This window comes from Granulicella pectinivorans (genome assembly GCF_900114625.1).
In the GTDB taxonomy this organism is placed as follows: Bacteria; Acidobacteriota; Terriglobia; order Terriglobales; family Acidobacteriaceae; genus Edaphobacter; species Edaphobacter pectinivorans.
The window spans coordinates 2,069,895-2,185,237 of record NZ_FOZL01000001.1 but is presented as its reverse complement, the minus strand read 5'-3'; the positions used below and the strand labels follow the sequence as shown (position 1 = coordinate 2,185,237).

The window sequence follows — 115,343 nt, the reverse complement described above, 5'->3', positions numbered from 1 at the left end:
GCATCGAAGTCAGCGACATAGATCCCTTTGCTCTTGCTCTTGCCACCGGTCCCGGTGCCAATCAACAGGCGTGTCTTCTTCACGGCGGCAAAGCCCTCAACGGTTGCGGGTAGAACTGCAGTGGCAGCCATCATACGAACCAGAGTGCGGCGAGTCAGCATAGTCGAAACATTCTCCATCTGCCCATTATCGGCGCATTCCCGCCGTTCGTCCTTGTCGAAACGCACCGTGCAGGCACCGAATCCGGCGGCCACCGCGAAACCGCCGGCCCTCGGCATCGACAGCAGGACCGTCGCACCGCAGTTCAGATCCCGTGTCACGCCATCCTATGGGCACATCACCCTAAGAGCCACAGTCAAATGGTGAGTGTCATGGCTAGGCCAAATAGCCTAAGCACGCGTGTCCTGTCATGCATTCTTCGCAGCCGACTCATAGATCCGCATCATTGCCTTCATATCCTTCAGGCCTTCCTCACCCGAGGGCCCCACCGGTAATCCATCCAGAATGCACTTCGAAAAATAATCCGACTCCCTCGCGAATTGTGCGGGATCCTTCTCCTCCTCCAGGTCGTCGATCATCTGCGGTGGATCCCCTCGATTCACCCCATTGATCCGCGCCTGCAGATGAATCCCCTGGTACCCAAACTGTGTCAGCGTCAACGTTCCCTTCGATCCATGCACGCGGATGATCCCCTCCATCGAAGCCCCGTACGTCGACGAGCACGAAGCCAGCACTCCTGAGGGAAACTTCATCGTCCAAACGACATTCTCTTCCACCTCGTCGAACCGCCCGTCATGGTCGATCACTGAGGTATACGCATTGATCCCCACCGGCTCCTCACCGAGAAAAAAGCGGCAGGCATTTAGCGAATAGATCCCCACATCCATCAGAGGCCCGCCGCCCGCAAGCTTGCGATTGCATCTCCACTCGCCCTTCGCGATGTTGAATCCGTTCGCGCTTTCCACTGCCTGGATCGTCCCCAGCGATCCCTTCTGCACCAGATCGCGCGCATGCAAAAACGTCGGCACAAGCTGGCATCGATAGGCGATCATCAGCTTCTTGCCCGCGACCTTGCACGCCGCGATCATGTCCTCGGACTCCTTCACCGTATTCGCCATCGGCTTCTCGCACAGCACATGCTTGCCGGCATTTGCCGCACGAATCGAGTATTCCGCATGCATCGAGTTCGGCAGCGCAATGTACACCGCATCGATGTTCGGGTTATCGCGAATCTTGTCGTAGTCCTCGTAGCTGTAGATCGAGCTCTCCGGCACACCATACTCCGCCGCAACCTTCAGCGCCTTGTCGCGATGCCCGCTCACGATCGCCGTAATCTCTCCCAGCGATCCCATCTTCGTTCCTGGCATGAAGTGCTGCAGCGAGATCCGCCCCAGCCCCACCACGCAGTAACGAATCTTCTTTGCAGCTCCACCCTGCGCAAACGCAGCGGACGGAGCAAATGGAACCACAGCGGCAGCCCCAGCCAGACGGGCAAACTCTCTTCGCGACAGATTCATGGCAATCTCTCCTGACCGCAGCATCATAGCCGATCAAGAAATTTTCTTCTCGCCCAACGTTTCTGCCGCGCAGCCCTCGGCGCACCACACGCAGCGATCACATCCGGCGGAACAAATTCTCATGCTCTCCCCCACCACGCCGATACACGGGACGGGAGCCTCCACTCATGCGCAAGCAGCATTCCTTTGTCCGCCTCGTCCTGTCGTCCGTGCTTTCCTTCCTCGCCGCCTTCGTCCTCGGCTGCGGTGGAGGACACCCGTACACAGGCGGCGCAATCACCATTTATGCGGACAACGCATCCGTCAGTGCAGGCTCCACCACGCAGCTCCACGCCACCCAGTACGACATCGCAGGCATAGCGAGAGACATCTCCGCCACCGTCACCTGGACCTCATCCGCTCCATCCATCGCCACCGTCAGTACCAGCGGACTGCTCACCGGCATGAGCGCCGGCTCGGCCATAGTCACCGCAACCCTCAGCACCGCAACCGGAACCTTCGGCGTCTCCATCGGCGCGCCATCTGTCACCGCGCTCGCCCTCTCGTCCGCCAGCGCAAGCATCTACACCAACGCCACCCAGCAGTACACCGCTGCTGCTACCTATGCGAACAACACTACGGCAAATGTGACGTCGTCGGCCACATGGAGCGTCCTCCCCGCCTCCGTCGCGACGATCGGCGCCTCCGGCCTCCTCACCGCCCTCTCCCCCGGCACCTACGTCATCACCGCCACGAACGGCGGCAAAACCGTGACCATCTCCGGCACCGTCTCCGACCCGCCCCTCGCATCCATCGCCATTGCCCCGGCAAACCCCAGCATCCAGGCCGGTACCAAACAGCAGTTCACCGCGACCGCCACCTACGCCGACGGATCCACCCAGAATGTAACCAATTCCGTTGCATGGACCTCGTCGAGCCCATCGCTCCTCGCCATCGACGCCTCCGGCCTCGCCACACTCTCCCACACCCGGACTGCATCCACGGCAACGATCACCGCCCAATCCGGCACGATCACCCAAACCACCAACGCCTCCATCACTCCCTCCGCCACCGTCACCGCGCTCATCGTCCAGCCCACCAGTAGTAGCGTCGCGGCCGGAACCGCCGAGCTCCACACCGCGCTCGCCCTCTACTCCGACGGCTCGCAGCAAAATGTAACCAGTGTGGTTACATGGAGCACCAGCGCCACATCCGTCGTTGCCGTCGGCCCATCCGGCATGGACATCGCCATCGCGCCCGGCACAGCAACCCTGCAAGCCTCCTACGCCGGCCTCCAGAGCCAGAGCACCGTCATCGTCACCCCCGCCACCATCACCGGCCTCGCAATCACCGCCACCCGCGACCTCTTCCCTGTAGGCGCCGTCCAGCAACTCATCCTCACCGGCACCTTCTCCGACGGCTCGCATCAGGATCTCTCGCTCACCGCGAACTGGCACAGCTCCGACCCCGCCATCGCCACCATCGCATCGAATGGCGTCGCCCAGGGTGTGGCCGCTGGAGACGTCCAGTTCACCGCCAGCTTCGGCGGGCTTACCGCCCACACGGATGGCTTCCAGGTCCTGCCCCGCGATCTGATCTCCACCGCCATCCAGATCCCTGACCCTATCGTCATCCGCGGCGCGCGCGAGCAGCTTCGTTTCATCGGCGTCTACGCCGACGGCTCTTCGCACGACCTCACCACGCTCGCAACCTGGTCCAGCGCCGACTCTACCGTCTTCTCCATTGACAACCAGGGCGCAGCCTACGGCCTCAGCACGGGCAACACCCAGGTCACCGGCACCGCGCTCGGCAAGAGCGCCACCGTCAACGTCAGCACCTCCGCATCGACGCTCAAGTCCATCCAGATCCTGCCCAACCCCACGCAGTTCGCCCTCGGAACAACCACGCAGTTCAACGCGCTCGGAGCCCTCTCGAACGGCTCCCTCACCAGCATCAGCGACTCTGCCGTCTGGAGCTCCTCGGATCCCACAGTCTTCACCGTCGACAGCCACGGCCGCGTCAAGAGCGGCAAGCCCGGCACGGCGACCCTCTCCGTCACACTGTCAGGCATCACCCAGACCCTCGCCGTCACCGTCACCAACGCAGCCCTAACCAAACTCATCCTCTCCCCCAACAGCGCCATCGTCACCACCACCAGCGGACACCTCTTTACTGCCAGAGGATTCTTCTCCGACGGCACCCTGCAGGACCTCACCCACGACGTACTTTGGGCCACCACCGACGAGACCATCGCCTCCATCGACAACAACGGCCTCGCCCTTGGCATGAAGTCCGGGCAGGTCAACGTCAACGCGACCTTTGGCTCCCAGACCGCAACCGCACCCCTCACCATTACCCAAGCCACCCTTCTCTCCACCGCGCTCATCCCCGGCAACACAGAGCTTCCCGTCTCCATCCATCGCCAGTACACGCTGCTCGGCACCTTCTCCGACGGCACCACCGAAGACCTCGCCTACGACGCCATCTGGTCCGCGCCCACGCCCTCCATCGCCGACGTCCTTGCCAACGGCGAAGTCCTCGGGGTCAGTCCCGGGCTCGGCTCCGTCTCCGCGCAGCATGGACTCTTCACCACCACCACACCCGTCACCGTCACCCATGCCACCCTCGCCGGCATCGCGCTTACGCCTGCGACCGCAACCATCAGGCGCTACGGCCAACAGCAGTTCACCGCCACCGGAACCTTCTCTGACGGCTTCACCCAGCCCCTCACGCTGGACGCACTCTTCCACTCCTCCGCGCCCACCGTCGCCAGCATCGGGGACGATGCCCTCGCTGACGCAACCAGCATCGGCACCTCCACCATCACCGCGACCTTCAACGGCATCACCGCGAGCAGCTCCCTCCAGGTCCAGAGCGACGTCCTCATTTCCATCGCAGTCACACCCACGAACCTGGCCCTCACAACAGGCAACACCCAGCAACTCACCGCCACCGGCACCTACAAGGACGGGACGACCTCGGACCTCACCAGCCAGATCACCTGGGCCTCCTCGAATCCCGCCGTCTTCAACATCGACGTCCATGGCATCGCCACCGCATACCCCACCATAACCACCACAAGCGTCACCGTGACCGCACAGCTCGGCACCGTCACCCAGACCTTCACCGTCGCCATCAGTCCAGCCGGCAGCGGAGGAGGCACAACACCCCCCGCCCTCGTCTCCATCGCCGTGTCCCCCACCAGCAGCCACATCGCCGCAGGAACCACGCTGCAATTCACCCTCACCGGGACCTACTCCGACGGCAGCATGCAGAACCTCACTTCTGCCGCCACATGGAGCAGCTCCTCCCTCACCAACGCCGTCGTCACGCCCACCGGCCTCGTCACTGGCGTCCTTCCCGGCACCGTCAACGTCACCGCGCAACTCGGCGGGATGCAGTCCGCAGCCGTGGTCATCGTCTCTGCCGCAACCCTTCAGTCCGTAGCCCTCAGCCCCAGCGGAGCCAGCTTTGCCAGCGGAAGCACCCAGCAGTTCACCCTCACCGGGACCTTCACCGACGGCACCACCCAGAACCTCTCCACCCAGGCCGTCTGGCTCTCTTCAAACCCGTCCGTAGCCACCGTATCGCCCACCGGCCTCGTCACCGGAACTGGCACAGGCACGGTCGCCATCAGCGCCACCATCAACGGCCAGACCGCGACCACCACGGCGCAGATCACCCCCGCAACCATCGTCTCCGTCGCCGTCGCGCCCACATCCGCATCGTTCGCAAAAGGGACCACACAACAGTTCACCGCGACCGCCACATACTCCGACCACACCACCCACGACATCACCAACGCCGCCAGCTTCACCACCTCAAATACCGGCATCATCGGCATCACCAGTGCGGGCCTCGCCACCGGCATGGGCAGCGGCATCGCGCAGGTGACCGTGACCGCAGCCAACCAGACCGCCACCACACAGTCCGTCACCATCACCCCCGCGACGATCGCCTCCATCGCCATCTACCCCAACACACTCGGCTTCGCCAACGGCACCACCACCCAGTTCACCGCCATCGCCACCCTCTCCGACCGCACCACGCAGGACATAACCACCCAGGCCATATGGACCTCGTCGAATCCCGCGGCGATCACCATCAATGCCACCGGCCTCGCGCAATCCGGAGGCATCGGCACCGCACGCATCACCGCCTCGTTGAACGGCACCGCCGCCTCCACCGGAACCGTCACCGTCACGCCTGCCACGCTCACCGGCATCCTCATCGCGCCGGCATCCGCACAGTTAGCCAAGGGCACAACCAGGCAGTTCACCGCTACCGGAACCTACACCGACGGCACCACCCAGGACCTCTCCACGCAGGTCGCATGGACCACGAGCAATCCAGCCGCAGCCGCCATCGACGCCAACGGTCTTGCCATGGGCATCGCCAACGGCACCACCCAGATCAACGCCTCCTTCCAGGGCAAATCCGCCAGCCCCGCCAGCCTCACAGTCACCAACGCCACACTACTCCTCGTCACCTTCAACCCCTCCTTCCCCACGGTCGCCGCCGGCACCGCCGCGCAGGTCGCCGTCACCGGACACTTCTCCGACGGCACCACCCAGGACCTCACTGCCACCGCAACCTTCTCCTCCTCGAACCCCGCCGCCGCCATCGTATCCACCACTGGCCTCGTCCGCGGCATCGCACCGGGCACCAGCCTCGTCACCGTCACGACCGGCGGCGACATCGCCACCTTCCCCGTCACCGTCACCAACGCCACCCTCACCGCCATCGCCATCACACCCAACCCAACGCCATCCTTCGCCAAAGGCACCACCCAACCGTTCATCGCAACCGGCACCTACACCGACTCGAGCACACAGAACCTCACCACGCAGGTCACCTGGTCCAGCTCCAACCCCGCCGTCCTCACCGTCGACCGCAGCGGCCTCGCCACCGGAGCCAGCGTAGGCTCAGCCTCGCTCACCGCAACCTTCCAGGGCCAGACCATCACCACGCCCGCCGTGCAGGTCACCCCCGCGACCGTCACAACCATCGCGGTCCTGCCAGCCAACCAAACCCTCACCAGTGGCACGACGCAACAGTTCACCGCCACGGCCATCTACACCGACGGCACCACACAGGACATCACCGCCTCCGTCACCTGGACCTCCTCCAACACCAACGCAGCCCTCATCTCCTCCGGCGGCCTCGCCCTCACCGAGATCCCCGGCACAACGATCATCACCGCCCAGTCCGGCACTCTCAACGGCACAACCACCCTCACCACAAACCTCGCTCCCATCCTCATCACGTCCATCACCGTGGCCCCGGCCAACGGAGCTCTCGCCACCGCTACCACGCAGCAATACACCGCCACCGCACACTACTCCGACGGCTCAACCCAGGACGTAACCAACACCGCGACCTGGACCTCCACCATCCCGGCCTCCGCCACCGTCTCATCCACAGGTCTCGTCACCGGCGTAGCCGTAGGCAACACCATGATCGCCGCTCAAGACAACCTCATCGCCGGATCGACCGCCCTCACCGTCACCGCCGCCAACGCAACCCTGACGTCCATAGCCGTCACACCCGCCAATCCATCGCTGGCAGCAGGCCAGACGCAGCAGTTCACCGCAACCGCCAACTACTCCGACGGCTCCATACAAAATGTAACCAACTCAGTTACATGGAATACATCGGCCGCCACCGCCACCATCGACACCAACGGTCTGGCCACCGCCATCTCCACCGGCAACACCGCCATCACCGCCCGACTCAACACAACCACCGGCTCGACCACCCTCACCATAACCCCACCGGCACTCATCTCCATCGCCGTCACACCCGCTCTGGCGAACGTAGCCCGGGGGAATACCCAGCAGTTCGCCGCCATCGCAAACTTCTCCGACGGCTCCATGCAAAATGTAACCAACTCTGCCACATGGCAGTCTTCGATTCCCGCCTTCGCCACCGTCAATACCAACGGCCTCGCCAGCGGCGTCAACGGAGGAGCCACCCAGATCTGGGCCACCCTCTCCGGACACACCGCCCTGGCCACCATGACCGTCAGCCCGGCGACACTCGTCTCGCTCGCCATCACGCCAACCAGCATCACCCTCGCAAGCGGAACCAGCCAGCAATACAAGGCCACCGGCACCATGACCGACGGCTCCACCCAGGACTTCACCCTCTCCGTTCTCTGGAGTTCGTCCAACACCAGCACCGCTACCGTCGACCTCCTCGGCTTCGCCACCTCGCACACTCTCGGCAACGCCATCATCACCGCAACCGCGGGCAGCATCACCGCCACGGCACCCCTCACCGTCACCGCCGCGACGCCCACCACCCTCCAGCTCACACCGGCAGTCATCCTTCTCCCCGCCGGAGCAACGCAACAACTCCTCGCCACGGCAACCTTCTCCGACGGCTCTTCTCAAAATGTAACTACATCTGTTACCTATACCTCTTCGACATCCTCAGTTGCCACGGTAGACGCCAGCGGCAAGCTCACCGCTACCTCCGCAGGAGCCTCCACCATCACCGCAACCCTCGGCTCCGTCTCGACCACGGTCCTCGCCACCATCACCACGGCGACGCTCTCGTCCATCACCGTCACCCCCGCCAACCCATCGCTCGCCGCCGGCGCTAACCAGCAGCTCACCGCCACCGGCACATACACCGACGGCAGCACGCAGGACCTCACCCACTCCGTTCTCTGGACCAGCTCTGCTCCACTCATCGCCGCCGTCAGCCTCACCGGCAACGTCACCGCGGTCACCACCGGCAGCGTCACCATCAGCGCCTCCTTCCTGCTCGTCCAGGGCAGCGCCACCGTCGCCGTCTCGAGCGCCACCATCACCTCCATCGCAGTCACCCCCGCGATCGCCACCCTCGCCGCCGGCCAGACGAAACAGTTCACCGCCACCGCAACCCTATCCAACCTCACCCAGCAGGACGTCACCCACTCCGTCTCCTGGTCCGTCTCCGATCCATCAAAAGCCACCATCACCGGCAACGGAGGCTTCCTCTCCACCAACGCATCCGGCCTCATCGACGTTACCGCAACCCTCAACGGAACCTCCGGCTCTGCGCTCATCACCATCCATCCCGCGATCCTCACCGGACTCTCCATCGCACCCGCAATCCTGTCCATGCCCGCCGGCACCACGCAGCAGATCACAGTCACCGGCCATTACACCGACGGAAGCACCGCCGATCTCACCGCCTCAGCCACCTACCTCAGCACGAACTCCTCCGCCGCGGCCGTCAACGCCAGTGGCATGGTCCACGCCGTCTCCACCGGATCCGCCCTCATCACCACGACCGTAAACGGCATCTCCCAAAATGTAACGACAACCGTAACAAATGCAATCTTGAACTCCATCGCGATCACCCCAAGCGCTCCCACCATGCCCGCCGGCGTCCAAACACAACTCACCGCCACCGGAACCTACTCCGACGGCTCGACCCAGGACATCACCGTCCACGTTCAATGGAACTCGTCGTCGGCATCCGTCGCCACGGTCAGCGCCACCGGCCTCATTCAGTCCTTAGCCGCCGGCTCATCCACGATCACCGCAACCCTCGACGGCATCTCCCAGATAGCCTCACTCACCGTCACCGCCGCGACGCTGCAGTCCATCGCCGTCACGACTGAGCAATCGAGCTTCGCCCTCGGCCTCTCGCTGCAACTCACCGCCACCGGAACCTACTCCGACGGTTCAACACGCGACCTCACCGCCACCACCACCTGGTCCTCGCAGACCCCAGCCATCGGCATCGTCAACTCCACAGGCCTCGCCTCCGGCATCACCACCGGAGCCTTCAACGCGCGAGCCACCACCCATGGCATCACCGGCACAATCTCGATCACGGTCCTCAACGCAGTCCTGCAATCCATCACCGTGACCCCATCGAACGCCACCATCGTCAACCTGCTCGGCACCACCCGTCAGTACACCGCCACCGGACACTTCTCCGATGGCAGTACGCAGAACATCACCACCACCGTCCACTGGGCCATCACCTCCGGCATCGGTCTAGGCAACATCTCCTCCACCGGCAACTTTTCCCCTGTAGCCATCGGTCTCGGAGCCATCACCGCGTCGTCAGGCACCCTCTCCGGCTCGACCGGTTTCCTGGTTGTCTCCGTCCTCTAACCCAAACAGCAAAAGCCCCATGCAGGCATCACGGGCATGGGGTTTTTGATATGTAACTTTCAAAAGCACAAATTAATCAAGCCCCAAACGGCCAGGCCCCATCGACCCCACTCCATCCATACATCTTCTTCACGCCACCCAAGCGCCACTTCCCCGGAGTGGTCGTCTCCATCCAGTCTTCCGCGGTCACCGTTCCCACCGGTTGAGCCGCAAGCGCAAACGCTTCCTTCAAAGCAGTCTTCTGCTTCGCCCCCACCACCGCCGGGTCCGCCGAAACAATCAAGGCTGTCCCGCTCCGCGCCACCACATCCATCCACATCTTCGTCTTCTCCCACGGAATCGCAGCCGTCACCGGCACACAATCCGCATCTCCCACAAAGAACCGTCGATTCTGCGGCAGACGAAACGCCAGCGTATTCACGCCCATCTTCCGCGTCCTCTCCCACACCTTCCCACTCACATCGTCACCGGTCCTGTTGGCCTCAAACACCCCCGCCGAAAGATGCCCGACCGTGTTGCATCCGATCACGCACGTCTTCTCACCCGCAGCCCCACGAATCGCCCCATACAAATCATTCACGATTTCCGCATTCGTCTTCGTGCGATCGCTGAACCCCCAACCCGCAAGCGTTGGTGAAGCCCCCATCTCAAAACCCCACTGCCCGAACAGCTCATAGGTGGAAAAGTCGTGTTTCACCAGCTCATAACCCCACGCAACCGCATCGGTAACTTTTTTAAGCACAATCTCCAAAGCCTCGGGAACGGTCGGATCGAACGCCAGCCCCTTCCTCCGGTCCGTCCGCCCCCCATACCGCGCCGCGGACAGCAGCAAGCCCTCAGGCGCACCGGCATGAGCCTCCAGAGGCCTCACCCAGATTCCCGGCCTCACACCCTTCCGCGCAATGCTCGCAGCAAGCCCGTGCATATCCGGAAACTTCGCTGGCTTCTGCCATCCATCGTCGATGATGGTAAACGGCCGCACCGTGCCCCCCGTAGCGACCTCCGCCATCAGGTCCGCATCCCGTTCAATCCCCGCCGCCGTGTTGTTCCCGTACGCGTAGTACCAGTCGTTGCTCCCGAAGATCGCCGTGGTCTTCCGTGCCGGCCTCTCACACATCACCGTGCAGAAAGCCGCAATCGCTGCCCCCGCATCTTCGCCGTCCTTCCCTCTGCGACTCACCACCGTCACCGCATCGAGCGTCCTATCACCCAGCCGAACACCCTCGCCACCATTCCGCACATCCAGCCAGAGCGTCACACCTTCGGCATCCACCTGCCAGAACGCCATCGCCTTCGCGCCGGTCTTCACACCATAACCATGCGTCTCACCCGCGGCATGCACCGCGCAGTACCAGGGCATCGCACGTTCCGGCACAATCCCCCGCCACTCCAAATCCCCATAGCTCCTCTCCCAAGCATCGCCCAGCACCTTCACATCGCCGGCGATCGCGCCCGCCCAGCGAATCCGCACATGCGTCAACGCGACCGCAGGAGACCTCACCGTAACCCGCATCGCACCATCCGAAACCGGCGTCCCAACAGACACCTGGCCCGTTCCCCACGCATCTCCACTCCGCGTCAACTCCATCGCCGAGCCCAACCCAGCAAACGCCGTCACCGTCGACGGAGTTCGCATCACCTCAACGAACCCCGAAGCCTTCACCGCACCACGCGCAGGCAAAGCCCCCGCCGCAGCCGCAGCGCCTATACCACCCAGCAATCCTCGACGAGAGATCTTACCCATGTGCCCTCCACGCCGGAAGCACCGTCGTTAGCAGCCCCGGCCTCTCCGCCTTCACCTTCAAAATCAACTCACCGAACAAAGTATTCGCCCATCCGAACCACGCCCGCGTAAAGTCCGCCGGCCGGTCCATCTGGAACGACTCATGAATAAACCCGGTCCCTGCCGTCGTATCCCGCAACTGCGCCAGACACGCCGCAATCTCCGCATCGTTATCCGCCGTAAGTGCCCGTATCAGCAGCGACATCGGCCAGATATACCCCAGCCCGATATGCGGCCCGCCGATCCCCTCCGCCGCCGTCCCCTTGAAGAAGTAAGGGTTCGCCTCGCTCAAACAAAACCGCCGCGTAGCCACATACACCGGATCGTTCCGATCGCAGCACCCCAGGTAAGCCAGGCTCATCAGCCCCGGCGCGTTCGCATCGTCCATCATCAGAGCATTGCCATACCCATCCACCTCATACGCCCATATCTTCCCAAACTCCGGATGCATCACCGTCCCATACTCTTCGAGCGCCGCCCACACCTCCGCACGCAACGCATCCGCCTCCCCGGCCAAAGCCTCATCCTTGTAGACGACCCGCAGAATCTCCGCCAGGTTCTTCAACTGCGCGACAGCAAACAGATTCGATGGCACCAGAAACGGATAGATACAAGCGTCGTCCGAAGGCCGGAACATCGAATAGATCATCCCCCCCGGACGCGCCGGATTCCCATACCCGCTCAGCGGCAACGTATCGGTCGGCACCGCCGACTCGCGTTGAAACGAATAGGGCCCTTTGCCGTCCTTCCTCTGCTGCTCTCGAAACGTTCCCACAATCGCCGCAGCCGCCTTGTGCCACGTCCCATCGAACGCCGCCGTATCCCCGGTCGCCTTCCAGAAACCATGCGCCAGCCGCACCACGTAGCAAAGAGAATCGACCTCCCACTTCCGCTCCGCAACCCCCGGCAGCATCTTCGTCTTGTCGTGGACCGACCACGAAAGCGGCTTGTCCGTCACATTCTTCGTAAACGAGTTCGCATACGGATCCCGCAACACCAGCGCCGCGTGCCGCCTGACCACACCCTCCAGCATCGCCCTCAGCTTCGCATCGTCCTTCGCAAATGGCAGATAAGCCGACACCTGCGCCGATGAGTCCCGCAGCCACATCGCATCGATATCGCCCGTCACCACATACGTATCCGGAACCCCACCCGTCACCATCGCATGCACTGTCGTATCCAGCGTATTCGGGAAGCACTGCGCAAACATCCGCGCCAGCTCCTTATCCGCCAGCCCAGGCACCGTCTCTGCAATCGCGCGCTCGACCGCCTCGCTCTTGAAAAGCCTCTTCCCCATCTCGGGCCGCCCCTTGAACGGAGCCACCTTCATCCCCACCTGGGCGAAGCCGCTCCCCGCCAGCACCAGCGAACCCAACCCACCGCGCAACACATCCCGCCGATTCAACCCATCAAACGTCAAAGCTTCCCTCCGAAACATCAAGGGAAGCCTATCACTGACAACTTACAACTTAGAACTGACAACTACCGCACCACACCCACCTGATCCATCGGCCAATACACAAACGCGGCCTTCCCATAGATCAAATCCCGGTCCACCGGCCCAAAGTCCCTGCTGTCGCTCGAAATCGACCGATGGTCCCCCATCACGAAAAACTTCCCCGCCGGAACCGTCATCTCCGGCTGCGACCGGTCGTCTGCATACATCGCCGGCACATACCGCTCGCGCAACGCATGCCCGTTCACGTACACCCGCCCATGATCGATCCGCACCTGTTCCCCGGGCCCCGCAATCACGCGCTTGATATAGCTCTTCGTATGGTCGTGCGGATAAAGGAACACCACCACATCCCCATGATGAATCTCACCCACCCGGTAAGCCATCTTGTTGATGAACAGCCGGTCCTGGTCTTCGAGCACAGGCAGCATACTCGTGCCTTCCACCCTCACCGGCTGATACAGAAACACAATAATGAACACCGAAACAGCCAGTGAAATCACCAGATCCCGCAGCCACGAGTTCACCGTGCTCTTCGGCTCAGGACGAGTCACGGCCTGAGGCGCAACACCCTCATGCTCCGCCGTCTGATCCGTCGTCACCGCCTGCTCGTCTGCCACGTTCATGCCTTCCTCAACTCACTCTTTAGACGTCGCCGAAGCCGATCCGCTTACCCCAAGCCCCAACCCTGGAACCAGAGTCTTCCCGTCGATCCCAGCCGGAGACCACGCCGTGACGATCATCTTCGCCAGCTTCGCAATCGTCAACTCTCCTTCATTATCCACAGTCCAGCCATGATCGACGTTGCCATACGTAAAGATCGAGAGAATCATCGGCCCCGACTTCCCCGCCACAATCGCCACATCCGCCCTCACCGCGTCCAGACTCCCCGTCTTGCTCGCGATCCCTGAACCCTTCTCCGTTGCATCCAGCTTCTCCAGATATCGCGGAATCGTCTCCCGGTAAAACTGGTTCCGCAGCATCTCCAGCGCGACCGAGCAGATGGCCCCATCCTCCGCTCCAGCCGCCTCACCCGGCCCCGCCAGCTCGCACCGCCCAATCCTCTCCATCACCGTCGCCATCTCCCGAGCCGTCGTCTTTCCCAGCCCGAACTTCGGCTGATCCTCCGGCATCGGTCCAGTCGCCGGCTTTCCGATCCTCTTATACAGATGCGTATCCTTCAGCCCCATCCAGGCTATCCGCCCATTGATCGCATCGATTCCTAACCGGTCGATCGCAAGATTCGTCGCCGTGTTGTCGCTCACGATCACCATCATCGTCAACACATCCTTCAGCGTCAGCGTCAACGGCGTATCGAAAAAATGCAGAATCCCCGACCCGCCCACCCCATCCCCCGGAGCCAGCACGATCTTCTCGTCCCACTTCGCCTTCCCCGCCTTCACCTGCTCCATCGCCTCGAACAGAATCGTCAGCTTGATCACCGAAGCCGTCTGCACCGGCACATCCGGATCCAGAGCAACCGTCCGCCCCGTATTCAACTGCGTGGCAAACAACGCGACCTTGCCCCGGTGTGCCACCGCCGCCACCGCCAACTGCTCCTTCAGCACCTGGTCCTCCGTGTGCAGCACCTGCGCCGTCGGACTTGACGCCTGGCCAGCCGGACCCTCCGGAGCCTGCGCCACTGACATACCAGCCAGTATCCAGGCCAGGCCAAAAGCACCGGCAAATCTCAAAACACAACGATGGATGAGCAAAAGGTCACCTCCAGGCCCGGCTTGTCGTCCAACGCCAGACATACGCGAACGATTCTTTCTGCATCCTACCGGGAGAGGGCTACAATTTCGAAGTGTTGGGCTAGAATCGGTTTTACAGATTGGCGACTACAAAATGGCAACGATGACCATGCTCGAGCAGCCCCCTTCCGAGAAGCCCGGTGCACGCACAATGAAGGAACTCACCACCATCACCACAGAGACGGCAAACACTGCCTCTGAGGGTTTTGACACAAAATCCGCGCTCGAAATCGCTCGCATCATCAATCACGAAGATGCGAAGGTCGCCGCAGCCGTCAAGAAGGCGCTGCCCGAGATCGCCATCGCCATCGACACCGTCGCCCGCTCTCTCCGCGACGGAGGCCGGCTCATCTATGTCGGTGCCGGTTCCTCGGGACGCATCTCCTCGCTCGACTCCTCCGAGTGCCCCCCGACCTACTCAACCTCTCCCTCTCAGGTCCAATACATCATGGCCGGCGGCCCCAAGGCCCTCGCCTCCGCCTCGGACGTCAATGAAGACTCTCCCGAGATCGGCCAGCGCGACATCGCCCGCCGCCGCCCCACCCGCAAGGATATTGTGATCGGCGTCAGCGCCTCCGGACGCACCCCTTACGTCATTGGAGCCGTGGAATACGCCCGTGCCCGCGGAGCCAAGACCGCCGCCATCACCTGCAACTACGACACCCCCATCTCCGACGTGGCAGAGTTCACCATCGTCGCCGAGGTAGGCCCCGAAGTCATCTCCGGTTCCACCCGTATGAAGGCCGGCACCGCCCAGAAGATGATCCTGAACATGATCACCACCGGCGCCATGACCCGTCTCGGCTACGTCTACGAAAACCTCATGGTCAACGTCCACATGAAGAACGCCAAGCTCGTCGAGCGTGGCATCCGTGTGCTGATGACCCTCTGCGGCGTAGACCGCGACACCGCGATCCGCACCATCAAGTCCGCCGGCAAGAGCATCCCCATTGCGGTCGTCATGCTCAAAGCCAACGTAGACAAGATGGAAGCCGTCCGCCGCCTCACCAAGTCCGACGGCAACGTCCGCCTCGCCATCGACGACTCCCGCCTGGAGCTATAGAAACAGCTTCTCAACGAAATGCCTTTGCCTTTGCCTTTGCCTTTGCCTTTGCCTTTGCCTTTGCCTTTGCCTTTGCCTTTGCCTTTGCCTTTGCCTTTGCCTTTGCCTTTGCCTTTGGGATTAGAGTGGGGCTTTAGCCCCACGTCAACAGGCACAAATTGAAAAGGGGCTTTAGCCCCGGGCCCTCTGCCCATCCCGCCACCCAATGCCCTTCGCCCCGCAAGAAATCCGAACTTACTTCATTACCAGCGTCACCGCCAACCGGCGCCGCCTCTTCCAAATCGAACAAAACTCCCTCCTCTTCATCAACCACCTGAACGACCAACGTACGAAGGGCCGTTTACACCTCCACGCCTTCGTCGTCATGCCCGACCACATCCATCTGCTCCTGACACCATCCCCGGAAATCTCCCTCGAAAAATCCATGCAGTTCATCAAAGGAGGTTTCTCTTTCCTCCTAAAGAGCAAACTCGACATTTGGCAAAAGACCTACGACAGCCGACGCATGCAGGATGCATCCGACTTCGCCACCCACGTCGCCTACATCCATCAAAATCCCATCCGCAAGAACCTGGCTCTTCAACCAGAGTTCTATTCCATACAGCTCAGCCAACCCTATCCACACCATCGACCCAGTCCCACCCCACTTCACCCTCTAGCCGTTGACGTTGGGATTAGAGTGGGGCTTTAGCCCCACGTCAAGGGCCCAAAGAGGAAGGGGGCTTTAGCCCCGGGTCGTTGAAACGCCGTGAACCTGCACTCCCAAAACCCCCGTCTCACCTCCCGTGAGTCCGTCCAAGCCCGCCCGCCCATACACTAATCCGATGCGAAGAAACAACCGCATCCTCGCTCTCGCCGGACTCATCCTCACCCCCATCCTCCACGCCCAATCCTGGCCCACCTACGGAGGCGACCCCGGCGGCCAGCGCTTCTCCCCCGCCACCCAGATCACGAAGTCCAATCTCAAGGACCTCCAGCCAGCCTGGACCTACCACACCCACGCCCTCGACCAGAATCGCCCCTCCAACCACGAGGCCTCCTTCGAGGCGACCCCCATCCTCGACGGCGACACCCTCTACCTCACCACCCCCTACGACGTGGTCATCGCCCTCGACGCCGCCACTGGCCAGCCCCGCTGGACCCACGACCCCAACCTAGCTCCCACCGCCGAGGGCTCCATCGTCGCCTCACGCGGCGTAGCCCTCTGGCACTCTGCCGTGCAAACCCGCATCTTCGTAGCCACCCTCGACGCCCGCCTCCTCGCCCTCGACGCCACAACCGGCCACCCCATCTCCACCTGGGGCACCCACGGCGAAATCGACCTCAAACAAGGCGTCCATCTCCAAAAAGACGGCTTCTACCGCATGACCTCGCCACCCACCGTCATCGGAGACATCGTCGTCGTCGGCTCCGGCGTCGGCGACAACCAGCAGGTCGACTCCGAATCCGGCCTCGTCCGCGCCTACAGCACTCTAGACGGCCACCTCCTTTGGTCATGGGAACCCATCCCCTGGGCATCCTCGCAGGCCATCCGCACCGGAGCCGCCAACACCTGGTCCGTCATCTCCGCCGACCCCGCCCTCAACCTCCTCTACCTCCCCACCGGCTCCGCCGCCCCCGACTACTACGGTGGCCTCCGCCCCGGCGACGACCGCGACGCCAACTCCATCGTCGCGCTCGACGCAACAACCGGCAAAAAGGTCTGGGCCTTCCAGGTCGTCCACCACGACCTCTGGGACTACGACATCGCCTCCCAGCCTCTGCTCTTCACCTTCCGCAACACCATCCCAGCCGTCGCCATCACCACAAAAATGGGCATGGTCTTCGTCCTCGACCGCCGAACCGGAGCCCCCCTCTACCCCATCCACGAGCGCCCCGTCCCTCAGTCCGATGTTCCCGGCGAGACCACCTCCCCCACCCAGCCCTTCCAGGAGCTCCCCAGCCTCTCCCCCTTGAACGTCTCCACCACCGACATCCAGACCACCTGGCAGCGCTCGTCTGAAGACGCCGCCTCCTGCCAGAGGCAGTTTGCCGCCCTCCGCAACGAAGGCCTCTACACCCCGCCCAGCCTGCGCGGCTCCGTCCTCTTCCCCGGCAACCTCGGCGGCGTCAACTGGGGCTCCGCCGCCCTCGACCCCGCCACCGGCATCCTCTACGCCAACACCAACCGCTCCGCCTTCAAAGCACGCCTCGTCCCCCGTTACGGCCTTGAGCGCGACCTCAAAGAGCTCAATCTCTGGCTTCACGACTGGGCCAACTGGGGCATCCTCGCCGGCATCATCCTGGCTCTCGGCACCCTCATCAACGGCTTCCGGCACAGACGCTTCCTCCCTGGACCCCTCACCCTGTCCGTCACCACCGCCCTCATGCTCGCCTGCGTCCCCATCTCCCGCCTTCCCATGCCCCACGAACCGGACTCCCTCGCCCACTTCGGCTACGAGCTCTCCCCGCAACACAAAACCCCCTACCTCATCGAGCGCGACCGCATCCTCGACACGCACCACCACCCCTGCTCCCCCACCCCCTGGGGAGCCATCTCCGCCCTCAACCTCAACACCGGCCAGATGGCCTGGCAAAGGCCGTTAGGCTCCATGATCGATAGTGCCGACACCGGAGCCATCAACTTCGGAGGTCCCATCGTCACCGCGTCGGGCTTGGTCTTCACCGCCGCCGCCGAAGACCCTTACCTCCGCGCCTTCGACGCCGCCACCGGAGATCTCCTCTGGCAACACGACCTCCCCGTCCCCGCCCAGTCCACCCCCATGACCTACACCCTCAACAGCCGCCAATATGTCGTCATCGCCGCCGGTGGCCACGGCGACAAAGCCACCAAGTTAGGCGACTCCCTCATCGCCTTCGCCCTCCCCAACGAGCCTGAAGCCACAAAACCGGGTGCCCCACAGCTCGCTTCTGAGATGGGGAAACACCGCCGCAACCCAATCCGTCGCCGCCAGATTCGCAAGGTGTAATATCCCACCGCCTCCCACGTCTTTACCGACAACAAAGGAGGAACACCCCATGAAATGCGCCTGCCAAATCTGCACCTGCATCCTCTGCACCTGCAAAACCATCAGCTAAACCAGGGGGCCGGGAACAACCGGCCCATCCCCTTATGCCCGAGACCACCCTCAATACGCTCCTCGACCACCGCAGCCAGTTCCTCGGCTTCGTCCGGCGCCGCGTCGAAAATCCCGCCCTCGCCGAGGACATCCTGCAGTCCGCCTATATCCGCGCCCTCCAGTCCGAGTCCGCCCCACCCGAAGAGTCCGTCGTCGCCTGGTTCTACCGCATCCTCCGCAACGCCGTCATCGACCACTACCGCCGCCGCGCCACCGAGAGCAAAGCCCTCGAAACCTTCGCGCACGAGCTCGAATCCACCCCCACCGTCGAACTCCACGACGAGGTCTGCGCCTGCCTTACCAGCGTCCTCGACGCCCTCACCCCCAGCTACGCCGACCTCCTCCGCTCCGTCGACCTCAACGAGCAGCCCCTGCAGCAGTACGCCCACTCCCACAACATCACCCCCGCGAACGCCGCCGTTCGCGCCCACCGCGCCCGAGCCGCCCTCCGCAAGCAGCTCCTCCTCACCTGCGGAGCCTGCGCCGAGCACGCCTGCCTCGAATGCACCTGCCGTCGCTAGACCCGCAACATTCCCTGCCATCCGTGTTCAATCCAATAGCAGCGAGCAAGGCGTACCCGGGCGCTAAGCAGCTAAGAACACAGGAGCTTACCCATGAACCGCACCTATCTTCCGTCAGCCCTCGCTCTCATCGTCCTCTCCGGATCCCTCGCCTTCGCCCAGGCCCCGCAACAGGCCCCGGCAGACACACCGCAGGCTGCGCCCATGCATCGCCAACACAAGCCCAACCCGCACCGCGAAGCCGCGATGCTGACCAAGAAGCTCAACCTCACGCCCGACCAGACCGCCAAACTCGAGCCCATCCTCGCTGATCGCGACCAGAAGATCGCCGCCCTCAAGCAAAACACGAGCCTCAGCCAGGCCGACTTCCGCGCCCAGATGAAGTCCATCCACAAGGACACCAAAATCCAGCTTGAAGGCGTCCTCACCCCCGACCAGCAGGCCCAGATGAAGGCGATGCGCCATCACCGCAACGAAGCGCCCCCAGCCCCAGGCCTGTAACCGGCCACTCCGGGTGCCCCACATCTCGCTTCTGAGATGTGGGGTTTTTCCGTTGCGCGCAAAACGTACCAACCCCGTCACCATCCCCTCTACCCGCACACCCCCACTCCCCGTAAACTAACCAGATGGATAAGTTTGTAGTTCGCGGCGGAAACCCGCTCCTCGGCACCATCAAAGTCTCCGGAGCCAAGAACTCCGCACTCCCCTGCATGGCCGCCGCCATCCTCACCGAGGAAGAGGTCGTCCTCGAGAACATCCCACAGGTTCAGGACATCGAGACCGAGCGCAAGCTCCTCACCTCCATGGGTGCCGAGGTCGAACTCGGCTACGGCCGCGCCCAGCACCGCACCTCCATCAAGTGCGCCATACTCTCCGACCCCGTCGCCAAGTACGAGATCGTCAAGACCATGCGTGCCAGCTCCCTCGTGCTCGGGCCCCTCATCGCCCGCACCGGCATCGCCCGCGTCGCCATGCCCGGCGGCTGCGCCATCGGCGGCCGTCCCATCGACCTCCACATCAAGGGCCTCGAAGCCATGGGAGCCACCGTCACCTACGACCACGGCTACCTCGAAGCTCGCGTCGACCGCCTCAAGGGCGCCCACATCGTCTTCGACAAGATCACCGTCACCGGCACCGAAGACCTCCTCATGGCCGCCACCCTCGCCGACGGCGAAACCATCTTCGAAAACTGTGCCCGCGAGCCCGAAGTCACCGACCTCGCCGCCCTCCTCACCGCCATGGGAGCCAAAATCGAAGGTGCCGGCACCTCCACCATCAAGGTCCAGGGCGTCTCCAGCCTCCACGGAGCCCGCCATCGCATCAACCCCGACCGCATCGAGGCCGGAACCTTCCTCATCGCCGGAGCCATCACCGGCGGCGACCTCAACGTCGACTGTTGCGAGCCCGAGCACCTCAGCGCCCTCATCGCCAAGCTCGAACAGATGGGCGTGAAACTCGACGTCGGCAAAGACCACGTCCGCGTCCGCTCCGGCGGAGGTCCCCTCAAGGCCGCCGACATCTCCACCGAGGAGTACCCCGGCTTCCCCACCGACATGCAGGCCCAGTTCATGGCCCTCGCCACCCAGGCCGAAGGCACCACCACCGTCACCGAAAACATCTTCGAAAACCGCTTCATGCACGTCTCCGAGCTCAACCGCATGGGCGCGAACATCACCGTCTCGGGCCGAACCGCAACGGTCCGCGGCAAGTCCGACCTGCAATCCGCCGCCGTCATGTGCTCCGACCTCCGCGCCAGCGCAGCCCTCGTCCTCGCCGCCCTGGTAGCCGACGGCGAGTCCATCCTCGATCGCGTCTACCACATGGACCGCGGCTACGAGCGCCTCGAAGAGAAGCTACGCGGCGTGGGAGCCCAGATCCGCCGCATGGGAGATGTCTTCGGCAAACGCTAAATCGCCGCGAACCAAACCATCCCGGCGTTCGTCCAAATACAATCGATACAGTCTCGCCAGCAAGAAGGATCTCTCAAACATGAAATTGCGGCTTCCCGTTGTCTTCTGCCTCGCTCTTGCTCTCTTCACCGTCGGTGCCCACGCGCAGATAGGCCTCTATCTCAATCCCCAGGCCATCCGCATCAGCAACTCCAAGGCGGACTCCGGCCCCTTCGCCTTCCTCCGCGACGGCGTCACCTCCCGCATGTTCTACGGTGTTAACTTTGGCGGATACTACGGCTTCTACCACCCCGCCGCGGCGGACGTCGCCGTGGAACTCCGCGACACCATCGTGCATGGCAGCGATGCCAGCCTCAACAACTTCTCGCTCGGCCTCCGCGTCGCCCCCAGGCGGACCCTCGCCGTCTTCAAGCCTTACGCCTCGGTCGCAGTAGGAGCCGCCAGCTCCAAACCCCCGACCAGCTCCGTCCACCGCACCAAAGCGACGGTTAACGGCTACGTCGGCGTCGACTACCCCGCCACCAAGTTCCTCGACATCCGCGTCGTCGAGGTCGGCTACGGCACCGCTTCCCTCATCAATAGCGGCAACTTCAACGGCCCTGCTGCCTTCCCGAACTCCCGCCTCCTCAGCTTCTCCAGCGGCCTTGTCTTCCGCATCAAGTAAACCAAACCCGCCACCCACCCGGGTGCCCCGCATCTCGCCTTTGAGATGTGGGGTTTTCATTTTGCCCCGCGCATTCCTGAAACTCCGGAGCATACCAACCGAAGAGGAGTCCAACATGGCACAGCCCCAGCTCTCATCTCCATCGACGAGTACCTCTGCACCAGCTACCATCCCGACGCCCATTTTGTAGATAACAAGATCGAGGAGCGCCACGGCGGCGAATGCGAGCACGCACGCCTGCAAAACGTCATTGCCGCTATCTTCTAAAACGACGAGAAGAACTGGCACGTCATCTCCGTCGTCGAACAACGGATCCGCATAGCCCCAACCCGTGTCCGCATCTGCGACGCTGGTCTCATCTCCCGCGAGGCACGCGCGAAACACGTCACCCAAACCCCACCCCTCGCCTGCATCGAGATACTCCTCCCCGGAAGACCGCCTCGCCCGCGCCGCCGGGGTCATGGAAGACTACGCTCGCATCGGCGTCCATCTTTTCCTCGCCTTTTCCGCCTTTCCCCCACAATCTTTTATCTTCCCGCTATCATCCAAGACACAGTCAAAATCATGCCCAAGTCCATCAACTCCCCTCGCCAGGTTCTCTTCGCCTCCCTCGTCGGCACCACCGTCGAGTTTTTTGACTTCTACATCTACGCGACCGCTGCGGTCCTCGTCTTCCCCCACCTCTTCTTCCCCGCCACCGACCCGGCATCGGCCACCTTGGCCTCCCTCGCCACCTTCGGCATCGCCTTCCTCGCGCGACCCATCGGCTCCGCCCTCTTCGGCCACTTCGGAGACCGCGTAGGCCGCAAGACGACCCTCGTCGTCGCCCTCTCCACCATGGGAGCCTCCACCGTCCTCATCGGCCTGCTCCCCACCTACCAGACCATCGGCATCGCCGCGCCCTTACTCCTCGCCCTTTGCCGCTTCGGCCAGGGCCTCGGCCTTGGCGGCGAGTGGGGTGGAGCCATCCTCCTCGCCATCGAAAACGCGCTTCCCGGCAAGCGCGCCTGGTACGGCATGTTCCCCCAGCTCGGAGCCCCCATTGGCTTCCTCTTCTCCGGCGGAATCTTCCTCATCCTCTCCCGCCTCATGACCGACCGGCAGTTCTTCCTCTGGGGCTGGCGCCTGCCCTTCCTGGCGAGTGCGGTGCTCGTCCTCCTCGGCCTCTACGTCCGCCTCACCATCACCGAAACCCCCGTCTTCCAGGCCGCCGCCACCCACCACGAGCCCGTCAAACTCCCTCTCGCCTCCATCCTCCGCGACTACTGGCGCCCCTTGCTCGCCGGCATCCTCGTCTGCCTCTGCACCTTCACCCTCTTCTACCTCATGACCGTCTTTTCGCTCTCTTGGGGAACGACCGCCCTGCACTACCCGCGCACCAAGTTCCTCCAGATGCAGCTCTTCTGCATCCTCTTCTTCGCCGCGACGATCCCCCTCTCCGCCCTCATGGCCGAGCGCGGCCGCCGCCGCGTCATGTTCGCCGTCACCATCGGGATCGCCCTCTTCGGCTTCGCCTTCGCCCCTCTCTTCGCGTCCGGAACCATCGGAGCCATCGCCATGATGGCCCTCGGCCTGTCGCTGATGGGCATCACCTACGCCCCGCTTGGCACCATCGTCTCCGAGCTCTTCCCCACCAAGGTTCGCTACACCGGCAGCTCCATGGCGTTCTCCATGGCCGGCATCCTCGGAGCCTCCCTCGCCCCCTACATCGCCACCGACCTCGCCAAAACCTACAACATCAACTACGTCGGCTACTACCTCAGCACCAGCGCCATCCTCACCATCCTCGGCCTCCTCATGATCCCCGAAACCAAAGACGAATCCCTCACAGAAATCCCGTCATCATCCAAATCACCACAACGATGAGCAGTTGAGCATTCGCCCACGCGCAACTCATATCCCGGAGAACGTCGATGGAAGAATCCGCACTCAAAATGCTCATAGCGGCACTAGAATCTCAGCGTGACGCATTAGCGTTCTGGCTCAACTTATGTTCGTTGGCAGTTGCAGTTGGGGTAATTGCAGAAATTGCCTTTGTTCTCCGTGCATACTCCGAAGATATGGATGACTGGAGGCGAGGAATTGTCCGCGCTCCACATCGGCCAAGTAAAAAGTGGCTTTGGTTTGAGCTGTTTGGAGTACTACTCGTCTCAGCCGGAGTTGCCGGAGAATTCTGGGTGGACGTAAAGGCCGGTTCTCTGGAAACCCAGATCAGAAAAGCCAACGGCAACCTGGTTCTCTTCTTGGAACAGAAGACCGAAGCAGCCTCCAAATCTGCTCAAGAAGCAGAACACGCTGCGGGTCGTGCCACCGAACTATCCGATGTTGCTAAGAAAAAAGCTGAATCGGTATTCGGAATTGCAGCCAAGGCAAATGAATCTGCGACGGGCGCTCTCGCTATGGCTGGTGATGCCAAAGCACAAGTAGGAGAAGTAAAATCCAACATTGCCGATGTCGACGCCAAATATGCTCCCCGTACCCTCTCTAAAATCAATCGGGAAGTTCTTATCGAATTTCTGCGCAAGGCACCTGTAAAGCCAAAAGAACCGATTCAAATGAACTTTGATGTAACGGCAACCGACGGCGAAGTATACGGCAGGGAAATCGCATCCGCAATTAATGAGCCGTCTACTGGCTGGAAGGCAAACAATCCGGTTGTGGCGACGGGAGACGGAGAAAAAGTCGGGATTTTCTTGGCAGTACGCGAGATTGCATCAGCACCACCGGGGGCTGCATTTCTCCAGCAAGCGCTAAAAAATGCAGGTATAGGTGGCCAGGGTATTGAAGACCCTCGGCTACCGGTAGGGTCCTCGAAAATCATGATTTTGATATGTAGGAAAAACTGACGTGGCGCGCCAAATCCTCGGTACAGACAAGTCACCTCTCACGCCAACCATGTATATCTTGTGCGCAGGGTGACGTAACCGTTCCGAGGAAACCCGAGGATGTTTGTCGGAATCGCGTCCGAGGTACCAAGCAAAGCTAAACCCGCTTCCCAGCACCACAATCACACCACACGCTGTCCATCTCAACCACACATTGCCCCACCAGCTACCATCTAAATTTTATGATGAGCATGCCAACGAAACCATCCGACAACCCAAAGAAAACCCCATAAACCCCAAAGAAAAACCACAAATCTCTGAAAATCTCCATAAAAACAGAACTTCCATTTTCGAGCCTCAAATCGGTCTGACCAATCCCCCAAAATCGATCCCCCGCGCATAGTACAGCGCATCCACCCCATCCCCATAAAAGTCCGGCACCGCCCCCACCAGACCGAACCCCAGACGCTCATAAAACCGGATCGCCGCCGCATTCTCCACGAACACATGCAGCTCCATCCGCCGGGCCCCCATCGCCCACGCCTTCTCCGCAATCCACCCCATCATCGAACGCGCGAACCCACCCTGCCGCCACCCCGGATCGACATCAATCGTAACGAGATAGCAGACATTCCCCTCCACCTCGCCAATGGCAAAACCCGCCACCTCCCCGCCGGCCTCCGCCACCACGGAGACCGCCCCAGGAGCTTCCGCAAAATCCCGCATCGCATGCAGGCTGAACTGAAATCGAGGCTCAAAACAAACCTGATCCAGCCGAAACAGGGCCAGAATATCGCTTGGACGATACTCCCGCAGCTCCACCCCACCCGTCCCCTGCCGGATCGTCATAGAACGCCACAGCCCAAAGCCGCAAACTCATAGCTCACAACTGAAAACTCATAGCCGATAGGAAAACGCTCCGCTCCCCCTCTACACCGCAACCGTAAACGAATCCTCACTCCGCGTAACCGCCTTATAAAGCGTATCCCGCTCAAACGGCACGCGGCCCGCCTCGGTAATCAGACGAATCAGGTCCTGACGGCGCATCCCCTGCGGAGTCGTCGCCCCGGCCTCGTGGTAGATCTTCTCCTCCACAACCGTGCCATCGATATCGTCCGCCCCAAACCGCAGCGAGATCTGCGCCATCTTCGGCGTCACCATCTGCCAGTAGCTCTTGATGTGCGGGAAGTTGTCGAGCATCAGGCGGCTCACCGCGATCTGCCGCATATCCAACATTCCAGTCGACTTCGGAATGTGGGCAAGCGCCGTATGATCCGGATGGAACGACAACGGAATAAACGTCTGGAACCCACCCGTCTCATCCTGCACCTCGCGCAGCTTCACCAGGTGGTCGACGCGGTCCTCGTCGTTCTCCACATGCCCGTAGAGCATCGTCGCGTTCGACCGGAAGCCCATCTTATGCGCCAGCCGCGCCGTATCCAGCCACTCCGACCCATCGATCTTGTGGTCGCAGATGATGTGCCGCACTCGGTCCGCAAAGATCTCCGCGCCGCCGCCCGGCATCGAGTCGACCCCGGCATCCTTCATCTTCTGCAGCGCCTCGGGAATCGTCATCTTCCCGCGCTTGGCCAGGAACGCAACCTCGACCATCGTGAAGGCCTTGATGTGTACCTTCGGAAAACGCTCCTTCAACCCCTTCACCAGGTCCATAAAGTACTCAAAAGGAAGGTCCGGGTGCAGTCCGCCGACGATATGAAACTCCGTCACGGCCTCCGTGTACCCCTCACCCGCCGTCGCGAAGGCCTCTTCGAGCGCCATCGTATACGTGCCTTCCTCGCCCTTCTTCTTGCCGAACGCGCACAGCCGGCACGAAGCGACGCACACGTTCGTCGGGTTGATGTGGCGATTCACGTTGAAGTACGCGATATCCCCATGCAGCCGCTCCCGCACCAGGTTCGCCAGCCAGCCGACGGCCAGGATGTCGCCACTCCGGTACAGCGTCACGCCATCGTCGAAGCTCAGCCGCTCGCCCGCCTGCACCTTATCAGCGATCGGAAGCAAACGCGAATCATCCGTTTGAAAAGAGTGCCGTGGCCGCGTGGAGAAGGTCGTATCGCTCATCGTGTGTTAATTCTAGTCCTGACCGCCGCCCGCGCCAACCTTGACCGTGCTTGGTTCGCTCCGGTCCACCATCCGCGGCTGAATCACGACGCCATCAAACAGCGTCGCACCCAGATAGTGGTCGCCCACTGGACGCAGGAAACGCAGCGTCCAGCCCACATCCCAGTACGTCACCTTCCGCGTCGCGACTTCCAGTCCGTACGCGATCTGATTCGTCCCGTTCGCCGTCACCAGAATCTGGTTGGACCTCTCGTCGAAGTAAAGACTGTTCACATCGCGCACATACAAGTTGCTCAACACCTGCCAACTCCCCCCGTTATTCGACGAGACAAATACGCCTTCACGCCCCGCAGCCCAGATCTCTCCCCGGCCATCGACAGCCAGCGCCGTCATCTGCAGCACCTTAGGAGGTAGCGCCGTATCCATCCAGGTCGCTCCACCGTCTGATGAGGTCATGATCTTGTCCAGGCTCGCGACGGCCACCACGTTCTTTGCCGAAGCCATAAAGCGCCACTCGTCGCCACCCATCGAAGCAACGGGAGCCCAGTTCTTTCCAGAGCTCGGACTCACCAGAAGCCCACGCGACGTAGCCGCGTACATCTTCAGCCCGACCGTGACCATGGCATGCACCACACCGTCGAACGAACCCGCTCCGTCGCCCGCCGAGCCAGCGTGTGGTACGGCTGAGGGGGCCGGAATAACCCGCCCCTTGGCTGGAATCCGCGCCTTCCCCCGCACCGGCGTCTTCGCCGACGCCCTGGGCCGTGCCGCTGCACCGCCCATCATGGACGGATCGATCGACCTGTTCCAATAAATGTCCTCGTAGCGGAAGATCCCATGATTCGTACCCGCTACCAGCGTTCCGTCGGGAGCCTCCGCCAGGCTGAACACATCGCGCCCGCGCAACCCCTCGCTCCGCTGGTACCAGCTCAGTCCGCCATCTCGGCTCAAGAAGACACCGCCCCACTCCTTGTCGTTTACCACACCGACGTACATCATCCCGGGCCGCGCAGGGTCCACGAGGAACGCTGAAATCTGACGCGCCGAGAATCCGCTGTTCGCCTCGGAAAATGAGTCCCCGCCATCCTCGCTCACCATCACGCCGCCGCGGTCCGTCGCCAGGAGGACATGCTGCGTGTTCGACGTGTCGATAAACACATCATTGACGATCACTTCCGGCCCTGTCGTCCTCCTCCACGTCGCTCCGGAATCAGTCGTCCGCCAGAGCCCTTCCGTCGTGCCCGCAAAGACGATGTTCAGATGTTCTGGGTCCTGCCGCAACACGCGCGTTCTGCGCGCCGTGGAAGGAATCCCCTGCACCTTGTGAAAATGCCCTGCGCCATCCTCACTCTTGTAAATCCCGGAACATGCGCTTGCGTAAACGATCTGCGGATTCACGGGGTCCACAATAATCGAAAAGACGTCCGAGTCGTCGATGATCCCGGTCTTGATATTCGACCAGCTCACGCCGCCGTCCGCCGTCTTCCACGGCAAGTGCCGTGTCCCCCCATAGATCACCGACGGGTTATCCGGAGCGATCGCCACCGATTGAAAGTTATGGATCTCGTTGCTATCGGGAGGCGAGATCAGGTTCCAGGTCTTCCCAGCGTCCATCGAGCGAAAGATACCATTCAGGGTACCCGCGACGATCACCCGCGGATTGGAGGGTGACGCAGTCAGCGCGCGCACCGACTGCCCCTGCATCTGTTTCTGAGCAGCCCAGGTTGTACCACCGTCGTAACTCTGGTAGATCCCCCCATCGGGATGATCCAGAACCCATGCCCCAACAATCAAGTGCTTTGGATTCAGAGCATCAACCAGGATGTGGTCGAGAGCCAGATCATCCCGTTTGCCGACCGAAGCCATCCTCGACCAGTGCATGCCGGCATCGTGTGAGTCGTAGATCCAGCCGTTCACCGTGCCCATGTAGATATGCTTCTGGTTCGTGGGATCCCCGGCAAAGGCACGTGCATCCCCACCGTACGGGCCAAAGGGGTACCACGGCGCAGCGGCGCCCGGGAGAGCGGCAAGCAAGAGGCAGGCAGAGGAGAAGAAACCTAGGGTCCGGCGAACTGTGAAGAGTGACATCCTATCCATTCTGACGCCAGATACAGGGGAGATACTGTTGGCGTTTGAGATTCATTCGAGACGAGCAAGACTCTGAAACGATTGTACAAAGACAGTCAAACAAAAGGCTGACTGGGATTGCTCCCAGTCAGCCTTTGCATTGCAAGCAGTTCGAGAACTACTTCTTGTGATGACGCTTTGCGACTCCCTTGCGGGGCTGAGCGACAACAGCGGTCTCGTCGACCATCGTCGTGCCGGTCGAGTCCATCGTGGCACCCGAGGGGATCAGCGTTGTCGACACCGACTTGGAGTCCGACGTTCCGGTGTAGACCGAGATGCGACCTGCGTCGATCCCCTTCTCCGTTACGAGGTACGCCTTGGTGTTGACTGCGCGCTCTTCAGCCTTCTTCGCAGGTGCCTTTTCCGTGCTGGCTGCCGAGCCGACCAGTGCGAGCTTCGCATCGGGCGTACGCTGCAGGTTCAGGGCTACGTCGTCAAGGCAAGCCTTGGCTTCGTTGTCCACACGGGTGGGACGCTTCTTGTCGCGGTCGAAAGCAACCGTGCAAAGAGCCTGCGTCTTGGGTGCCGGCGGCGGGGGAGGAGCAATGATGGAGACGGTGGTCATCTGCGAAGCAGTCTGGCCCTTATCGTCAACCACATTGCAGGTGACAGTGATCGTTCCGGGAGCAACGCCAGCCGTCGACAGGGTCGCGGTGGAGGTGCTGCCGCTTACCGAACCAGCCGTGGAGCTATAGCTGTAGGTCAGGGGACGGTTCTGCGGGCTCACGCCATTGGCGGTGATCGTCGAAGAATCGCCGGGCTTGACGCTCGAAGGATTCGCAGAGCAGCTGATGGTCGGCGGCTCGAAGGCCTTGACCGTGAACTGCGCCGAGCAGTCTGCCATCTCACCAGGCTTGTTGCCCTCGGTGACATGACCCTTGACCGTGTAGGTGCCAGCCGAAAGCGTCTTCGTGTCGACGTTCGCCACGTTCGAGGTGCCGGAGACCGTTCCGCCATCAGCCGACCACGTGTAGGTGGCGTTCTTCTTGGGGTTCAGGTTCGTCGCGGTACCCGTGACCGTGATGGGGTCGCCAGGGAAGATCGTCGTCGGAGCAGCAACGCAGGCATAGGTGACAGGAGGCGGCGGGATGATATGACCGAAGTGCGTCACGATACCGGTGCTCAGGTCCACACCGCTGAGGTTAGCGCGTCCACCCAGAACACCGCCCGTCGGGATACCGGCGTACGGACCGTAGTTCGCGTGGATGTAGCGATAGTCAGCCTGGAAAAGACGGAGCGAGAAGCGATGATCGAAGAACGGCAGATCGTAGTCCATGCCGCCGCCGACGGTGAGCGTCGGGCCCCACTGGTAGGGGTTATGGTAAGGCAGAGGACCATTGCTGTTCGGACCGCCCAGCTTCGCGCCACCCACCATGCCGTGGGCAAAGAGGGTGTAGTTCTGCATCGGGGCGCGGAAGATGGGTCCGAGTGACGAGCTGTACAGACCATCGTTCGTGCCGCTCGGATGCGCAACAAAGTTGATCTCAGCGCCGACATACTTGTTGAAATAGTAAGCACCGCTGCCGATCGCACCGTAGTTGATCGACGCATAATTGATGTAACCCGGCTTGAGCTGTCCGTGTGCTCCGAAATAGGAGTAACCGGTGAAGACATCAACGCGCGACGGGTTAGGCCCAAGCGTAGGGGCAGTCTGTGCACCCAGGCTTGCTACCCCAAGACTGACGACACAAGCAGCCAGTGCTAACCGGCCAAGACTGCGAAACGGGCGATAAACCATTCGACTTCCTCCACTAAAAATTCTTACAAAAATCGCCGGGTTCACAACTTCCCGGGTGCTGTGCTCTGGACAACCGAAGTTTACCGCAGTTGATGAACGTGTCGAGAACAAAATTGGACTGCGGTAACGTTTAGCTAAAATCTAGCAGTAATCGCCGTCAAAAGACCGGAAAACTACCGCACAACGGCAAAGGAGTAACCAAACTACTTACCCAGATTCAGCGTCCTCCGGAGCGCCCCGCGCTCCTGCTGAATTTTTTCCTGCAACAGCGTGATGGCATACAGCAACTGTTCCGGGCGCGGGGGACATCCAGGAACGTAGATATCAACCGGAATAATCTGGTTGACGCCCTGAAGCAAAGCATAGTTGTTGAAGACTCCTCCCGAGGTCGCGCAAGCGCCCATCGAGATCACCCACTTTGGCTCCGGCATCTGCTCATACAGCCTGCGAATAACCGGCGCCATCTTCTGCGACACGCGACCCGCAATAATCATCAGATCGCTCTGCCGCGGCGACGGACGAAACACTTCCGCGCCAAACCTTGCGATGTCGTACCGCGAGCCACCCATCGACATCATCTCGATCGCGCAGCACGCGAGACCGAACGTCATCGGCCACACCGAGTTCTTGCGAACCCAGTTGATCGCCGCGTCCAACGACGCCAGCACGATCCCCTCAGGCTGCTCATAGCCCCAGTTCACCTCGCGAAGCTTTTCCTGGTTTTTGCCGAAGCTGTCCAGCGCACCGAAAAAATACCGGTCATCCTTCTGCGGCACCGCAGTCGGACGTCCATTGCTCGTTGTTTGATTGGAGTCGGGAGTCATAAGAATCAGTATAAAGGGGTTCAGGGCGAAACACGGTAAGACAAAAGGCTGATTATTCGGATGGATGCAGGCTTTGCGAATTGGGTTGGCTTAAAGAATGGAACATGATCCAGGAACGAGCTTTATTCCGCTCGCAGGCACCATCCCCGGCGGGACATCGAGCGAAAACCGGAAACGAATCCACTCCAGTTTGCCCAGAGGGGTCCCCTTGCCATCCGCCGGTTGGTCGATCCGGTGGGCTGTCGTCGTGAAGTGGACCGCCACGGCATTGGCCGATTCCACCTGATCCGCCGTTCCCGGAATCAGCCCTGCATCCAGGATCTCCAAGGTCGCCTCCGGAGCCGCAGCCACCAGGCGGCCCAACTCCGCGTCGTCGGCCGGCGATGGGTCCTTCGCCGTCGTCACCTTGTCATACAGACGCTGCAGCGCCGCATGGGCAGCCGGCGTGGCCGCATAGCGGAACCGCCGCGGATTCCATCCCACCGCATCCTGAGCCCGAAACCCGAGCCCCGTACTCACAATCAGCGGACTCAGCGACCGGTAGGGCGGCGTGGCCAGTTCGGCCGAGTCATGTGGGTCACGTGGTCCGACCGCCGGAACCACACGCACCGCCCACCCTTCGGCGATCGGCTCCAGTCCCACCTTCAGTCCGCCACCGATAATCTTTTCGTAGCCGCGGCCCGCAGCCACCTCGCCCTCGACGACCATCCTCCGGCAGGAACCAGGCTTCGGCGTCAACACGCCCTGCCCGAAACCGACCGCCGACAACACCAGAACCAGAGCGACCCTAACGCGCATTCTCGTCCATCGCCTCCAGCAGATCGAGCCGGAGCTGGATCTGCATCGCCTCATCCAGCTTCGCACCTTCGCGCGTCAGGTAGAAGACGTCGATGGCCATCTCGCCCTCGGTATCGACCAGTGCGACCTCCACGTTGCATCCGTGGCTCGCCAGCGTCAGGCTCAGCGCGCGCAGCAGACCCGGGGTATCCTGCGCGACCACCTGCACCAGGGTGCTCTGCGACGAGGCCTCCTGGTCGAAGTCGATGCGCGTCTCAACCGTCACCTTGGGAGCCTTCCTCTTCGCGCGCTTCCGGCTGGCCAGCATCTTGTCGACGGTCTGCTTCCCCGTCAGGACGTCGTGCGCGCTGGCCACGAACCGTCCACGCTCGCTCTCGTTCATCTCCAGCGTCTTGAAGCTATCGGTGAAACGGAAGCTGTCGACGACCACCCCCTGCGCGTTCGAGAACGCATCCGCCGTCACAATGTTCATCCCCCAGGCCGCCAGTACACCGGCCATGGTCGCAAAGAGGAGCTCGCGGTCCCGCGTCACCAGCGTGATTTCGCTCGCCTCCGGGGCATAGGAAAAGTCCAACTGCACCGGATCCTCGGCGAATCGCATCGACATCTCGAACTGGCGACGGATCTGTTCCGACGACCTTGTCCGCAGATACCGCTCGGGAAAGCCTTCCAGGTACGCCTCGACTTCGGCCTTCCTCCCCGGAGCGAAGGCCACCACGCGATGCACCAGCTCGCTGCCCGCGCGGGCACTCACGCGGTCGTCGTCCACGCTGCGATCCAGGTAGTTCGACGTGGCCACGTAAAGCCGCCACAAATTCTCCGCCTTCCACGGCGTCAGCGCATCCGGATGCACCGCATTGATGTCGGCATAGGTGAACAACGTGAGCATGCGCAGCGCCTCGATGGTGCCCACCCGCGACCCGAACGCCCGCACTGTCTCCATGTCGAAGATGTCGCGTCGCAGCGCAGCCGACATCTCCAGATGCTGCCGGACCAACGCTTTCACCAGATCCTGCTCATGGCTCTCAAGCTGAAGGCGTTCCACCACGCTCCGGGTCATCCGCTCGCTCTCGACCGCGTGCTGCTCGCCGCTATGGCCTTTGCCAGTGTCGTGCAGGAGCGTGGCCAGAAATAACAGCTCCGGATGGATCAGATCCTCAAGCAGCCGGGCAAACTTCGCCGCCCATTCCCCCGCCGCACCGGCCTGCGGCCTCCTGAGCGAGTGCAGCGTGTCGATCGCCACAAACGTATGCTCGTCCACCGTATAGCGGTGATACGCATCCCGCACGACCAGCGCATCGATGCCGTGGAACTCCGGAATCAGCAACTCCAGCAGGCCCATGGCATGCATCGCCCGCAGCGCATCGCCCGCAAAGGGCCCCTTCAGCACCTCGCGCAGACGATGCCATAGCGCTGGTCCCTCTTCAAGATGCGCCGAGATCAGAGGCAGCGCGTTCGACAGGCGGTCTTCGGTCTCGCGAGACAGCACAAAGCCATCCCGCGCCATATCCACGAAGAGGTGCAGGACCACATGCGGCTCGTGCGCCGGATCTTCCTGCCCCGGAACCGCCGGATCGAGCGTCGCCCTTCCCTGCTCCACCCGGAAGCCCTGCGCGGCAATCGCGCCCACCCGCCGCAGCATCGGCAGCTTCAGCTTCCGCGGCAGGGGAATCTCGCTCAGTGCCTGCACCGCGCGGCGGTTCACAATGCGCGCATGCCGGAAGTAGATCCGCATCCAGTACGAAGCATCGCCCCGCCGTCCGTGCGGCCCAATCCCAATGCCACGTGCCGCGGCTTCGTCCTGCGCCTGCCAGTCGAGCGTATTGTCGTCGCGCTCACGCCGGTAGTGCAGAAAACATCGCACCGTCGCCAGAAATTCGAATGCCTCGCGAAACTCGCCGTCGTCTCCCGGAGCCAGCACGACGCCCTTCTTCTTGCCCATCTCCAGCAGACGCCCGATCCACTGACAAACGTGGACATCCCTCAATCCGCCAGGGCAATCCTTGATATTCGGTTCCAGATGAAAGAGTGTGCCGCCGTACTTCGCATAGCGACTCCGGACCAACTCCGCGAGCTTGGTCATGATGGTCTTACCATCCTTGCCACCGAGCCGTTCACTTGCCAGCATCTGCATCCGCGCAAACAGGCCGGCGTCCCCGCACACGCGCCGGGCATCGAGCAGAGCCAGCGCCGACTCCACGTTCTCGGGGTCGAGCTTGTCCGCTTCGGTCAACCCACGCGTCACCGGCGAGGCGCGCACCCCGGCATCCCAAAGGCTCTGGCTCACCCGGCGAATCGAGTCCTTCGCCTCCGACTCCGCGAACTTCGTATCCAGCAGAAAAAGAAGATCCACATCGGACGAGGGAAACAGTTCACGCCGTCCATACCCGCCTACGGCGATCACAGAGACGTTGTCCCGCAGCCTTTGATTGCCTGCGCTCTCCGCGCTCCACAACGCCGCCACCAGGGAATCCATCGCTGCGGAACGGGCCAGAATCGCCGCCGCCCCCGCATCCGTCCCGCCAGCCGCGGCTTCAAATGAAACGCGAAGGCCGAGCATCTTTTCGCGGTACTCTTCGCGCGCCGCCAGAGCCGAGTCGCCCTCCTCCGTCATCGACAATCCTCCAAAAACATATTCCCTGAAAGTGCATGATCTCCCAACGAGACCTTGAGATCAACAAAAGCTTTCCCATCGGCGAGAATCCGCCCAAACGCGTTATTCGAAACTTCTCCCAAGGGGCATCGTCTCAAACCTTAACGAAGAAACTCCCCAAGAGGATGGTCTATGCTGAAGCCGTTCTTTTCTTATCGCCACGGATGCCCGTTGCTTGCACTCTGTCTGCTTCTCACCGCTGGCGCAGCTTCCACCTATGCGCAGTCCGCGACCGGGCCGCAGAGCAAACGCGTCGCGACCATCCGCTTCGGCACCAACGGCAGCAACCCGGAAGGCACGCAGGACCCCAAAGAGCGCATCCTGAGCGGTAGGGTGCAGGACACCAACGGGAAGACAATCAAGGACGCCGTGGTCTTTCTGAAGGACAAGCACGACTCCTCGGTCAAGAGTGTCGGCGTGGACGATGGTGGCTCTTACCGCTTCGTGCAACTCCAGCAGAACCACGACTATGAAGTCTGGGCACAGACCGAGAAGAAGAAGGGTGCGATTAAGACCATCAGTTCCTTCGACGACCGGGCAGACATCCCATTGAATTTGAAGATCGAGTAATGCCGCCTGCACAGGCAGCGGTCACTGCGTGACTTGGATTCAGGGTGTCCGATGGACCGTGCGAGCCTCCCGCGAGTCGGGAAGGAAGTCTATACCCAACCCGCAGGAGAGTGTCGCATTTGCCGGTTTCCGGCGAGACTTACAGGGCGATCTCGCCCCGCTCGTCGTTGCGAATCCGGATGGCTTCGTCGATCTTCGAGACGAAGATCTTGCCGTCGCCGATCTTGCCCGTGCGTGCCGCCGTCATGATGGCCTGAATCGTCTTCTCGACCATCTCGTCGGTGGTCACGATCTCCAGCTTCACCTTCGGCAACAGATCCACCGAGTACTCCCGGCCACGGTAGAACTCCGTATGCCCCTTCTGACGCCCGTGCCCACGCGCTTCGAGGATGGTAATCCCCTCGATGCCAATCTCCACTAGAGCTTCCTTCACTGCATCCAGCTTCGACGGCTGAATCACTGCTTCAATCTTCTGCATAAAATCCTCTCGTCCGTTCTAAGCCCTGGGCGTTACGCCCTAAGCCCTGTCGTTAGTGAGCCCAGTCGTAACCCTCTTCGCCATGCTGCGACAAGTCAAGTCCAGTGCGCTCATCTTCTTCACTGACACGCAGACCGATCGTCTTGTCGACCACAAACAGTATCAGGAGAGTGCCCACGATCGAAAGCGACCAGGCAATGCCGACGCCCACGAACTGGTTGAGAAGCTGCTTGTGGTTGCCGGCAAAGAAACCGTCGATGTTGACACCGGGATTGATGAACGCACGCGCGAACAACCCGGTCAGGATGGCTCCCAGCGTTCCGCCCGCACCGTGGACGCCAAAGGCATCCAGCGAGTCGTCGTAGCCGAACAGAGCCTTCACCTTGACGACCATGAAGTAGCAGAACACGCCCACAATCAGCCCGATCCAGAGAGCGCCCATCGGCGTCACGAAGCCCGCTGCCGGTGTAATGCCGACCAGCCCGGCCACGCAGCCCGAGATCGCTCCCAGAGCCGAAACCTTACCCTGCCGCAGCCACTCCGCTGCGCTCCATCCGCAGGCAGCAGCCGCCGCGCCAAAGTGCGTCGCCACGAATGCCGAGGTCGCCAGCGTGCCCGCGCCCAGAGCCGAACCGGCATTGAATCCAAACCAGCCCACCCACAGCAGACAGGCACCGATAAAGCTCAGCACCACCGAGTGCGGAGGCATCGGAATCTTCGGATAGCCAAGGCGCTTGCCCATGTAAAGCGCCGTCACCAGCGCCGATACGCCCGACGTCACGTGAACCACCGTACCGCCCGCGAAATCGAGACAGGGGAACTTGCCGCCCGTCACATTGAGGAAGCCGCCCACACCCCACACCATGTGTGCCATGGGACTGTATACGATGAACGCCCACAGAACCATGAACACCAGCATGGCTGAAAACTTCATCCTCTCCGCAAACGCGCCCGTAATCAGCGCCGGAGTGATGATCGCAAACATCAGTTGATACACCATGAACGTCTGCAGCGGAATCGTCGCCGCGTAACGAGGATCGGGCATCAGCCCCACACCACGCAAAAACACGTTATGCAGCCCGCCGATGAACGCATTGCCGTCGCCAAAGGCCAGCGAGTACGTCACCAGCGCCCACAGCACGGTGATCACGCCCATCATGGCGAAGGTCTGCATCATCGTGCCGAGAATGTTCTTCTTGCGCACCAGGCCGCCGTAGAACAGAGCCAGCCCGGGACCGCTCATCATCAGGACCAGAGCCGCCGACACCAGCATCCAGCCGTTATCGCCAGCCGTCTGCGCAGCCGCTGCCGCAGCGGTATTCGCCGCGACCTGCTTCTCGAGCGCCGCCATCCGGTCCGCATCCGTTGCCGGAGCAGTAGCCGCCGGAGCCTGGGCCAACACCTGCACCCCACTCACCGCGAAAGGAAGCATCATAACCAAAAGAAGCAAAGACGACCGAAGCCTTGAAAAACTCATACGCGCATCACCTTATTATTTTTGAGCCAGCAGAGACCGCATGGAACCGGAAAGCGGGGGAAGAGAGAACTCCTACAGACACCCGCGGGTGTCCGAAGAAATTTCTGTCAAAATCGGTGTTCGATGGGCTTACTCTACACAACCCAGCCCCGTCGCTCCAAGCAGAAACTCCGGTCTAAGCCAAAAGTCCTAAGCGCGACATAAGAGTTCCGTGACGATCTCTTCCCACTCTTCCCGCAGACTTCCCCTGGCCTCTGGCCGTCCCGCACGCCGGTACCAATACCCGGCATTCCACGTATCGCCTTCTTTGCGATGGAGATACGCATGCACCCAGGCCCCGTCCGCGCCTTCGACATCCTGTGCAATCTCGTGCGCCTGCTTCCAGTCGCCCTTGGCATCCCACCACAGCGCCAGCAAAAGGCCGCTGAAATCGTCGGCGTTCGCCTCCTCGAAGGCACGAACCGTCACTTCGCCTCCTTCGCCGGCCAGGTCGCCATCACCGTCGTCGTCATTTGATCCACGATCCCACCCTGCACCAGCGCATTGTCCGGAGCCGCCGGCATCATCAAACGGATAATCCCATCCCGGTCCGTCGCAATCAGAAACGGAAAATCGGTCGCGTCGAAGTCCGCGAGAACCGACGGAGACACCACCAGCGTAGGCGTCTTCCGTAGCTGCTCCGAGACGGTCTTTGGCGTTTCCGATTCCTTCGCACGCGCTCCCCCCTTCGCCACGGGCGTCTTCGCTGGAAGCACCGGCGGCGTGCTGTCCGCCAGCAAAGCACGTCCGACCAGTTTTCGACGCTGCGATGCGTGATCTCCACCGGGGCACTCGCCCGTTCCAACGCGGCCTGTGGCGAAAGCAGAACCGGCGGCACAGGAGTCTGTGCCGCCGCGACATGCAGCAGAATCACCCAAGAAAGTACTCAGGCGACCCAATCTACTGCCCCATCAAGCCACGAGCCCTCATCCAGGCCGCCAGAAGGTCAGACCACCCCTTCAGATCCGGGAACCCCGGAGCCAGCCCCACCCCATGCGGCCCATGCTGGTACAGATGCAGCTCAGCCGGCACCTTCGCCTTCACCAAAGCCTCATAGAACATCACGCTGTTCAGCACTGGGACGGTCCCGTCGTCAGTCGTCGCAAAGAGAAACGTGGGTGGCGTATCCGCGGTCACATGCTTCTCCGCGGAGAGTTCGCTCACCAGAGCGGGGTCCGGCGTGTCGCCCAGAAGATACTTTCTCGATCCGGCATGCGCCAGGGGAGCTTCGAGTGTGATCACCGGATACGACAGCACCAGAAAATCGGGTTTGCTGCTCATCCGCTCGATCGGGTCCGCCGAGCTTGCCTCACCGGCGTCATAGCGCGTCCCTGCGGTTGCCGTCAGGTGTCCACCCGCCGAAAAGCCCCACATCCCTATATGATCCGCGGCAATCCCATACTCCGCCGCCCGCTCCCGCACCGTCCGGATAGCCCGGTGCGCGTCGCCAATCTCGATGGGATGGTGATACACCGGCCCAAGCCGGTAGCGAAGCACGAAGGCCGCGACGCCATGAGCATTCAGCCAGAGCGCGATATCCTCGCCCTCCTTATTCATCGAGAGATGCGTATACCCACCGCCTGGTGCGACCACCACACCGGTCTTGGTCGGATTCGGCACCGTCGGCAGATAAACCCGCAGCGTGGGCCGGTCGGCGGCCGTCTCCCCCTGGGCTCCCGGCGCGCCGTTCTTGCCGCCCGGCCCATCCGGCCACAAAAGCATCTCGGTTCCCGCCTTCATGCCGGGCGTCACCCAGCCCGTGGGTGCGGCCGCCGAAGCCTGTCCCATCGCCAGAGCCGTGCAACCCGCCAAAACCAGCCCCGCCAGTCTTTTTTCGAAGTTCATATAACCCTCGTCGCAAAAATGACGTCCTAAGAAAGCAGAACGACCCATGGGAGCCATAGTAAGCCCACACCATTACCCTGTGGACGGACTGATCGGCTATCTGCAACAATTCGACATGTTCCGCCTGAACCCATTCCGTTCAGACATACGTCCCGAAAGGGCAAACCCGGAGTTTCAATGAGCACTGTCAAGATCGGCAACAAACTTGTAGGCGCAGGCCAGCCCTGCTACGTGATCGCGGAGATCGGCATCAACCACAACGGTGACGTCGACCTGGCAAAGCGCCTGATCAGTGTCGCCGTAGCCGCCGGTTGCGATGCCGTCAAGTTCCAGAAGCGCACCATCGACGTGGTCTACACGGCCGCGGAACTCGCGACCCCACGCCCCAATCCCTTCGGCACCACCAACGGCGACCTGAAGCATGGTCTCGAGTTCGACTACGAAGACTTCGCCGAAATCGATGCTTTCTGCAAGTCCGTGAAGATCCCATGGTTCGTCTCCCCCTGGGACGAGGGTTCAGTTGACTTCATGGAGCAATTCGATACTCCGGTCTACAAGATTGCCTCGGCATCGCTGACCGACGACAACCTGCTGAAGCACATCCGCAAGACCGGCAAGCCCGTCATCGCCTCCACCGGCATGAGCACCTACGATGAGATCGACCACGCCGTCGCCGTTCTCGGCACCGACGACCTCATCCTGATGCACACCACCAGCACCTACCCGGCGAAGTACGAGCAGTTGAACCTCCGCGCCATCCCCACGATGGCCGCTCGTTACCACCTGCCCATCGGCTACTCCGGCCATGAGACCGGCATTCCCACCTCCGTCGCCGCTGCCGTTCTCGGCGCCTGCTGCGTGGAGCGCCACATCACCATGGACCGCGCCATGTGGGGCTCCGACCAGGCGGCCTCACTGGAGCCGAACGGCATCAGCCGCCTCGTCCGCGACATCCGCCTCTGCGAGCAGTCGATGGGCGATGGCATCAAGCGCGTCTACGACGAAGAGATCCCGGTCATGAAGAAGCTGCGCCGCGTCGGAGCAGCCGTCTAGCTCATGGCAAAGCGATCCAAGCAACTTACCGATGGCCTGCAGAACCTGCAGGCCATCGCCTTTGACGTCGATGGAACACTCACCGACGGAACCCTCACCTGGAATGCCTCCGACCCCGCTTCCGAGTCGAAGTCCTTTCACTTCGCCGACATCATGGGAATCTCGCTGGCGCGCCGCCTGGGCATCCAGCTCGCCCTCATCTCCGGCGAGCCCTCGCCCCTCGTCGACCGCTTCGCCGACAAGCTCCGCATCCCTCACGTCATTAAGGGCTGCCGCGACAAGGCCACGGCACTCCGCGAGTGGTCCGAAAAGACGGGAGCGCCTCTTGCCGATACCTGCTTTTTTGGCGACGACGTGAACGATCTCTGGGCCATGGAGATCGCCGGCCTGTGCGCCTGCCCGGCCGACGCCGCGGAAGAGGTGGTACGTTACGTCTCGGCCCACCCGCGAGGCTTCGTCTCCCAGCAGCTCGGCGGAGCCGGTGCCGTCCGCGAGTTCGTCGACGCCCTCCTGAAAGTCCGCAACCTCGAAGGCAAACACGTCTTCAAACTCCGCCCACCCGAGTAAGCCGCGCTGCCCGCAGCACACCATTCCGTCCGTTTAGAATTGAGACCCATGAAGCTTTCTGACTATGTAGTGAAGTTCGTCGCCGATTTAGGCGTGACCAATGTCTTCCTCGTCACCGGTGGCGGAGCCATGCATCTCAACCAGTCGCTCGGCGCCGAAAAGCGCATCCACTCCATCTGCAACTCGCACGAGCAGGCCTCCGCCATCTGCGCCGAGGGCTACGCCAAAGCGTCGAACGGACTTGGCGTCTGCATGGTCACGACCGGCCCCGGCGGCACCAACGCCGTCACCGGAGTCGCGGGTGCGTGGTGTGACTCTACGCCAACCCTCTACATCTCCGGCCAGGTCAAGCGCCCCGACCGCATGTTTGCGCCCGACGGCACCCCCCTCGGCATGCGCCAGCTCGGCGTTCAGGAAGTCGACATCGTCTCCATCGTCAAACCCATCACCAAGTACGCCGTGACGATCCTCGAGCCGCTCGACATCCGTTACCACATGGAGAAAGCCGTCTGGCTCGCTCTCAACGGACGCCCCGGCCCCGTCTGGATCGACATCCCCCTCGACGTACAGGCCGGCCCCATCCCCGACCCCGAAACCCTCCGAAGCTTCGATCCCGAAAGCCCGTCCGAATCCGGCCACATCGTCAAGGGCTCCGACTTCGCGGCCGAAGTCACCACCTTCATCGAGAAGTTCAACGCCTCCGAGCGCCCCCTTCTCTTCGCAGGGAACGGCATCCGTTTGGCCCGCGCCGAGAAGGAGTTCGAAGAACTCCGCACCTTCCTTAACGTCCCCACGGTCGCCACCTGGTGCGCCGCCGACCTCGTCCCATCCGAAGACGCGACCTACGTAGGCCGTCCCGGATCGGTCGCCGCCCGAGGAGCCAACTTCGCCCTCCAGAACTCTGACCTGTTGCTCGCCATCGGGGTCCGTCTCGACTTCGCCATCACCGGCTACGCCCCCCACAACCTCGCCCGCGAGGCCTGGAAGGCAGCCGTCGACATCGACGCCGCCGAGCTCAACAAGCTGCACCCCTACCTCCAGCAGCCCATCCAGGCCGACGCCAAGGCGTTCCTCACTGAACTCCTCAAGCGCAAATCCGAACTCAAGCCCCGCGACTTCAAGCCCTGGCTCGCCCGTTGCGCCGACTGGAAGACCCGATACCCCGTCGTCACCGACGAACACCGCAAGCCCGAAGGCCTCGTCTCTATCTTCAACCTGTCGGAAGTCCTGGGCACGGAAGTCAGCAAGGAAGACCGGCTCGTCGTCGGCAACTCCGGCTCCGGCATCGAGATCTACCTCCTCGCCTGCCCCACGCTCCACTCACAGCGCCTTTACCACACCGCCGGCCTCGGCTCCATGGGCTACGCCATCCCCATGGCCATCGCGGTAGCCATCGCCAACCCCGGACGCGAGGTCATCGCGGTCGACGGAGACGGCGGATTCCAGTTTAACATCCAGGAGCTCGAGACCATCCACCGCCTCCAGCTTCCCATCAAGTTCTTCGTCCTGAACAACGATGGCTACTCCTCCATCCGCGCCAGCCAGAAAGCCTACTTCGGCTCCGCGTCGATCGGGGCAGACCGCAACACCGGCCTCACCATCCCGAACCTCTCGAAGGTGGGCGCCAGCTACGGCTTGGGCACCTACGTCATTCACGACCAAACCAACCTCACCGCCGACGTCCGCAAGGTCCTCGACATGCCCGGCCCGGTCCTCTGCGACGTCAACGTCCTTCCCGACGAGGTCCGCGCCCCCCGCCTGCAGTCCTACCAGAAGGAAGACGGCTCCTTCGTCTCCAAGCCCCTCGAAGACCTCTTCCCCTTCCTGCCTCGCGAAGAGTTCCTCGCCAACATGATCGTCAAACCATTACCCGAATAATCCCTAGAAATGAAATACCAACTCGTCATCCAGTTCGAAGCTCCCCGGTTTGAAACCTTTGACGACCTGATCTCACTCGAGGACCTCTTGCGCGGGAAGTTAGAATCCCACGCTGAGGTCCTCGTCGACGGGCACGATTACGGTTTGGGCGAGGCTAATATCTTCATTCATACAAACGAACCTCAAGCAATCTTGGAAGTTGTCGGAGAAACCATCGAAGAAGCTCGTCCCGGCCTTCCGTTCGCAGCCGGTTATCGGGACTTTGATGAAGATGAATACACACCCCTCTGGCCGCTTAACCTCGAGCAGTTTCGCGTGGCTTAACTTCAAAAAACTCAGCAAGAGTGGTATCACCGGAGTCAAATGCCCAAAACCTACGGCATCATGCAAGGCCGCCTCGCCCCTCCCGAAGACGGCCGCTTCCAATCCTTCCCCCGGGCGGCCTGGCGAGAAGAGATCCCGCGCGCCCGCGAAGCCGGCCTCGACTACATTGAGTGGATTCACGACGACTACGACAAGGGCGCGAACCCCATCTTCACCCCGGAAGGCCGCGCCGAACTAGCCGCCCTCAAAGCCGCCAGCAACATCAAAACCCCCGCCCTCTGCGGTGACTGGTTCATGGACTTCCCCTTCCTCCGCTGCACGCCGGAAGAGCGCGAAGCCCGCGAACAGCACCTCCACGAGCTCCTCCCCATCGCCGCCGCGATCGGCGCAACCCGCATGGTCATACCTATCGTCGACAACTCGAAGATCCAGACCGAAGCCGACAAGGACATCATCGTCGAAGTCCTCAACCGGGCCCTCCCGCTGGCAGAACAAGCAGGCGTAGAACTCCACCTCGAAACCGACCTCAATCCCGAGGACTTCGCAGCCTTCATGGCCCGCATTCCCCACCCGATGCTCAAGGTCAACTGGGACTCCGGCAACTCCTCCGGCCTCGGCTACATCGCCAGCGAAGAGTTCGCCGCCTACGGAGACCGCATCGGCTCCATCCACATCAAGGACCGCTACCGCAAACCCGAAGGCGGCATCGAAACCCGCCCCCTCGGCACCGGCTCCGCCGACTTCGACGACGTCTTTGCCTGCATGCAGCGCATCGACTACAAAGGCGGCGTAACCCTCCAGGTAGCCCGCGGCACTCCCGGCGACGAAGTCAACTTCATCCAGACCCAGCTCGCCTACATCAAGCGATACTGGTCTTAGCGTTAGCCTTTTTGGTTGTCATTCCCGAAGGGAATCTGCTGTTCTTCCCTGTCGGCACAACTTGATCCGGAGCCCCATGCCTATCACCGCCGCCGACCTCCGCACCTCCAGCCTCTTCTCCCTCGAAGGCAAGACCGCCGTCCTCACCGGGGCCTCCGGCTTCCTCGGCCGCACCTTCGCCCTCGCGCTCCTCGCCAACGGAGCCCGCGTCGTGGCCCTCGGCCGATCCGACCGCCTCCAGTCCGAAGCCAAGACCTGGGCCAACGAATTCGGCGCGGACAAGATCGCCGTCCACCAGATCGACATGTACGCGACCGAGGCCCTCAACGGCCTCTGCGACCGCATCGCCGCGGACGAGAAGTCCATCGACATCCTCATCAACAACGCCCACGAACTCGGCGCGAACACCGGCTTCAACATCCCCGAGGGCTCGCTCGAAAACGCCAGCATGGACCAGTGGATGAAGAACCTCCAGGGCGGCGTCTACTGGGCCGTCCAGACCACCCAACGCCTCGGCATCAAGATGAAAGAGCAAAAGCGCGGCTCCATCATCAACATCGCCACTATGTACGCCACGGTCGCCCCCCGCCCCCAGCTCTACGAAGGCACCACCTCCCTCAACCCCCCAGGCTACAGCGCCTCCAAGGCAGCCCTCGCCGCCTTCACCCGCTACACCGCCAGCTTCTGGGGGCGCGAAGGCGTCCGCGCCAACTGCATCTCCCCCGGCCCCTTCTCCAACACCGAAGACACCACCGAAAACGCCGTTGCCGAAGACTCCCCCTTCGTGCAAAAACTCAAGGGCTACACCGTCCTCAACCGCATCGGCCGCCCCATCGAGCTCTGCGGAGCCCTCCTCTACCTCGCCTCCGACGCCAGCACCTATGTAACCGGCCAGAACCTGATTGTGGATGGCGGCTGGACGGCTGTTTAGCGCCCACCGGCAGGTACAAGCTCAGACGGCGATAACCGCACGCCGGGTTTGTCACGTTTCCGACAGGGCTTTCCGGTAGGCTGACGAGATATGAACCTTCGCCTTACCGACCAGGTCGTCTTTGTCGCCGGCTCCTCCCGGGGAATCGGCCGCGCCATCGCCACCGCACTTCTTGAAGAAGGAGCCAGGGTCGTCTTCACCGGGCGCAATGAAGAGACGCTCGAGAGAACCATCGCCGATGTAGCGACCGCGGAGAACCACAGCCGCATCCTGCCCATCTCCGGCGACTTCACCGACCATAACTCCATCCGCTCCGCCTTTGCCACGACGATCGGCCACTTCGGCCGGATCGATCACCTTATCGCAAACCTGGGCACCGGCTCCGGTACGCCCGGCGCGACACCTCCACCGGATGACTGGACGCGTCTCTTCGAGCAGAACTTCTTCGCGTCCGTCCGGCTGACCGAAGCCTGCCTTCCGCACCTGCGCAACTACGGAGGTTCGATCCTGTACATCTCCTCGATCGTCGCGGTGGAGGCAACGCCGGCCCCGCTTCCCTACTGCGCGGCCAAGGCTGCGCTCAACAACTACGCGAAAAATCTCAGCCGCCACCTCGCCGGCGACAATATCCGCGTCAATACCATCTGCCCCGGCAATATCCTCTTTCCGGGCGGCACCTGGGAGCGGCACCTGAAGAAGAACCGCGAGCCGGTCGAGGCCATGCTGCTGTCCGAGGTTCCGCAAAATCGCTTCGGCACCCCAGAAGAGATCGCCTCGCTGGCAGCCTATCTTTGCTCGCCCCTGGCGGCTTTCTCGACCGGCGGAACCTACATCATGGACGGCGGCCAGACGCGCAGCATCTAAACTGGTACTGATATGTCCCTTGATCCGAACCATCGCGTGAAAGACCTCTTCGACCTCACCGGCCGCGTCGCCATCATCACGGGCGGCGCGGGTCTGCTCGGCTACCACCACGGAGCCATCCTCGCGGCTGCGGGCGCCTCGGTCGTCCTGCTGGACCTCGCAGGCGCCAACCCGGCGCTGCGTGCCGAGCAGCTTCAGATGGCGCACGGTCCGGAGTGCCTCGGGCTGGCAGCCGACATCACCAGCGAGCACTCGTTGCAGGAAGCTCGCGACCAGATCCTCGCGAAGTTCGGGCGGATCGACATCCTGATCAACAACGCCGCGAATAACCCCAAGGTCGAGACCAAGGACGGTGCCACCTCGCAGGCGTGGTCCCGGCTGGAGAACCTTCCGCTCCAGGTGTGGAACGATGACATCAACGTCGGTCTGACCGGGGCGTTCCTGTGCGCGCGGACCTTCGGTGCCCAAATGGTCAAGCAGAACTCCGGTGTGATCGTGAACGTGGCCTCGGACCTCGCGCTGATCGCGCCCGACCAGAGGCTCTACCGCAAGGACGGCGTGCCTGAAGATCACCAGCCGGTGAAGCCGGTGACCTACTCGATCGTCAAGACGGCGCTGATCGGACTGACACGGTACCTGGCGACCTACTGGACCGCCCACAACATCCGCTGCAACTCCATCTCTCCGGGCGGCGTCTACGCCGGCCAGCCGGAGGAGTTCACGGCAAAGCTCAATCAGTTGATTCCGATGGGGCGCATGGCTCACAAGGACGAGTACCAGGGCGCGATCCTGTTCCTGTGTTCCGATGCGAGCTCCTACATGACCGGCACGAACCTCGTCGTCGATGGAGGCCGCTCCTGTCTCTAGAGGACATGTCGGTCGAGGACATTGAGGTCGCCGGGGTTCCTACGATCCCCGAAGAGCCACGCGCCAAGACGAGCCTCGTTCCTGGCGGCCAGTTCCTGCGCTACCTCTGCGTGGGTGTCTTCAACACGGTCTTCGGATACCTGACCTACGCCATCGCCTTTACGTTGCTCAGCGCCGTCGTGCCCGCGCGCCTGCTTTACCTGGCGGCACCGGCGGGGGCCATCCTTTCGACGCCGTTGAACATCACCGTCGCGTTCTTCGGCTACAAGTTCTTCGTCTTCCGGACAAGGGGCAACTACCTCAAGGAGTGGCTGAAGTGCTTCGCGGTCTACGGGACGGGCATGCTGCCCGGGCTGTTCGCGCTCTCGGCCATCACGCGTCTGCTTCAGAGCCTTCTGCACCACCACGCCACGCAGTTGATCCCCATCCTTTTGACGCTGGAATCGCATCTCACCGGCAGGGCGCTTGCCACGCTCCAGCACATCGGCCACGCCAGCACGATGGCCGGCTACCTGGCGGGAGCGCTGACGATGGGGTTCACCACCGTGTTCGGCTTTATCGGCCACAAAAAAGTCACCTTCGCGACTAAACCCTCCTGAATCACCGCGATCAACTACACTCGTACCGGAGACAAAACCCACCCATGAGCCGCCGAAACATCACCATCATGACCCCCTGCTACAACGAAGAGGACAACGTCCTCAACGTCTACAACCAGGTACGCGCCGTGATGGCCACGCTCGCCGACAAGTACGAGTACGAGCATGTGTTCATCGACAACTCCTCCCGCGACAACACCGTCGCGATCCTGAAGTGGATAGCGCGTGAAGATCCGAACGTGAAGATCATCGTGAACTCGCGGAACTTCGGACATATCCGCTCGCCCATTCATGCGCTGTTCGCTTCGCGCGGAGAGTGCGTGATCTCCATCGTGGCCGACCTGCAGGATCCGCCGCCGATGATCGTCGACATGCTGCGTGAGTGGGAGAACGGCGCCTACTGCGTGCTGGGCATCAAGCGCACCAGCGAAGAGGCCTCACTGATGTTCTGGCTCAGGAAGCAGTACTACAAGCTGGCCGAGCGACTGAGCTCCATCGAGACGATCCAGAACTACACCGGATTCGGTTTGTACGACCGGAAGGTAATCGAACTCGTCCGCTCCTTCGACGATCCGTATCCATACTTTCGCGGCATGATCGCGGAGATCGGACTGCCCACCGTACGGCTGCTGTACGACCAGCCCGTACGCAAGTTCGGCATCACCAAGAACAACTGGTACACCCTGTACGACATCGGCATGCTCGGCATCATCAACCATTCCAAGGTGCCCCTGCGTCTGGCAAGTTTCGCCGGGTTCGCCGGTGCGTTCGTCAGCTTTCTCGTTGCGATCGGATACTTCATCGCGAAAATTCTTTTCTGGTCCACCTTCACGGTGGGCATCGCGCCGATGTTGATCGGCGTCTTCTTCGTGATGTCCATCGTGCTGGTCTGCCTAGGCATCATGGGAGAGTACGTGGGTGCGATCTACACGCAGCTCCAGCACCGCCCGTATGCGGTGGAGTTGACGCGCGTGAACTTTGAAACCGGCTTCGGCACACCGCGCCAGGAGCCAGTCACCCTGAACGGCATCACCTCCGGCAACCCGCTGACAGTCACCGCGGTAGCCCCTTAACCGACATGTATAGGAGACACATGAAAGACCTGATCAAGCGCCAGCTCAACCAGTCCATCGCCACCATGACCGCAGTTCTCGCCGACGAGACCATTCACGACGCCGTCGTTGAAGCCGGACGCATCACTGCGGAGGCCATGAAGGCCGGCAGGAAGCTCATGGTCTGCGGCAACGGAGGCTCCGCCGCCGACTCCCAGCATCTCGTCGCCGAGTTCGTCTCCCGCCTCACCGTCGACCGTCCCGCCCTGCGTGCCATTGCGCTTACGACCGACACCAGCATCCTCACTGCCATCGGCAACGACTATCACTACGACAACGTCTTCGAGCGCCAGGTAGAGGCCCTCGGTAACGAGGGCGACGTCCTCCTCGCCATCTCGACCAGCGGCAACTCCAAGAACTGCGTCAAGGCCCTCAAACTCGCAAAGACTATGGGCATCCACACCATCAGCTATACCGGCAACGGCGGCGGTGCGATGAAGGACCTCTCCGACCTCAACGTCATCATTCCTTCGGGGATCACGATGAACATCCAGGAATCGCATATCGCCCTTGAACACATCTACTGCATGATCGTGGAACGGTTCTACTTTGGTCCCGACTTCGGGAAAAAGCCGCAGCATCTGGCAGAGTAAACGGCGAAGATGTTCAAGATGCGAGATAGCCCCCGATGGCTATCTCGCATCTTACTTTTGCAGGAGACATCTGCATGAAACGCAAAGCTCTTACCTTCGTCGCACTCGCCGCAATCGCCCTCGGTCCCATGACAAGTTTCGCGGCCTCGCCACAGGATGGCCCAAAGCCTCGTCCCTGGATGTACGACCGTGAGGAGCCGGGAGTTTACACCGCGGAGTGGGACGGCCGTCCCGACCCCGATCGCGGAGTCTGTTTCTACACTGACCCAGCCTTCACCGGACACCACTTCTGCATCACAGCCGGACAGAAGATGAACGCTCTCCCCAAGGGCTTCGGCGATAAGATCACCTCGCTGCGCACCTTCGGTGGCGGCGAAGCGACCGTCTTTTCGAAGAAGAAGTTTGGCGGGCATCGCGCCACCTTTACCGGTGAGGTCTCGGACCTCGGCGACACCGAACACCGCCGCAACTGGAACGACAAGATCTCCTCGATCTCCGTTCACTAAACAGGCCGTACACACGATGAAAGGCAAGCCATGAAGCACTTCTTCCTTACCGTTTTTGCGTTCGCTCTCTTCGCATCCACAGTCCCCTCGCAGGCTCAGTATCCGCAGGGACCACCGCCGCCACGTCCCTGGGGATACGACCACGGTCAGCCCGGAACGTACCGGCCGGAGTGGGATCGTTACCCGGACCCGGAGCGCGGGGCCTGCTTCTACACCGACAAAAACTTCTCGGGGCACCGCTTCTGCGTCCGCGCCGGAGATCGCCTTCCGTCTCTTCCGGCAGGATTCGGAAATCGCATCTCATCCATTCGCGTCTTCGGTCGCGGCGGTGTGACGGTCTTCGATCAGCAAGGCTTTCGCGGAGCACGCGCCCAGTTCGGCACGATCGGCGACCTTGGCTATACCGGCCGCGGCGATCGGCGTGGATGGAACGACCGCATCTCCGCCATCGCAGTCCGCTAACGGACGCATAAGCGGAAGACGCGCCCCTTTGCGGGGCGCGTCTTCGTTTTGGGTGACAATAAGACAGCATGGCCTCTCAACCTCTCCCCCTCGACGATCTCGCCCACATCCTCGCCCATACGCAGGCGATCTTTCCGGCGCTTCAGGACCAGCGCGTCTTCCTGACCGGAGGCACCGGCTTCTTCGGACACTGGTTGCTGGAGAGCCTGCTGCATGCCAATCGCGAGCTCTCTCTGAATGCGTGTGCGACGGTGCTGACCCGCAATGCCGAGGCCTTTCGCACCAGGGCACCGCACATTGCGAACGACCCCGCGATCACGCTCCTGGAGGGCGATGTGCGAACGTTTGCGTATCCCACCGAGCATCATCGCTTCGTCATCCACGCAGCGACGGACTCCGGTGGCCAACAGGCCCAGCGGCCCGCCTATGAATTGGCCGAATCGATTCTCGAAGGAACCAGGCACACCCTGAAGTTCGCGCTCCAGACGAAGGCGACGCGGCTTCTCTTTACCTCGACCGGAGCCGTTTACGGCCGCAACATCACGGGGCTGACGCATATCTCCGAGGAGTACCCCGGTGCGCCCGATCCGCTTGCTTTGGTCTCCTCCTACGACGAGGCCAAGCGCATGTCCGAGCATCTCTGTGTCGCGTACTCAGACCAAACGCACCTGCAGTGCTCCATCGCACGCTGCTTTGCGTTTGTGGGACCGCATCTGCCGCTCGATGCTCACTTCGCGATTGGGAACTTCATCCGAGACGCCATCGCCGGGACACCGATCCACATCAAGGGCGATGGCACGCCGCTGCGTTCGTATCTCTATATGGCCGACCTGGCCATCTGGCTTTGGACGATGCTCTTCACCGCTCCGGCGAACCGCGCCTTCAACGTCGGTTCCGAAGAGCAGCACTCGATCGGCTCGCTCGCTCACCTGACCGCGCACACGCTGCGTCCAGGCCTCAGGGTGCAGATCGACGGAACGCCGAAGGCTGGAGCGCCAGTCTCCACGTACGTGCCGGGCACGCAGCGGGCAAAGCAGGAGCTAGGGTTGACTCAGCACATCTCGACCGAACAGGCCCTGCTGCGCACAGCGGCGTGGCACGGCTTTACTCCCGCCTGAACGCCTCCGCCGGCACCGCGTCATAGCTGCAGCCACGCTCCCTCAGGCAGCGGGACGGAAAAGTCCTGCTGGAAGAGCGCATGCATCACCTCGATGCCTTCAACCAGTCTTGGCCCGGGCCGAGAGAAGTGCGCGTTGGCATTCACCGCGTAGACACGCCCCTTCTTCACAGCCGGTAGAGTGTCCCACCACTCCGGCATCGTCATCGCCCGATACTCACCTGCCGCAGCTTGAGCGTAGTATCCGCAGGGCATCACAAGGACCACGTCGGGCGAGAAGTTGCGTACCGCCTCCCACTCCATGCGAGTGCTGTACGCCCCAGGCGCGCCCAGGCCATCGACGCCGCCTGCGATCGCAACCATCTCAGGAACCCAATGCCCCGCGTTGAAGGGAGGCTGAAGCCACTCGAGACAGGCTACGCGTGGAGCATTGCGTTTGACCTTGTGGCGAATCGCTTCCACACGAGCCCGCAGCGAGGCCACCAGATGCAGCGCCCTGTCTTCACAATGCGCGGCACGCCCCACCGTCTCGATGTCGGCGAAGACATCGTCAAGCGTGTGGGGCGTCAGCGTAACGACTTCAGGCCGCGAGGGAAGATGGTAGAGCGCCTTCGCAAGATGAGTGGGAGTGACTGCGCAGACATCGCAGAGCTCCTGCGTGATCACGAGATCGGGAGCGAGGTCGCCAAGGCGATCCACATCCACGTTGTAGATGCTCTCACCACGCGCTGCGTGCGCCGACACCTCGCGATCAATCTCCTCCGGAGTCATGCCGTGATGCAGCACGCTGCCGACGAGGATCGTCTTCGTGCGCGCCTCCGCCGGGTAGTCGCACTCGAAGGTCACGCCGGCTACGTCATCCCCCAGATCGAGCGCGTAGAGGATCTCCGTAGCCGAAGGAAGCAGCGAGCAGATGCGCATACGATGAGCCCTTTAGACGACCTTCAACCCGCTCTTCGCAGCAGCCACAAAATCGATCGCGGTCTTGGCGATATAGTCGAGCATCTCGGTCGTGAGACCGGGGAAGACCCCAAGCCAGAAGACCTGGTTCATCACATAGTCGGTGTTCTTCAGGTCGCCGACCACGCGATACTCCCAGCCCTCATACGCGGGCTGCCGAAGCAGGTTTCCGGCAAACATCAGCCGAGTGCCCACCTTGGCCGCGTCGAAGGCCTTCGTCATCTGGTCCCGCGTAAACGGAGCATCCTCCTTCACGGCGATCGGAAACCCGAACCAGCTCGCATCCACATGCTCCCCGGCAACGGGCAGGACGAGAACGTCTTCCAGCGGCAGCAGAGCGTTCTTGAGATATGCGAAGTTCTCCTTGCGCCGCTCGATGAAGTGCGGCAGCTTCGCAATCTGCGACACGCCCAGAGCCGCCTGCATGTCGGTCGCCTTCAGGTTATAGCCGACGTGCGAGTAGGTGTACTTGTGGTCGTATCCGCAGGGCAGCGTGCCGAGTTGCCAGTCGAAGCGCTTGCCGCAGGTGTTGTCTACGCCGGGCTCGCACCAGCAGTCGCGGCCCCAGTCGCGGAAGCTGTCGATCAGCACCTGAAGCGCAGGCTTGTCCGTGAGAACCGCGCCACCCTCGCCCATGGTAATGTGGTGCGCGGGATAAAAGCTGACGGTCGCAATATCGCCGAACGTACCAACCTTCTGCCCCTTCCAGGTGGTGCCAAGGGCGTCGCAGCAGTCTTCGACCAGCCAAAGGTTGTACGTCTTGCAGAACTCCGAGACCGCGCCCACGTTGAAGGCATTGCCAAGGGTGTGGGCGATCATCACGGCCCGCGTCTTCTCGCTGCGCGCCTCTTCCAGCTTGGTGATGTCGATCTCGAACGTCGGCAGGGTGACGTCGACGAAGACCGGCACCAGACGGTTCTGAATGATCGGATTCACCGTCGTCGGAAAACCGGCGGCGACAGTGATGACCTCGTGCCCGGGCTTCAACTGGCGGTCGCCAAGCTTCGGCGAGGTCAACGCCGAGAGCGCAACAAGGTTGGCCGAGGAGCCGGAATTGACTAGCGAGGCCGAACGAACCCCAAAGAACCGGGCCAGCTTGCGCTCGAAGTCCTTGGCGAAACGTCCTGTCGTGAACCAGGCGTCGAGGGCAGAGTCCACGACCGAGCAAATGTCGTCGGCCTCAATAACCTTGCCTGAAACCTGTACGCCGGACTGTCCCGGGACGAACGGTTTCTTCGGAAAGGCCTCTGCGTGATACTGGGCCGTAAGTTCGAGGATCTGCTGGCGGAGCGCAACTGCTTTATCGGTCATATCTACCCACAAGAATACCAGTGAGATGCGAGAATCGACGTCATCCGCTGCCCGGTGAAATACTGTTCCAGAATGGTGGCAATTCAGGCCGCACAACCTGCATCACACCGTAAGAGGCTCAAACGAATGAAAGCAGTCATCCTGGCCGGCGGTCTCGGCACGCGCATCAGTGAAGAAACCACCCTGCGTCCCAAGCCCATGGTCGAAATCGGCGGACGGCCGATCCTGTGGCACATCCTGAAGCTCTACTCACAGCATGGCATCAACGACTTCATCATCTGCTGCGGATACAAGGGCTATGTCATCAAGGAGTACTTCGCGAACTACTTCCTGCATACGTCCGACGTCACCTTCGATATGAAGGAGAACAAGATGGAAGTCCACAACTCCGTCGCCGAGCCCTGGCGCGTCACGCTGGTCGATACCGGCGACGCCACCGGAACTGGCGGCCGCCTTCGCCGCGTAGCCCAGTACCTGACGCCGGGAGAGCCCTTCTGCATGACCTACGGAGACGGCGTGGCGGATGTGGACATCAGCGCCTCCATCGCCTTCCACAAGGCACACGGCAAGGCCGTGACCCTGACCTCGGTGCAGCCCGTAGCCCGCTTCGGAGCCCTCGGCCTGAAAGACACCCAGATCTACAGCTTCCAGGAGAAGCCCCAGGATGAAGGCGGCTGGATCAACGGAGGCTTCTTCGTCCTCGAACCACGAGCCATCGAAGCCGTCACCGACGACAGCCAGATGTTCGAGCGCGAGCCGATCGAGAAGCTCGTTGCCGGGGGAGAAGTCCATGCCTTCTTCCACCACGGCTTCTGGCAGGCAATGGATACGCTGCGTGACAAGACCCAGCTCGAAGAGCTCTGGCAGAAGGGCAAAGCCCCCTGGAAGACCTGGTGAGTGCGGGATCAGGTCCTCCTGATCCCCACCTCAGTCTGCTGAAGGCCGCGCCACCCCATCCACCACGAACGCGTCCACCGGTCCCTTGGTAGCCTCGAGCTTCAACCCCATCTGCTCCCGCACCGCGACAAACAGCGGCGGACTCGGCGCATCCTCCTTCGCCGCCGGAATCTCCCCGCCAAACTGCGTCTCATCCGGAGCCCACTCCAGATCGAAGTCGTACCGCCCCGTGAGCCCGGTCTTATCCACCACGGGCCTGTCCAGAATCGCCCTCTGCATCACCGCCACAAAGTCCCCCATCGAAGCATTCCGCGCCGGCATCACGATCTTCTGCGGATAGACCGTACTGATCGTCTGTGGCTGAGCATCCGGGGCTGACGCACTCGTCTTCAGCTTGGGTCCTCCGGGCGCGACAGTAAGCAGATACATCGACATCACCTTCGGCTCGCGGTGAAACTTCAAGCCAAATCGATCCACGAGCAACCCACGCAGCATCGCCATCTGCTCGGGCCGTCCCGGCCTCGTCTCGCCCGGCGTCCTGGCTTCAATGTTGTAGTGCTCCGACTCCATCCACGCCGGCCCGCCCGAAATCTCCTTGGCGTTCAGATCGTAGGCCGCCGCGATCAGGAGCTTCACCGTGAAGTTCTGCGCCACAAAGTGCTTTGTCCCGTCCATCTTGAGGATGCGGCTGGCCCGAGGGCCCGGATCGACGAGCTTCACCGTCGCCACGTCGAAGACGGATGGGGCGTTCTGTCCGCGTGCCACCCCGCACACCATCATCAAACCAGCGAATACAAAACGTCGCATCGTTTCCCTCCACGCCCGAAGCAAGTATCCTTGAATGTATGACGGACCAGCCCCCCTTTTCCTGGCAAGGCAGAAAAGTTTTCCTCACCGGCCACACCGGCTTCAAGGGCGGATGGCTCGCTCTCTGGCTCGCGTCGAAGGGTGCCGTCGTGCGTGGGTACGCACTGGATCCCTCCACGACACCCAGTTTCTTCGAAGTCGCCCGCGTCGGCGACCTCGTCGAGGACATCCGCGGCGACATCCGCGACGCCGCTGCGCTCGATAGGGCCATGCAGGAGTTTGCCCCCGAGGTCGTCTTCCACCTCGCCGCGCAGCCGCTCGTGCGTCTCTCCTACGCCGACCCCATCGGCACCTTCGAGACCAACGTCCTCGGCACCGCGAAGGTCCTCGATGCGGTGCGGCGGACACCCTCCGTCAAAGCCGTCGTCTCCGTGACGACCGACAAGTGCTACGAAAACAAAGAATGGGTCTGGGGATACCGCGAGACCGATCCGCTGGGCGGCTATGACCCCTACTCCAGCTCCAAGGCATGCGCCGAGATCGTCTCCGCGGCCTTTCGCCAGTCGTACTTCCCCGTGGAGCATCTTGCCAGGCATGGCGTCGCAGTCGCCACGGCCAGGGCCGGCAATGTGATCGGCGGCGGCGACTGGTCGCTCGACCGGCTCATTCCGGATCTGATCGCCGGCTTCCTGGCAGGCAATCCCGTTCCGATTCGGCGCCCCCAGGCCATTCGTCCCTGGCAGCATGTGCTGGAGCCCCTCCATGGCTACATCCGGCTGGCGGAGCAGCTGCTTCTGGAAGACCGTGCCGACGCCGCGCGGTACGCCACCGCCTACAACTTCGGGCCGCTGGATGAAGATGCGCGGCCGGTCGAGTGGATCGTCGAACGGATGACCGCCTTCTGGGGACATGGTGCCTCCTGGGTCCTCGACCAGGACTCGTCCGTCCACGAAGCAGGCTATTTGAAGCTGGACGCGAGCCGCGCCAAGCACGACCTCGCCTGGACCCCCAAACTTCGTCTCGAAACTGCCCTGCAGTGGCTCGTCCAGTGGTATCGCACCTGGCAGGAAAGTCCCGCGGGCAGCAAGGACATGCAGGCCTTTACCCTCACCCAGATCGCACACTACGAGGGGCTGACCAGAGGCTAGCTCCCTTCGTTTTGCATTTGCCCCCGGCCCTGTTTCGCGCACCAACCCAAAATCGGAGAGGTCCCCAAGTGACCCGTATCCACCTTTTGCTGCTTTTGCTCCTTGCTCCGCTTGCGCTGCCTGCGCAACAGCATCGTCATGCCCCGCGCACAGTTCCCGCCTTGATGCTCTCGGACATCCACTTTGAGCCCTTCTACGATCCCGTGAAGGCCGTGCAGCTCTTCTCCGCGCCCGTCACCCGCTGGGGCGCCATCCTCGACTCCGCCCCAACGCCGACACGCGAAAAGGACTTCGCCACGCTGAATGAGGTCTGCCACAGCCGCGGTGCCGACACCTCCGAAGCGCTCTGGCGCTCCTCGCTCAGGGCGATGCACCTGCGAGCAACCTCGGCTACCTTCGTCACCGTCAGCGGCGACCTGCTCGCGCACGAGTTCCAGTGCAAGTTCAAGCGCACCTTCCCGCTCGCGACCGACCAGGACTACGTGCTCTTCACCGCGAACACCATCCGGTATCTCGTGCGCGGTCTGCAGGCCAACTTTCCCGCACGCCCCCTGTATGTCGCCATGGGCAACAACGACTCCGGCTGCGGCGACTACCGCGAAGACCGCAACTCGGCCTTCCTCTCCGAGGTCGCAAAGATCGTCACCGCTTCCCTGCCGCCCGACGACCGCGAGGAAAACCTCCGCGACTTCTCCATTGGCGGCTTCTACAACGCCCCTCTGCCCCGCGAGATTCCTCATACCCGCATCGTGGTGCTCGACAACCTGTTTTCTTCGTATAAGTACACCAACTGCGCCAACAAACCCGGCGAGTATGCCTCGAATCAGCAGATCGCCTACCTGCGCAACCAGATCGCCGAAGCCCGTGAGCATCACCAGGTACTCTGGGTCATGGCTCATATCCCGCCCGGCATCGACCTCTATGGCACCCTGAAAAAGGGTTACGTGTGCGGGAAAACCCCTGCGGTCAACTTTCTTGGGAATGAGAAGCTCGGAGCAGTGCTGGCCGCGAACGACGACGTCGTCCGCCTCGCCATCTTCGCCCATACGCATACCGACGAACTGAGGCTCATCAATGAGGATTCGCAGGCGGCTGACGGCGCGGAGCAAGGAAAATCGGGTACCCCAAGAGGCCCGGGCGTCGCGGTCAAGATGATCTCGTCCATCACGCCGGTGAACGGCAACCTCCCCTCGTTCACCATCGCGCGCGTCGATCCCACAACGGCCAACCTGATCGACTACACCGTCTACGCATCCTCCAACATGACCGGCATCAACGCGTCCTGGACGAAGGAATACACCTTCTCCGAGACCTATCATCAGCCCAGCTTCACCCCCGCAACGCTGAAGCTGATGACCGACGCCTTCCACAACGATCCCAACGCCAGCTCCCCCGAGAGCAACGCATACCTGCGCAATATCTACGTGGGCGATCGCGCTCTGTTATTGAAGCCTCTGTGGCCGGAGTACACCTGCGCCCTCACGCACAACTCAGCGCAGAGCTTCGCCGATTGCGTCTGTAAAAAATAAAACAAGCGCAGGATCGCATTAGGCCGGCACGGAGAGACTGCCGCACCTACCTGTCGGCAAACGCCTTCACATGCTGCACCCCCTCGAGTCCATAAAGCAGCGTCTTGATGCGATACGCTTTGTCGTCGGGGGAGGAGACAAGAAAACTCACGCAGATCTCTGCCCCGCGCGCTTCACCGGCAAAGGAATGCACCTCGACCATCTGGCTTTCCAGCACCTGCAGAATGCGCGAGTACATCCTCCGTTGCGTTGTTGCGAATACATGGAACTTCCAGGTCATAGCGGCTCCTTTCGGGGAAATGTGTGCGGGCAATAGAAAAAGCCACCGATCGCTCTTGCGATGGTGGCTGCTGTTTTTGCGTATTTGCAACGAGTTACACGCCAGCACCACCGGGTGGGCTGCTAATCATCATGCTGGAGAGAGCGACCGCTTCCATCAGGAGCGAGTGAGCGACAACGGCGATGAGATCGGCGCGTAGCGACATAGCGGTGTATCCAGAAGTATCAGGTATCGAAAACCCGCGCAACCCGCAGGTGTTTGCCTTTCCACGATCGTCTTCGTGCCGACACAGCGACCCATCCCAAACACCCTGCACCCCACATTTGGCATCTACACAAGAAGACACTGACCCACGGGCCGCATACCATTGAGCGCTTCATCCTTCTGAGGAGACACTCCCCCATGCCGTACACGCTTCTTCCTGGCCGCCCCTATCCGCTTGGCGCGAATCCCTCTTCCAAAGGCACGAACTTTGCCCTGTACTCCGAAAACGCCACCAAGGTCACCGTCTGCTTCTTCGACGATTCCGGTCAGCAGACAGGCTGTGTCGAACTCACCGAGCACACCGCCTTCGTCTGGCACGGCCTCGTTCTCGGCATCCAGCCCGGACAGGTCTACGGCTACCGCGTCGAGGGTCCATGGGAGCCCGAACGCGGGCTGCGTTTCAACGCCTCCAAGCTGCTCGTCGATCCCTATGCCGAAGCGATCACAGGCGTCGTCGACTGGAAGCAGCCTATCTTCCCCTACAAAGTCGAGACCGGCAACGACCTGGAAAAGTGCGACAAGGACTCCGCTCCGGGCATGCCCAAGTCCGTCGTCGTCGATCGCCGGTTCGACTGGGGCGACGACTGTCCGCCCGAGACGCCGCTGGCCGATTCGATCATCTACGAGGTCCACGTCAAGGGCTATTCGATCAAGAATCCCATGGTGCCCGAGGAGATCCGCGGCACCTATGCCGGACTCGCGCATGAGTCCAGCATCAACTACCTGAAGAAGCTGGGCGTCACCGCAGTCGAGCTCCTGCCCATTCATCACTTCATCGACGATGGACATCTCCTCGATGAGGGCTTGTCGAACTATTGGGGCTACAACACGCTGGGTTACTTCGCCCCCATGGCGCGCTACTCCTCAAGCGGCGACAAGGGCGGCCAGGTGCGCGAGTTCAAGGAGATGGTGAAGGCGCTGCACCAGGCCGGTATCGAGGTTATTCTCGACGTCGTCTATAACCATACCTGCGAGGGCAATCACCTCGGCCCCATGCTCTCCATGAAGGGCGTAGATAACACCACGTACTACCGCACCGTGCCGGGCGACCCACGCCACTACATGGATTACACCGGTACCGGAAACACGCTGAACGTCTACCACCCCCAGGTGCTGAAGCTGCTGATGGACTCCCTGCGCTACTGGGTCACGGACATGCACGTCGACGGCTTCCGCTTCGATCTTGCCGCCACCCTCGCCCGCGAACTGCACGACGTCAACAAGCTCTCGGCCTTCTTCGATACCATTCACCAGGATCCAATCCTCGCCGACGTGAAGCTCATCGCCGAACCCTGGGACGTAGGCGAAGGCGGCTACCAGGTCGGGCAGTTTCCCGTGCTCTGGGCGGAGTGGAACGGCAAGTATCGAGACACCGTTCGCCGCTTCTGGAAGGGCGACGAAGGACAGCTTTCGGACTTCGCCTACCGCCTCACCGGATCCTCCGACCTCTACCAGTACGACGGCCGCAAGCCCTACGCGAGCATCAACTTCATTACCGCGCACGATGGCTTCACCCTCTGTGATCTCGTCAGCTACAACGACAAGCACAACGAGGCGAACAAGGAGAACAACCAGGACGGCACCAACGACAACGCCAGCTGGAACATGGGTGCCGAAGGCCCCACCGACGACGAGACCATCAACCGCATGCGCGAACAGCAGACCCGCAACTTCCTGGCCACGCTCTTTCTCTCGCAGGGAGTACCCATGCTGACCGGCGGCGATGAGGTCGCGCGATCGCAGCGCGGCAACAACAACGCCTTCTGTCAGGACAACGAGCTTGCCTGGTACGACTGGATCCTCGACCCGCCGCGCAAGCGCCTCATGGAATACACCGCGCAACTCATCCAGTTGCGCAAGGCTCATCCCAATCTGCACCGGCGCAAGTTCTTCCAGGATCGCGAGGTCAAGGGCTCGGTCGTGCGCGATATCGCGTGGTACAACCCCGATGGCAATGAGATCCCAGGGGAAGCATGGAATCAGCCCTATGCCAGAACGCTGGGCCTGATGCTCAACGGCAAGACCATGAACACGCCCAACGACGACGGCACGCCGATGATGGACGACAGCTTCCTCATCCTCGTCAACGCCGCTCCGGAAGGTGTGGACTTTACCCTGCCTCCCCAGCCGAACGGCAATCCATGGCGCATCCTTCTGGATACGCAAAACGTCGACGATCCCTTCGCCCAGCCCCAACCCACGCAGAAGCTCATCATCGGCGGACGGTCCCTGGTTCTGTTGAGCGACAGCGCCCATCCGGCCCCTGAAAAGCCCGCCGCAAAAAAACGTGCCGCGAAAAAGTAACGGTGTGTCCCATCGGCCGCTTCCGGCAGATGGGACACCCGCGCTACCATACCGCATGTCCCGCCTTCTGGCCCTGCTCTTCCTTATCCTCGTTCCGCTCCCGGCTGTGTCCTACTCCGTGCAGACACACCAGCAGATCATTGACGTCGCGTGGCTGGGCTCCATCCAGCCCCTTCTTCTCTCCCGCTACCCGTCCCTCAGCGCCGCCGACCTCCAGCAGGCGCACGCGTATGCCTACGGCGGCTCTGCGATCCAGGACATCGGCTACTACCCGTTCGGCAGCGCCTTCTTCTCCGACCTCACTCACTACGTCCGCTCCGGCGACTTCGTCCTCTCGCTCCTGCACAATGCGCAGAACGCAAACGAACTCGCCTTTGCGATCGGGGCCCTCTCTCACTACCTTGGAGACACCTACGGGCACTCCCTGTGCGTCAATCCATCGGTTGCCATCGAGTTCCCTGCGCTCGCCCGGCGCTACGGCTCTGTCGTGACCTACGAGCAGGACGAGCATGCCCATGTGCGCACCGAGTTTGCCTTCGATATCAACGCCATCGCCAAAGATCGCATGGCTCCGCTTGCCTACCTTCGCCACGTCGGACTTAAGGTTCCTCTGTCGCTGCTGGCGCGATCCTTCTTTGAGGTCTACGGGCTGCACGCCTACCAGATCATCGGACACCGCGAGCAAGTGCTCCGTGGGTACCAGTTCGCGGTACGCGCGTTCCTCCCGCGCATCGCCTACGCCGAGACACTGCTCCATCGGCACTCGATGCCGCCACCGGCCACAGGTCCGGAGGTCGCCACCCTGATCGCGACCATCCGTCAGGCGGCGCTTGAGAACAACTGGGATCAGTACCGGCGTCAGCCAGGCATCGGAACCTACTCGCTGGCGGGCCTGATCTTCATCCTGCCCAAGGTTGGCGTACTGAACAACCTCGCCATCCGCGGCCCCATCTCGTTCACCCAGGATCTCTATATCCGCAGCCTGAACCGCACGACGGACAGCCTGCGCGACGCGCTCAAAGACATCGACCACATCGACGCGGTTCTGCCCAACCGCGACCTCGACACCGGCGCCGCTGTTCGCCCGGGATCCTATCGTCTCACCGACCGGACTTACGCGCGGCTCCTCGGCTACATCGTCAAGACACCCACGCAGGCGATCCCGCCGGTCCTGAAGCACGACCTGCTCGCCTACTACGCCGATCCCAACGCGCCGATCGAGACACGCCGGCACGCCAAGCTGTGGGCGCAGGTGCAGACGAACCTCGCCACGTTAGCCACGGTTCCCACGCTCGTGGCTGCAAACTAGCGCACAGGGCTTAGTGTCCCATCGCCTCCGGGTCCAGCTTCACCTTCTTGGCCGGCAGCCGCATGATAAACGGCAGAGGCACCAGCGAAAGAATGACCACCGACAGGATGAAGAACGCGTTCTTGTAAGCCAGCATCGATGCCTGCCGCTGCATCTCGCGGTAGGCCATCCCAACGGCCGTCGAGCTGGCCTGGCCCGCGCTCATCCCGGCCGACTGCAGCATGGTCATCATGTTCGCCATGTAGATGCGGTACGGCACGCTGCCCGGAATCACATGCGCTCCCAAAGCCTGCTGCCTCACCTGCCCGCTGCGCGCCAGATACGTCGTCAGCAGCGCCGTTCCCGCACTGCCGCCCAGATTCCTGGCGAAGTTCGACAGCGAGGAGATCTGGTTGGTCTTGCTGGGCGGCACGCCGACATAGTTCAACGTACTGATCGGGATAAACACAAACGGCAACCCGATCACCTGGAGCGCGCGCCACAGCGTCACCGTCCCAAACGATGAGTTCAGATCAAGCCGCGTCAGGTTATAGATTCCCGCCGCAGTCGCCATATATCCCAACGCCACCATGATGCGCGGATCCATCTTCCCCAGCGATCTGCCCGCAACCGCCATCATGGCCATCATCACAAAACCGGCCGGCGAAAGCACCTTCCCTGCCTGCTCCGCCGTATACCCAAGCAGTCCCTGCAGATACTGCGGGATCAGCACCGTGCTCCCGAACAGCACCATCCCCAGAATGAGCTGCAGAAACACCGCTGTGCCGAAGTTGCGGTTCTTCAACAGCTTCAGGTCGACGATGGGGTCTTCATGCCGCCACTCCCACACCGCAAAGGAGATCAGGAGCACAACGGCCAGCGTAGCGAAGAGGCGAATCCACGGATCGCCAAACCAATCCTTCTCCTGTCCCTTGTCCAGCGTAAACTCCAGGAAGCCGACGCCCAGCGCCACCAGACCAAGACCCACGAAGTCCACCTTGGCCTTCTTCGCCGCCTCGCGCCGCACCTTCAAATGCGGTGGATCCTCAACCATCCGGTTGCTCAGATACAGTGACAACAAACCGATCGGCAAATTGATAAAGAAGATCCAGTGCCAGTTGAAGTTGTCCGTAATCCATCCGCCCAGCGTAGGCCCAATAGCAGGCGCAACCACGACCGCCACGCCATACATCGCGAACGCCTGACCCCGCTTCTCGATCGGGAAGGTGTCGGCCAGAATCGCCTGCTCACTCGGAGCAAGGCCGCCGCCGCCAGCCCCCTGCATGATACGCGCAAGAATCAGGATCGGCAGTGAAGGCGCAAGACCGCACAGCACCGAGCACACCGTAAACAGCGCCACGCACGTCATGTAAAAACGCTTGCGCCCGAAGCGGTTCGAGAGCCATCCCGAGATCGGCAGCACCACCGCCGACGCCACAAGGTAGCTCGTCAACACCCACGTCGCCTCCTCCGAGCTCGCGCCCAGAGACCCCGCAATATGCGGCAGCGCCACATTCGCGATCGACGTATCCAGTACTTCCATAAAGGTGGCGAGTGTTACCGTCATCGCCACGGCCCACGGGTTGTGACTAGGCACCCAGCCCAACCCGTTATCCTGTCCGCTCATTGTCCGACCATTATCTCAAATCCGTCGCTTGACTCTCGTCTCCTCGGTCCGCTACCGTCTCCATCAGCAGAAACTATTTCCCTATCGAATAGGCGCTTCCATGAAACGCATCCTCCTTGCCTGCGCCCTTGCCATCGCCGCCCTTCCAGCCATCCAGCCCGCCAACGCCGAGAAGCCCCATACCCTCGCCACCCAAGGCGATCACTTCACCCTCGACGGCAAGCCCTTCCAGATCGTCTCCGGCGAGCTCCACTACGCCCGCATCCCCCGCGAGTACTGGCACGCCCGCCTCAAGATGGCCCGCGCCATGGGCCTCAACACCATCGCCACCTACGTCTTCTGGAACGTCCACGAGCCCACACCCGGCCACTTCGACTTCTCCGGCCAGTACGACCTCGCCGCCTTCCTCAAGGCCGCCCAGGAAGAAGGCCTCTACGTCATCCTCCGCGCCGGCCCCTACGCCTGCGCCGAGTGGGAGTTCGGCGGCTTCCCCTCCTGGCTCCTCAAAGACCCGCGCATGTCCACCGCCCTGCGTACCAACGACCCAGCCTTCATGGTCCCCGCCGAAAGGTTCATCACCCGCCTCGCCCAGGAAACCTCCCCACTGTTAGCCGTCCACGGAGGCCCTATCCTCGCCGTGCAGGTCGAAAACGAGTACGGCAACTTCGGCAATGAAAAGGCCTACATGGCCCACATGCTCCAGATCTTCCAGAGCACCGGCTTCAAGGACGCCCTCCTCTACACCGTCGACCCCTCCAAGGCCCTCGCCAATGGAAGCCTCCCCGGCATCCTCGCCGGCGTCAACTTCGGCACCGGCAACGCCCAGCCCGCGCTCGCGAAACTCGCCGCCCTCCGCCCCGGCCAGGTCCTCTTCGCCACCGAGTACTGGCCCGGATGGTTCGATCTCTTCGGCCACCCCCACGAGACCCGCCCCCTCGCCCCCCAGCTCAAGGACATCGACTACGTCCTCTCCCACAACGGGTCCATCAACATCTACATGTTCCATGGCGGCACCAGCTTCGGCATGATGGCCGGAGCCAGCGCCAGCACCGGCAACTATCGCGGCAACGTCACCAGCTACGACTACGACGCCCCCCTCGACGAAGCCGGCCACCCCACCCCCAAGTTCTTCGCCTACCGCGACCTCATCCTCAAGTACACCCACGAAAAACCCCTCCCCGTCCCCGCCATTCCCGACGTCATCGCCATCCCGCCCTTCACTCTCTCAAAGTCCATCCCTGCTCTCTCCCCTTTGCCGAAGCCCATCGACTCCGCAACACCACTCTCCATGGAACAAGTAGGCCAGGACTACGGCTACATCCTGTACCGAACATTCCTCCCGAACCCCGCTCACGGAACCCTCGATCTAGGCCCCGTTCACGACTACGCGCAGGTCTACCTCGACGGCGTCCTCACCGGCACCCTCGACCGCCACTACAACCAGACCTCTCTCCCCATCACCACAACCCGCCAAGCCACCCTCGACATACTCGTCGAAAATACCGGTCGCCTCAACTCGACCAAACACATGCGTGAAGAGTGGAAGGGCATCCGGTCTGCCACGCTCGATGGCACTTCACTCACCGGCTGGCAGATCTACTCCTTCCCCTTCCACACGCCGCCGCCCACCAACCTGCCGATGGAAACGCGGCATCTCGAAGTGCAGCTCCGCGGCCCTCACATTGCCTCAGGCACCTTCACCCTCACGCAAACCGGCGACACCTTCCTCGACATCTCCGCCCTCGGCAAGGGCGTCCTCTGGATCAACGGCCACCCACTCGGCCGCTTCTGGAACATAGGCCCCCAGGACACCCTCTATGTCCCCGCTCCCTGGCTCAAGAAGGGCCGCAACGAAGTCATTCTCTTCGACCTCTTTCCCGCCAAGCCCGGAGTCACCCTTGCCGGCCTCACCAAGCCCATCCTCGACGGCCCCACCCCCACCTACGCCACCGACCCCGAGCGTAAGAAGAAGGAAGCCGCCGACGCCGAGTTCGGCCCCAAGCTAGCCGCCCCTGCACCCCCCAAGGAGTAAGCTGATCGCCATGAAGATGCTCGCAAGCGCACAAAACCGGGTGCCCCACATCTCGCTTCTGAGATGTGGGCTCGCCGCCGCCGCCCTTTCCATCGCCGCCATCTCCCCGGCTCAAACTCTCCGCAACGAGTTCCTCAACCCACCCGCCGCCGCCCGCCCCATGGTCCGCTGGTGGTGGTTCGGAGCCGCCGTCACCAAACCCGAAATCCTCAACGAGCTCCAACAGATGAAGCAAGACGGTATCGGCGGAGCCGAACTCGCCTTCGTCTACCCCGAGGTCCTCGACGACCCGGCGAAGGGCGTCAAGAACCTCCCCTTCCTCTCGAAAGAGATGCTCGAAGCCGTCACCTACGCCCAGGCCGAGGGCCGCAAACTAGGCCTCCGCATCGACGTGACGCTCTGCTCCGGCTGGCCCTACGGCGGCCCCGACACCACCCTCGAAGAGGCCTCCACCCGCCTCAAGGTCCTCGAGTTCGCCCTTCCTCCCGGCCAGAACGAGCCCCCCATGGTCAAGCTCCAGGACGGCGACGTCATCCTCTCGAAGGTCGTCGTCCCCGGCGAACCCAAACACTGGCACGTAGGCCCTGTCGACCCCGCCGGGCCCCGGACCGGCCTCATCTTCGTCCAGTCCCACACCCGTCAGCAGGTCAAGCGAGCAGCCGTAGGAGCCGAAGGCTACGTCCTCGACCCCTTCTCGAAACAGGCCGTCGCCACCCATCTAGCCAAGGTCGGCGAGCCCCTCGTCAAAGCCTTCGGCGCCACGCCCCCCTACGCCATCTTCTCCGACTCCCTCGAAGCCTACGGAGCCGACTGGACCCCGCGCCTCCCCGAAGAATTCAAAAAGCGCCGAGGCTACGACCTCATCCCCCACCTGCCGGAGTTGGCGGCAGGCGGAACGCCCGCCGCAGAGAAAGTCCGCCACGACTACGGCCGCACCCTTACCGAGCTGGTCGACGAAAACTACCTCACCCAGATCAACGACTGGGCCAAAGCCCACGGCACGAAATTCCGCTCCCAGACCTATGGCGAGCCGGCAGTCTCCCTGGCCTCGCAACGCCTCGTCGCTCTCCCCGAGGGCGAAGGCCCCCAGTGGCGCGCCTTCTCCACCCTCCGCTGGGCCACCAGCGCCAACCACCTCTTCGGCAACAACGTTACCTCGGGCGAAACCTTCACCTGGCTCCACTCCCCCGTCTTCCGAGCCACGCCCCTCGACATGAAGGCCGAGGCCGACATCGACTTCATCATGGGCGAGAACCAGCTCATCTTCCACGGCTGGCCCTACTCCCCACCCGCCTCCCAGCTCACCCCCGGCGACCCCGGCTGGAGCCTCTACGCCGCCGCCGTCTTCAACGATCACAACCCCTGGCACCCCGTCATGCCCGCCGTCACCGAGTACATCACCCGCATCTCGGCGCTCCTCCGCCAGGGCCAGCCCGCCAACCAGGTAGCCATCCTCCTCCCGACGGACGACGCCTGGGCACAATTCGCCCCCGGCAAGGCCACCATCACCGGCATCATGACCAAGCTCCTCCCCCCGGACCTGATCCCAACCATCCTCTCCGCCGGCTACAACTTCGACTTCACCGACGCCGACACCATCAATCGCCTCGGCATCCACCACCAGATCCTCGTCATCCCCCCCACCGACCGCATCCCCACCGAGACCGCGAAAAAGATCGCCGCCTACGCCGCTGCCGGAGGCAAGGTCATCGCCGTAGGCCATCTGCCCAGACTCACCGCGGAAGGCGCCCCCCTCACCACCAGCACCGACGAGATGGCCCTCATCCCCGACGCAGCCAGCCTCGCCAAAGCCCTCCCCAACGCAGCCGCACCGGATTTGCAGTGGAAAGGCACCGACGACGCCACAAAGAACGTTCTCGGCTTCATCCGCCGCAAGCTCCCCAACGCCGACATCTACTTCGTAGCCAATACCAGCAACGCCGCTCTGGACACGCAGGTCTCCTTCAACACCACCCGCAAGTACGCCCAGCAGATCGACCCCGACAGTACCGCGTCCATCCCTGCATCGGCCTCGAACCAAGCCCTCCACCTGGCCCCCTACGAATCCCGCATCTTCCTCTTCTCCGACGCCAAGCCGGGTACGACCCCGGGTGCCCCACATCCCGCATCTGGGATGTGGATTTCCACCGAACCCACCCGGCAGCTCTCCGATCTCGCCGCCGACTGGCACGTAACATTCCCCACCCTCAACAAGTCCATCGCCGAGCCAACCCTCACCGACTGGACCGCCGACCCCGCCACCAAAAACTACTCCGGCGAAGCCATTTACACCAAAGACTTCACGCTCACCTCCACGCCGAAAACTCCGGTCTTCTTAGAAGTCGAAGGCGGCCACGCCCTACCCGGCAACCCCACCACCAACCCCGAGCACCCCGCCCTCCTCCCCAACGGCCTACCCGACCCCAGGGTCACCCGCCCCGGCCCAGGCATGCACGCCTTCTACGAGGGCCCCATCCGCGAAGCCGCCCTCGTCGTCATTAACGGCCAACAGGCCGGAGCCCTCTGGCACCCCCCCTACCGTCTCGACGTAACAAAGTTCCTAAAGCCCGGCCAAAATAAGATCGAGATCCACGTCTACAACACGGCCTTGAACGCCTGGGCCGGCATCCCCCCGCACGACTACAAACCCCTCATCGAGAAGTACGGAGACCGCTTCCAGATGCAGGACCTACAAAAGGTCCAAACCATCCCCTCCGGCATACTCGGCAAAATCCACCTCGTCACCCAATAGCTCCAACCAACGCAGGAAGCCTCATCTCGACCAAGCCAAAAAACAAAGGAGGCGTCATCTCGACCGGAGCGATGGACAGTTTCATCGTCCATCGCGCAGTGGAGAGACCCCCGCATTTCGCTCTTGCTTCTAGGTACCCCGAGGCTTCAGCCTTGGGGCTCACAGGACCGCCAACAATAAGGGCTTTAGCCCCCGGGGTAGGCCTTTCAGCCCCCGCCAAGGACCTCCAAATATGACCGCCACCCTTGACACCCACGATAAAATGGAACCTGGAAAAATCAGTCCGGCGAAAGCCGGACTGTGCCGTTTAAGTCCAGACTTCCGCATACCGGAGTCCAGACTTAAGTCCTTATTCCGCCATACTTTCAGACTTAACCCCGGGGAGGGGGGTACCACCATGCCGACGCAGTCCGCAGCCCTAAGAACCGCCCCGAAGACCGCCTTGCGCAACACGTTCCAAACTATATTTTTAGCCCTCGCCGTCACCGCCACCGCCCAAGCCCAGACCGACGTCAACAACCCACGCACCTACGGAGCCAAAGGCGACGGCACCACCCTCGATACCGCCGCCCTCCAGCGCGCCCTCGACACCGCAGCCGCCAACCACGCCCCCGTCCACCTCACCCCCGGAACCTACCTCACCGGCTCCCTCTTCCTCCCCACCGGGACCGTCCTCGACATCCCCGAAGGCACCGCCCTCATCGGCTCCGAGCATCTCGAAGACTACAAACAGATCCCCACCCGCATCGCCGGCATCGAGATGACCTGGCCCGCCGCCCTCATCAACGTCCGCGACGCCCAAAACGTCACCATCACCGGCAAAGGCATCATCGACGGCGACGGTCCCATCTGGTGGAAGTCCTACTGGGATCTCCGCAAAGGCTACGAGCCCCGCGGCCTCCGCTGGGCCTCCGACTACGACGCCCAGCGCCCCCGCCTGATGCTCATCCAGAACTCCTCGCAGATCAAGCTAGGCGGAGGCATCACCCTCAAGCGCTCCGGCTTCTGGACCGTCCAGATCCTGTACTCCAACAACGTAGCCATCGACGGACTCACCATCCGCAACAACGAGGGCGGCAAAGGCCCATCCACCGACGGCATCGACATCGACTCCTCCCACGACATCACCGTCGCCCACGCCGACATCGACGTCAACGACGACGCCCTCTGCCTCAAGGCCGGCCGCGACTCCGACGGCCTCCGCGTCAACCGCCCCACCTACAACATCGTCCTGCGCGACTCCATCATCCGCCACGGAGCCGCCGCCGTCACCATCGGCTCCGAGACCAGCGGCGGCTTCCGCAACATCGAGGCCTACAACCTCACCGCCCTCTCCGGCGTAGGCTCCGGAGTCCTCATCAAATCCGCCCACACCCGCGGCGGCTGGGCCGACGACATCCGCTTCCACGACATGACCTTCGAAGGCGTAGCCATCCCCATCCACGTCACCATGAACTGGAACCCCAGCTACTCCTACGCCACCATCCCCGCCAACATCGACCCCAAAACCGTCCCTCCCTACTGGACCGTCCTCACCACCCACGTCCCCGACGACAAGGGCCTGCCCCACTTCAAGAACGTCCACATCTGGAACATCCACGCCACCGGCGCGAAGACCGCGATCCAGGTCGCCGCCTATCCCAACGCCACCCTCGACAACTTCAAGATCGACCACGTCGACATCCAGGCCCAGACCGCCGGCACCATCGCCGACGCCAAAGACTGGAAACTGGAAAACAACAAGATCCAAACCACCGACGGAAGCACAGTAAAGCTACTCGCCCCCGGAGCCACCCCCACCAAGGAGGGCACAGCCTTCGGCGACAAGTAGCGCCGCAAAATCGGGTGCCCCACATCCCGCTTCTGGGATGTGGGTTTACCGCCAAAAGAAATGGAAAGCGCCGACCTACCCCATCGCCGGAATCAACATTTCGGCCCAGCGACTCACCGCCTCGGCAAACGCCCCAGTCGAATCATCCCGATCCCCATCCAGCACCGCCAACTGCACCGCCAGATTCCCCACCGTAGAGCTCTCCGCCGACCCACGAAACACCTGCAACCCCGTAGCCTCAGCCGTCAGCCGGTTCAGAAACTCATTCTGGCTAGCTCCGCCCACCACAAACAGCCTCTTCAGCTCCTTGCCCGACAACTCCGCGATCCGCGCCAGCACCTCGGCATACCGCGCCGCCAGCGACTCAAAGATCAGCCGCGCCATCGCCGGAGCACCAGCAGCCGACTCATCCATCGCAGCCAATCCACGCCGCACCCGCTGCGCATTGATCCGCCCCGGCATATGCCCCGCCAGCATCAAATCCGCCTCATCCACATCCAGCAGCCCGTCCGCCCTCGGAGCTCGCTCCGCCGCCGCCACCAGCTCCGCAATCTCCCACGCCGAGCCCCACTCATTCATGCACTGCCGCAGCAGCCACATGCCATTCACATTCTTGTGAAAGCAGGTCCGCCCGCCAACCGCACCCAGATTCGTAAAGTTCTCCGCCGCCGCAGCCGCTCCATTCCGTGGCTGCTCCAACAGCGTCCCCACCAGCGACCAGGTCCCCGAGCTGATATAGGCCCAGTCATTCCCCACCGCCGGAATCCCGGCAATCGCCGAAGCCGTGTCATGGCACGCCGGAGCAATCAGCGATGCGCCCTCCAGCCCCGGCAAATTCATCGTCCCCAGCAGTGTCCCCGGAGGCACAACCGGCAGCGCCCGGCTTACATCCAGCCCCAGCGCGTCGAAGATCTCCAGACACCACTCCGGCTCATGCAGCTCCACCATCTGCGTATGCGTCGCATTGGTCAGCTCCGCCACGCGTGTCCCACCCCACCGAGACAGAAAATACTCCGGCAGATTCAGCCACTGCACCCCAGGCTTCCGCCCCGCGAGCTGATCCGCAAACTGCTGATACACCGTATTGATCCGGATCAGTTGTATCCCGGTCAGCTCCCGCATCCTGTCCGCGGGAATCTTCTTATGCGCCGCCACCTCGGCCGCAATCGTCCTCTCATCGCGATAGCAGAACGGGTCTTCCAGCGGCACGCCATCCGCATCGATGCGCACGTAGTCCACCGCCCAACCATCCACCGCCACCGAACGAATCCCCTCGGTAGCAATCGCCGCAGCCTTCCGCAGACCGTCTTCCACCCCGGCCGCGATCATCCCCAGATCCCAACGCAGCCCATCGTTCTCACGCGGGCTATTGGCAAACCGGTGTACCAGCGAAACCTTCGGCCCCGCCTCCGTCCAGCGCAGCAGGCAGACCCGGCAGCTCTCCGCTCCCAGGTCCACCGCCACCACTGCTCTCTTATCTGCCGGAGCCGACACGAAGCTCATCTTAAAAACGCCTCGACCAGCCCGCCGTCCACCGGGATCAGATGCCCCGTCGTGCAGCGCGCCGAAGGTGCCGCCAGGAACATGATCGCCGCCGCGCAATCCTTCGGATCGATCGGCTGATGCGTCAGCGTGCGCTTCGCATAGAAGCCCGCCAGCACATCCCGCAGCTCGTTGTCCGTGAAGCTCGTCTCAAACGGCAGACCATACTTCGACAGCGAAGCAATCACGCGATCCCGCGGGAACATCGTCGATCCCTTGACGACCGTAGCCGGGCTGATGCCGTTCACACGCACCGTGGGCGAAAGCCCAACCGCAAGCTCGCGGACGAGGTGGCTCAGCGCTGCCTTCGAAACGTCATACGCCTCGGAGCCACGCTTCGAAACCACAGCATTCGCAGAGCTGGTCAGCACAATCGAACCATCGATGCCCTGGTCTTTGAAAATGGGAGCAGCTTCATCGGTCAGGATGAAGTTGGCCGTCACATTCACCTCCAGCGTCACGCCCCACATCGCATCCGAGATGATGCCATCGGGCGAAGACGGGAAGATCGCCGCCGTGTTGATCAGAATGTCGAACCCGCCAAATTGCTTGATCGTCGCGTCCAGAGCGGCCTTGATCGCCTTGCGGTCGCGGATGTCGATCGACGTCCAGATCACCGTCTCCTTACCCGAGATTGCCGCAACCTCAGCCGCCACAGCCTCCGCACCGGCAACGTCGCGGTCCGCCACAACGATATGCGCGCCACGCTCCGCCGCCATCAGCGCAACCTCACGCCCAATGCCGCTTCCTCCGCCCACGATCAACGCCACGCGGCGGCTCAGTTCCTTCTCTGGCGGCTGACGGCGAATCTTCGCCTCTTCCAGCTTCCAGTACTCGATCCGGAACGCCTCGCTCGCGGGCAGCGCCACATAGTTCTGGAACATCTTGAACTGGTCGGCCGTCGCAGCCGGTCCAGCCTGCGGAATATCGAGGCAAACCCCACCCGCACCCAGCGCACCCGCGCCCTGCATCACGCCAATCGCGTTGATGTAGAACTCACCCGTCAGACGAGCCTCCGTCTTGTTCTTGCCAAACGTAAACATGCCCACGCCGGGAATCAGCACCACGGTCGGCGAGGCATCGCGAATCGCCGGCGAATCCGGCAGCGCATGCGCGTTGTAGTATTCCGCATACTCCGCGCGATACGTAACCAAAGCGGTTTCAATCAGCCCCTTGAGTTCCTTCGGATCACCCGACGGATCCCACGGAATGTACATCGGACGAATCTTCGTGCGGATGAAGTGATCCGGGCAGCTCGTCCCCAGGTGCGCCAACTGCTTCGCCTGCTCCGAGTTCACAAACTCCAGCACCTGCGGCAACTGCGAGAAGCTCCCAATCCAGCGCTGCTTGCGCGAGACCAGGCCACGCAGGAACGGGAAGATCTCGAGCGCAATCTTCGCGCCATCGGCGTGCGTCTTCACCTTCGCTCCGCCGAACACCTCGTGCCCCTCGGTCTTCGCATGACGCTCGATGAACTGCCCAATCTGGTCGATGATCGTGATCGTGCTCAGGTAGCTCTCACGCTGCGTGTTGCCCCACGTAAACAGCCCATGCCCGCCCAGAACCACGCCGTCGCAACCCGGCGTCTCCTCGACGATCTTGCGCAGCATCATGCCCAGCTCGAAGCCGGGACGCTGCCACGGCAGCCACGCCAGCTTGTGCCCGAACTCCGCGTTGAACTCCTCCATCTTGATCTTGCCGTTGGCCGAGGCCGCCAGCGCGATCCCCCAGTCCGGGTGCAGATGGTCCACATGCGGGAACGGCAGAAATCCATGCAGCGGCGTGTCGATCGAAGCCGCCACAGGATTGTTGTTGAACGTGCACATCGGATACAGATCCACCATCGCGTCTTCCGCATCCACGCCCTTGTACGCCTTCTCCAGCGACAGCAGACGATCCAGATACAGCGTCGCAAACCCCGTCCGCTTGATGCTCCCCAGATCGCCGCCCGATCCCTTCACCCAAAGCACATCCACCAGCTCGCCCGTAATCGGGTCCACTGACCGCAGCTTCGAGCTCGTGTTGCCGCCACCGAAGTTCGTAATCCGCAAATCGGAACCCAGCAGGTTCGACCGGTACCGCAGAAGCTCTGGCTCATCCAGCGTGGCGGCAACGGCATCATCCCAACGATCTTCAAGAAACTTCAGCGACATAATCGAATCCCTCTAAGCGGTTAAATGCAAACACCCAAACAGAAATTTCGGCCCGCAAAGGCCCGTACCATCATTCCACACCAAAACCCAATACAGCAACTATTCCAAATCCGAAAAAACAAACAAAATCTTCCCGCAAATCCTCGTCATCCTGAGCGCAGCGAAGAACCCCCGTATTGTTTGCGCCGCCCAACTCCAAAGAAGCCACAAACCCGGGTGCCCCACATCGCGCTTCTGCGATGTGGGAACACGCGCCGCAAAGTCCCACCAACCCCGTACTACTCCCTATTCCCTACTCCCTGTCTCTTTCGTCACCATCTTGTGATCGACATAATTGTAGGGCGGCACATGCTGTCCACGCAGCAACGAAAGCCCCAGGTGGATCAGGCTGGGCCCATACGAGCTCGTCTCGTGCGACACCGACCCGATCAGTGGCGACTTATCCTTGTGCATCTCCGTCACGGCCTCGGCAATGCAGTCCTGCCCCACGATCGCAACATGCTTCTCGCGCCCCGCCGCCCGCACCGCATCGACGGCACCCAGCGCCGACGTATCGTTCGCCGCCGCAATCAGGATGTGCTTGTCCTTCGGATGCCGCGTCAAAAAGTCCGCAACCAGCTTCTTGCTCTTGTCCCGCATGCCGCGCCCATCGATGCGCACAAAGCACTCCACCGGCACATCCGGAAAGATGCTCTTCACGCCCTCAAACGCGCCCGTCGTGCGGCTCTGCACCAGGCTGCCGGCCTCCGGCAGGTCCAGCCCGATCATCCAGTCCACCTTGCCGCCCCAGTTCTTCTCCGCATGCCCAGCCAGCGTCGTTCCCGCCTCGAAGCCGCAGCGGTAGTTGTCCACGCCAAAATACGTCGCATGCGGGTGTGGAATATCGATCGCAATCAGCGGAATCTTCGCCGCCGCAATCTTGTCCGCGATCACCGGAGCCACCTCCTGCTCCACCTGGAACTCGATCACCAGGTCAACCCGGCTCTTCACAAACTCTTCCGCATTCCGGATCGCGGTCGCCGCGTCGTACTGGTTATCCAGAATCACCAGGTCCACGCCCACACTCGCCGCGGCATCCTTCAAACTCTCCGTCACCTCGACGGAAAACGGCATATCCGCGCTCTGGCTCCCGAACCCGAACCGCATCTTCGTCGGCCGCGTCACCTGCCGGTACAGCCCATCCGGCGACTGCGACAGATACCCGCGATGCACAAACGTCTTCAACACCCGGTACACCGTCGTCTTCGAGATCCGCGTCTGCCGATGAACCGCCTCTAGCGTCATCGGCTGGTTCTCAGACTGCATCAACTCCAGAATGTCCAAAGCCTTCGACAACACAGGGATCAGATAAAGCCGCTTCGTAGTCTTCTGCAAAGTAGTCGCAACTCCAGTGGGGATAAAAACGCGTACAGCAATTCAAACACGAAACCGCAGCGATCCAGATTCCCCCTAGAAACAAATTCCAGGCCGCCAAGCCGCGATCTCCCACATCTCGCGTTTGAGATGTGGGAGGTCGCGCCACGGCACCCGACAGCGACCAATGGGAGCCCCGCGCGCAGCAGTCATAAGTCACGAAGTGACCGCCCCGCGCGCAGCGGGCCCGTCCGGCAAGACACACGCATCAAGCGTAGCTCGACCCGCCACCAGCATTCGAAGCCGCCCGCTCCGCCGTAATCGTCTTCAAATACTCGCCCGCGTGAAGATCCCCCAAAGGATCCACCGAGAGCCCACGAGCCTCCCTCCACTCCTTCACCACAGGCCTCACATCGGTCCAGAACGCCCCGCGGAACGCCTCTTCGGCAGCCACCAGCTCGCAGCGATCCTGCAGCTCGGCAAGCTTCTCCTGGTCGACGAGAGCGGCCTTCGCATAGAGCTCCTGCGCCGTCACCACCGTCTGCACCATCGCCTCCAGCTTGCCCTTCATGTTGTGGCTCTGGTCGATCATGAACGCAACGTCCCCTTTACTGCTGGCCGGGCTCGAGATGAACTCATGGAAGATCCGGAACACCTGGTACGGATCGATCGAACCCAGCGTCAGGTCGTCATCCGCAAACTTGCGATCGTTGAAGTGGAACCCGCCCAGCGCATCCAAATGCAGCAGCCACGTCACAATCTGCTCGATGTTCGTCCCCAGCGCATGATGCCCCGTATCCACCAGCACCTTCGCCTGCGGACCAGCCGTCCTCGCCAGCTCCCGCGCCATGCCCCAGTCCGCGATATCCGTATGGTAGAAGGTCGGCTCAAACGGCTTGTACTCCACCAGCATCCTCTGCCCCGGACCAAGCGCCGCATGCGTCTTGTTCAGCGAGTCCTGCAGCCACTCGATCCTGCGCCGCATGCTCTGCGTCCCCGGATAGTTCGACCCATCCGAAACCCACATCGAAACATCCTTCGATCCCAGCGCCTTGCCGATCTCCACAGAGTCCACGCAGTGCTGCACAGCCTTCGCGCGAATCTCCGCCGAAGGGTTCGCAATCGACCCAAACTTGTAGATCTGGTCCTGGAACAGGTTCGGATTGATCGACCCGGCTTTCACCCCATGCTTGGCCTCCAGCGCCTGGATCGCCGGCACATCCGCCAGCCCTCCCGGCAGATCCCAAAGCACATGCAGCGCCACCGTGGGCGCAGCGCCCGTCAGCCGGTTCACCTCAGCCGCATCGGCAAACTTCTGCGCGATGGTCGAGGCCGCCGCAGGCTGCAAAAACTTCCCAAACCGTGTGCCCGTATTGGCAAATCCCCACGAGGGAACCTCGATCTTGAACCCGTCCAGCGCCGCCCAAACCCGTTTCGTCTCTTCTGCCGTCATGCGTCCCTCGTTTCAAATCAAACAAAAATCCAATGGCGAAACAATATCATCCGCGAGCCTCAGCGGTCCACGACAACAATCACATCCAGAAAGCGCGGCCCATGCACGCCCTTGATACGCGTCATCTCAATATCCGCCGTCGCCGAAGGCCCCGAGATAAACGTCGTCGCAAAGCTCTTCCGTGCCGCGATGCGGTCCATCGCCTCCGGAACCGTGGCCACCACATCGCTGGCCTTCACCACGCACAGGTGATAATCCGGCACCAGCGACAACACCCGCCGCCCCTGCCCAGCCACCGTCTGCAACACGATCGTGCCCGTCTCCGCAATCGCCAGCGTCGACTCCGTCACCACGCCCTCGAAGCGATCGATCGCCGGAGCCGAAAACCCATCGTCTTCGACGAACTCGAAGCCCTCCGGAAGTTGAACCCGATCCATCCCTGGAGCCGCCAGCAGCCGCGTCTTCCCTCGCGCAGCCAGCAAGCCGCCCACCACGCTTGAGACCTCAGCCGCCAAAGCCCGAACGACCGTGGCATCATAGTCCCGCAGACGATCTTCGAGCAGTTCCAGAACCTCTTCCGTGCCACGGGTCGTGCCTCGCGTATACGCCCGGGGCAAAGCCTCCCACGCCGCATCCACGTCCGCCGCCGCAACCGCTCCGCCCCGGGCATTCGCCGCCCGAATCGCCTGCAACATTCCCTCTCTCGATAAACTCATTTGCCGCGCGCCTCCCACCAATCCCGAAACGTCTCCTTCGGCATCGACTGCAGATCCCGGACCTGCGTCCATCCGCCCAGCAGACCGGGCAACCACCCGATCCATCCCTCGCCGTTGCCATCCTTGCTCACCAGAGGCCCCTCCGCCAGGCGCCCCAGCCTCTGTGCCGCACGAAAGCGCTTTTCACTGCGGAAGATCATCGCCATCGTCTTCATCGCAACCGACTCCGCCGTCAACCCGGCCTCTTCGACCACGCGGCTGCGCAGATGCACCAGAATCTCCGGAATGTTAATCTTCACCGGACAAACCTCGTAGCACGCCCCACACAGTGACGACGCGTACGGCAGCGTCTGCGCATGTTCCATGTTCATCAACTGCGGCGTCAGAATCGCGCCAATCGGCCCGGCATACACGCTCCCGTACGCATGCCCCCCCGTCTGCTTATAGACCGGGCAAGCGTTCTGGCAAGCCCCACATCGAATGCAATTGAGCGTCTGCCGCCCCTCGCCATCGGCCAGCACCTTGGTCCGCGCATTATCCATCAGAACCACATGGAACGCCTTCGGTCCGTCGGCCTCATGCGGATCCACGCCCGTCCAGATCGAGTTGTACGGATTCATCCGCTCGCCGGTCGCCGACCGTGGCAGCACCTGCAACAGCACCTCGAGATCCTGCAATCGGGGCACCACCTTATCGATCCCAGCCACCGTGATCAGCGTCTCCGGCAACGTCAGACACATACGCCCATTGCCTTCGCTCTCGACGACGCACACGCCGCCCGTCTCCGCAATCAGGAAATTCGCGCCACTCACGCCCGTCTTCACCTTCAAAAACTTCTCACGCAGAAATAGACGCGCCGCATCCGCCAGATCCTGAGGCGTATCCCCCAGGTTCGGCAGGTTCATCTCGCGTTTGAAGATCTCGCGAATCTGCTGCCTGTTCTTGTGCAGCGCCGGAACCACAATGTGCGAAGGCTGGTCATGCCCCAACTGAATGATCAGCTCAGCCAGATCCGTCTCATAAGGCTTGATCCCCGCATCGGAAAGCGCCTTGTTGAGCTGAATCTCCTCGGTCGTCATCGACTTGATCTTGATCACTTCATCCGAGCCCGAAGCCTTCACCAGCCCGACAATAATCCGTCGAGCCTCCTCCGCATCCTTCGCCCAGTGAACCGTGCCGCCCGCCGCCGTACAGTTCGTCTCGAACCGCTCCAGATAGACATCCAGATTGGCCATCGTATGCTCGCGCAGCCTGCGTCCGGCCTCCCGCAGTGCCTGCCAGTCCGGCATCTCCTCCACAACCTTGGCCCGCTTGCCCTGGATCACGTTCGTCGCATGCCGCACATTCTTGCGCATCTGCGTATCGCCCACCAGAGCCCGCGCCGCCTTCGGGAACGACAGCGCCGTCCGTGGATCGAGAGGCTTATGCCCAATCGTCACCAGGTCACTCATGCCGCCCCCCGTCACTGGCCAGAATCTCCGCCAGATGCACCGTATGCACACCCGTCCTCTGCCGGTGCAGCGATCCCTGGATATGCATCAGGCAGGAGTTGTCGCACGCCGTACAAGCCTCCGCCCGCGTATTCAGCACCGCCCTCGTCTTGTCCGCCAGCATCGCGCTCGAAACCTCCGCGTTCTTCACCGCAAACGTGCCGCCGAATCCGCAACACTCTTCCACCCGCTCCAACTCGACGAGATCGATCCCACGAACAGCCCGCAGCAGCTTCAGCGGCCCATCGCCCAGCCCGAGCCCGCGCAGCCCATGGCAGCTCGCGTGGTACGTCACCCGATGCGGATAAAACGCACCGACATCCTCAAGCCCCAGCCGCTTCGTCAAAAACTCCGAGAACTCAAACACCTTCGGCAGCAACTCCGCGACCTCCGCCTTCAGCGTCTCGTCCTTCAGGTGCTCCGCCATCATCGGATAGTGGTCGCGCATCATCGCCACGCACGAGCTCGACGGCACAACCACCGCCTCCGCCCCGCGGAACTGCTCCACGAACCGCTCCAGCAGCGGCATCGCCTCCGCCTGGTACCCGGTGTTGTAGTGCATCTGTCCACAGCAGGTCTGTCCCGCCGGAAACTCCACGGTGTGCCCCAGCCGCTCCAGCACGCGCACCACGGCCTTGCCCGTCTCCGGAAAAAGCGTGTCGTTATAGCAGGTGATAAATAACGCAACTCGCAAAAGCCCACCCCAGTGAAAACAGAATCAACGAAAACGAATTTCCATCAGCAGAAACCCAAGACACAACGTCTGTCAAAGAAGAAACAAGCCAAACCGGCATCTGCCCAGGACCACCGCATCAAAAACCGCGGAAATCCTGTCTTATCTTCAACCGCCTGCACGAACCGGAAGGGCATGGCTTCAGCCATGCCATAAGCCCTTGCCGTTGCGAGCCATCTACTGATTTCCGAAGGAAATCGTCGCGGAGACGTCGACTCCACAGCGAGCACAACCGTCCCGCAGTCTCCCACGATAGTCCAATAGGGGTAATATTTCCAAGTGGTACCTCCCATCAGCTAAGATAGGACCGCGTTCCGCAACATTCTAGTTCGTCATCGAGGCACACGTGGGAGCCAACCCCTTTATCGGCGTCATCTATCACTGGATCGGCGGCTTCGCGTCCGCCACCAACTTCATCCCCTTCCGCGGGATCAAACGCTGGTCATGGGAGATCTACTGGATCATCCAGGGCATCGCCGCATGGCTCATCGCCCCGTCCGTGTTGGCCTTCATCTTCGTCCCCAACGTCGTCTCCATCCTGCGCACCACATGGCACACCAACCCCTCGTCCATCGAATACGCCATCCTCTTCGGCATCCTCTGGGGAGTAGGTGGCCTCACCTTCGGCCTCGCCATCCGCTACCTCGGCATCGCCCTCGGATACGCCATCGCCCTCGGCCTCTGCACCGCCTTCGGCACCCTCATCCCCCCCATCTATGACGGCTCCATCCACGTCATCATGCACAAGACCTCCGGACAGATCATCCTGCTGGGCGTCTTCGTCTGCGTCCTCGCCGTAGCCATCAACGGTGCCGCCGGCGTCTCCAAGGACAAGGAAGCTACCTTCGAAGAGAAGCAGGAGGCAGGCGAAGCGGACTTCTCCTTCGGCAAGGGCCTCCTGGTCGCCATCTTCGCCGGCATCATGAGCAGCTTCTTCGCCTACGGCCTCGCCGCCGGCAAGCCCATCGGCGACCTCGCCAAAATCGAGCTCGTCGCAGCCGGAAAGCCCGATCTCTTCCAGAACCTGCCCATCCTCATCGTCGTGCTCTGGGGCGGATTCCTCACCAACTTCGTCTGGTCGACGATACTGATCCTCAAAAATCGCTCCGGCCGCCAGTTCCTCGGCGAGCCCGGCCTCAACCCCATGCGCGCCTCCGCCACCTCCGGAGACACCCTCGTCGACTTCGACCCGCTCGACACCAGCACCTACGACCGCCTCGCACCGCGCACCCTGACGCTGAACTATCTCTTCGCCGCCATGGCCGGCGTCATCTGGTACTTCCAGTTCTTCTTCTACTCCATGGGCCAGACCAAGATGGGCAAGTACGACTTCTCCTCATGGACCCTGCACATGGCCTCGATCATCCTCTTCGCCACCCTCTGGGGCATCGTCCTCAAGGAATGGAAGGGCACCAGCTTCCGCACCAAAGCCCTCGTCACCGCAGGCCTCACCCTCCTCATCGGAAGCACGATCATCGTAGGCTACGGCAACTACATCGCCACCACCGGCCGCTAACCCAGCGACCAAACCGGGTGCCCCACAACTTGCCCTGAGCCTGTCGAATGGGTCTCGCTTCTGAGATGTGGGGTTTTTGATTGCTCCATCGAACTCCAAGAAAGCGGGCGTCATTCGAGAAACGCCCCCACGTGCGCCTATCGAAGACCGGCCGTCCCACTTTCCACCGGACAGGCAAATACCGTACTTTGGCCACATTTTCCATACTTTGGCCCACGTTCTACCGTCCAAAAGTTTGTGGTGAAACATTGGGTTTTTTGCATCGCTCACCCATAAGTCCCTTAGATCACCACGATACGCCGCAAGAGAAAAAGTGCACCGAAACCGGTGCACTTTCATACCAAGTTTTAGGCCAGAGGTCTGACCGATACCCCAGCCCGTCCAGCCGCATCCCGCAGCGTACCCGCTGCCGACTCCGGCGTAATATCCCGCTGCGGCGACCCCAGTAACTCATACCCCACCATGAACTTCCGCACCGTCGCCGACCGCAGCAGCGGCGGATAGAAGTGCAGATGAAACACCCACTCCGGATGCTCCTCCCCATCGAACGGAGCCGGATGCAGCCCCATCGAATACGGAAACGGCGTCTCGAAAACCCGGTCGTACGTAGCCGTCACCGCCTTCAGGATCGCAGCCAGATCGTCCCGCTCCATCTCCGTCATCCACGCAATCGAAGTCACCGGACGCACCGGTAACACCATCACTTCAAAGGGCCAGACAGCCCAGAACGGCACCAGCGCCACAAACGAATCGTTCTGCGCAAACACCCTCTCGCCCTGCGCCACCTCGAGCTCCCGGTAGGCATCGAGCAGAGCCCGCCCGTGCGTCTCGTAGTAAGCCTTCTGCGCGCCAAGTTCCGCCACAATCTCGTTTGGAATCTGCTTCGTAGCCCACACCTGCCCATGCGGATGCGGATTGCTCGCACCCATCATCGCCCCGCGATTCTCAAACACCTGCACGTAGCGGATGTCCTCCCGCGCACCCAGCTCCGTCGTCTGCTCGTCCCACACATCGACGACCTTGCGGATCTCCGCGACCTCCATCTTCGCCAGCGTGAGGTCATGCCGCGGCGAGAAGCAGATCACGCGGCAAACGCCACTCTCACTCTCCGCCACCAGCAACCCCTGCCCGCCCTCATCCATCGAGCCGGCGGGCACATCCGGCTTCAGGGCCGCGTAATCGTTGGTGAAGACGAACGTGCTGTCATACTGGGGCGTCGTCTCGCCACCCGCACGCGCGTTGCCCGGGCACAGATAGCAGGCAGGATCGTACTGCAGTGCCACTGGAGCCGGCGTCGTCTCCATCTGCCCCTGCCAGGGCCTCTGCGTGCGCTGCGGCGAGACCAATACCCACTCCCGCTTCAGCGGGTTATAACGGCGATGCGGCGTAGTCACAAACAGAGGATTCATTGCGCCTCCTTGGCGGCCAGGGCCAGCGCGCCGTCCGTAGCCTCGCAGATAAAGCAGTCCGCCAGCTTACCCGTCGCCTTCTCATACTCCGCACGAACCGCCTCGCGAAACGCCTCGGCATGAGCCGTCTCCACCAGGTTCACCGTGCATCCGCCGAACCCGCCGCCTGTAATGCGCGCGCCCAGACAGCCGGGCTGCTTCTGCGCAATCTCCACCAGCGTATCGACCTCCGCGCAGCTCGCCGCAAAGTCGTCGCGGAAGCTTGCATGCGCCTCGATCATGATCCGTCCAAACTCAGCCAGATCGCCCTTGCGCAACGCCTCGCGCGCAGCCCGCACGCGCGCATTCTCAGTGATCACATGCTTGCATCGCGCCGCGACCTCAGGACTCATCTCCCCCTTGCACTTCGCCAGATCCTCAAGCGTCGCATCCCGCAAAAGCTCGATCCCCAGCACCCGCTGGAGAATCGCCTGACCTGCTTCAATCTCATCCCGTCGCGACCCATACTCACCCGCCGACGACACCGCATGCCGCACCATCGAGTTGCAGATCACGATCCGCGCCGCACTCGGCAGAGGCAGCAACTCGAACTCCAGCGAGCGCGTGTCGAGCAGCATCGCCCGCTCCTTCACGCCCCCTGCAACGATGAACTGGTCCATGATGCCGCTCTTCGCGCCCACATACTGGTTCTCCGCCCTGCGGCACGCATTCGCAAGCTCCGGCAGAGGCATCGACGCTCCGATCAAGCCCAGCAAAGCCATCGCGGTCGCCACTTCGATCGAAGCCGAAGAGCTCAAACCGGCCCCCAGCGGAACATCGCCCTTGAGCGTCATATCGAAGCCCGGAAACGCAAAACCTGCCTGGGTCAAACTCCAAAGCACGCCCACCGGATAGTCGCTCCAGTGCCCCTTCGGAGCGCGCTCAAGCGTCGAGATCACGACCTCGACCGTCTCGCCGTAGTTCTCCGAGCGAAACGTCCCGATACCATCCTCACGCGGCGTAAGAGTCGCCACGGTGCCAAACCCGATCGCCATCGGCATCACAAGGCCGCCGGTATAGTCGGTATGTTCCCCGATCAAATTGACGCGCGCGGGCGCCTTGTATGAAAGCAGTTCTGCCATATATCCAGAAGACCTCGATCCTGATAATCGTACCCCACTGTCCAGCCCGGCGGGCGTCCTGCGCAGGCAGCGGTCACTTCGTCAACGAACGGAGCGAGCCAATGTATCCCGATCCCGGCCAGCGGGAGGACCACGCGAAGCAGTCACCCGTCACGAAGTGACCGCCCCGCGCGCACCGGGCCCGTCCGCAAGGACATCCACTCTTAGTGTTTCGCCATCTTGCGGATCTCGGTCGCGGCCAGCAGAAAGCCACCAACGCCATACGTATAGCTCGCCGTCGGCTTGAACGGCGCAGGCTCCGCCCCGGTCTGCTGAATGCAGCCGAGACGCCCATCCGCGTACACATGCGCCAGCATGCCCTTCCAGGCGCGCTCAATCACCGGGCGATAGACCTTCGCATCGAGAATCCCCTCGTTCACGCCCCATGCCATGCCGTAGGTCATCAGCGCCGATCCCGAAACCTCCGGCTGATCGTAGTCTTCCTGATCCAGCAAACCCGCACGCCAGAGCCCGTCTTTCCCCTGCAGCGAAGCAGCCTTCGCCGCCATCTCCCGCATCTGCAGCGCATAGAAGGCGCGGTTCGGATCGTCCTTCGGCAGGAACGGCATCGTCCGCGCGATCCCGCCCATCACCCATCCGTTGCCGCGCGACCAGAACATCTTCTTCCCGTTCGCCTCGGTCTTGCCCAGATAGCTCTTGTCGCGGGCATAAAGATGCTCCTGCTTGTCGTACAGGAGATCCGACGTCTTCTTCCACTCGTCGTCGAGATAGGTGATGTACTTCTTATCGCCCGTAATCGCATACATGCGAGCCCACACCTGCGGAGCCATGAAGAGCGCATCGCACCACCACCACTCAATCGCATGCAGGTCATCCTTCGCCACAAAGGGACGCGCCAGAGCGGCGTCCAAATCCGCCTGCAACGGCGCGATCATCGCCGGGTCCTTCTTCTTCATGAAAATCTCTTCATACGTCGCGCCAACGCTCTGATCGTCCGCATTCGGCGTCTTGGAACGCAGCTTCCACTCGTACTTCGCGCCCATCCGCTCCATCGCGTCGCGGTATTTCGGATCGCCCATCGCATCCGAGGCGGCCACAAAGCCGTTGTAGAGCACGCTCCACGTCCAGATCCGGTCGAAGTAAGGCTCGGACCGCGCAAGCTGCCAGTCGGCCACCTTCCGCGCGGCCGCATCCACCGCTGCCCGATTCAGCTTGGGCGACAACTTCGCCATCGGCCCGCCGTCGTCCGGGTCGTCCCCGAAGTGGCGTGAGTTGTCCTTGGTGATGCCTGCCTGCTGGGCCGCGTTCGGCTTGTTCCGCGCCGCGCGACCTCCATCCTGGGCGTACGCCGAAGACGTCGCGATACCGGCAACACACACCCAGGCTGCCATCCGTAGATTCATCCCAACACTCATGTCCATCCTCTTTCACGCTTAGAACCGGCAAGGGCAATCTACGAGAGCCATTCCACGCATGTCAATAGGCATAAAATTCCAAAGGATATATCGCCATTTGTCTCCCCGCAGTGCGCCCATTAGACTGGCCCTCTGGAGACGAACAAACTTATGGCGATCGTTGCAGGTGTGGACTACGGCACGTTGAGCGTGCGGGTAACGTTGTTGAGTGAAAACGGCCGAATCGGAACCGCGATGGCGGGCTATCCGCTCATGCGTTCCCGCGAGAACCCCGACCAGGCCACGCAGTCCCATGACGCGCAGATGGCCGCGCTCGTCACCGCCATGAAGCAGGTCGTCGCCGACTGCAACGTCGACCCCGCAAGCATCGAAGCCATCGCGCTCGACACCACCGGCTCCAGCGTGATCTTCGTCGACGAGACGATGCAGCCCCTCGACGACTACTACCTCTGGTGCGATCACCGGGCCAAGCTCGAGGCCCAGCAGATCACCGCACTGGCCCACGCGATGAAGCTCGAAGCCATCGACTGGTGCGGCGGCGTCTACTCGCACGAGTGGGGATTCGCCAAGTTGCTGCACTGGCTGCGGCACAATCCGGAGCTCAGGAAAACGTTTGCTTCAGCCTTCGAGCACTGCGACATGGTCGCCGCCACCCTCGCCGGCATCACAGACCCCAAACGCGTGAAGCGCAGCGCCTGCGCCATGGGACACAAATGGATGTGGAATCCAAAGTGGGGTGGCCTGCCTGCACAGAACTTCCTCTCCACCCTCGATCCCCTCTTCGACGGCATCCGAGCCAAGCTCGACGGCGAGTACCTCACCTCCGACCACGTCGCCGGCCACCTGTCAGAACACTGGGCCAGCCAAATGGGTCTAAAGCCCGGCATCCCGATTCCGGTAGGAGCGTTCGACGCCCACTGGGACGCCATCGGTGCAGGCTGCCGCGAAGGCGACGTCGTCAACGTCGTCGGCACATCCACCTGCATCATCGCCATGCAGAAGGAGGCCTCTCTCATCCCCGGCGTCTGCGGCGTAGTCCCCGGATCCGTGCATCCCGACTACGCCGGCGTAGAAGCCGGCCTCTCCGCCACCGGAGACATCTTCGAGGCGATCGCCAAACGCGCCGGAACCAACGTCAAAGAGCTTGCCCAAGGCCTCGAAGCCTACAAGCCCGGACAGACCGGCCTCCTTCGCCTGAGCTGGGACAACGGCGACCGCACCGTGCTGGTCAACGCAGAACTCGGCGGCATCACGCTTGGCTGGAACCTCATCCACACCGCACAGGACGAGCTCTTCGCCGCAATCGAAGGAACAGCCTTCCATACGCGGATCATCCTCGAACGCATGGCAGAGGGCGGCGTGCCGATCGAGCGCGTCATCAACGCCGGAGGCATCCCGCAGAACTCGCCGGTCCTGAATCAGGTCTATGCGAACGTGCTGAACAAGCCTGTGCTGGTGCCGGATGGCATCCCCACCAGCATCGGTTCGGGCATCTTCGCCATGTTGGCGATCGGCGCGTATCCAAGCGTAGAGGCCGCACAATCGAAGCTCTGCCTCGGGTACAGGACAATCGTCCCGGACCCCGCCGCCGTAGCCGTATACGAGGAGCTTTACCAGCTCTACCGCTCGGTCTATTTCGCCTTCGGAACACCCGGTGCCGAGGCCGTATCGCTCGGCGAGGTCCTCCCGAAGATCCGCAAAATCGCGGCCTCCGTCAGAGCCTAACGCAATCGGGCGTGGTCACACTCTCCAGTGGCCACGCCGCGTACCCTGCCCCACAGGGTGTTTCCCGTCTTTCACACAACAGAAGATGATGGCGATTCCGGCAACGACCGGGATAAGGATCAAAGGCAGCAAGTCGTAGAACATGCGCTCACCTGCTCAAGATCTGGAGTCGATCTTGAATTCGCAATGAGCATGCTCCTCAACCATCAGCTTTGGCTAGTCTTTTTTATTCCTCGCGCAGGACTTCAAGCGGTTTCTGGCCCAGCAGGCGATGACTGGCGATCCATCCCGTCAGCACCGTCAGGACGGCGATCGCAAGCAAAGCGACGAACGACGTCCCCCAAAGGTGAACGTACGCCACGCTGAGCGAACGCAGCAGGCGGTCCGCGATGAGGTTGGCGAAGACGATACCGACGAATCCGGCAATCAGGCCCAGGACGGCGAACTCGATCGAGAAGATGGTCGCAATGCGCGCGCGGGTAGCCCCCAGCGTCTTCAGCACAACCACCTCCCGCATCCGGCGGTAGCGCGTTCCGGCAATCGAGCTGGCAAGGATGATGATGCCGGCAAAGATGGAGAACGTCGCAAGAAACTGGATGACATACGTAATCTGCACGACGACCGAGCGCACCGTCTCCAGCGCAGCCGCGACGTTGATGACCGTCACCGTGGGGTAGGCCGTATAGAGCATGCGCTGGAGTTTGCCGACCTGGGCGGGATCGACATGGACGCCGCCGTACCAGACAGTGGGCAGCCCGGCGAGCGCCTGCTGCGGCAGAACGAACTCGGCCCGCCCGTAGGCATGCTGGCCATCGGAGCGGGTGATTGCCGTCACCCGGGCGGTAAAGGAGGAGTCCTGCGCGGCAAACGTGACGGTCGAACCGACCTTCAGGCCCAGCCTGTCGGCCACATACTTCTGGATGGCAACAACGGGATGATCGTGTGCGTTCGCGGCCTCTTCCGGCGTCCACCACGCGCCCTCGATCACCTTCGTGCCGTCCGGTGCCTCTCCCGTCACCGACCAACTCAGCGACATCGACTGGAGCATGCGTTTGGGCATGTTGGTCAGCTTGGCCTGCGATGCGGGAACGCCGTTCAGCTCCGTGATGCGTGAAGAGACCACGGGCAGCAGCTCCGGCGCCTTGGTAATCCCGGGAGCGTTGGTCAGCAGCGTGCGAATGCCGCCGATCTCCTCGTTCGTCATGTCCACAAGGAAGATGTTCGGAAGGTTCGGCGCGGAGGCCACATGAAGCTCACTCACCACCGCCTGCTGCACCAGATACACCGTCATAATCTGCATGACGCCCATGCCAAGCGCGGCCAGCAATGCCGCCGAGGGGTTGCCCGGACGATACAGGTTGGCGAGTCCATGACGAAGCGAAGACGGCAGCGAGAGGCGCGTCTTGCTCAAAAAGAACTTGAGCGCGCGTAGAACGGCCCAGGAGGAGATAAGCAGGATGAACAGCACCACGACCAGGCCGATGGTGAACCACTTGCCCACCTCGCGGGAGTCGGAAAGCGTGGTCGCGATCGCGCCGAGGCCACCCAGAATAAGCGCACCCGAGATGATCTGGGCATAGTTGCGTGTGAGCTTGCGGAAGATCGCCGAGACAAACGGATCGTCCGAGGACTCGTCCATCGCACGGCGCAGGATGAGGATAGGCCGCACATTGCGGATATCGAGCAGAGGCGGCAGCGTAAAAAGAAGCGTCGTCAGCACACCCGCTCCCAATCCCGTCGCAATCGACCGAAGATCGACGTGCAGGTCCGGCACGACGTTGATGAGTTTCGCAAGAAAGACGGGCAGAGCCATCTGCACGCCTACGCCGAAACCCACGCCGAGCAGGCCGCCCACGATGCCGAGCAGAAGCGTCTGCAGCAGGTAGATTTTGATCACCTGGCTCGAACGCGCTCCCAGCGACTTCATGATCGCGATGGTGTCCAGTCGCTGCTGGAGGTGCGCGCGCATCGCCATGGCCACGCCGATCGCTCCCAGAACCAACGCCACCAGCGACATCAGCGAAAGCAGGCTGGTGGCGCGGTCGAGTCCCTGGGTAAGGGCTGGGTTGGTCTCGCGATAGTCGACGACCTGCGACTCCGGCAGCATCTTTTCGAGCTTCAGCTTGAAGTCCTGCACCGCCGCGTCGTTCACCGTACCGTTCGGCCCCGTCTGCGGCATCTTGAAGAGAAAGCGCTGTCCTGCATGAGAGCCGGGGGCGAGCAGCCCCGAGGAGTCGAGCGCTTCACGCGACATCAGCACGCGCGGGCCGGCTGAAAAATTCGACGACAGCCGATCCGGTTCATTCAGCACCGTGGCGGCGATCTTGTACGTCCGATTGCCGATCTTGAGCTGGTCGCCCAGCGCGAGATGAAGGCGAAGGAGAAGGTCGTCGCCAACCGCCACGGAATCGGGCGTCAGCGCCGCGGACAGGCTCATGGAGGGTTCCAGATCCACCGTCCCGTAAAAGGGGAAACGCGATGGGTCCACCGCCTTCACACTGACCAGAAGCGGATCCATGGTGACAGGCACCGAAGCCATGGACATCAGCTCCGTCACCGGAGTGACCTTGATCCCGGAGGCCTCGACATCGGCGAGGCTCTTGATCTCGGCGGGGCTTGGCTGGCGAAAGGCCCGTGCGGACAAATCGGCCGCCAGAATGGATCGCGCGTGCGTAAGCAGGGTCGCCCGGAACGAGCTCGAAAAGCCCCGCACGCCCGTGAGCGCAGCCACGCCGATCGCAACCGACAGCAGCACAAAGGTGAACTTGCCCCGCGAAGCATGCATCTCGCGGGCGGCGATCTTGGCGGCGGATTGAAAAGAGAGGCTGGGCATCGGAGTGGTCAGTCCGCCTGGGTCAGTTCGTCGGAGAGGATAAGCCCATCGCGCAGCGTAATCCGGCGGTCGGCATAGGTCGCCAGAACAGGATCGTGCGTCACCAGCACCAGTGTCGTGCCTTCCACCTTGTTCAGGTCCAGCAGAAGCTTCAGCACGGCGGCTCCATTCACCGTATCGAGATTGCCCGTAGGCTCGTCGGCAAGCACAATCGGCGGACGCAGAATAAACGCCCGCGCCAGAGCCACACGCTGCTGTTCCCCACCCGAGAGCTGCACCGGATAGTGATCCATCCGGTCCGCCAGGCCGACCGCCGTCAGGAGTTGCCGGGCACGGGCCAGTCCGTCTTTCTGGGAGCCCCCGGGAGCTTTAGAGTCGGCGTTCAGTTCGTGCGGGAGAAGGACATTTTCAAGCGCCGTCAACGTGGGAATCAGTTGATACGACTGGAAGACGAAGCCGATGGTACGGCCACGAACCTGCGCCAGTTGGTCTTCAGCCAGATACGAGATCGCAACCCCGTTCAGCGAAACCGTGCCTGCAGTGGGGGTGTCGAGTCCGGCCAGGAGACCCAGCAGCGTCGATTTGCCGCTTCCCGACGAGCCCATGATCGCGGCGAACTGGCCGCGCGGGACGCTGAAATCCAGCCCTTTGAGAATGTCGACTGTGCGCGTGCCGTTGCGGATGGACTTGCGAATGCCTTGAACCAGAATCATCGGGGCTTCACTCACGTACAGGTTTCTCCTTGAAGGTACGAGGACGGGTACACGCCGGTTCCCCTTCTGCCAGAGTGGGGAGAACTGGTAGTTTGAAGATATGCGCTTACTCGGTGTTCTGATTCTAGCGGGAGTTGTGCCGTTTCTGGGCGGGTGTCGTGCGGATAAAGCATCACAGGCAGCCTCGGAGCTCGACGCACGCGTCTCCGTCCGGCAGCCAGCCGCGACTGAGCCCTCCGCCGAACCGCCCGCGGCGGCTGATAACCGACCTCTGATCGTGTGCTTCGGCGACAGCCTTACCGCCGGCTACGGCGAAGATCCCGGTGCGAGCTATCCCGATTACCTCCAGAAGGATCTCGACGCGGAGGGATACCGGTACCGTGTCGTAAACGAAGGCGTCAGCGGCAATACCAGCAAGGATGGCGTGGAGCGTCTGGCGGGCATCGTCGCCATGAAGCCGGCCGTGGTCGTCGTGGAGTTCGGCGGAAACGACGGGCTGCGCGGACTGAAGACCGAGACGACACGCGACAACCTGGCGAAGATCCTCAGCGGCCTGAAGGCTGCAGGGACGAAGGTCGTGATCGCCGGCATCTCTCTGCCGCCCGACTACGGCCCGGACTACGTCAAAGCGTTCACCGCCAACTATAGTTCGCTGGGCAAGCAGTTCAATCTGCCCGTGCTTCCCTTCCTCTTGCAGAACGTCTACGGCGTGGAGGGCATGATGCAGGGCGACAGGACGCATGCGACCGCCAGGGGCAACGAAGTCGTTGCGAAGAACGTGCTGCCTTACGTGACGCCTCTGCTCAGGAAATAAGCCGCGCATCGCCTGTGTTGCCGCTTGCCTCACCGCACCATCCGGCCTACCCGAGAACGACGATCGGTTGAGCCAGGGTCCCGGCGATGCGTTTGGCGATGCAGAGCATCTCCGTCGGAGAGGTGAAGACCTTGATGAGCGGTGAATGCGAGAAATCCGGGACATTGACCTGCATGCCATTGCGCATGCGTCCGGCCAGTTGCTCATCTACGGTCACGGCAGGCATGTCCGGAAGCAGATGCCGGGGGTGCGGCAGCAGCTTTTCGATCTCGGCAGGCGGCAGGGTCTTGAGCTGCTCGATCGTGATGGACTGGTCCAGCGTGAAGGCTCCGGCCTGGGTGCGGCAGAGCGACGAGAGATGCGCTCCGGTACCCGCCAGTTCGCCCAGTTCATGCGCGACCGACCGCACGTAGCCTCCCGCGGAGATGCTCATCGCAAAGCTCGCCGTATCGCCTTCAAGACCGGTAAGCGCGAAGTGATGGATGGTAATCCGGGCCGGCTTCACCGGCGCTTCGAGACCCGCACGCGCCAGCTTGTGCGCGGGAACCCCATGGATCTTCTTCGCGGAGTAAACCGGCGGAACCTGGTCCATCGTGCCGTGGAAGTGCGTCGCCATCTGCTGCAGTGCGGCCAGGCTTTGGGTCAGTGCTTTGGGTTCGGCGACAGGAACGCCCTCGGCATCGAAGGTATCGGTCGCAAAACCGAAGCGGATGTGGCCCGTGTAATGCTTCTCCGCAGCACCGAAAAACTGCGCCAGCCGCGTGTACTTCCCGAGCAAAAGAGGAAGCACCCCGGTCGCCATGGGGTCGAGCGTGCCAAGATGTCCGATGGACTTTTCGCCCGTCGCACGCCGCACAATCGACACGACATCGTGCGAGGTCATGCCGGAGGGTTTATTGAGGATCAGAAGACCGTTCACTGTTGGTTGCCACGTCCCGTACGCACCAGCGAGAGAAACTCGTTCCGCGTCTGAAGCTGCGTCTTGAAGACGCCCAGCATAGCAGAGGTGACCGTTGCGGAACTCTGCTTCTGGACCCCGCGCATCATCATGCACAGATGTTCGGCCTCCACGATCACAGCGACGCCCTGCGGGTTGATGGCTCCCGTAATCGCTTCGGCGATCTGCCGGGTGAGGCGCTCCTGCACCTGCAGGCGGCGAGCGAAGACATCGACGATGCGCGGCAGCTTGGAGAGACCGATCACCTTCCCCTGCGGCACATACGCGATGTGTGCCTTGCCGAAGAAGGGCAGCAGATGATGCTCGCACTGCGAGTAAAACTCGATGTCGCGCACAATGACCATCTCGTCGTAATCGACGTCGAAGAGCGCCTCGTGAAGGACCTCTTCGACCGACTGGGTGTATCCCTGCGTAAGAAACGCCGTCGACTTCTCCATGCGCTCCGGCGTACGGAGAAGACCGTCGCGGTCGGGATCTTCTCCCATGCGCCGCAGGAGCTCGCGGTAGATCTCCTGGGTGGAGGCAGCGGAGAGAGTCGTCTGGTCTTCTGTAGTTTCTTCAGGTCGTAGGGCGAGCATGGTTGCCTTTCGTTATTGGCCGGCGTAGTCGAAGGAATTGTTGCCTGTCTCTTCGACATGTACGCGCTCAAGATGGGCATGCGGGAACGGTTGGAAAACGCGGTAGATCTCGATGGCGAAGTTCTCCGTCGTGGGAACGACGCCGTCGAAAGGGGCGACAGTGTTGAGATTCTGGTGATCGAAGCGTTCCAGAAGATGCTGCGCGGCAAAGGCGTCGAGATCGGCAAGGTTGCACACCATGCCGGTAACCGGATCGACCGGGCCGCTCATCGACACCTCGACGATGTAGTTATGACCGTGGCCGAAGGGGTTGTTGCACTTGCCGAAGATCGCACGGTTCGTGGCCTCGTCGTACTCCGGGGCGTGGAGGCGATGGCTCGCGGACAAGTGATAGCGGCGATTCAGATGAGCCTTCACTTGGACTCTCCGTAGAAGTCGGCGAAGAGATCGGGCATCTCGTAAACACGGACGCGATGAAGGGTGGAATGCGGGATCTTGCCGTCGAGGCGGCGCCAGATCGCGATCGCGATGTTTTCCGTCGTCGGAACGGTCGAGGCGAACTCGGGAACCTCGTAGTTGAGGTGACGATGGTCGTAAACGCTCACGACTTCCTTCTCGAGAATGTCTTTCAGGAGCTTCAGATCGACGACAAAGCCGGTGACGGGGTCGACTTCGCCGCCCACGGTCACTTCGAGAGTGTAGTTGTGCCCGTGGCCGTTGCGGTTGGCGCACTTGCCGAAGACGCGTTCATTTTCCTCGGGGGTCCAGGCGTCAACCCAGTAGAAGTGCGCGGAGGAGAATTCGGCTTTGCGGGTCAGGAGGATCATGGTCGTCTACCAGCTTACTTGGATGCCCTGCATTGCGGGTGGATGCAAGCGAGTCGGGTCGGTACGCAGGATCAAAATCGGTGCGGGAATTTGTTTGGGGTGAAAAGGGATTCCGAAGGAGAAGAAGGCGGATGATCGAACGAGCGTGGGCCAAAGGCTCGCTGACACGCGGATCGCCCGCGCTGAACCCAGATCAACCTCAAAGCCAAACGCCCAGGACGACTCTAGGGAATCAAGCGAGCCGCCCGCAACCGCCCAAACAGACGGAAGAAACTCTCGTCGGTCGACTCGTAGTCCAGAAAACCCATCCGCCGGCTCTTCCCCATATCCGTCACCACCTCGATCGGCCGCCCCAGATCCGCATCCGTATGCCACGCCGAAACCAGCCGCGTCATATCCGGCTCCGCCAGCCCATGCCTCTCCGCAATCCCCTGCCAAACCGGCGCCGCGCTCGCCAACTGCGTCTCCAACGGAATCCCCTCGCCCGCAAACGCAGCCGGCTCCAGCCCAAAGTACCCGGCGATCCGCGCCCACATCCACTTCCACCGGAACACGTCGCCATTCACGATGTTGAACGCCTGGTCCCGCGCCGTGGGCGTCGTCGAGGCCCACTCCAGGTGCCGCGCCAGCAGCCCCGCATCCGTCATATCGGTCAGGCTCTCCCACTGCGTCGCCGAGCCCGGAAACACAAACGGCATCCCCGTCTCCCGGCAGATCGTCGCATACACCGCCAGCGTCACGCCCATGTTCATCGCATTCCCCACCGCATACCCAATGATCGTGTGCGGACGATGCACGCTCCAACCGAACCCCTGCCGCTCCGCCGCAGCAAACACCTCATCCTCCTGCGCGTAGTAGAAGTTCTCGACCGGCAGCCGCTCCTGATCCTCGCGAAACGGAGTGGCCGGCAGCACACCCTTCCCGTAGCTCTCAAACGGCCCGAGGTAGTGCTTCAATCCGGTCACCAGAGCCACATGCTCGACGGAGCCGGCCGGCTCGAGCGCCGTCAGCAGGTTCCGCACCATCGCCGAGTTCACCCGGATATTCTCCGCCTCCGTAGCCTGCCGCAACCACGACGTAAAAAACACGTGAGTGGGTTTCGAACCAGCCAGCTCCCGGACCAGCGAAGCCGGATCGGTCAGGTCAGCCGCCACAAAGCGCGTACCCTTCGGAATCCCCACAGCCTTCCGGGCCAGCCCATCCACCTGCCACCCATGCCCCAGCAAACGATCTGCCAGATTGTTGCCAACGATGCCAGTCACGCCTGCGATCAATGCCGTTCGAGTCATGCTCGTTCGATGCCAAACCCCGACCCGGCGACTCCCGATTGAGCCGCGCCCCGCTTTCGTTTAGGATTTGAGTTGTCCAAGGAGGATTTTCAGCATGAGCGCACCGCACGGGGACCACTTCATCGAGAAGCACTGGGGATTCGGTCTGATCCTCTTCGGCATCATCTTCGTTACGCTTCTGGTCTCGTTCGCACCAGTCATCTCGTAACCCGAAAACAAAATTTTCGTCCCAAAGGCGCGGCTCAAAGCCGCGCCTTTTTCCGTGCATGCAAAAACCATCATTTGGCCACAAAATCCATGCATTTCTCCACGTTTTACCGTCCCGAAAACTGCAGGTAAAAACCAGAGAAACAGGCATAAAACCCGAAGATAACCCTAAGAATCACCACAAAAACCTGAAATCCACCACAAATGCCGAAGATAGATCGTTTCGGCCAAGAAAGACGCGGGTTTCATGCAAGACGAGCGATGCACCATTTATAGTGCAAAATACCCTGAGGCGAGGGCAGTCAGGCAGCATGTTCGGGCAAAGTGGTCTGACCAAAATGGGGATCGCATAGAATAAAACCAACCGTCATGAGCCAGACCGAAGAGCAAAAAGCCAACCGCCAAGCCCTCCTTGACCTCATCGCCACCCACTCGTTCAAGCTGGGTGACTTCACGCTGGCAAGCGGGCAGAAGTCCGATTACTACATCGACTGCCGCATCTCGACCCTCCACGCCGAGGGCGGACGTCTGGCAGGCCTGGTACTCCTCGATCTCATCCGCAAGCATGCTCCCGAGGCCGAAGCCGTCGGCGGGCTCACCATGGGTGCCGACCCGCTGGTCACGGCAACGGCCACGACCAGCGCCTGGGCCCTCAATGAATACAATGAGATAGCAGCACTCTTCCCCGAAGACGCCCACGAAGATCCCGACGACCCCGACGCGCTCGGCCTCCCGCCGCAGCTCATCCACGGCTTCCTCGTCCGCAAGACCGAGAAGGCCCACGGCACCGGTCGCCGCGTCGAAGGCTTCCTGAAGACCGGCGCCAAGGTCGTCATCGTCGACGACGTCTGCACCACCGGCGGCTCCACCATCACCGCGATCGAAGCCACCCGCGATGCCGGCATGGAGGTCGTTGCCGTCCTCTGTCTCGTCGACCGGGAACAGGGTGGGCGTCTCCACATCGAGCAGGCCCTGGCCGAGATCCCCACCGATGTCGACAAGGAGATTCCTTTCCTCTCCGTCTTCACCGCCAGCGACGTCCGCAAGGCGCATCTCGCTCTAAAATAGAGATTTACTCCTTCGTGATGACGATCTTCTCGCCGCCGAAGAGCTTCTTCTTGAGCTCGTAGAGCTCTCCGTCGTCACCCACGAGATAGGCGTTCAATGCGCGAGCCATCTGCGCAAGCTTGACGATCTGCTCTGGAGTCGGATTCTTGCACTCGATCTGATCTCCCGACCAGCGAAAGGCAGAGATCTCCCTCCATTGAATGGCGGGGTTCTGTGCCGCTCGATAGCGAATCTCTGCGCCGTCAGGGGTCGTGACGACCGAATCGAGCGAAGGAGACCAGCGCAGCTCCGGGTCGGCGGCGACCAGCGCCTCGACCTCATCCAGCAAAATGGGCTCTTCCTCGGCGTCGGCCCACTCGCGCGTTCGGACGATATGCAAGTCGTATCCCATCGATCTTCTCCCACAGCATCCTAACGCTTGACAGCTTTCCACGGCTGCGAAGGCAAGTGTGTGCCGTTCCCCCAGCCATAGAGGTCTGACCAATCACCCGGAGACGAAGCGTTCTCTCTTTGGCATTTGTGGGGAATTTCAGGTTTTTGTGGTGAATCCTTGGATTATCTTCGGGTTTTATCCCTGTTTCTTCGGGTTTTAACTGCAGTTTTCGGGTCGGTAAAATGTGGAAATTTGCATGGATTTTGTGGCAAAAAGATGGTTTTTTGCATGTCCTTGTTTTCCCCAGCGTCTTGACCTCACCTTCCGGAAGAGACGGTCCGGTGTCAGGGTTTGTCGACGGCGCCGTAGTCGGGAACGTGGGGGGTCAGCTTCCGGACAAGGAACTCCTGGAAGAGATTTCCGATGGCGCCCTCGGCGGTTCCGAGGAGGGCGTTGCCGAGGGTGAGGCCGATGCCGTCACGGTTCTCGGCGGGGTAGTAGGCGTTGGAGATGGCGGCGGTGGCGAGGTTGCCGAAGACGTTGGAGTAGTTGGGCTGCCACTTGCCGTTGTCGCCTTTGCAGATGCCGACGAACCGGATTGCATACCAGGCGCGGGATTTGATGGAGCCGGTGCCTTTATAGAAGTAGCGGGGGTCCTGGTGGAGGACCGAGGGCAGGATGGCTCCGGCGATGAAGGTGCTGATGGTGTCGTCGCCGTAGGAGGCACCGTAGCGGCGGCCGTAACCGGCGGCTCCCTGGCCGTATCCCGAGTAGGTGTTGCCGGCCTGTTCGATGCCGGCGACGACGCCGGTCATCAGGAAGGAGACGGGATCGATGGAGGTCTTCCAGGCCATGCCGAACTTCTGCTTCACCGTCATGGGTGCGGGATTCTGGATATAGGTGACGTAGAAGTTGGGAAAGATGGCGAGGACGCGCTGCTTCTCTTCGACTTCAACCTGGGCGGCGGCCACGTCTTCCCGGGAGGCGACGACATCGATGGTGGCCTGGGCGGCGGTGAGCGGGAGGGCAAAAGCGGGGGCTTCGGTGGTTTCGCCGGGGTTGGCGATTCCGGAGGCCCCGGTGATGGCGAGGCCGGCGGCCTTGACCGTGAGCGTGTAGGGGCCGGGTGGGATGGCGTCGAAACGGAAGCGGCCATCGGCGGTGGAAAGGGTGGTTTGCGGGGTGCGGGTGGGACCGGTGAGGGTGACGCGAGCGGACTCGACGGGGGTTCCGTGGATGTCCTTGACGGTGCCGGTGAGGGTGGATTGCAGTTGTTCAAAGCCGGGGGCTTCAGGGAGGGCTTCGTCCAAGAGGAGCGCCTGGGCGTGGAGGATGGGGCCAGCCGTCAGGCACGCGAGCAGGCACAGGAGTTGCAACGTTCTTTCCTGTTGCCGTTTCAGCATGGTTCTCCTGGGTGGACTACTGCGAGGATACACGGTGGCCTTATCCAAGGGTAGGTTCGAGGTGGGTTGTCAGCTTCGTCCCGACGACCAGGAGGCAGAACAAAGACAAAAGCGGACTGGTAACATCGAAGGTGACCTTATGACGACTTCTGCTTCTGCTCCAACTCGTGTCCGTATCGCTCCTTCTCCAACCGGCGACCCCCACGTGGGGACTGCTTATATTGGGCTTTTGAACTTTTTGTATGCGCGCCAGAGGGGCGGGCAGTTTGTGTTGCGGATTGAGGATACGGACCGGGCGCGGTTTGTGGCGACCTCCGAACAGCAGATCTTCGAGGCGCTGAAGTGGGTGGGGCTGGAGTGGGACGAGGGTCCGGATGTGGGTGGGCCGTATGGGCCGTACCGGCAGTCGGAGAGGACCGCGATCTATCGGGAGTATGTGCAGAAGCTGCTGGACAACGGCACGGCGTATAAGTCGTTCGAGACGGCGGAGGAGCTGGAGGCTCTGCGGAAGTCGCAGTTGGCGGCCAAGCTGCCGCCGCGGTACAACGGCGCGCACCGGGAGCTGACGGCGGAGCAGATTGCGGCGTATGAGGCTGAAGGGCGGGCTTCGGTGATTCGGCTGAAGGTGCCGGCGGAGGGCTCGACGACATTTCGCGATGAGCTGCGCGGGGAGATTACGTTCGACCACACGAACGTCGACGACCAGGTGCTGATGAAGTCGGATGGGTTTCCGACCTACCATCTGGCGAATGTCGTCGACGACCACTTGATGAAGATTACGGACGTGATTCGGGCGGAGGAGTGGATCTCTTCGACGCCGAAGCATGTGCTGCTGTACAAGGCGTTTGGGTGGGATGTGCCGAAGTTCTGGCATATGCCGCTGCTGAGGAATATCGATAAGTCGAAGATTTCTAAGAGGAAGAATCCGGTTTCGCTGATCTTCTACCGGCAGGCGGGATATCTGCCGGAGGCTCTGCTGAACTTCCTGGGGCTGATGGGCGGAGGGATGCCGCAGACGTCGGGGACGATTGAGGATAAGTCGAAGGCCGCTACAGCGGATATGTTCGATCTGGCGGGGATGATCGAGCGGTTTTCGTTCGCGAAGATCTCGCTGGGTGGGCCGGTGTTCGACCTGGTGAAGCTGAAGTGGCTGAACGGAGAGTATCTGCGGGCGCTGACGCCTGAGGCTTTCTTCGGGAAGATGCGGGAGACGGTGTTCTCGGATGCGTTTTTGAAGGAGCTGGTGCCACTGGTCCAGACGCGGATCGAGACGATGGGTCAGGTGGGAGATCTGACGGACTTCCTGTTCTCGGACAACGTGATGCCTTCGGCGGAGGTGTTTGTGCCGAAGAAGCGGACGATCGAAGAGACGATTGCGTTTGCCGGGGAGCTGCTGGCGGTGCTGGAGGCGACGGAGTGGACGGTCGCGGCGATTGAGCCGGCGATGAAGGAGCTGGGACTCGCGAAGGAGTGGTCGGTGAAGGAGAACTTCATGCTGCTGCGCGCGATTCTGACGGGGAAGACGGCGAGTCCGCCGCTGCTGGAGAGCTTGATTGTGTTTGGGAAGGCAAGATCGCTGGATCGGGTGCGGCGGTTTGTGGATGGGCAGAAGAAGATGTTGTTGCAGCGGAAGTAAGGGCTACTCCGCCAAGCGAATTCTTGAGAAATCCCGATAGCCGTTGAGTATCCTCACGATCCTCAACGGCTTTGCCTTTGGTTCGAAGACCACTGAGTATCTTCGTAACGGGCGACGACCAAGATGCGTGTTGTGCTTTCTGAAAACTCCGGTCGGCGAACTGGGATGTTTCAAGGACCGCACGGCGCACGAGTCAGCATGCTTTGGACTGTCGTCTGCGATCTAAAGCCAGATGGAACGGATATCGCGTCGTGCGATCCAGGTAAGAACGTACCGATTCATGCGGCGGGCTGGCGCCGGGCGAACCACTGCTCCCTGAGCTCGTCCAGATCGCGCTCCATCTCTTCCTGGGTGAAAACCTCACCGCGTTCGCCCTGGGCGATCGACTCGGTGAGAAGCCGACGCTCTTCGTCGAACGCGAGGCGCAAATCGAGAAGCTCAATTGCTTCCGCTATGTAATCCTCTCCGCTGGCGAAACGTCCGGGCTCAATTCCGGCCTGGACCATGGCTGCGTGCTCGGGGTTGAGGCGGATTTTCATGGCGATAGCGCACCACCGTTACTTGGCGACGACCATCACTTTGACCGGCAGGGTTTTCGGTGGGTAGCAGGCTGCGTGGTCGCAGGCCTGATAGCGGAGGGTGCCTTCGAGGACGTGCTCGCCGGGGGTGGCCTCTACAGGTAGCTTGACGGTGAAGGTGCCGGAGTAGACGTCCAGTTTTTCATTGGGGTCGAAGCTGAAGCTGTATTCGGTGCCCTTGGGGTACTCAATGGGGCCGGGCTTGATTCCTTCGGCTGGATTGAGCTTCAGGTTGGTGGGGATGAGGAGCTCGGACTTGGGGGTGTGGGAGTTTACGTGGAAGCCGTCGATAACCTGGAAGCGTAGTTCCACGACGGACTTCTTGTTGGGCTTTACCGTCTGCTGGTCGGAGGCGTAGACGACGTAGCCCTTGGGCTTGGGCGGGGCGTCCATGACGTTGAGCTGCAGGAGAGCGGCACCGAGGAGCAGAGCGCGGGCGATCACTGGCCGGCTCCTGCTGGCTGCGCGGCGGCGCCGATGATCTTCTTGATGTTGGCTTCGACCTCGTCTTTGGGTGCGAGGCCTACGGTCTCTTCGACGATGGTGCCGGTTTTGTCGACGTAGAAGGAGGTGGGGAGAGAGTCGACGCCGCCGTAGAGGTTGGCGACCTTGTTATCCGTCAGGAGGATGGGGTAGGAGACGCCGGTCTTCCTGGCGGTCTTGATGATCTCGTCCTTGGGGGCGTCGTCTTCAGCGATACCGAGGATCTCGAAGCCGGAGTCTTTGTATTTGCTGTGGAACTCCTCGAACCAGGGCATCTCGAGCTTGCAGGGAGCGCACCAGGTGGCCCAGAAGTTGATGAGAACGGGGCGCCCCTTGTAGTCGGAGAGCGAGACCTTCTTGCCCTCGGAGTTGACGAGGGTGAAGGCGGGGGCAGGCTTGCCCTTGAAGGTTCCGGCGGAGTTGCCGCTCATGGCGGCGGCGGTCTGGCCGGGGACATCCTTGGTGAGGATGACGCGGTTGGCGCTGGCCTCCTGCATGGCTTTGGTACTGGCGCGGCGATTATGCACGCCGGCCCAGATCAACAGGCTGATTCCTACGACCATTACCAGCAAAACACCGACCTTACGCATCAGAAGACTCCTCGCCGGGAAAACACGGCTCGTACCAGTTTACGCCTGTACATGCGACTGATATGTCTGATGTTGGTTACAGACGGAGGGTGCTTTTGTTTGTCCTGCGGGATGGGCCCGCTGCGCGGGCGGGGATCTATCGGTGACGTGGATGCCGGTCCGGGGTGCGTGGACTCGCGCGGTTCGTTTCCTGGCCGCCGGTTTTGCCGCAGACTAGTAGTTTTTGGGGAGCATGCGGTCGTAGGTCGCGCGGACGATGCCGTAGCACTCGCAGGTTTTGGATTCGAGCAGAGGACGGTCGATGAGGCGGATGCGGCCGCGGCTGTAGTCGATGGCGCGAAGACGCTGGAGTTCGCCGGCGGCCACGGTGACGGTGGAACGGCGGGAGCCGAGCATCTGGGCGAGGAACTCCTGGGTGAGCATGAGTTCGTTGGACTCGGTGCGGTCGGCGGAGGTGAGGAGCCAGCGGGCGAGGCGGGCTTCGACGGCGTGCATGCGGTTGCAGAGGACGGATTGGGTCATCTGAACCATCTGCATGTAGGCGAAGTCGTAGACCATCTGGGCGAAGGGGCCGCCCTTGAGGAACTCCTCGCGGAGGATGGAAGCGCGGATGCGGAAGCCGGCACCGGCACCCTGCATGACGACAGAGTGCGACATCTGGGGGTGGCCGAGGAGGGCGCAGAGTCCGGAGAAGCCCTCGCGTCCGACCAGGCCGACTTCGACCGACTCTCCTTTTTCCGTGAGGGCGTCGGTGGAGATGAGACCGCTGATGGGAAAGTAGATGGACTCCACAACCTGGTTGGGGAGTGAGAGCTGCATGTTGAGCGGCAGTTCCACGGGGATGAGGAAACGGACGAGCGCCTGAAATTGCTCTTCAGGAAGTCTCGACAGGATCAGGTTGCGTGGCCTATTGCTGCGTGGCACGGGGAGGTCGGTTATCAACTCACTCTTTCCTAACAAAATGTCTCAGCGGCGGGCGTCTATGGCTCCGGCGGGATACCGGTCTCAGTCGTCTTTTGCGGATGTCAGGACTAAAGCTACTCGTCGCGATTCCTTAAGTCTGTCGCGTATCACACACATGTGAAATTGTCAGTTGAATTTGTGTCAGGTGGCATTCTTTCGATAGAACTCGCAAGCGATGAAAGTCGTGCGGTGTGCAAGTCGGATGGCCAACGCCTAGAATGAGGTTGTTCGATAAAAACCATTTTTGATCAGTTCTCCGGAAGGTATCAGGATCGTTATGCACCGTTGGTCCCAACTGTTTATCCCCACTCTTCGTGAAGCTCCCACCGATGCTGAAGTCGCCAGCCACAAGCTGCTTTTGCGCGGCGGTTATGTGCGCCAACTGGGCGCGGGCATCTACTCGTATCTCTTTCTTGGCAACCGGTCGGTGAAGAAGATCGTTGCCATTATCCAGGAGGAGATGGACAAGATTGGCCAGGAGATGTTTCTGCCGACGATCCTGCCGCGGGAGATCTGGGAAGAGAGCGGACGCTGGGCTGGGATGGGTGAGAATATGTTCCGGTTGAAGGACCGGAAGGGCGCGGACCTGTGCCTGGGCATGACCCACGAAGAGGTGATGACGGACATTGCGCGCAAGGAACTGCAGAGCTACAAACAGTTGCCGCAGATCTGGTACCAGATTCAGACGAAGTTCCGCGATGAGCCGAGGCCGAAGTCAGGTCTGCTGCGGGTACGGCAGTTCACGATGAAAGACTCGTACTCGTTCGATATCGACGAGGCGGGGCTGGACGTGAGCTACATGAAGCACGACGCGGCGTATCGGCGGATCTTCGAGCGGTGCGGGCTGGAGTTCGTGGCGGTTGAGGCGGATTCGGGCTCGATGGGCGGATCGCAGTCCCAGGAGTTCATGGTCTATACGGAGGCGGGCGAGGATTTGATAGCATCGTCACCGAGCGGGTATGCGGCGAACCTGGAGAAGGCGGTCTCGGTGCTGGCACCGGTGGAGGACCTGCCGGCGACGGGCGATGGGATGCCGGAGCTGGTGTTTACGCCGGGTAAGGGCGCGATCGCGGATATCTGCGAGTTCTTGGGGATTCTGCCTTCGCAGGACATCAAGTGCGTGGCGTTCATGGGGATTCCGTCGAAGGCGGGCGATCCGCTGCGTCCGATTGCGGCGTTTTTGCGGGGCGACCACCAGGTGAATGAGACCAAGCTGTGTGCGGTGACGGGTGTCGCGGAGCTGCGGCCGATGTTGCCGGAGGAACTGGCGGTCTATATCGGTGGACCTGCCGGGTACCTTGGGCCGGTCGGGATTGCCGAGGTGATGACGCAGGGTTCGCTGAATGGGCTGAACTCGGGTAAGGCCGTCGATAAGGTCAAGGGGGTGTTCCGGGCGAATCCCGAGGAGGGCCTGAAGACGATTGTGGTGCTCGATCCGGGGCTGGATGGGCGGAAGAACCTCGTCGCCGGAGCGAACCAGATGGATTATCACTACCGCAATGTGACTCCGGGGCGGGACTTTACGCCTACGATGACGGCTGATGTGCGGAACATTCTCGAAGGGGAGGCCGATCCGATTGGCGGATTGCCGCTACGGCTGGGCAAGGCGGTCGAGATTGGGCACATCTTCAAGCTGGGGTACAAGTACACCAAAGCGATGGGCGCTTCCGTGCTGAACAAGGACGGCAAGGAGACGATGCCGATCATGGGATGCTACGGGATCGGGGTGGAGCGGATTCTGACGGCTGCCATTGAGACCTCGGCGGCGAAGAATGGCGGGGCGTATGCGCTGCCGGCTTCGATCGCTCCCTTCCAGGTGGTGGTTACGGTCACGAACGTGTCGGAGGCTGCGCTGCTGGCTGCGGGCGAGCAGGTGGCGGCCGACCTGACCAAGGCGGGGTTCGATGTGCTGCTGGATGACCGGGACGAGCGGGCCGGGGTGAAGTTCAAGGATGCGGATCTGATCGGGATTCCATATCGCGTGAATGTCGGACGCGGCGTCGCCGAAGGGCTGTTGGAGCTTGTGGACCGGCTGAAGGGGACGAGCACGAACGTAGCGATTGCGGCGATCTCCGGATTGTTGGGGAGTGCTCTCGAAGCCACGGAACCCAGCGTTTAGTTCTGGTGATCCGTTCCAGGTGTACGTTTTGGTCCGGTTAGCCACCCGCCGCGTTGAAAGTTCGTGGCGGCGTGAAAACCCACATCTCAGAAATGAGATGTGGGGCACCCGACTTTGTGGCGGGGTGGGTATCCGGAACTACACGGTGTGGATCGCCGTATTGGCTCCTGAGCGGCGATAATGGGAGTGCAGGCCGGAGTGCCAGTTGTTGTGAGATGACGTAAGAGCAGAGACAGGGCTTCGCGATTTGGCGAAAGACACGGTCCGAACCTGATCCAACTTTTTCGAGTGACTTCAGGACTTTCTACCGGTGCGGGTTGGGCCTGCGCCAGGAACGAGACTCACTTTGGCTGTGAAAGTAAAGTATGGCTCCGGCGGGAAACCGCGCGGGTTCTTTTCGAGCATCTTCCGCGGAGTGGTGGTGCTGGCGCTGGCAGGTCTGCTGGTGTTCACGGCGGTCTTTATTTACTACTACTTCCAGTATGAGAAGGTAGTCGACGACCGGCTGGCGGCGGGACCGATTTTCAACTCTGTCGCGCAGATCTATGCGGCACCGCATGAGATCCGGACGGGGCAGCACCTGACGGCGGGGTATATCGCGCAGCAGTTGCGGACGGCGGGATACAACTCGAATCCGGAGCTGGGCAAGTTCGAGCTGAAGGGCGACAACATCCTGATCAAACCGGGAAGACAGTCGTACCACTCGACCGATGGCGCGACGATCAATACGCAGGACAATATCGTTCAGTCGATCACGGCAGAGAACGGGGTGGCGCTGCGTTCGTATGAGCTGGAGCCTCTGCTGATTACAGCGCTGTCGGAGGACAAGGGCAGGGCGAAGAGGCGGCTGGTGACGTACAAGGAGATTCCTCCGCACCTGGTGCAGGCCGTTGTCGCGATTGAAGACCGGCGTTTTTTCGAGCACTCGGGCGTGAACTTTGTGCGTATTGCGAAGTGCGCGGTGGTGGATGTGGTATCGCATAAGATGAGCTGCGGCGGATCGACGCTGACGCAGCAACTGGCGCGCGGGTTCTTTCTTTCGCCGGATAAGAAGATTACGCGCAAGCTGCGGGAGATCATGATCTCGTTCCAACTGGAGTCGCACTTTTCGAAGCAGCAGATCTTCGAGATGTATGCGAACCAGATCAACCTGGGGCAGAGGGGATCGTTCTCGATCAACGGATTTGGCGAGGCTTCGCAGGCATTCTTCGGCAAGGACATCAAGCAGCTCGATCTGGCGCAGGCGGCGTTGCTGGCGGGCATGATCCAGAGGCCGAACTACTTTTCGCCGTATAAGCATCCGGAGCGGGCGCTGGAGCGGCGAAATCTGGTGCTGGACTCGATGGTGGAGACCACCGCGATTACGACGACGGAGGCGGAGCATGCGAAGGCGGAGCCGCTGAAGCTGGCTCCGCCGAATGTGGATGCGAGCGAGGCACCCTACTTCGTCGACCTGGTGCATGACCAGTTGGTGCAGCGGGTGAACGACCAGGACCTGGCGCACCAGAGCCTGCGGATCTACACGTCTCTGGACCCGGAGCTGCAGCGGGTGGCTTCGGAGGCGGTCGACATGGGGATGAAGAACGTCGACGAGATGGTGCGGAAGGCGCATAAGAAGGGCGCGACGGATATTACGTATCCGCAGGTTTCGCTGGTGGCGCTGAATCCGCATACGGGGCAGATTCTGGCCCTGGTGGGCGGGCGGAACTATGGGGTAAGCCAGTACAACCATGCGACGGCGAAGAGGCCTACGGGGTCGATCTTCAAGCCGTTTGTGTATGCGACGGCGTATGCGCAGTCGGTGGAGGGTCGGTCGCTGCCGGAGGGTGGGACGTTTACGGCGGTGACGAAGCTGAACGACGTGCCGACGACGTTTACGTTCGACAACGGACGGCAAACGTACTCGCCGGGCAACTACAAGGATGAGTACCACGGGGTGGTGACGGCGATCTATGCGCTGGCGCACTCGCTGAACAATGCGACGATCTCGCTGGGGCAGCAGGTGGGGTTTGAGAATGTGGCGGCTCTGGGACGGGCGAGCGGAATTTCGGCCGCACGTGGAACGCCCGCGGTGTCGCTGGGTTCGTATGACGCTACGCCGGTGGATATGGCGGGCGCGTATACGGTGTTCGCGAATAACGGCGTGCATCTGAATCCGTGGATGCTGGCGAGTGTGCGGAACGCGAACGGGGATATCGTTGCGGATTTTGCTCCGGAGGCGCGGCAGGTGCTGGATCCACGGGCTGCGTACCTGACGCAGTCACTGCTGGAAGGCGTGATGAACTTCGGGTACGGGACGGCGGTGCGGAAGCTGGGTTTTACGGCTCCTGCAGCCGGCAAGACGGGAACCAGCCATGATGCGTGGTTTGCGGCGTATTCGTCGAATTTGATCTGCGTCGTGTGGATCGGGAACGACGACTATACGGACGTGAAGCTGTCGGGCGCGATTGCGGCGGCGCCGATCTGGGCGGAGTTTATGAATCGCGCGGTGAAGCTGCCGCAGTACTCGGATACGAAGCCGTTTACGCCCCCGGATGGGGTGACGAACTACCGGATCGATACGGCGTCGGGATTGCTGGCGGATGCGAGCTGTCCGAATGCGTTTACGGCGGCGTTCCTGAATGGGACGGCTCCGCAGTCGACGTGCAGCAGGATGGGGGAGAGCCCGCAGACGCTGGTGCAGGACCTGTATGGGAATACGGCTCCGGCTCCACAGCCTGTGCCCCAGTAAAAGCAAAGAGTACGGGGATGCCAAGGACGAGAGACGGATAAAAACAGGCAACAGCATTGTTCTCATCCGTCTTTCTCCGTTTGCTCTCTGTTCTTAGCAGGTGGGGCGGTAGCGTTTCCGAGGTCGGGTGGCGTTGCCGGAGGGGGCTTCGGCGAAGGGCTGGCAGGTGGGGCACCAGTAGGTGGAGCGGGCCTGTTCGCCTTGTTTGCGCATCTGGATGAGGGTTCCGCAGCGGCGGCACTCCTCGCCGCGACGACCGTAGACCCAGAGGCGTTCTTCGCGGTCCATAGAACCGGTGGTCTGGCGCTTGCCGGGAGCCTCGGGGGAGACGTTGAGCTGCATATAGCGCTGGGAGAGGTCGGCGATGTGCTCGATCTCTTTTTCCGAGAGGGTGGCGATGGGGCGGAAGGGATTGACGCCGGCGCTGAAGGGAATTTCGGACTTGTAGACGTTGCCCAAGCCGGCCATGACGCGCTGGTTGAGGAGGGTGACGCCGACCTCGGCGGTGGGGTTCTCGCGGGCGTGTTTCCTGAGGGCGTCGATGCCGGACTGCGGGGTGAAGGCGGCGGAGAGGATGTCGGGGCCGAGTTGGGGGATCTGGGTGTGGCGCTCGAGGGAGCGCTGGGTGTGAAACTCGGCGATCTGGGCGTTGAAGAGGACAGCTTGGAAGCCCTCGACCTCAAGGACGACGCGCATTTTGGAGCGGGCCATCCACCACTTTTCGCCGCTGCGGTAGATGTGCCAGGAGCCGCTCATGAGCATGTGGGAGACGAGGATGAGATCGCCGGAGAAGCGGATGAGGAGCCACTTGCCGCGGGGTTCCACCTTTTCTACGGTTCGGCCGGGGATGGGAGCGTCGTCATGGATGCGGGCGAGGTGGGCGAAGCCGGTGTCGAAGGCGGTGACGGTCTTGCCTTCGAGCGCCTTGGCGAGGGCTCGGGCGGCTCGGTAGATGGTGTCGCCTTCGGGCACTTCGCTTCCCTCCTCGGGATTGGATGCGCTACTCGACGGGGATGGACGTGCGGTCCTGGAGCTCCTCGTCGACGAGGTGGGCGGTGATGGGTAGGCCTCCAATGGAGGAGGCGACGTGGCGCGTGGCTTCTCCGACCGCGGCGGCGACATCGGCGCTCGAAGCGGCCTTGTCGTTCACCATGTAGAAGACGTCGGTGTGGCCGTTGCGCTTGAGGAGGAGCAGGTCGATGTTGGAGTTCTTGAAATCGTCAATTTGGGCGAGAGCCTGAGAGAGGCTCTGAGCCTCGGCTTTGGTGGCGGAGCCGCTGTAGAGGATGGTGCCCTTGTCGCCGAAGGGGACGTGAGGGCTAAGCATGAACTCGCGGTAGAGTCCGCCTTCGAAGTGATCGTGTTTCGCGAGGGCCTGGAGGCTGATGACGGCGATGGTAAGGCCGGCGAGGGCGACCATTGCGGTGCGCGCGACGGGCAGACGGCGGGTTCCAGCCACGGCTGGGCGGGCGAGGAAGACGCCGCAGAGGAAGCCCGCGACAAAGCCTCCGCCGTGCGCGGAGAGGTCGGTGGTCTTGCTGGAGAGGCCGAAGAAGAGGTTGTAGAGGAGGAAGACGCCGGCGGACTGGGCGATGGATTTCGAGCGCTCGGCCGGGATGATGCCGCGCTGGACGACGAGGAAGGCGAGCAGGGCTCCGTAGACCCCGAAGATGGCTCCGGAGGCTCCGGCGGAGGTGGTGAGGGGGTGGATGGCGAGTGAGACGATGCTGCCGCCGAGGCCGGCGAGGAGGTAGAGGATCAGGAAGCGGGTGCGGCCGTAGAGGAGCTCGGTGAAGGGGCCGACCTGGTAGAGGATGTACATGTTCATCCCGATGTGCAGGATGCCGAAGTGGAGGAAGGTGGAGGTGAGGATGCGCCACCATTCGCCGGTAAGGGTGAGCGGGCCGAAGTCGGCTCCCCAGGGGAGGACGTCGGTGGAGGTGGGGCTGATGGGGGAGATGCCCTTAAGGCACATAGCGGCGTAGACGAGGACGTTGAGCGCGATGAGGGTCCAGGTGACGATGAAAAAAGACTGGGGGATGACCTGGGCCGGGGTGGGGTCGAGCGGGGGGAGATATTCGGGGGTGGGCTCTTGCATGGGGGCTCCGGTGTATCTGTCTTATCCTATCGGTTCCTGCCAGCCGGCCCGCTGCGCGCGGGGCGGGCCTTCGTGACTTCTCTTCCTATCGTGGCGGCGTAGGATCGCGCGGGCCTAGCGCTGCTCAGCATGGACAGCGCTAAGGGCGGCCGAGGGTGGGGGCGGCGGTGCGGCGGAGGTGGAATCCCATGGCGCCGGGTTGGAAGCCGGCTTCCTGGAGGGGTTTGGCGAGCCAGTGTTCGGCGGTGGGGGTGTTATTGATGGAGGCGATGAGCATGCCACCCTCGATCTGGGCTTTGGTGACTAAGAATTCGGCTAGATTCTTGGCGGTGTTGGAGCGGGCTGGTTCTTCTTCGGGGAGGAAGACCTGGACGTTGGGATTGGCGCGCCGGACGTAGGCGGCCAGGGCTCCGTCGATGAGGATGACACGTGCGCCTACACTGCGGGTGAGGCTGGTTCCCTCCTGGGCGGTGGGCCACTTGAGGAGGGCTCCGTAGGGGTTGGCGGGGTCGGTGGCAGCTAGCTGGAGGAGTTCGGGCTTGGCTTCGTTTTCGATGCGCAGGGAGCGGAGGAGATCGACGGCGGCGGGCTGGGCGAACTGGGTGGCTCCGAGGTCGGCGGCGAAGAAGCCGCGGCGGACCTTGCCGGATTCTTCGAGGGCCTTCATGACGTCATAGATGGCGGAAAAGCCTCCGGGGAGGTTTTCGGCGTGGGCGGTCTCGCGGAAGACCACGCCGTAACGGGTGAGAAGCTGCTGGGCGATGGCGTGGGACCACTGGGTTGGGTTGCGGTTCTCCTGAGCGGCCGGCTGGAGAGCCCAGCGGCCTTGCGCGGTGGGAGGTGTGGTGCGGCGGGAGCGGAAGCCGGTTTGGGTTGGGCGCTTGGTTTGCTTGGTGACGCGGGGTTCGCAGTAGGCGCGCAGGGCCTGCATGGCGTCGTTGGTGATGAGGCCTTTCCAGACGAGGGACCAGAGGGCTTCGAGGGTCTCGCCGGGGTAGCCTCCGCCGAGTCCGTCGTGGAGATCCTGGAAGAAGCTGGCTCCGCGTTTGGCGAGGAAGGCTAGGATGTCGGATTCTTTCGAGCCTGGGGTGATCTCGACGGGTGAGCGCGGGGGCCAGAGGGCGGTGAGGCGGTCGGCGAGGTACAGGCCGATGCGGCCGTCTCGCTCGCCGAGGGGGTCGAGGCCGACCCAGGTGACCTCGCCGGCGGCGATGAGGCGGTCAAGGTCGGAGGGCTGATAGTTGGTGATGCGGGCCGGGAGAATCTCGGTTTCGAGGATAGAGGCGGGGATGGGCGCGCCCTGCAGGTTTTCGATGACGTCGAGGAGGGCGTCGAGGCCTCGGCGGGGTTGGACGACTCCCTGCCAGCGGGTGAGGAGGCGGGCGAGGGTGCGCTGTTCGACTGGCTCAACTTCTTTGCGGAGGCGGGCGAGGGATTTTCGGCGGATACTGCGGAGGATCTCGTGGTCGCACCACTCGCGGTGGATGCCTCCGGGGCGGAAGGCACCTTCGAGGACGCGGCCGGTCTGGACGAGGTGGTTCAGGGTTTGGTCGACGGTCTGGGTGGAGAGCTCGAAGCGGTCGGCGGCATCGTGGGTGGTGAAGGGGCCGTGGGTGCGGGCGTAGCGGCGAATGAGGTCGAGGAGGGCGTCGGGGACGGCTTCGAGGAACGCGGTGGGCAGGCCCGGAGGTAACGGCACGCCTAACGCGTCGCGGTAGCGGGCGGCGTCTTCGGCGGCGATGTAGCGCTTTTCTCCGGCTACGGTGATCTCGATGACGCGGCGGGCACGGATGAGTTTGGTGATGGTTTCGGCGGTGGGGTCGTCTACGCTGCGGGCACGGAGCTCGGGGCGGGTGAGGTCGCCGATGCGGAGGAGGAGGTCGTGGACACCGTCCATGGACTTGGCGCGGTAGCCCTCGGCGGTGGCTTGGGCCTGCTCTTCGGTCTCTTCGATGGCGGAGAGGTCGAGGAGCTCGCGGAGGTCGGCGTCACCCATGAGTTCGCGGAGCTGGTCCTGGTCGATGGAGAGGACCTGGGCGCGGCGTTCGGCGAGGGGGGCATCTCCGTCGTAGAGGAAGTTGGCCATGTAACCGAAGAGGAGCGCGGAGGCGAAGGGCGAGGGGGTACGGGAGTCGACCGAGTGGACACGGATGGTGCGGTTGGCGATGAGGTTGAGGGTTTCGAGCAGGGCGGGCATGTCGAAGACGTCGCGGAGGCACTCACGATAGGCCTCGAGGAGGATGGGGAAGGAAGCATAGCGGCTGGCCACGGCTAAGAGATCGTAGGAGCGTTTGCGCTGCTGCCAGAGTGGGGTTCGGCCGTCTCCACGGCGGCGAGGGAGGAGAAGGGCGCGGGAGGCGGCTTCGCGGAACTTGGCGGCGAAGAGGCTGGTGGAGCCTAGCTGACGGAGGACGAGTTCGGCAGCCTCCGAGGGTTCGAGGAGGAGGTGCTCGATGGGGGGTGGGTCGTCGGTGTCGGGGAAGCGGAGGACGAAGCCATCTTCGGTGTACATGGACTCGACGTCCATGCCGAGGGCGTGGAGGCGGGCGACGGCCGCCATGGACCAGGGGATATGGACGCGGGAGCCGAAGGGGGTGAGGCAGCACATGCGCCAGTCGCCGAGCTCGTCGCGGACGCGCTCGATGACGATGGTGCGATCGTCGGGGACCTGGACGGTGGCGAGCTCCTGATCAGCGAGGTAGCGGAGGACGTTTTCGGCGGCCTGCGGGGCGAGATCGTGGTCCTGCGTGAGGGTGGTGATGGCGAGGGAGCGGGGCATCTCGCGGAGGGTGCGGACCAAGGCTCCGATGCGGCGGCCAAATTCTAACGGGCGGCCTGCCAGGTCGCCGTGCCAGAAGGGGATCTTGCCGGGGTCGCCGGGGGCGGGCGAGACGAGGACGCGGTCGTGGGTGATCTCTTCAATGCGCCAGGTGGAGGCTCCGAGAATGAAGGTCTCGCCCGGCCTGGTCTCGAAGACCATCTCCTCGTCAAGCTCGCCGACGCGAATGGGCTTGGCGTGAGAGCCGGCGAGGAAGACGCCGTAGAGGCCCCGATCGGGGATGGTGCCGCCATTGAGGATGGCGATCATCTTGACGCCTTTGCGCGGGGTGAGCCAGTTGCGGTTGCGGTCCCAGGTGATGCGGGGACGGAGCTCGGCGAATTCGTCGGAGGGGTAGCGGCCGGCGAGCATGTCGAGGACGCCTTCGAAGACGTTGCGGGTGACGGCGGCGAAGGGGGCGGAGCTTCGGACGATGGAGAAGAGTTCGTCGTAGGAGATGCCAGGGTCTTCGTCTTCGTCGGTGGTCTTTTTGGTGGGAGTCGGTACGTTGGGTGGTTGGGCGATGATGGCGACGATCTGCTGGGCGAGGACGTCAAGGGGGTTGCGGAGGAAGCGGGTGGATTCGACGTGGCCCTCGTGCATGGCGCGCGTGACGGCGGCGCAGGCGATGAGGTCGGCACGGTACTTGGGAAAGATGATGCCGGCGGAGGGGACGCCGACGGAGTGTCCGGCGCGGCCGATGCGCTGCATGCCGCTGGCGACGGACGGCGGCGCGCCGATCTGAACGACGAGGTCGATGGCGCCCATGTCGATGCCGAGTTCGAGGGACGATGTCGCAACGAGGGCTTTGATCTTGCCGGCTTTGAGGAGCTCTTCGATCTCGCTGCGCTGGGCTGCGGATAATGAGCCGTGGTGGGCGCGGGCGATCGGCTCTTCAGCCAGATCGTTGATGGCTCCGGCGAGACGCTCGGCGATGCGGCGGGCGTTGACGAAGATGAGGGTGCTGGTTCGCTTGCGGATGATCTCGAGGAGGCTGGGATAGATGGACTGCCAGATGCTGGTGCGCTTGGGGCCCTGGGAGGCTGGGCCGCTGGGGAGTTCTTCGATTTCGCCGAGGCGGGCCATGTCTTCGACCGGGACCTCGACGCGCAGTTCGAGGACCTTGCGGGCACCGGCGTTGACGATGGTGACGGGGCGGTAGAGGATCGCACCCTCTTCGCGGCGGGCGTCGTCGGCCTCGGTGCGGGCCTGTCCGGCTACTTCGAGGAGAGCGGTGGGGACTTCGCCCGCAGTGTTGGCTACGAGGTGGGCATCGGTTGCGGGGCTGGTGGAGGCTGCGCCTTCGGCTCCACCGAGGAAGCGGGCTACCTCCTCCAAGGGGCGCTGGGTGGCGGAGAGGCCGATACGCTGGAGGGTTCTTCCCTGCTGGCGAACGAGGGCTTCGAGGCGCTCGATCGAGAGGGCCATGTGGGCTCCGCGCTTGGTGGGAACCAGGGCGTGGATCTCGTCGATGATGATGGTTTCCACGGTGCGTAAGGTTTCGGCCGCCTGCGAGGTGAGGAGGAGGTAGAGGGATTCAGGCGTGGTGATGAGGATCTCGCCGGGGTGACGGGCGAAGCGGGCGCGCTCTTTGGTGGGGGTGTCGCCGGTGCGGACGGAGATCTCGGGAGTGCGGAAGGGGATGTTCTCGCGGCGGGCCATGTTGGCGATGCCGGCGAGGGGGCTGCGGAGGTTGCGCTCTACGTCGACCGCGAGGGCTTTGAGCGGGGAGAGGTAGATGACTTTGCAGCCGGGCTCGGCGTTCGGGGCGCGGAGCATGAGGCGGTCGAGACACCAGAGGAAGGCGGTGAGGGTTTTGCCGGTGCCGGTGGGGGCGAGGATCAGGGTGGATTCGCCGCGAGCGATGGCCGGCCAGCCCTCGATCTGCGGGGCGGTGGGAGAGTCGAAGACGGCGCGGAACCACTGGGCGGTGATGGGATGAAAGAGGGCGAGTGCGGCGTCGGCTCCGCTGTCTGGCGGGGGCTGCTTCGTTTTGGTTTTCTTTGCGGCCATCGATTCCCTGTTGTCCATCGTGGACTAAGTGGGGTTCGATGCACAAACGTCGACCCTGGGGGTTTGTGGCGGGGTGGAAACCCGCCCCGCAGAAACACGAGGAGGGCATCCGTTTTGGTGGGAATCTTAGATAGCAGGGCGGTAGAGGTAGGTGCCTTCGATGGTTTGTGCGTGGAAGAGAGGGGTGGAGTCTTCGGCTTGTTCCGACGCTCCCAGGATGAGGTAGCCGTCGGGGGCGAGATGACGGTGCATATTGGCGAGCACGTTGGTCCGGTCGGCGGGAGTGAGGTAGAGGAGGACGTTGCGGAGAAGGATGAGGTCGAAGCGCGGCAGGGGAGGCAGAGGGGCACAGAGGTTGGCGCAGCGGAAGTCGCAGAGATCGGCGATGCGGGGATGGACGGTCCACTCGTTAGCGTGATGGGTGAAGTAACGGTCGAGGATGCGAGAAACGAGGCCGCGGTGAACCTCGTTCGCGCGGAAGTGGCCGCGCTGGGCGTAGTCGATGGCGTGACGGGAGATGTCGGTGCCGATGATGCGGATGTCCCAGTCGGCGAGTTGCGGGAAGAGATCGGCGAGGAGGATGGCGAGCGAGAAGGCCTCCTGCCCGGTGGAGGCGGCGGCGCTCCAGATGCGGAGGCGGCGGGTGGGCTGACGGAGGCGGATGAGGGTGGGGAGGATTGTGGTGTGGAGAACCTCGAAGAGGCACGCGTCCCGGAAGAAGCTGGTCTCGGAGACGGTCAGCGATTCAGGCGTGGGGCCTGGGAGGACAGCGCGGAGAAGGCTGGCGTGATCGCCGAGGGTGGGGAGTCCGGCTAGACGGGAGATGGGGGTGAGGCGGGTGTCGAAGAGAGGCTGGGTGGGAGGTTCGACCGCGTCGCGTAGACAGGCGTCATCGTGGTCGGACGGCATTCGATTTTTCTCCCCAGGCGATTGTGTCTTCTCAGGGTTTATCGGTGGGGAGGGTGATTTCTTGAGGTCTCACTGCGCGATGCGGCTTTCCTGAATCCTGGGCAGGAGCTCCGGTCGAGAGGACGAGCTTTCCGTTCGGCGAGGATTTATGTGAGCTTGTGGGTGTGGAGGTAGCGGAGGACCTGCTCGACGGACCAGTCGAGGTTGTCGGTGCCTTCGACGGTCAGGCTGGCGTGCTGGGCGGAGGGCAGGACGTAGAGGTCGGCCATGGGTCGGGCGGTGGCGTTGTACTGGTCGATGACGCACGCTTCGGTGCGTCCACGCTCGCGGACATCGCGATGGATGCGGCGGTGAAGGCAGAGATCGTGCGGGGCGTTGACGTAGATGCTGACGTCGTAGAGAGCGCGAAGGCAATCGTAGTGCAGGGCCAGGATGCCTTCGACGAGCAGGACGCGGGTGGGCGTGATGGATTCGGTCCGGTTGGCGACGCGGGTGTGCGTGGCGAAGTCGTAGATGGGTCGCTCGATGGGCTGACCGGCGGCGAGGCTCTGGACGTGCTCGATGAGGAGAGGCTCCTCGATGGAGTCGGGATGGT

At 62.2% G+C, this 115,343-nt stretch carries 92 protein-coding genes (2 of these 92 cut by a window edge); 41 read left to right on the top strand and 51 right to left on the bottom strand.

Annotated elements, in window-relative coordinates:
- Together BM400_RS08780 and BM400_RS08775 are read right to left on the bottom strand one after the other, a co-directional pair.
- Nucleotides 1-320, bottom strand: partial view of a lactonase family protein gene (locus BM400_RS08780; RefSeq protein WP_089838540.1) — the beginning only. 985 nt of this gene lie to the left of the window's left edge; 320 of the gene's 1,305 nt are visible here — the first part of the coding sequence; it begins with the start codon at nt 318-320; the stop codon falls past the left edge of the window.
- A gap of 87 nt (nt 321-407) precedes the next feature.
- Nucleotides 408-1,517 carry a Gfo/Idh/MocA family protein gene (locus BM400_RS08775; protein ID WP_089841652.1) on the bottom strand — a complete coding sequence of 370 codons (1,110 nt, stop codon included), beginning with the start codon at nt 1,515-1,517 and terminating at the stop codon, nt 408-410.
- Nucleotides 1,518-1,684: 167 nt separating this feature from the next.
- On the opposite strand from BM400_RS08775, the gene BM400_RS08770 reads away from it, so the two are divergent.
- Nucleotides 1,685-9,613, top strand: coding sequence for a beta strand repeat-containing protein (locus BM400_RS08770; RefSeq protein WP_089838538.1), 7,929 nt, complete (start codon nt 1,685-1,687; stop codon nt 9,611-9,613).
- Nucleotides 9,614-9,689: 76 nt separating this feature from the next.
- On the opposite strand, the gene BM400_RS08765 is transcribed toward BM400_RS08770, so the two are convergent.
- The 4 genes from BM400_RS08765 to BM400_RS08750 are packed head-to-tail and all read right to left on the bottom strand — an operon-like array spanning nt 9,690 to nt 14,501.
- The gene (locus tag BM400_RS08765; protein ID WP_141223855.1) at nt 9,690-11,357 is read right to left on the bottom strand and encodes an alpha-amylase family protein; all 1,668 of its coding nucleotides are present in this window, start codon (nt 11,355-11,357) and stop codon (nt 9,690-9,692) included.
- A complete protein-coding gene (locus tag BM400_RS08760) occupies nt 11,350-12,834 on the bottom strand; it encodes a glycoside hydrolase family 125 protein (protein WP_089838534.1) in 1,485 nt (494 codons plus the stop codon). Before BM400_RS08760 ends, BM400_RS08765 begins: the two co-directional genes overlap by 8 nt.
- A 44-nt stretch (nt 12,835-12,878) precedes the next feature.
- Nucleotides 12,879-13,478: a signal peptidase I gene (gene lepB, locus BM400_RS08755; RefSeq protein ID WP_089838532.1), complete on the bottom strand. Its 600-nt coding sequence runs from the start codon at nt 13,476-13,478 to the stop codon at nt 12,879-12,881.
- Nucleotides 13,479-13,490: 12 nt separating this feature from the next.
- Nucleotides 13,491-14,501: a serine hydrolase gene (locus BM400_RS08750; protein WP_089838531.1), complete on the bottom strand. Its 1,011-nt coding sequence runs from the start codon at nt 14,499-14,501 to the stop codon at nt 13,491-13,493.
- Between the two features lie 199 nt (nt 14,502-14,700).
- Between BM400_RS08750 and murQ the strand changes: the two genes are divergently transcribed.
- The 10 genes from murQ (at nt 14,701) to BM400_RS08695 (ending at nt 24,729) form a co-directional block, all read left to right on the top strand.
- On the top strand, nt 14,701-15,669 hold the full coding sequence (murQ, locus tag BM400_RS08745) for an N-acetylmuramic acid 6-phosphate etherase (RefSeq protein ID WP_089838529.1): 969 nt from the start codon (nt 14,701-14,703) through the stop codon (nt 15,667-15,669).
- Between the two features lie 205 nt (nt 15,670-15,874).
- Nucleotides 15,875-16,360 carry an REP-associated tyrosine transposase gene (locus BM400_RS08735; protein ID WP_245781761.1) on the top strand — a complete coding sequence of 162 codons (486 nt, stop codon included), beginning with the start codon at nt 15,875-15,877 and terminating at the stop codon, nt 16,358-16,360.
- A gap of 133 nt (nt 16,361-16,493) precedes the next feature.
- Nucleotides 16,494-18,638 (top strand): pyrroloquinoline quinone-dependent dehydrogenase, encoded by a 2,145-nt coding sequence (locus BM400_RS22800; RefSeq protein ID WP_141223854.1) that lies wholly within the window; start codon nt 16,494-16,496, stop codon nt 18,636-18,638.
- Between the two features lie 143 nt (nt 18,639-18,781).
- Nucleotides 18,782-19,309 (top strand): sigma-70 family RNA polymerase sigma factor, encoded by a 528-nt coding sequence (locus BM400_RS08725; protein ID WP_089838527.1) that lies wholly within the window; start codon nt 18,782-18,784, stop codon nt 19,307-19,309.
- Nucleotides 19,310-19,402: 93 nt separating this feature from the next.
- On the top strand, nt 19,403-19,810 hold the full coding sequence (locus tag BM400_RS08720) for a hypothetical protein (protein ID WP_089838524.1): 408 nt from the start codon (nt 19,403-19,405) through the stop codon (nt 19,808-19,810).
- Nucleotides 19,811-19,935: 125 nt separating this feature from the next.
- On the top strand, nt 19,936-21,219 hold the full coding sequence (murA, locus tag BM400_RS08715; protein ID WP_089838523.1) for a UDP-N-acetylglucosamine 1-carboxyvinyltransferase: 1,284 nt from the start codon (nt 19,936-19,938) through the stop codon (nt 21,217-21,219).
- A 79-nt stretch (nt 21,220-21,298) separates the two neighbouring features.
- Entirely contained in the window at nt 21,299-21,883 is a 585-nt protein-coding gene (locus BM400_RS08710) for a hypothetical protein (protein ID WP_089838521.1), read from the top strand.
- Nucleotides 21,884-21,928: 45 nt separating this feature from the next.
- A complete protein-coding gene (locus BM400_RS22010) occupies nt 21,929-22,150 on the top strand; it encodes a hypothetical protein (protein ID WP_089838519.1) in 222 nt (73 codons plus the stop codon).
- 297 nt (nt 22,151-22,447) lie between these two features.
- Complete coding sequence (locus BM400_RS08700) at nt 22,448-23,749, top strand: MFS transporter (RefSeq protein ID WP_089838517.1); 1,302 nt, start codon at nt 22,448-22,450, stop codon at nt 23,747-23,749.
- A 47-nt stretch (nt 23,750-23,796) separates the two neighbouring features.
- A complete protein-coding gene (locus tag BM400_RS08695) occupies nt 23,797-24,729 on the top strand; it encodes a hypothetical protein (protein WP_089838515.1) in 933 nt (310 codons plus the stop codon).
- A gap of 336 nt (nt 24,730-25,065) precedes the next feature.
- Here the strand turns inward: BM400_RS08695 and BM400_RS08690 are convergent, their stop codons facing one another.
- The 7 genes from BM400_RS08690 to glnD all read right to left on the bottom strand — a co-directional run bounded on the left by BM400_RS08690 (nt 25,066) and on the right by glnD (nt 34,891).
- Complete coding sequence (locus BM400_RS08690) at nt 25,066-25,557, bottom strand: GNAT family N-acetyltransferase (RefSeq protein WP_089838512.1); 492 nt, start codon at nt 25,555-25,557, stop codon at nt 25,066-25,068.
- Between the two features lie 81 nt (nt 25,558-25,638).
- A complete protein-coding gene (gene mqnE / locus BM400_RS08685) occupies nt 25,639-26,790 on the bottom strand; it encodes an aminofutalosine synthase MqnE (protein ID WP_089838510.1) in 1,152 nt (383 codons plus the stop codon).
- 12 nt (nt 26,791-26,802) lie between these two features.
- Nucleotides 26,803-28,878: a WD40/YVTN/BNR-like repeat-containing protein gene (locus BM400_RS08680; protein ID WP_089838508.1), complete on the bottom strand. Its 2,076-nt coding sequence runs from the start codon at nt 28,876-28,878 to the stop codon at nt 26,803-26,805.
- Between the two features lie 157 nt (nt 28,879-29,035).
- Entirely contained in the window at nt 29,036-30,655 is a 1,620-nt protein-coding gene (locus BM400_RS08675; protein ID WP_089838506.1) for a hypothetical protein, read from the bottom strand.
- A gap of 203 nt (nt 30,656-30,858) precedes the next feature.
- Nucleotides 30,859-31,479, bottom strand: coding sequence for an NADH-quinone oxidoreductase subunit B (locus BM400_RS08670; RefSeq protein ID WP_089838504.1), 621 nt, complete (start codon nt 31,477-31,479; stop codon nt 30,859-30,861).
- A 90-nt stretch (nt 31,480-31,569) separates the two neighbouring features.
- The gene (locus BM400_RS08665; RefSeq protein ID WP_089838503.1) at nt 31,570-32,277 is read right to left on the bottom strand and encodes a hypothetical protein; all 708 of its coding nucleotides are present in this window, start codon (nt 32,275-32,277) and stop codon (nt 31,570-31,572) included.
- Nucleotides 32,267-34,891, bottom strand: a complete 2,625-nt coding sequence (gene glnD, locus BM400_RS08660) for a [protein-PII] uridylyltransferase (RefSeq protein WP_089838501.1) — start codon at nt 34,889-34,891, stop codon at nt 32,267-32,269. The genes BM400_RS08665 and glnD overlap by 11 nt, the downstream gene beginning before the upstream one ends.
- 171 nt (nt 34,892-35,062) lie before the next feature.
- Here glnD and BM400_RS08655 point away from each other — a divergent pair, with 171 nt between their 5' ends.
- The gene (locus BM400_RS08655; protein ID WP_089838499.1) at nt 35,063-35,500 is read left to right on the top strand and encodes a carboxypeptidase-like regulatory domain-containing protein; all 438 of its coding nucleotides are present in this window, start codon (nt 35,063-35,065) and stop codon (nt 35,498-35,500) included.
- Nucleotides 35,501-35,639: 139 nt separating this feature from the next.
- Here the strand turns inward: BM400_RS08655 and BM400_RS08650 are convergent, their stop codons facing one another.
- The 5 genes from BM400_RS08650 to BM400_RS08630 form a co-directional block, all read right to left on the bottom strand.
- Nucleotides 35,640-35,978, bottom strand: a complete 339-nt coding sequence (locus BM400_RS08650) for a P-II family nitrogen regulator (RefSeq protein ID WP_089838497.1) — start codon at nt 35,976-35,978, stop codon at nt 35,640-35,642.
- A gap of 52 nt (nt 35,979-36,030) precedes the next feature.
- Complete coding sequence (locus BM400_RS08645; protein WP_245781760.1) at nt 36,031-37,413, bottom strand: ammonium transporter; 1,383 nt, start codon at nt 37,411-37,413, stop codon at nt 36,031-36,033.
- 231 nt (nt 37,414-37,644) lie between these two features.
- Entirely contained in the window at nt 37,645-37,923 is a 279-nt protein-coding gene (locus BM400_RS08640) for a hypothetical protein (RefSeq protein ID WP_089838496.1), read from the bottom strand.
- Nucleotides 37,920-38,372, bottom strand: a complete 453-nt coding sequence (locus tag BM400_RS22005) for a hypothetical protein (RefSeq protein ID WP_175528931.1) — start codon at nt 38,370-38,372, stop codon at nt 37,920-37,922. Before BM400_RS22005 ends, BM400_RS08640 begins: the two co-directional genes overlap by 4 nt.
- Nucleotides 38,373-38,394: 22 nt before the next feature.
- Complete coding sequence (locus BM400_RS08630; RefSeq protein WP_245781759.1) at nt 38,395-39,339, bottom strand: alpha/beta hydrolase; 945 nt, start codon at nt 39,337-39,339, stop codon at nt 38,395-38,397.
- Between the two features lie 177 nt (nt 39,340-39,516).
- Here BM400_RS08630 and BM400_RS08625 point away from each other — a divergent pair, with 177 nt between their 5' ends.
- From BM400_RS08625 to BM400_RS08560, 14 genes are all read left to right on the top strand, one after another.
- A complete protein-coding gene (locus BM400_RS08625; protein ID WP_089838492.1) occupies nt 39,517-40,392 on the top strand; it encodes an N-acetylneuraminate synthase family protein in 876 nt (291 codons plus the stop codon).
- A 3-nt stretch (nt 40,393-40,395) separates the two neighbouring features.
- Nucleotides 40,396-40,959: a KdsC family phosphatase gene (locus BM400_RS08620; RefSeq protein ID WP_245781758.1), complete on the top strand. Its 564-nt coding sequence runs from the start codon at nt 40,396-40,398 to the stop codon at nt 40,957-40,959.
- A 48-nt stretch (nt 40,960-41,007) separates the two neighbouring features.
- Nucleotides 41,008-42,837 carry a thiamine pyrophosphate-binding protein gene (locus tag BM400_RS08615; RefSeq protein WP_089838490.1) on the top strand — a complete coding sequence of 610 codons (1,830 nt, stop codon included), beginning with the start codon at nt 41,008-41,010 and terminating at the stop codon, nt 42,835-42,837.
- Between the two features lie 9 nt (nt 42,838-42,846).
- Nucleotides 42,847-43,161, top strand: coding sequence for a hypothetical protein (locus tag BM400_RS08610; protein ID WP_089838488.1), 315 nt, complete (start codon nt 42,847-42,849; stop codon nt 43,159-43,161).
- A gap of 39 nt (nt 43,162-43,200) precedes the next feature.
- Entirely contained in the window at nt 43,201-44,040 is an 840-nt protein-coding gene (locus BM400_RS08605) for a sugar phosphate isomerase/epimerase family protein (RefSeq protein ID WP_089838486.1), read from the top strand.
- A 76-nt stretch (nt 44,041-44,116) separates the two neighbouring features.
- Nucleotides 44,117-44,971: an SDR family oxidoreductase gene (locus BM400_RS08600; RefSeq protein ID WP_089838484.1), complete on the top strand. Its 855-nt coding sequence runs from the start codon at nt 44,117-44,119 to the stop codon at nt 44,969-44,971.
- A 90-nt stretch (nt 44,972-45,061) separates the two neighbouring features.
- Nucleotides 45,062-45,835, top strand: coding sequence for an SDR family NAD(P)-dependent oxidoreductase (locus BM400_RS08595; RefSeq protein WP_089838482.1), 774 nt, complete (start codon nt 45,062-45,064; stop codon nt 45,833-45,835).
- Between the two features lie 12 nt (nt 45,836-45,847).
- A complete protein-coding gene (locus BM400_RS08590) occupies nt 45,848-46,702 on the top strand; it encodes an SDR family oxidoreductase (RefSeq protein ID WP_089838480.1) in 855 nt (284 codons plus the stop codon).
- A gap of 5 nt (nt 46,703-46,707) precedes the next feature.
- Entirely contained in the window at nt 46,708-47,301 is a 594-nt protein-coding gene (locus BM400_RS08585; RefSeq protein WP_089838478.1) for a GtrA family protein, read from the top strand.
- Between the two features lie 44 nt (nt 47,302-47,345).
- Nucleotides 47,346-48,374, top strand: a complete 1,029-nt coding sequence (locus tag BM400_RS08580; RefSeq protein WP_089838476.1) for a glycosyltransferase family 2 protein — start codon at nt 47,346-47,348, stop codon at nt 48,372-48,374.
- Between the two features lie 20 nt (nt 48,375-48,394).
- Nucleotides 48,395-49,006 carry a D-sedoheptulose 7-phosphate isomerase gene (locus BM400_RS08575; protein WP_089838474.1) on the top strand — a complete coding sequence of 204 codons (612 nt, stop codon included), beginning with the start codon at nt 48,395-48,397 and terminating at the stop codon, nt 49,004-49,006.
- Between the two features lie 74 nt (nt 49,007-49,080).
- Entirely contained in the window at nt 49,081-49,512 is a 432-nt protein-coding gene (locus BM400_RS08570; protein ID WP_175528930.1) for a peptidase inhibitor family I36 protein, read from the top strand.
- Nucleotides 49,513-49,542: 30 nt separating this feature from the next.
- On the top strand, nt 49,543-49,974 hold the full coding sequence (locus BM400_RS08565) for a peptidase inhibitor family I36 protein (RefSeq protein WP_089838470.1): 432 nt from the start codon (nt 49,543-49,545) through the stop codon (nt 49,972-49,974).
- A 68-nt stretch (nt 49,975-50,042) separates the two neighbouring features.
- Nucleotides 50,043-51,092 (top strand): NAD-dependent epimerase/dehydratase family protein, encoded by a 1,050-nt coding sequence (locus tag BM400_RS08560; protein WP_089838469.1) that lies wholly within the window; start codon nt 50,043-50,045, stop codon nt 51,090-51,092.
- A gap of 20 nt (nt 51,093-51,112) precedes the next feature.
- Here the strand turns inward: BM400_RS08560 and BM400_RS08555 are convergent, their stop codons facing one another.
- Together BM400_RS08555 and rfbH are read right to left on the bottom strand one after the other, a co-directional pair.
- Entirely contained in the window at nt 51,113-52,012 is a 900-nt protein-coding gene (locus BM400_RS08555) for a cobalamin-binding protein (RefSeq protein WP_089838467.1), read from the bottom strand.
- Nucleotides 52,013-52,024: 12 nt separating this feature from the next.
- The gene (gene rfbH, locus BM400_RS08550) at nt 52,025-53,362 is read right to left on the bottom strand and encodes a lipopolysaccharide biosynthesis protein RfbH (RefSeq protein ID WP_089838464.1); all 1,338 of its coding nucleotides are present in this window, start codon (nt 53,360-53,362) and stop codon (nt 52,025-52,027) included.
- A 126-nt stretch (nt 53,363-53,488) separates the two neighbouring features.
- Here rfbH and rfbF point away from each other — a divergent pair, with 126 nt between their 5' ends.
- Nucleotides 53,489-54,259 carry a glucose-1-phosphate cytidylyltransferase gene (gene rfbF, locus BM400_RS08545; protein ID WP_089838462.1) on the top strand — a complete coding sequence of 257 codons (771 nt, stop codon included), beginning with the start codon at nt 53,489-53,491 and terminating at the stop codon, nt 54,257-54,259.
- Nucleotides 54,260-54,289: 30 nt separating this feature from the next.
- Here rfbF and BM400_RS08540 read toward each other — a convergent pair whose 3' ends face one another.
- Nucleotides 54,290-55,066 carry a TIGR03435 family protein gene (locus BM400_RS08540; RefSeq protein ID WP_089838460.1) on the bottom strand — a complete coding sequence of 259 codons (777 nt, stop codon included), beginning with the start codon at nt 55,064-55,066 and terminating at the stop codon, nt 54,290-54,292.
- A gap of 38 nt (nt 55,067-55,104) precedes the next feature.
- Between BM400_RS08540 and rfbG the strand changes: the two genes are divergently transcribed.
- Both rfbG and BM400_RS08530 read left to right on the top strand, forming a co-directional pair.
- The gene (gene rfbG / locus BM400_RS08535; protein ID WP_089838458.1) at nt 55,105-56,214 is read left to right on the top strand and encodes a CDP-glucose 4,6-dehydratase; all 1,110 of its coding nucleotides are present in this window, start codon (nt 55,105-55,107) and stop codon (nt 56,212-56,214) included.
- Between the two features lie 68 nt (nt 56,215-56,282).
- Nucleotides 56,283-57,743 (top strand): metallophosphoesterase, encoded by a 1,461-nt coding sequence (locus BM400_RS08530; RefSeq protein ID WP_141223852.1) that lies wholly within the window; start codon nt 56,283-56,285, stop codon nt 57,741-57,743.
- A 46-nt stretch (nt 57,744-57,789) separates the two neighbouring features.
- Here BM400_RS08530 and BM400_RS08525 read toward each other — a convergent pair whose 3' ends face one another.
- Nucleotides 57,790-58,023: a hypothetical protein gene (locus tag BM400_RS08525; protein ID WP_089838454.1), complete on the bottom strand. Its 234-nt coding sequence runs from the start codon at nt 58,021-58,023 to the stop codon at nt 57,790-57,792.
- Nucleotides 58,024-58,425: 402 nt separating this feature from the next.
- On the opposite strand from BM400_RS08525, the gene glgX reads away from it, so the two are divergent.
- A complete protein-coding gene (glgX, locus tag BM400_RS08520; protein WP_089838452.1) occupies nt 58,426-60,591 on the top strand; it encodes a glycogen debranching protein GlgX in 2,166 nt (721 codons plus the stop codon).
- Nucleotides 60,592-60,646: 55 nt separating this feature from the next.
- Nucleotides 60,647-61,900, top strand: a complete 1,254-nt coding sequence (locus tag BM400_RS08515; RefSeq protein WP_089838450.1) for a zinc dependent phospholipase C family protein — start codon at nt 60,647-60,649, stop codon at nt 61,898-61,900.
- Between the two features lie 10 nt (nt 61,901-61,910).
- Here BM400_RS08515 and BM400_RS08510 read toward each other — a convergent pair whose 3' ends face one another.
- Nucleotides 61,911-63,506, bottom strand: a complete 1,596-nt coding sequence (locus tag BM400_RS08510; protein ID WP_089838448.1) for a DHA2 family efflux MFS transporter permease subunit — start codon at nt 63,504-63,506, stop codon at nt 61,911-61,913.
- Nucleotides 63,507-63,606: 100 nt separating this feature from the next.
- Here BM400_RS08510 and BM400_RS08505 point away from each other — a divergent pair, with 100 nt between their 5' ends.
- The 3 genes from BM400_RS08505 (at nt 63,607) to BM400_RS08495 (ending at nt 70,121) form a co-directional block, all read left to right on the top strand.
- On the top strand, nt 63,607-65,538 hold the full coding sequence (locus tag BM400_RS08505) for a glycoside hydrolase family 35 protein (RefSeq protein ID WP_089838446.1): 1,932 nt from the start codon (nt 63,607-63,609) through the stop codon (nt 65,536-65,538).
- Between the two features lie 10 nt (nt 65,539-65,548).
- Nucleotides 65,549-68,290 carry a glycosyl hydrolase gene (locus tag BM400_RS08500; RefSeq protein WP_245781757.1) on the top strand — a complete coding sequence of 914 codons (2,742 nt, stop codon included), beginning with the start codon at nt 65,549-65,551 and terminating at the stop codon, nt 68,288-68,290.
- A gap of 397 nt (nt 68,291-68,687) precedes the next feature.
- Nucleotides 68,688-70,121, top strand: a complete 1,434-nt coding sequence (locus tag BM400_RS08495) for a glycoside hydrolase family 28 protein (RefSeq protein ID WP_089838444.1) — start codon at nt 68,688-68,690, stop codon at nt 70,119-70,121.
- 75 nt (nt 70,122-70,196) lie between these two features.
- Here the strand turns inward: BM400_RS08495 and BM400_RS08490 are convergent, their stop codons facing one another.
- From BM400_RS08490 to BM400_RS08460, 7 genes are all read right to left on the bottom strand, one after another.
- On the bottom strand, nt 70,197-71,624 hold the full coding sequence (locus tag BM400_RS08490; RefSeq protein ID WP_089838441.1) for a rhamnulokinase: 1,428 nt from the start codon (nt 71,622-71,624) through the stop codon (nt 70,197-70,199).
- Nucleotides 71,621-73,816: a bifunctional rhamnulose-1-phosphate aldolase/short-chain dehydrogenase gene (locus BM400_RS08485; protein ID WP_089838440.1), complete on the bottom strand. Its 2,196-nt coding sequence runs from the start codon at nt 73,814-73,816 to the stop codon at nt 71,621-71,623. Before BM400_RS08485 ends, BM400_RS08490 begins: the two co-directional genes overlap by 4 nt.
- A 285-nt stretch (nt 73,817-74,101) precedes the next feature.
- Complete coding sequence (locus BM400_RS08480) at nt 74,102-75,190, bottom strand: substrate-binding domain-containing protein (protein ID WP_089838438.1); 1,089 nt, start codon at nt 75,188-75,190, stop codon at nt 74,102-74,104.
- Nucleotides 75,191-75,437: 247 nt separating this feature from the next.
- Entirely contained in the window at nt 75,438-76,622 is a 1,185-nt protein-coding gene (locus tag BM400_RS08475; protein ID WP_089838436.1) for a sugar isomerase, read from the bottom strand.
- 59 nt (nt 76,623-76,681) lie between these two features.
- A complete protein-coding gene (locus BM400_RS08470) occupies nt 76,682-77,338 on the bottom strand; it encodes a LutC/YkgG family protein (protein WP_089838434.1) in 657 nt (218 codons plus the stop codon).
- On the bottom strand, nt 77,335-78,789 hold the full coding sequence (locus BM400_RS08465; RefSeq protein WP_089841641.1) for a LutB/LldF family L-lactate oxidation iron-sulfur protein: 1,455 nt from the start codon (nt 78,787-78,789) through the stop codon (nt 77,335-77,337). Before BM400_RS08465 ends, BM400_RS08470 begins: the two co-directional genes overlap by 4 nt.
- A complete protein-coding gene (locus BM400_RS08460) occupies nt 78,782-79,522 on the bottom strand; it encodes a (Fe-S)-binding protein (RefSeq protein WP_089838432.1) in 741 nt (246 codons plus the stop codon). The genes BM400_RS08465 and BM400_RS08460 overlap by 8 nt, the downstream gene beginning before the upstream one ends.
- A 385-nt stretch (nt 79,523-79,907) precedes the next feature.
- Between BM400_RS08460 and BM400_RS08455 the strand changes: the two genes are divergently transcribed.
- Nucleotides 79,908-81,077 (top strand): L-rhamnose/proton symporter RhaT, encoded by a 1,170-nt coding sequence (locus BM400_RS08455; RefSeq protein WP_089838431.1) that lies wholly within the window; start codon nt 79,908-79,910, stop codon nt 81,075-81,077.
- A gap of 347 nt (nt 81,078-81,424) precedes the next feature.
- Here BM400_RS08455 and BM400_RS08450 read toward each other — a convergent pair whose 3' ends face one another.
- The 3 genes from BM400_RS08450 to BM400_RS08440 all read right to left on the bottom strand — a co-directional run bounded on the left by BM400_RS08450 (nt 81,425) and on the right by BM400_RS08440 (nt 85,022).
- Nucleotides 81,425-82,486, bottom strand: coding sequence for a UDP-glucose--hexose-1-phosphate uridylyltransferase (locus BM400_RS08450; protein ID WP_089838428.1), 1,062 nt, complete (start codon nt 82,484-82,486; stop codon nt 81,425-81,427).
- Nucleotides 82,483-83,607 (bottom strand): galactokinase, encoded by a 1,125-nt coding sequence (gene galK, locus BM400_RS08445; protein ID WP_089838426.1) that lies wholly within the window; start codon nt 83,605-83,607, stop codon nt 82,483-82,485. The genes BM400_RS08450 and galK overlap by 4 nt, the downstream gene beginning before the upstream one ends.
- A gap of 203 nt (nt 83,608-83,810) precedes the next feature.
- Nucleotides 83,811-85,022 (bottom strand): glycoside hydrolase family 88/105 protein, encoded by a 1,212-nt coding sequence (locus BM400_RS08440; RefSeq protein ID WP_245781756.1) that lies wholly within the window; start codon nt 85,020-85,022, stop codon nt 83,811-83,813.
- Between the two features lie 150 nt (nt 85,023-85,172).
- Here BM400_RS08440 and BM400_RS08435 point away from each other — a divergent pair, with 150 nt between their 5' ends.
- Entirely contained in the window at nt 85,173-86,747 is a 1,575-nt protein-coding gene (locus BM400_RS08435; protein ID WP_089838422.1) for a ribulokinase, read from the top strand.
- 226 nt (nt 86,748-86,973) lie between these two features.
- Here BM400_RS08435 and BM400_RS08430 read toward each other — a convergent pair whose 3' ends face one another.
- The gene (locus tag BM400_RS08430; RefSeq protein WP_089838420.1) at nt 86,974-89,580 is read right to left on the bottom strand and encodes an ABC transporter permease; all 2,607 of its coding nucleotides are present in this window, start codon (nt 89,578-89,580) and stop codon (nt 86,974-86,976) included.
- A gap of 8 nt (nt 89,581-89,588) precedes the next feature.
- A complete protein-coding gene (locus BM400_RS08425) occupies nt 89,589-90,293 on the bottom strand; it encodes an ABC transporter ATP-binding protein (RefSeq protein WP_089838417.1) in 705 nt (234 codons plus the stop codon).
- 100 nt (nt 90,294-90,393) lie between these two features.
- Between BM400_RS08425 and BM400_RS08420 the strand changes: the two genes are divergently transcribed.
- Nucleotides 90,394-91,107: an arylesterase gene (locus tag BM400_RS08420; RefSeq protein WP_089838416.1), complete on the top strand. Its 714-nt coding sequence runs from the start codon at nt 90,394-90,396 to the stop codon at nt 91,105-91,107.
- A gap of 46 nt (nt 91,108-91,153) precedes the next feature.
- On the opposite strand, the gene truB is transcribed toward BM400_RS08420, so the two are convergent.
- From truB to BM400_RS08395, 5 genes are all read right to left on the bottom strand, one after another.
- On the bottom strand, nt 91,154-92,026 hold the full coding sequence (gene truB / locus BM400_RS08415; protein ID WP_089838414.1) for a tRNA pseudouridine(55) synthase TruB: 873 nt from the start codon (nt 92,024-92,026) through the stop codon (nt 91,154-91,156).
- Nucleotides 92,023-92,643, bottom strand: coding sequence for a GTP cyclohydrolase I FolE (gene folE / locus BM400_RS08410; RefSeq protein WP_089838413.1), 621 nt, complete (start codon nt 92,641-92,643; stop codon nt 92,023-92,025). Before folE ends, truB begins: the two co-directional genes overlap by 4 nt.
- Before the next feature lie 12 nt (nt 92,644-92,655).
- Nucleotides 92,656-93,060, bottom strand: coding sequence for a 6-carboxytetrahydropterin synthase (locus BM400_RS08405; protein WP_089838411.1), 405 nt, complete (start codon nt 93,058-93,060; stop codon nt 92,656-92,658).
- Nucleotides 93,057-93,470: a 6-pyruvoyl trahydropterin synthase family protein gene (locus BM400_RS08400; protein ID WP_089838410.1), complete on the bottom strand. Its 414-nt coding sequence runs from the start codon at nt 93,468-93,470 to the stop codon at nt 93,057-93,059. Before BM400_RS08400 ends, BM400_RS08405 begins: the two co-directional genes overlap by 4 nt.
- 224 nt (nt 93,471-93,694) lie before the next feature.
- Complete coding sequence (locus tag BM400_RS08395) at nt 93,695-94,759, bottom strand: SDR family oxidoreductase (RefSeq protein ID WP_089838408.1); 1,065 nt, start codon at nt 94,757-94,759, stop codon at nt 93,695-93,697.
- Nucleotides 94,760-95,335: 576 nt separating this feature from the next.
- Here BM400_RS08395 and BM400_RS08390 point away from each other — a divergent pair.
- Entirely contained in the window at nt 95,336-96,034 is a 699-nt protein-coding gene (locus BM400_RS08390) for an orotate phosphoribosyltransferase (RefSeq protein WP_089838406.1), read from the top strand.
- 4 nt (nt 96,035-96,038) lie between these two features.
- Here BM400_RS08390 and BM400_RS08385 read toward each other — a convergent pair whose 3' ends face one another.
- Entirely contained in the window at nt 96,039-96,425 is a 387-nt protein-coding gene (locus tag BM400_RS08385; protein WP_089838404.1) for a hypothetical protein, read from the bottom strand.
- 326 nt (nt 96,426-96,751) lie between these two features.
- A complete protein-coding gene (locus BM400_RS08380; RefSeq protein ID WP_089838402.1) occupies nt 96,752-97,810 on the bottom strand; it encodes a carboxypeptidase-like regulatory domain-containing protein in 1,059 nt (352 codons plus the stop codon).
- Nucleotides 97,811-97,949: 139 nt separating this feature from the next.
- On the opposite strand from BM400_RS08380, the gene gltX reads away from it, so the two are divergent.
- Nucleotides 97,950-99,446, top strand: a complete 1,497-nt coding sequence (gene gltX / locus BM400_RS08375; protein WP_089838399.1) for a glutamate--tRNA ligase — start codon at nt 97,950-97,952, stop codon at nt 99,444-99,446.
- Between the two features lie 278 nt (nt 99,447-99,724).
- Here gltX and BM400_RS08370 read toward each other — a convergent pair whose 3' ends face one another.
- The 4 genes from BM400_RS08370 to BM400_RS08355 all read right to left on the bottom strand — a co-directional run bounded on the left by BM400_RS08370 (nt 99,725) and on the right by BM400_RS08355 (nt 102,039).
- Nucleotides 99,725-99,985 (bottom strand): hypothetical protein, encoded by a 261-nt coding sequence (locus tag BM400_RS08370; RefSeq protein ID WP_089838397.1) that lies wholly within the window; start codon nt 99,983-99,985, stop codon nt 99,725-99,727.
- Nucleotides 99,986-100,003: 18 nt separating this feature from the next.
- Nucleotides 100,004-100,468: a protein-disulfide reductase DsbD N-terminal domain-containing protein gene (locus BM400_RS08365; protein ID WP_245781755.1), complete on the bottom strand. Its 465-nt coding sequence runs from the start codon at nt 100,466-100,468 to the stop codon at nt 100,004-100,006.
- Complete coding sequence (locus BM400_RS08360) at nt 100,465-101,097, bottom strand: TlpA family protein disulfide reductase (RefSeq protein ID WP_245781754.1); 633 nt, start codon at nt 101,095-101,097, stop codon at nt 100,465-100,467. Before BM400_RS08360 ends, BM400_RS08365 begins: the two co-directional genes overlap by 4 nt.
- Nucleotides 101,098-101,310: 213 nt before the next feature.
- Nucleotides 101,311-102,039: a Crp/Fnr family transcriptional regulator gene (locus BM400_RS08355; RefSeq protein WP_245781753.1), complete on the bottom strand. Its 729-nt coding sequence runs from the start codon at nt 102,037-102,039 to the stop codon at nt 101,311-101,313.
- A 298-nt stretch (nt 102,040-102,337) separates the two neighbouring features.
- Here BM400_RS08355 and BM400_RS08350 point away from each other — a divergent pair, with 298 nt between their 5' ends.
- Both BM400_RS08350 and BM400_RS08345 read left to right on the top strand, forming a co-directional pair.
- Entirely contained in the window at nt 102,338-104,179 is a 1,842-nt protein-coding gene (locus tag BM400_RS08350) for a proline--tRNA ligase (protein WP_089838396.1), read from the top strand.
- A 352-nt stretch (nt 104,180-104,531) separates the two neighbouring features.
- The gene (locus BM400_RS08345; protein WP_089841631.1) at nt 104,532-106,910 is read left to right on the top strand and encodes a PBP1A family penicillin-binding protein; all 2,379 of its coding nucleotides are present in this window, start codon (nt 104,532-104,534) and stop codon (nt 106,908-106,910) included.
- Nucleotides 106,911-107,003: 93 nt separating this feature from the next.
- Here BM400_RS08345 and BM400_RS08340 read toward each other — a convergent pair whose 3' ends face one another.
- From BM400_RS08340 to udk, 5 genes are all read right to left on the bottom strand, one after another.
- Nucleotides 107,004-107,882 carry an Fpg/Nei family DNA glycosylase gene (locus tag BM400_RS08340; protein WP_089838394.1) on the bottom strand — a complete coding sequence of 293 codons (879 nt, stop codon included), beginning with the start codon at nt 107,880-107,882 and terminating at the stop codon, nt 107,004-107,006.
- Between the two features lie 28 nt (nt 107,883-107,910).
- Nucleotides 107,911-109,008 carry a rhomboid family intramembrane serine protease gene (locus tag BM400_RS08335; RefSeq protein ID WP_089838392.1) on the bottom strand — a complete coding sequence of 366 codons (1,098 nt, stop codon included), beginning with the start codon at nt 109,006-109,008 and terminating at the stop codon, nt 107,911-107,913.
- 139 nt (nt 109,009-109,147) lie between these two features.
- On the bottom strand, nt 109,148-113,839 hold the full coding sequence (locus BM400_RS08330; RefSeq protein WP_089841629.1) for an Lhr family ATP-dependent helicase: 4,692 nt from the start codon (nt 113,837-113,839) through the stop codon (nt 109,148-109,150).
- 126 nt (nt 113,840-113,965) lie between these two features.
- On the bottom strand, nt 113,966-114,748 hold the full coding sequence (locus tag BM400_RS08325) for a CheR family methyltransferase (protein WP_089838389.1): 783 nt from the start codon (nt 114,746-114,748) through the stop codon (nt 113,966-113,968).
- Nucleotides 114,749-114,894: 146 nt separating this feature from the next.
- Nucleotides 114,895-115,343 carry the 3' portion of a uridine kinase gene (gene udk, locus BM400_RS08320; protein WP_089838387.1) on the bottom strand. The gene runs 181 nt beyond the window's last position, so only the last 449 of its 630 coding nucleotides appear in the window; its start codon lies beyond the right edge, outside the window; its stop codon occupies nt 114,895-114,897.

What these genes read in the sequence shown, in the direction of transcription:
- BM400_RS08775 (WP_089841652.1), bottom strand. Translation starts at nt 1,517, where the DNA reads ATGAATCTGTCGCGAAGAGAGTTTGCCCGTCTGGCTGGGGCTGCCGCT.
- BM400_RS08770 (WP_089838538.1), top strand. Translation starts at nt 1,685, where the DNA reads ATGCGCAAGCAGCATTCCTTTGTCCGCCTCGTCCTGTCGTCCGTGCTT.
- BM400_RS08765 (WP_141223855.1), bottom strand. Translation starts at nt 11,357, where the DNA reads ATGGGTAAGATCTCTCGTCGAGGATTGCTGGGTGGTATAGGCGCTGCG.
- BM400_RS08760 (WP_089838534.1), bottom strand. Translation starts at nt 12,834, where the DNA reads ATGTTTCGGAGGGAAGCTTTGACGTTTGATGGGTTGAATCGGCGGGAT.
- lepB (WP_089838532.1), bottom strand. Translation starts at nt 13,478, where the DNA reads ATGAACGTGGCAGACGAGCAGGCGGTGACGACGGATCAGACGGCGGAG.
- BM400_RS08750 (WP_089838531.1), bottom strand. Translation starts at nt 14,501, where the DNA reads ATGTCAGTGGCGCAGGCTCCGGAGGGTCCGGCTGGCCAGGCGTCAAGT.
- murQ (WP_089838529.1), top strand. Translation starts at nt 14,701, where the DNA reads ATGGCAACGATGACCATGCTCGAGCAGCCCCCTTCCGAGAAGCCCGGT.
- BM400_RS08735 (WP_245781761.1), top strand. Translation starts at nt 15,875, where the DNA reads ATGCCCTTCGCCCCGCAAGAAATCCGAACTTACTTCATTACCAGCGTC.
- BM400_RS22800 (WP_141223854.1), top strand. Translation starts at nt 16,494, where the DNA reads ATGCGAAGAAACAACCGCATCCTCGCTCTCGCCGGACTCATCCTCACC.
- BM400_RS08725 (WP_089838527.1), top strand. Translation starts at nt 18,782, where the DNA reads ATGCCCGAGACCACCCTCAATACGCTCCTCGACCACCGCAGCCAGTTC.
- BM400_RS08720 (WP_089838524.1), top strand. Translation starts at nt 19,403, where the DNA reads ATGAACCGCACCTATCTTCCGTCAGCCCTCGCTCTCATCGTCCTCTCC.
- murA (WP_089838523.1), top strand. Translation starts at nt 19,936, where the DNA reads ATGGATAAGTTTGTAGTTCGCGGCGGAAACCCGCTCCTCGGCACCATC.
- BM400_RS08710 (WP_089838521.1), top strand. Translation starts at nt 21,299, where the DNA reads ATGAAATTGCGGCTTCCCGTTGTCTTCTGCCTCGCTCTTGCTCTCTTC.
- BM400_RS22010 (WP_089838519.1), top strand. Translation starts at nt 21,929, where the DNA reads ATGTGGGGTTTTCATTTTGCCCCGCGCATTCCTGAAACTCCGGAGCAT.
- BM400_RS08700 (WP_089838517.1), top strand. Translation starts at nt 22,448, where the DNA reads ATGCCCAAGTCCATCAACTCCCCTCGCCAGGTTCTCTTCGCCTCCCTC.
- BM400_RS08695 (WP_089838515.1), top strand. Translation starts at nt 23,797, where the DNA reads ATGGAAGAATCCGCACTCAAAATGCTCATAGCGGCACTAGAATCTCAG.
- BM400_RS08690 (WP_089838512.1), bottom strand. Translation starts at nt 25,557, where the DNA reads ATGACGATCCGGCAGGGGACGGGTGGGGTGGAGCTGCGGGAGTATCGT.
- mqnE (WP_089838510.1), bottom strand. Translation starts at nt 26,790, where the DNA reads ATGAGCGATACGACCTTCTCCACGCGGCCACGGCACTCTTTTCAAACG.
- BM400_RS08680 (WP_089838508.1), bottom strand. Translation starts at nt 28,878, where the DNA reads ATGTCACTCTTCACAGTTCGCCGGACCCTAGGTTTCTTCTCCTCTGCC.
- BM400_RS08675 (WP_089838506.1), bottom strand. Translation starts at nt 30,655, where the DNA reads ATGGTTTATCGCCCGTTTCGCAGTCTTGGCCGGTTAGCACTGGCTGCT.
- BM400_RS08670 (WP_089838504.1), bottom strand. Translation starts at nt 31,479, where the DNA reads ATGACTCCCGACTCCAATCAAACAACGAGCAATGGACGTCCGACTGCG.
- BM400_RS08665 (WP_089838503.1), bottom strand. Translation starts at nt 32,277, where the DNA reads ATGCGCGTTAGGGTCGCTCTGGTTCTGGTGTTGTCGGCGGTCGGTTTC.
- glnD (WP_089838501.1), bottom strand. Translation starts at nt 34,891, where the DNA reads ATGACGGAGGAGGGCGACTCGGCTCTGGCGGCGCGCGAAGAGTACCGC.
- BM400_RS08655 (WP_089838499.1), top strand. Translation starts at nt 35,063, where the DNA reads ATGCTGAAGCCGTTCTTTTCTTATCGCCACGGATGCCCGTTGCTTGCA.
- BM400_RS08650 (WP_089838497.1), bottom strand. Translation starts at nt 35,978, where the DNA reads ATGCAGAAGATTGAAGCAGTGATTCAGCCGTCGAAGCTGGATGCAGTG.
- BM400_RS08645 (WP_245781760.1), bottom strand. Translation starts at nt 37,413, where the DNA reads ATGATGCTTCCTTTCGCGGTGAGTGGGGTGCAGGTGTTGGCCCAGGCT.
- BM400_RS08630 (WP_245781759.1), bottom strand. Translation starts at nt 39,339, where the DNA reads ATGAACTTCGAAAAAAGACTGGCGGGGCTGGTTTTGGCGGGTTGCACG.
- BM400_RS08625 (WP_089838492.1), top strand. Translation starts at nt 39,517, where the DNA reads ATGAGCACTGTCAAGATCGGCAACAAACTTGTAGGCGCAGGCCAGCCC.
- BM400_RS08620 (WP_245781758.1), top strand. Translation starts at nt 40,396, where the DNA reads ATGGCAAAGCGATCCAAGCAACTTACCGATGGCCTGCAGAACCTGCAG.
- BM400_RS08615 (WP_089838490.1), top strand. Translation starts at nt 41,008, where the DNA reads ATGAAGCTTTCTGACTATGTAGTGAAGTTCGTCGCCGATTTAGGCGTG.
- BM400_RS08610 (WP_089838488.1), top strand. Translation starts at nt 42,847, where the DNA reads ATGAAATACCAACTCGTCATCCAGTTCGAAGCTCCCCGGTTTGAAACC.
- BM400_RS08605 (WP_089838486.1), top strand. Translation starts at nt 43,201, where the DNA reads ATGCCCAAAACCTACGGCATCATGCAAGGCCGCCTCGCCCCTCCCGAA.
- BM400_RS08600 (WP_089838484.1), top strand. Translation starts at nt 44,117, where the DNA reads ATGCCTATCACCGCCGCCGACCTCCGCACCTCCAGCCTCTTCTCCCTC.
- BM400_RS08595 (WP_089838482.1), top strand. Translation starts at nt 45,062, where the DNA reads ATGAACCTTCGCCTTACCGACCAGGTCGTCTTTGTCGCCGGCTCCTCC.
- BM400_RS08590 (WP_089838480.1), top strand. Translation starts at nt 45,848, where the DNA reads ATGTCCCTTGATCCGAACCATCGCGTGAAAGACCTCTTCGACCTCACC.
- BM400_RS08585 (WP_089838478.1), top strand. Translation starts at nt 46,708, where the DNA reads ATGTCGGTCGAGGACATTGAGGTCGCCGGGGTTCCTACGATCCCCGAA.
- BM400_RS08580 (WP_089838476.1), top strand. Translation starts at nt 47,346, where the DNA reads ATGAGCCGCCGAAACATCACCATCATGACCCCCTGCTACAACGAAGAG.
- BM400_RS08575 (WP_089838474.1), top strand. Translation starts at nt 48,395, where the DNA reads ATGAAAGACCTGATCAAGCGCCAGCTCAACCAGTCCATCGCCACCATG.
- BM400_RS08570 (WP_175528930.1), top strand. Translation starts at nt 49,081, where the DNA reads ATGAAACGCAAAGCTCTTACCTTCGTCGCACTCGCCGCAATCGCCCTC.
- BM400_RS08565 (WP_089838470.1), top strand. Translation starts at nt 49,543, where the DNA reads ATGAAGCACTTCTTCCTTACCGTTTTTGCGTTCGCTCTCTTCGCATCC.
- BM400_RS08560 (WP_089838469.1), top strand. Translation starts at nt 50,043, where the DNA reads ATGGCCTCTCAACCTCTCCCCCTCGACGATCTCGCCCACATCCTCGCC.
- BM400_RS08555 (WP_089838467.1), bottom strand. Translation starts at nt 52,012, where the DNA reads ATGCGCATCTGCTCGCTGCTTCCTTCGGCTACGGAGATCCTCTACGCG.
- rfbH (WP_089838464.1), bottom strand. Translation starts at nt 53,362, where the DNA reads ATGACCGATAAAGCAGTTGCGCTCCGCCAGCAGATCCTCGAACTTACG.
- rfbF (WP_089838462.1), top strand. Translation starts at nt 53,489, where the DNA reads ATGAAAGCAGTCATCCTGGCCGGCGGTCTCGGCACGCGCATCAGTGAA.
- BM400_RS08540 (WP_089838460.1), bottom strand. Translation starts at nt 55,066, where the DNA reads ATGCGACGTTTTGTATTCGCTGGTTTGATGATGGTGTGCGGGGTGGCA.
- rfbG (WP_089838458.1), top strand. Translation starts at nt 55,105, where the DNA reads ATGACGGACCAGCCCCCCTTTTCCTGGCAAGGCAGAAAAGTTTTCCTC.
- BM400_RS08525 (WP_089838454.1), bottom strand. Translation starts at nt 58,023, where the DNA reads ATGACCTGGAAGTTCCATGTATTCGCAACAACGCAACGGAGGATGTAC.
- glgX (WP_089838452.1), top strand. Translation starts at nt 58,426, where the DNA reads ATGCCGTACACGCTTCTTCCTGGCCGCCCCTATCCGCTTGGCGCGAAT.
- BM400_RS08515 (WP_089838450.1), top strand. Translation starts at nt 60,647, where the DNA reads ATGTCCCGCCTTCTGGCCCTGCTCTTCCTTATCCTCGTTCCGCTCCCG.
- BM400_RS08510 (WP_089838448.1), bottom strand. Translation starts at nt 63,506, where the DNA reads ATGAGCGGACAGGATAACGGGTTGGGCTGGGTGCCTAGTCACAACCCG.
- BM400_RS08505 (WP_089838446.1), top strand. Translation starts at nt 63,607, where the DNA reads ATGAAACGCATCCTCCTTGCCTGCGCCCTTGCCATCGCCGCCCTTCCA.
- BM400_RS08500 (WP_245781757.1), top strand. Translation starts at nt 65,549, where the DNA reads ATGAAGATGCTCGCAAGCGCACAAAACCGGGTGCCCCACATCTCGCTT.
- BM400_RS08495 (WP_089838444.1), top strand. Translation starts at nt 68,688, where the DNA reads ATGCCGACGCAGTCCGCAGCCCTAAGAACCGCCCCGAAGACCGCCTTG.
- BM400_RS08490 (WP_089838441.1), bottom strand. Translation starts at nt 71,624, where the DNA reads ATGAGCTTCGTGTCGGCTCCGGCAGATAAGAGAGCAGTGGTGGCGGTG.
- BM400_RS08485 (WP_089838440.1), bottom strand. Translation starts at nt 73,816, where the DNA reads ATGTCGCTGAAGTTTCTTGAAGATCGTTGGGATGATGCCGTTGCCGCC.
- BM400_RS08475 (WP_089838436.1), bottom strand. Translation starts at nt 76,622, where the DNA reads ATGACGGCAGAAGAGACGAAACGGGTTTGGGCGGCGCTGGACGGGTTC.
- BM400_RS08470 (WP_089838434.1), bottom strand. Translation starts at nt 77,338, where the DNA reads ATGAGTTTATCGAGAGAGGGAATGTTGCAGGCGATTCGGGCGGCGAAT.
- BM400_RS08465 (WP_089841641.1), bottom strand. Translation starts at nt 78,789, where the DNA reads ATGAGTGACCTGGTGACGATTGGGCATAAGCCTCTCGATCCACGGACG.
- BM400_RS08450 (WP_089838428.1), bottom strand. Translation starts at nt 82,486, where the DNA reads ATGAATCCTCTGTTTGTGACTACGCCGCATCGCCGTTATAACCCGCTG.
- galK (WP_089838426.1), bottom strand. Translation starts at nt 83,607, where the DNA reads ATGGCAGAACTGCTTTCATACAAGGCGCCCGCGCGCGTCAATTTGATC.
- BM400_RS08440 (WP_245781756.1), bottom strand. Translation starts at nt 85,022, where the DNA reads ATGAGTGTTGGGATGAATCTACGGATGGCAGCCTGGGTGTGTGTTGCC.
- BM400_RS08435 (WP_089838422.1), top strand. Translation starts at nt 85,173, where the DNA reads ATGGCGATCGTTGCAGGTGTGGACTACGGCACGTTGAGCGTGCGGGTA.
- BM400_RS08430 (WP_089838420.1), bottom strand. Translation starts at nt 89,580, where the DNA reads ATGCCCAGCCTCTCTTTTCAATCCGCCGCCAAGATCGCCGCCCGCGAG.
- BM400_RS08425 (WP_089838417.1), bottom strand. Translation starts at nt 90,293, where the DNA reads ATGATTCTGGTTCAAGGCATTCGCAAGTCCATCCGCAACGGCACGCGC.
- BM400_RS08420 (WP_089838416.1), top strand. Translation starts at nt 90,394, where the DNA reads ATGCGCTTACTCGGTGTTCTGATTCTAGCGGGAGTTGTGCCGTTTCTG.
- folE (WP_089838413.1), bottom strand. Translation starts at nt 92,643, where the DNA reads ATGCTCGCCCTACGACCTGAAGAAACTACAGAAGACCAGACGACTCTC.
- BM400_RS08400 (WP_089838410.1), bottom strand. Translation starts at nt 93,470, where the DNA reads ATGATCCTCCTGACCCGCAAAGCCGAATTCTCCTCCGCGCACTTCTAC.
- BM400_RS08395 (WP_089838408.1), bottom strand. Translation starts at nt 94,759, where the DNA reads ATGACTCGAACGGCATTGATCGCAGGCGTGACTGGCATCGTTGGCAAC.
- BM400_RS08390 (WP_089838406.1), top strand. Translation starts at nt 95,336, where the DNA reads ATGAGCCAGACCGAAGAGCAAAAAGCCAACCGCCAAGCCCTCCTTGAC.
- BM400_RS08385 (WP_089838404.1), bottom strand. Translation starts at nt 96,425, where the DNA reads ATGGGATACGACTTGCATATCGTCCGAACGCGCGAGTGGGCCGACGCC.
- BM400_RS08380 (WP_089838402.1), bottom strand. Translation starts at nt 97,810, where the DNA reads ATGCTGAAACGGCAACAGGAAAGAACGTTGCAACTCCTGTGCCTGCTC.
- gltX (WP_089838399.1), top strand. Translation starts at nt 97,950, where the DNA reads ATGACGACTTCTGCTTCTGCTCCAACTCGTGTCCGTATCGCTCCTTCT.
- BM400_RS08370 (WP_089838397.1), bottom strand. Translation starts at nt 99,985, where the DNA reads ATGAAAATCCGCCTCAACCCCGAGCACGCAGCCATGGTCCAGGCCGGA.
- BM400_RS08360 (WP_245781754.1), bottom strand. Translation starts at nt 101,097, where the DNA reads ATGCGTAAGGTCGGTGTTTTGCTGGTAATGGTCGTAGGAATCAGCCTG.
- BM400_RS08350 (WP_089838396.1), top strand. Translation starts at nt 102,338, where the DNA reads ATGCACCGTTGGTCCCAACTGTTTATCCCCACTCTTCGTGAAGCTCCC.
- BM400_RS08335 (WP_089838392.1), bottom strand. Translation starts at nt 109,008, where the DNA reads ATGCAAGAGCCCACCCCCGAATATCTCCCCCCGCTCGACCCCACCCCG.
- BM400_RS08330 (WP_089841629.1), bottom strand. Translation starts at nt 113,839, where the DNA reads ATGGCCGCAAAGAAAACCAAAACGAAGCAGCCCCCGCCAGACAGCGGA.
- BM400_RS08325 (WP_089838389.1), bottom strand. Translation starts at nt 114,748, where the DNA reads ATGCCGTCCGACCACGATGACGCCTGTCTACGCGACGCGGTCGAACCT.